At 35.5% G+C, this 115,343-nt stretch carries 90 protein-coding genes and 1 riboswitch (1 of these 91 running past the window's edge); of the genes, 67 read left to right on the forward strand and 23 right to left on the reverse strand.

Features of this window, described 5'->3' with window-relative positions; genetic code table 11:
- Positions 1 to 141 precede the first annotated feature (141 nt).
- From H8S00_RS11610 to H8S00_RS11620, 3 genes are read left to right on the forward strand one after another with little or no spacing between them, the layout of a single operon-like run.
- A complete protein-coding gene (locus H8S00_RS11610; RefSeq protein WP_118589714.1) occupies positions 142 to 903 on the forward strand; it encodes an ABC transporter ATP-binding protein in 762 nt (253 codons plus the stop codon).
- Positions 903 to 2,084, forward strand: coding sequence for an ABC transporter permease (locus H8S00_RS11615; protein WP_118589713.1), 1,182 nt, complete (start codon positions 903 to 905; stop codon positions 2,082 to 2,084). The genes H8S00_RS11610 and H8S00_RS11615 overlap by 1 nt, the downstream gene beginning before the upstream one ends.
- Positions 2,071 to 3,219 carry an ABC transporter permease gene (locus H8S00_RS11620; RefSeq protein ID WP_118589712.1) on the forward strand — a complete coding sequence of 383 codons (1,149 nt, stop codon included), beginning with the start codon at positions 2,071 to 2,073 and terminating at the stop codon, positions 3,217 to 3,219. The genes H8S00_RS11615 and H8S00_RS11620 overlap by 14 nt, the downstream gene beginning before the upstream one ends.
- A 102-nt stretch (positions 3,220 to 3,321) precedes the next feature.
- On the opposite strand, the gene H8S00_RS11625 is transcribed toward H8S00_RS11620, so the two are convergent.
- Complete coding sequence (locus H8S00_RS11625) at positions 3,322 to 3,516, reverse strand: PF20097 family protein (protein ID WP_118589711.1); 195 nt, start codon at positions 3,514 to 3,516, stop codon at positions 3,322 to 3,324.
- A gap of 213 nt (positions 3,517 to 3,729) precedes the next feature.
- Here H8S00_RS11625 and H8S00_RS11630 point away from each other — a divergent pair, with 213 nt between their 5' ends.
- From H8S00_RS11630 to H8S00_RS11670, 9 genes are all read left to right on the forward strand, one after another.
- On the forward strand, positions 3,730 to 5,943 hold the full coding sequence (locus tag H8S00_RS11630) for a CAP domain-containing protein (protein WP_186840608.1): 2,214 nt from the start codon (positions 3,730 to 3,732) through the stop codon (positions 5,941 to 5,943).
- A 45-nt stretch (positions 5,944 to 5,988) separates the two neighbouring features.
- Entirely contained in the window at positions 5,989 to 9,177 is a 3,189-nt protein-coding gene (locus H8S00_RS11635; protein ID WP_186840609.1) for a lectin like domain-containing protein, read from the forward strand.
- 160 nt (positions 9,178 to 9,337) lie between these two features.
- Entirely contained in the window at positions 9,338 to 11,917 is a 2,580-nt protein-coding gene (locus tag H8S00_RS11640; protein WP_186840610.1) for a type I restriction-modification system subunit M, read from the forward strand.
- Positions 11,917 to 13,167 (forward strand): restriction endonuclease subunit S, encoded by a 1,251-nt coding sequence (locus tag H8S00_RS13860; protein WP_243169593.1) that lies wholly within the window; start codon positions 11,917 to 11,919, stop codon positions 13,165 to 13,167. The genes H8S00_RS11640 and H8S00_RS13860 overlap by 1 nt, the downstream gene beginning before the upstream one ends.
- Before the next feature lie 73 nt (positions 13,168 to 13,240).
- Positions 13,241 to 17,020 carry a type I restriction endonuclease subunit R, EcoR124 family gene (locus H8S00_RS11650; RefSeq protein WP_279287369.1) on the forward strand — a complete coding sequence of 1,260 codons (3,780 nt, stop codon included), beginning with the start codon at positions 13,241 to 13,243 and terminating at the stop codon, positions 17,018 to 17,020.
- Positions 17,021 to 17,094: 74 nt separating this feature from the next.
- Complete coding sequence (locus tag H8S00_RS11655) at positions 17,095 to 18,039, forward strand: site-specific integrase (RefSeq protein WP_186840612.1); 945 nt, start codon at positions 17,095 to 17,097, stop codon at positions 18,037 to 18,039.
- 222 nt (positions 18,040 to 18,261) lie between these two features.
- Positions 18,262 to 18,504 carry a CAP domain-containing protein gene (locus H8S00_RS11660; RefSeq protein WP_494545896.1) on the forward strand — a complete coding sequence of 81 codons (243 nt, stop codon included), beginning with the start codon at positions 18,262 to 18,264 and terminating at the stop codon, positions 18,502 to 18,504.
- 187 nt (positions 18,505 to 18,691) lie between these two features.
- Complete coding sequence (locus tag H8S00_RS11665) at positions 18,692 to 20,176, forward strand: AAA family ATPase (RefSeq protein WP_021952570.1); 1,485 nt, start codon at positions 18,692 to 18,694, stop codon at positions 20,174 to 20,176.
- An 11-nt stretch (positions 20,177 to 20,187) separates the two neighbouring features.
- Positions 20,188 to 21,393 carry a deoxyguanosinetriphosphate triphosphohydrolase family protein gene (locus H8S00_RS11670; protein WP_021952569.1) on the forward strand — a complete coding sequence of 402 codons (1,206 nt, stop codon included), beginning with the start codon at positions 20,188 to 20,190 and terminating at the stop codon, positions 21,391 to 21,393.
- A 59-nt stretch (positions 21,394 to 21,452) separates the two neighbouring features.
- On the opposite strand, the gene H8S00_RS11675 is transcribed toward H8S00_RS11670, so the two are convergent.
- Positions 21,453 to 22,544 (reverse strand): DUF6273 domain-containing protein, encoded by a 1,092-nt coding sequence (locus H8S00_RS11675; RefSeq protein ID WP_021952568.1) that lies wholly within the window; start codon positions 22,542 to 22,544, stop codon positions 21,453 to 21,455.
- Between the two features lie 306 nt (positions 22,545 to 22,850).
- On the opposite strand from H8S00_RS11675, the gene H8S00_RS11680 reads away from it, so the two are divergent.
- The 10 genes from H8S00_RS11680 (at position 22,851) to H8S00_RS11725 (ending at position 36,068) form a co-directional block, all read left to right on the forward strand.
- The gene (locus tag H8S00_RS11680) at positions 22,851 to 23,453 is read left to right on the forward strand and encodes a DUF4230 domain-containing protein (RefSeq protein ID WP_021952567.1); all 603 of its coding nucleotides are present in this window, start codon (positions 22,851 to 22,853) and stop codon (positions 23,451 to 23,453) included.
- A 291-nt stretch (positions 23,454 to 23,744) separates the two neighbouring features.
- On the forward strand, positions 23,745 to 24,077 hold the full coding sequence (locus tag H8S00_RS11685) for a hypothetical protein (protein ID WP_021952566.1): 333 nt from the start codon (positions 23,745 to 23,747) through the stop codon (positions 24,075 to 24,077).
- Between the two features lie 4 nt (positions 24,078 to 24,081).
- Positions 24,082 to 24,645, forward strand: a complete 564-nt coding sequence (locus H8S00_RS11690; protein WP_186840615.1) for a DUF6591 domain-containing protein — start codon at positions 24,082 to 24,084, stop codon at positions 24,643 to 24,645.
- 395 nt (positions 24,646 to 25,040) lie between these two features.
- A complete protein-coding gene (locus H8S00_RS11695; protein ID WP_243053091.1) occupies positions 25,041 to 27,176 on the forward strand; it encodes a purple acid phosphatase family protein in 2,136 nt (711 codons plus the stop codon).
- 31 nt (positions 27,177 to 27,207) lie between these two features.
- Positions 27,208 to 28,347 (forward strand): YibE/F family protein, encoded by a 1,140-nt coding sequence (locus H8S00_RS11700; RefSeq protein ID WP_186840616.1) that lies wholly within the window; start codon positions 27,208 to 27,210, stop codon positions 28,345 to 28,347.
- Positions 28,348 to 28,519: 172 nt separating this feature from the next.
- Complete coding sequence (locus tag H8S00_RS11705; RefSeq protein WP_186840617.1) at positions 28,520 to 29,827, forward strand: ATP-binding protein; 1,308 nt, start codon at positions 28,520 to 28,522, stop codon at positions 29,825 to 29,827.
- Positions 29,828 to 29,896: 69 nt separating this feature from the next.
- A complete protein-coding gene (locus tag H8S00_RS11710) occupies positions 29,897 to 31,228 on the forward strand; it encodes a sodium-dependent transporter (RefSeq protein WP_186840618.1) in 1,332 nt (443 codons plus the stop codon).
- A 28-nt stretch (positions 31,229 to 31,256) separates the two neighbouring features.
- Positions 31,257 to 32,732: a hypothetical protein gene (locus tag H8S00_RS11715; protein WP_118589701.1), complete on the forward strand. Its 1,476-nt coding sequence runs from the start codon at positions 31,257 to 31,259 to the stop codon at positions 32,730 to 32,732.
- Positions 32,733 to 32,819: 87 nt separating this feature from the next.
- Entirely contained in the window at positions 32,820 to 35,201 is a 2,382-nt protein-coding gene (locus tag H8S00_RS11720) for a YfhO family protein (RefSeq protein WP_118589700.1), read from the forward strand.
- Positions 35,202 to 35,267: 66 nt separating this feature from the next.
- Entirely contained in the window at positions 35,268 to 36,068 is an 801-nt protein-coding gene (locus H8S00_RS11725; protein WP_118589699.1) for an SDR family NAD(P)-dependent oxidoreductase, read from the forward strand.
- Between the two features lie 78 nt (positions 36,069 to 36,146).
- Here H8S00_RS11725 and H8S00_RS11730 read toward each other — a convergent pair whose 3' ends face one another.
- Both H8S00_RS11730 and H8S00_RS11735 read right to left on the reverse strand, forming a co-directional pair.
- Entirely contained in the window at positions 36,147 to 37,091 is a 945-nt protein-coding gene (locus H8S00_RS11730) for a hypothetical protein (protein ID WP_118589698.1), read from the reverse strand.
- A 191-nt stretch (positions 37,092 to 37,282) separates the two neighbouring features.
- Positions 37,283 to 38,176 (reverse strand): cation efflux transmembrane domain-containing protein, encoded by an 894-nt coding sequence (locus H8S00_RS11735; RefSeq protein ID WP_118589697.1) that lies wholly within the window; start codon positions 38,174 to 38,176, stop codon positions 37,283 to 37,285.
- Between the two features lie 188 nt (positions 38,177 to 38,364).
- On the opposite strand from H8S00_RS11735, the gene H8S00_RS11740 reads away from it, so the two are divergent.
- The gene (locus tag H8S00_RS11740) at positions 38,365 to 39,180 is read left to right on the forward strand and encodes a MerR family transcriptional regulator (RefSeq protein WP_021952555.1); all 816 of its coding nucleotides are present in this window, start codon (positions 38,365 to 38,367) and stop codon (positions 39,178 to 39,180) included.
- An 83-nt stretch (positions 39,181 to 39,263) separates the two neighbouring features.
- The gene (locus tag H8S00_RS11745; RefSeq protein WP_243053090.1) at positions 39,264 to 40,694 is read left to right on the forward strand and encodes an N-acetylmuramoyl-L-alanine amidase family protein; all 1,431 of its coding nucleotides are present in this window, start codon (positions 39,264 to 39,266) and stop codon (positions 40,692 to 40,694) included.
- Here the strand turns inward: H8S00_RS11745 and H8S00_RS11750 are convergent, their stop codons facing one another.
- Entirely contained in the window at positions 40,695 to 41,390 is a 696-nt protein-coding gene (locus H8S00_RS11750; RefSeq protein WP_118589696.1) for a class I SAM-dependent methyltransferase, read from the reverse strand.
- Between the two features lie 153 nt (positions 41,391 to 41,543).
- On the opposite strand from H8S00_RS11750, the gene H8S00_RS11755 reads away from it, so the two are divergent.
- Together H8S00_RS11755 and H8S00_RS11760 are read left to right on the forward strand one after the other, a co-directional pair.
- Positions 41,544 to 43,766: an ATP-dependent helicase gene (locus H8S00_RS11755; protein WP_118589695.1), complete on the forward strand. Its 2,223-nt coding sequence runs from the start codon at positions 41,544 to 41,546 to the stop codon at positions 43,764 to 43,766.
- Positions 43,767 to 43,923: 157 nt separating this feature from the next.
- A complete protein-coding gene (locus H8S00_RS11760; protein WP_243053089.1) occupies positions 43,924 to 44,157 on the forward strand; it encodes a hypothetical protein in 234 nt (77 codons plus the stop codon).
- A 328-nt stretch (positions 44,158 to 44,485) separates the two neighbouring features.
- Here the strand turns inward: H8S00_RS11760 and H8S00_RS11765 are convergent, their stop codons facing one another.
- From H8S00_RS11765 to H8S00_RS11795, 7 genes are all read right to left on the reverse strand, one after another.
- Positions 44,486 to 45,421 (reverse strand): cation diffusion facilitator family transporter, encoded by a 936-nt coding sequence (locus H8S00_RS11765; RefSeq protein ID WP_118589694.1) that lies wholly within the window; start codon positions 45,419 to 45,421, stop codon positions 44,486 to 44,488.
- A gap of 110 nt (positions 45,422 to 45,531) precedes the next feature.
- Positions 45,532 to 45,617: riboswitch (NiCo riboswitch) on the reverse strand.
- 732 nt (positions 45,618 to 46,349) lie between these two features.
- On the reverse strand, positions 46,350 to 46,973 hold the full coding sequence (locus H8S00_RS11770; RefSeq protein WP_118589693.1) for a cytidylate kinase-like family protein: 624 nt from the start codon (positions 46,971 to 46,973) through the stop codon (positions 46,350 to 46,352).
- Positions 46,974 to 47,036: 63 nt separating this feature from the next.
- Positions 47,037 to 47,747: an ABC transporter ATP-binding protein gene (locus tag H8S00_RS11775; RefSeq protein ID WP_021952548.1), complete on the reverse strand. Its 711-nt coding sequence runs from the start codon at positions 47,745 to 47,747 to the stop codon at positions 47,037 to 47,039.
- A gap of 12 nt (positions 47,748 to 47,759) precedes the next feature.
- The gene (locus tag H8S00_RS11780) at positions 47,760 to 48,521 is read right to left on the reverse strand and encodes an ABC transporter ATP-binding protein (RefSeq protein WP_021952547.1); all 762 of its coding nucleotides are present in this window, start codon (positions 48,519 to 48,521) and stop codon (positions 47,760 to 47,762) included.
- Positions 48,521 to 49,582, reverse strand: a complete 1,062-nt coding sequence (locus H8S00_RS11785) for a branched-chain amino acid ABC transporter permease (RefSeq protein ID WP_021952546.1) — start codon at positions 49,580 to 49,582, stop codon at positions 48,521 to 48,523. Before H8S00_RS11785 ends, H8S00_RS11780 begins: the two co-directional genes overlap by 1 nt.
- A 9-nt stretch (positions 49,583 to 49,591) precedes the next feature.
- Positions 49,592 to 50,476, reverse strand: coding sequence for a branched-chain amino acid ABC transporter permease (locus tag H8S00_RS11790; RefSeq protein ID WP_118589691.1), 885 nt, complete (start codon positions 50,474 to 50,476; stop codon positions 49,592 to 49,594).
- Between the two features lie 118 nt (positions 50,477 to 50,594).
- The gene (locus H8S00_RS11795; protein WP_021952544.1) at positions 50,595 to 51,758 is read right to left on the reverse strand and encodes an ABC transporter substrate-binding protein; all 1,164 of its coding nucleotides are present in this window, start codon (positions 51,756 to 51,758) and stop codon (positions 50,595 to 50,597) included.
- A gap of 352 nt (positions 51,759 to 52,110) precedes the next feature.
- On the opposite strand from H8S00_RS11795, the gene H8S00_RS11800 reads away from it, so the two are divergent.
- From H8S00_RS11800 to H8S00_RS11845, 10 genes are all read left to right on the forward strand, one after another.
- A complete protein-coding gene (locus tag H8S00_RS11800; protein WP_021952543.1) occupies positions 52,111 to 53,124 on the forward strand; it encodes a LacI family DNA-binding transcriptional regulator in 1,014 nt (337 codons plus the stop codon).
- A 15-nt stretch (positions 53,125 to 53,139) separates the two neighbouring features.
- Positions 53,140 to 54,822, forward strand: coding sequence for a sugar phosphorylase (locus tag H8S00_RS11805; protein WP_021952542.1), 1,683 nt, complete (start codon positions 53,140 to 53,142; stop codon positions 54,820 to 54,822).
- A 17-nt stretch (positions 54,823 to 54,839) separates the two neighbouring features.
- Complete coding sequence (locus H8S00_RS11810) at positions 54,840 to 56,156, forward strand: ABC transporter substrate-binding protein (RefSeq protein WP_021952541.1); 1,317 nt, start codon at positions 54,840 to 54,842, stop codon at positions 56,154 to 56,156.
- A gap of 57 nt (positions 56,157 to 56,213) precedes the next feature.
- Positions 56,214 to 57,092 carry a carbohydrate ABC transporter permease gene (locus H8S00_RS11815; protein WP_021952540.1) on the forward strand — a complete coding sequence of 293 codons (879 nt, stop codon included), beginning with the start codon at positions 56,214 to 56,216 and terminating at the stop codon, positions 57,090 to 57,092.
- Positions 57,079 to 57,924: a carbohydrate ABC transporter permease gene (locus tag H8S00_RS11820; RefSeq protein ID WP_118589690.1), complete on the forward strand. Its 846-nt coding sequence runs from the start codon at positions 57,079 to 57,081 to the stop codon at positions 57,922 to 57,924. The genes H8S00_RS11815 and H8S00_RS11820 overlap by 14 nt, the downstream gene beginning before the upstream one ends.
- 22 nt (positions 57,925 to 57,946) lie before the next feature.
- Positions 57,947 to 59,005 carry a zinc-dependent alcohol dehydrogenase gene (locus tag H8S00_RS11825; RefSeq protein WP_118589689.1) on the forward strand — a complete coding sequence of 353 codons (1,059 nt, stop codon included), beginning with the start codon at positions 57,947 to 57,949 and terminating at the stop codon, positions 59,003 to 59,005.
- Between the two features lie 23 nt (positions 59,006 to 59,028).
- Positions 59,029 to 59,820, forward strand: a complete 792-nt coding sequence (locus H8S00_RS11830) for a sugar phosphate isomerase/epimerase family protein (RefSeq protein WP_021952537.1) — start codon at positions 59,029 to 59,031, stop codon at positions 59,818 to 59,820.
- Between the two features lie 61 nt (positions 59,821 to 59,881).
- A complete protein-coding gene (locus H8S00_RS11835) occupies positions 59,882 to 60,919 on the forward strand; it encodes a Gfo/Idh/MocA family protein (RefSeq protein WP_021952536.1) in 1,038 nt (345 codons plus the stop codon).
- A gap of 19 nt (positions 60,920 to 60,938) precedes the next feature.
- Positions 60,939 to 63,230, forward strand: coding sequence for a glycosyl hydrolase family 65 domain-containing protein (locus H8S00_RS11840; RefSeq protein WP_118589688.1), 2,292 nt, complete (start codon positions 60,939 to 60,941; stop codon positions 63,228 to 63,230).
- A 29-nt stretch (positions 63,231 to 63,259) separates the two neighbouring features.
- Positions 63,260 to 64,387: a glycerate kinase family protein gene (locus H8S00_RS11845; RefSeq protein ID WP_118589687.1), complete on the forward strand. Its 1,128-nt coding sequence runs from the start codon at positions 63,260 to 63,262 to the stop codon at positions 64,385 to 64,387.
- A 71-nt stretch (positions 64,388 to 64,458) separates the two neighbouring features.
- Here H8S00_RS11845 and H8S00_RS11850 read toward each other — a convergent pair whose 3' ends face one another.
- Together H8S00_RS11850 and H8S00_RS11855 are read right to left on the reverse strand one after the other, a co-directional pair.
- Positions 64,459 to 65,049 carry a DUF5067 domain-containing protein gene (locus tag H8S00_RS11850; protein WP_021952533.1) on the reverse strand — a complete coding sequence of 197 codons (591 nt, stop codon included), beginning with the start codon at positions 65,047 to 65,049 and terminating at the stop codon, positions 64,459 to 64,461.
- A gap of 174 nt (positions 65,050 to 65,223) precedes the next feature.
- Positions 65,224 to 65,643: a hypothetical protein gene (locus tag H8S00_RS11855; RefSeq protein ID WP_021952532.1), complete on the reverse strand. Its 420-nt coding sequence runs from the start codon at positions 65,641 to 65,643 to the stop codon at positions 65,224 to 65,226.
- A 127-nt stretch (positions 65,644 to 65,770) separates the two neighbouring features.
- Between H8S00_RS11855 and H8S00_RS11860 the strand changes: the two genes are divergently transcribed.
- On the forward strand, positions 65,771 to 67,066 hold the full coding sequence (locus H8S00_RS11860) for a serine/threonine-protein kinase (protein WP_186840619.1): 1,296 nt from the start codon (positions 65,771 to 65,773) through the stop codon (positions 67,064 to 67,066).
- Here H8S00_RS11860 and H8S00_RS11865 read toward each other — a convergent pair.
- Positions 67,063 to 68,181 carry a CapA family protein gene (locus H8S00_RS11865; RefSeq protein WP_118589685.1) on the reverse strand — a complete coding sequence of 373 codons (1,119 nt, stop codon included), beginning with the start codon at positions 68,179 to 68,181 and terminating at the stop codon, positions 67,063 to 67,065. The genes H8S00_RS11860 and H8S00_RS11865 overlap by 4 nt on opposite strands.
- Before the next feature lie 192 nt (positions 68,182 to 68,373).
- Here H8S00_RS11865 and H8S00_RS11870 point away from each other — a divergent pair, with 192 nt between their 5' ends.
- The 4 genes from H8S00_RS11870 to H8S00_RS11885 all read left to right on the forward strand — a co-directional run bounded on the left by H8S00_RS11870 (position 68,374) and on the right by H8S00_RS11885 (position 76,093).
- Positions 68,374 to 69,969, forward strand: coding sequence for a peptide chain release factor 3 (locus H8S00_RS11870; RefSeq protein WP_118589684.1), 1,596 nt, complete (start codon positions 68,374 to 68,376; stop codon positions 69,967 to 69,969).
- Positions 69,970 to 70,026: 57 nt separating this feature from the next.
- The gene (locus H8S00_RS11875; RefSeq protein WP_118589683.1) at positions 70,027 to 70,845 is read left to right on the forward strand and encodes an AAA family ATPase; all 819 of its coding nucleotides are present in this window, start codon (positions 70,027 to 70,029) and stop codon (positions 70,843 to 70,845) included.
- Positions 70,846 to 70,855: 10 nt separating this feature from the next.
- Positions 70,856 to 72,058 (forward strand): VWA domain-containing protein, encoded by a 1,203-nt coding sequence (locus H8S00_RS11880; protein WP_186840620.1) that lies wholly within the window; start codon positions 70,856 to 70,858, stop codon positions 72,056 to 72,058.
- A 258-nt stretch (positions 72,059 to 72,316) separates the two neighbouring features.
- Positions 72,317 to 76,093: a glycosyl hydrolase family 18 protein gene (locus H8S00_RS11885; protein WP_186840621.1), complete on the forward strand. Its 3,777-nt coding sequence runs from the start codon at positions 72,317 to 72,319 to the stop codon at positions 76,091 to 76,093.
- 105 nt (positions 76,094 to 76,198) lie between these two features.
- Here the strand turns inward: H8S00_RS11885 and H8S00_RS11890 are convergent, their stop codons facing one another.
- Complete coding sequence (locus tag H8S00_RS11890) at positions 76,199 to 76,513, reverse strand: helix-turn-helix domain-containing protein (RefSeq protein ID WP_021952525.1); 315 nt, start codon at positions 76,511 to 76,513, stop codon at positions 76,199 to 76,201.
- A gap of 317 nt (positions 76,514 to 76,830) precedes the next feature.
- On the opposite strand from H8S00_RS11890, the gene H8S00_RS11895 reads away from it, so the two are divergent.
- The 11 genes from H8S00_RS11895 to H8S00_RS11940 all read left to right on the forward strand — a co-directional run bounded on the left by H8S00_RS11895 (position 76,831) and on the right by H8S00_RS11940 (position 90,294).
- Positions 76,831 to 78,747 (forward strand): glycoside hydrolase family 16 protein, encoded by a 1,917-nt coding sequence (locus H8S00_RS11895; RefSeq protein WP_118589681.1) that lies wholly within the window; start codon positions 76,831 to 76,833, stop codon positions 78,745 to 78,747.
- A 152-nt stretch (positions 78,748 to 78,899) separates the two neighbouring features.
- Complete coding sequence (locus tag H8S00_RS11900; protein ID WP_021952523.1) at positions 78,900 to 79,214, forward strand: carbohydrate-binding protein; 315 nt, start codon at positions 78,900 to 78,902, stop codon at positions 79,212 to 79,214.
- Complete coding sequence (locus tag H8S00_RS14150) at positions 79,177 to 79,380, forward strand: carbohydrate-binding protein (RefSeq protein ID WP_436233080.1); 204 nt, start codon at positions 79,177 to 79,179, stop codon at positions 79,378 to 79,380. The genes H8S00_RS11900 and H8S00_RS14150 overlap by 38 nt, the downstream gene beginning before the upstream one ends.
- Positions 79,368 to 79,520, forward strand: coding sequence for a hypothetical protein (locus H8S00_RS11905; protein ID WP_186840622.1), 153 nt, complete (start codon positions 79,368 to 79,370; stop codon positions 79,518 to 79,520). Before H8S00_RS14150 ends, H8S00_RS11905 begins: the two co-directional genes overlap by 13 nt.
- 108 nt (positions 79,521 to 79,628) lie before the next feature.
- A complete protein-coding gene (mscL, locus tag H8S00_RS11910; protein WP_021952522.1) occupies positions 79,629 to 80,063 on the forward strand; it encodes a large conductance mechanosensitive channel protein MscL in 435 nt (144 codons plus the stop codon).
- A gap of 72 nt (positions 80,064 to 80,135) precedes the next feature.
- Entirely contained in the window at positions 80,136 to 80,819 is a 684-nt protein-coding gene (locus tag H8S00_RS11915; protein WP_021952521.1) for a response regulator transcription factor, read from the forward strand.
- Complete coding sequence (locus H8S00_RS11920) at positions 80,819 to 81,772, forward strand: sensor histidine kinase (RefSeq protein ID WP_021952520.1); 954 nt, start codon at positions 80,819 to 80,821, stop codon at positions 81,770 to 81,772. Before H8S00_RS11915 ends, H8S00_RS11920 begins: the two co-directional genes overlap by 1 nt.
- Positions 81,773 to 81,899: 127 nt before the next feature.
- Complete coding sequence (locus H8S00_RS13980; RefSeq protein ID WP_186840623.1) at positions 81,900 to 84,596, forward strand: glycosyl hydrolase family 18 protein; 2,697 nt, start codon at positions 81,900 to 81,902, stop codon at positions 84,594 to 84,596.
- A gap of 336 nt (positions 84,597 to 84,932) precedes the next feature.
- Positions 84,933 to 85,700, forward strand: a complete 768-nt coding sequence (locus H8S00_RS11930) for an ABC transporter ATP-binding protein (protein ID WP_021952518.1) — start codon at positions 84,933 to 84,935, stop codon at positions 85,698 to 85,700.
- A complete protein-coding gene (locus tag H8S00_RS11935; RefSeq protein ID WP_186840624.1) occupies positions 85,693 to 87,711 on the forward strand; it encodes an ABC transporter permease in 2,019 nt (672 codons plus the stop codon). The genes H8S00_RS11930 and H8S00_RS11935 overlap by 8 nt, the downstream gene beginning before the upstream one ends.
- Positions 87,712 to 87,930: 219 nt before the next feature.
- On the forward strand, positions 87,931 to 90,294 hold the full coding sequence (locus tag H8S00_RS11940) for a cation-translocating P-type ATPase (RefSeq protein ID WP_186840625.1): 2,364 nt from the start codon (positions 87,931 to 87,933) through the stop codon (positions 90,292 to 90,294).
- Between the two features lie 44 nt (positions 90,295 to 90,338).
- Here H8S00_RS11940 and H8S00_RS11945 read toward each other — a convergent pair whose 3' ends face one another.
- On the reverse strand, positions 90,339 to 90,893 hold the full coding sequence (locus H8S00_RS11945; protein WP_158576873.1) for a TetR/AcrR family transcriptional regulator: 555 nt from the start codon (positions 90,891 to 90,893) through the stop codon (positions 90,339 to 90,341).
- Between the two features lie 122 nt (positions 90,894 to 91,015).
- Here H8S00_RS11945 and H8S00_RS11950 point away from each other — a divergent pair, with 122 nt between their 5' ends.
- The 6 genes from H8S00_RS11950 to H8S00_RS11975 all read left to right on the forward strand — a co-directional run bounded on the left by H8S00_RS11950 (position 91,016) and on the right by H8S00_RS11975 (position 100,213).
- Positions 91,016 to 91,861: a DegV family protein gene (locus tag H8S00_RS11950; RefSeq protein WP_021952514.1), complete on the forward strand. Its 846-nt coding sequence runs from the start codon at positions 91,016 to 91,018 to the stop codon at positions 91,859 to 91,861.
- Between the two features lie 410 nt (positions 91,862 to 92,271).
- A complete protein-coding gene (locus tag H8S00_RS11955; protein ID WP_021952513.1) occupies positions 92,272 to 93,699 on the forward strand; it encodes an ABC transporter substrate-binding protein in 1,428 nt (475 codons plus the stop codon).
- Positions 93,700 to 93,844: 145 nt separating this feature from the next.
- Complete coding sequence (locus H8S00_RS11960) at positions 93,845 to 94,756, forward strand: carbohydrate ABC transporter permease (RefSeq protein WP_021952812.1); 912 nt, start codon at positions 93,845 to 93,847, stop codon at positions 94,754 to 94,756.
- Positions 94,757 to 94,767: 11 nt separating this feature from the next.
- Entirely contained in the window at positions 94,768 to 95,646 is an 879-nt protein-coding gene (locus tag H8S00_RS11965; RefSeq protein WP_021952813.1) for a carbohydrate ABC transporter permease, read from the forward strand.
- 84 nt (positions 95,647 to 95,730) lie between these two features.
- A complete protein-coding gene (locus H8S00_RS11970; protein WP_118589672.1) occupies positions 95,731 to 98,028 on the forward strand; it encodes a glycoside hydrolase family 65 protein in 2,298 nt (765 codons plus the stop codon).
- A 1-nt stretch (position 98,029) separates the two neighbouring features.
- A complete protein-coding gene (locus H8S00_RS11975; protein WP_118589671.1) occupies positions 98,030 to 100,213 on the forward strand; it encodes a glycosyl hydrolase family 65 domain-containing protein in 2,184 nt (727 codons plus the stop codon).
- Positions 100,214 to 100,258: 45 nt separating this feature from the next.
- On the opposite strand, the gene H8S00_RS11980 is transcribed toward H8S00_RS11975, so the two are convergent.
- A complete protein-coding gene (locus H8S00_RS11980) occupies positions 100,259 to 101,272 on the reverse strand; it encodes a LacI family DNA-binding transcriptional regulator (protein ID WP_118589670.1) in 1,014 nt (337 codons plus the stop codon).
- Positions 101,273 to 101,438: 166 nt separating this feature from the next.
- Between H8S00_RS11980 and pgmB the strand changes: the two genes are divergently transcribed.
- The 3 genes from pgmB to H8S00_RS11995 are packed head-to-tail and all read left to right on the forward strand — an operon-like array spanning position 101,439 to position 104,315.
- The gene (gene pgmB, locus H8S00_RS11985) at positions 101,439 to 102,083 is read left to right on the forward strand and encodes a beta-phosphoglucomutase (protein WP_118589669.1); all 645 of its coding nucleotides are present in this window, start codon (positions 101,439 to 101,441) and stop codon (positions 102,081 to 102,083) included.
- The gene (locus H8S00_RS11990) at positions 102,077 to 103,684 is read left to right on the forward strand and encodes a glycosyl hydrolase family 28 protein (RefSeq protein WP_118589668.1); all 1,608 of its coding nucleotides are present in this window, start codon (positions 102,077 to 102,079) and stop codon (positions 103,682 to 103,684) included. The genes pgmB and H8S00_RS11990 overlap by 7 nt, the downstream gene beginning before the upstream one ends.
- 10 nt (positions 103,685 to 103,694) lie before the next feature.
- Positions 103,695 to 104,315 carry a discoidin domain-containing protein gene (locus H8S00_RS11995; RefSeq protein ID WP_118589667.1) on the forward strand — a complete coding sequence of 207 codons (621 nt, stop codon included), beginning with the start codon at positions 103,695 to 103,697 and terminating at the stop codon, positions 104,313 to 104,315.
- A 160-nt stretch (positions 104,316 to 104,475) separates the two neighbouring features.
- Here H8S00_RS11995 and H8S00_RS12000 read toward each other — a convergent pair whose 3' ends face one another.
- On the reverse strand, positions 104,476 to 106,023 hold the full coding sequence (locus H8S00_RS12000) for a leucine-rich repeat protein (protein WP_118589666.1): 1,548 nt from the start codon (positions 106,021 to 106,023) through the stop codon (positions 104,476 to 104,478).
- A gap of 258 nt (positions 106,024 to 106,281) precedes the next feature.
- On the opposite strand from H8S00_RS12000, the gene H8S00_RS12005 reads away from it, so the two are divergent.
- From H8S00_RS12005 to H8S00_RS12025, 5 genes are all read left to right on the forward strand, one after another.
- Entirely contained in the window at positions 106,282 to 107,022 is a 741-nt protein-coding gene (locus tag H8S00_RS12005; protein WP_118589665.1) for a hypothetical protein, read from the forward strand.
- A gap of 89 nt (positions 107,023 to 107,111) precedes the next feature.
- The gene (locus H8S00_RS12010) at positions 107,112 to 107,888 is read left to right on the forward strand and encodes a hypothetical protein (RefSeq protein WP_118589664.1); all 777 of its coding nucleotides are present in this window, start codon (positions 107,112 to 107,114) and stop codon (positions 107,886 to 107,888) included.
- 107 nt (positions 107,889 to 107,995) lie between these two features.
- The gene (locus tag H8S00_RS12015) at positions 107,996 to 109,873 is read left to right on the forward strand and encodes a hypothetical protein (RefSeq protein ID WP_118594991.1); all 1,878 of its coding nucleotides are present in this window, start codon (positions 107,996 to 107,998) and stop codon (positions 109,871 to 109,873) included.
- Positions 109,874 to 109,986: 113 nt separating this feature from the next.
- Entirely contained in the window at positions 109,987 to 112,248 is a 2,262-nt protein-coding gene (locus H8S00_RS12020; protein WP_186840626.1) for a glycosyl hydrolase family 28-related protein, read from the forward strand.
- A 96-nt stretch (positions 112,249 to 112,344) separates the two neighbouring features.
- Entirely contained in the window at positions 112,345 to 112,881 is a 537-nt protein-coding gene (locus H8S00_RS12025) for a histidine phosphatase family protein (protein ID WP_021952825.1), read from the forward strand.
- Positions 112,882 to 112,975: 94 nt separating this feature from the next.
- On the opposite strand, the gene H8S00_RS12030 is transcribed toward H8S00_RS12025, so the two are convergent.
- Together H8S00_RS12030 and H8S00_RS12035 are read right to left on the reverse strand one after the other, a co-directional pair.
- Positions 112,976 to 113,245 carry a spore coat protein gene (locus H8S00_RS12030; protein WP_021952826.1) on the reverse strand — a complete coding sequence of 90 codons (270 nt, stop codon included), beginning with the start codon at positions 113,243 to 113,245 and terminating at the stop codon, positions 112,976 to 112,978.
- A 15-nt stretch (positions 113,246 to 113,260) separates the two neighbouring features.
- Positions 113,261 to 113,443 (reverse strand): hypothetical protein, encoded by a 183-nt coding sequence (locus H8S00_RS12035; RefSeq protein WP_021952827.1) that lies wholly within the window; start codon positions 113,441 to 113,443, stop codon positions 113,261 to 113,263.
- 106 nt (positions 113,444 to 113,549) lie between these two features.
- Between H8S00_RS12035 and H8S00_RS12040 the strand changes: the two genes are divergently transcribed.
- Positions 113,550 to 114,332, forward strand: coding sequence for a ZIP family metal transporter (locus H8S00_RS12040; protein WP_118589661.1), 783 nt, complete (start codon positions 113,550 to 113,552; stop codon positions 114,330 to 114,332).
- A gap of 63 nt (positions 114,333 to 114,395) precedes the next feature.
- Here the strand turns inward: H8S00_RS12040 and H8S00_RS12045 are convergent, their stop codons facing one another.
- Together H8S00_RS12045 and H8S00_RS12050 are read right to left on the reverse strand one after the other, a co-directional pair.
- Positions 114,396 to 114,809 carry a CBS domain-containing protein gene (locus tag H8S00_RS12045; protein WP_021952829.1) on the reverse strand — a complete coding sequence of 138 codons (414 nt, stop codon included), beginning with the start codon at positions 114,807 to 114,809 and terminating at the stop codon, positions 114,396 to 114,398.
- Between the two features lie 96 nt (positions 114,810 to 114,905).
- Positions 114,906 to 115,343, reverse strand: the 3' portion of a protein-coding gene (locus H8S00_RS12050; protein WP_021952830.1) for a phosphoribosylaminoimidazolecarboxamide formyltransferase. Its footprint extends 738 nt past the window's final position; the window shows 438 of its 1,176 coding nt (coding positions 739-1,176); its start codon lies off the right edge, out of view; the stop codon is at positions 114,906 to 114,908.

Consider the following 115,343-nt stretch of genomic DNA (forward strand, 5'->3'; position numbering starts at 1 on the left):
AAAGTTGATTTCGTCGTTGACATTATACCAAAAAAGGGAGGTCAATGCTCTTTTTATTGCAAACTCCCTAAAAATAAAGGTTTTATAAAGAAAATAGGGTAGTAAATTTGACACTACCATAAAACAAGGAGAGATTCGCATATGGAAAAAGTAATTGAAGTTAGCAATTTAACAAAGGAATACAAGGAAAAAAAGGCGGTTGATAATTTATCCTTTGATGTATACGAAGGGGAAATTTTAGGGCTTTTAGGCCCCAATGGCAGTGGAAAAAGTACAACAATCAATTCTATTTTGGCACTGCTAAAGTATCAGGGAGGCAGTATAAAAATTTTCGGGGAGGAAATGAAACCGGACTCTTATGACATAAAGGCAAAAATAGGTGTAATTTTTCAGGATGTTGCAGTGTTTAACGAATTAAACGTATATGACAACATCAACTATTTTTGTGGCTTGTACATTAAAGATAAAAATACCAGAAAGCAGTATGTGGAAGATGCAATTAATTTAGTAGGTCTTGGGGAATTTAAAAAATACCTGCCAAAGCAGTTATCAGGAGGTCTTTTAAGGAGACTTAATATTGCCTGCGGAATTGCCCACAAGCCAAAGCTGATTTTTTTAGATGAACCTACAGTTGCCGTTGACCCTCAAAGCAGAAATAATATTTTAGACGGTATTAAAAAGTTAAGGGATAATGGGGCAACTATTGTTTACACAACTCATTACATGGAAGAAGTAGAAATCCTTTGCGACAGAATTATTATTTTGGACAAAGGAAAAATAATTGCTCAGGGAACAAGTGAAGAATTAAAGAAAGAGGCTAACATAGAAGAGAAGATACAGCGTGTAGGGCCTACATTAAATGATGTATTTTTAAAACTTACAGGAAAGGAATTAAGAGACTAATGTTTTTACATAATTTAAAATATACAATTAAAACATTGTTTAAAAATAAAATACTAATCTTCTGGACTTTCGCCTTTCCTATTATTCTTGGAATATTTTTTAATATGGCATTTTCTAACATAGAAAAAGATGAAAAATTAAAGGTGTTTGACATTGCCGTAGTTAATGACAGCCAGTTTGAAAATCAGAAAATATATCAGGAGGCATTAAAAGAACTGTCAGCTGATGACAGCGAGAATAAGCTGTTTAACATTAAATATGTTAAAAAAGAAAAGGCGGATTCACTTTTAGATGATTCAGATATAGAAGGTTATATTATATTTAAAAACGAAGAGCCACAGGTGGTGGTAAAGAAAAACGGAACATACCAGACTTTAATTAGGTTTGTTGTAACAGAAATAGGGCAGAACAAGGCTATTATAGAGGATTTAACTAAGAAAACCGTTGAAAATGAAATAGCAAAGGGAAGCACATCATTTGACCCGGAAAAAATTGCCAAAGACATATTGGAAAAGATAAATAATGGACAGGTCAATATGAAAAATATTTCTGCCTCTAATTTAAGCTATATGCAAATTGAATTTTATACCCTTATAGCTATGACGTGTATGTATTGTGGAATGTTAGGACTGACGGCAATTAATAACTGTCTGGCGAATATGAGCAGCAAAGGAAAGAGAATTTCAGTTTCACCTAATAAGAAAAGCATAATTGTTTTAAGCTCGGCAATAGGCTCGTATCTTGTAAGCATGGTGGGAATTGCTATTTTAATACTGTTTTTAAGATTTGTTCTAAAAGTTGATTTTGGAGACAATACCCCTCTTGTGATTCTGCTTTCAGCAGTGGGAGATTTGGCAGGCATTTCAATGGGAGTTTTAATTGCTTCGGTATTTAGGGTGTCAGAGGGAGCAAAAACAGGAATAACCATAGCCATTACTATGTTTTTGTCGGTACTATCAGGTATGATGGGAGTTACTCTCAAGTATGTAATTGACAAAAACGTGCCGGTTATAAATCTGATTAATCCTAACAATTTAATTACAGACGGATTTTATTCACTGTATTATTACGATACATTAGACAGATATTTAAGGGATGTTACATACTTACTGGTATTTGTTGTAATCTGCCTGACAATTTCTTTCATAAGTTTAAGGAGGGAAAAGTATGACAGTATTTAAAACAATTCTTAAAATTTTAAATAAATTAAAGGGAATGCTGATTTTATATACGGTAATGTTAGTTGCCATTACAGCCATAAATCAGTCGGCAGGCAACAGCACCACTAATTTTGAAGAGTCAAAACCGGATATTTTAATTGTAAATAATGACAATAACAACACTGTTACTGAAGGATTTGTAGATTATGTCAGCAAACATTGTAAAATAGCGGGCATAGATACAAAGGACAAGGAAAAGATGGATGATGCACTTTTCTACAGAGATGTAAATTTTGTGATTTATATACCAAAAAAATTTGGGGAAGATTTGTTAAATGGCAAAAATCCGGAAATTAAATACAAAACAACAGGAGACGAGTATGCATCTTACAGCGAAATGCTGGTGGAAAAATACATAAAGACAGTGCTGGTTTATAAAGATTACTATAGTGGAAGTGAATTAGTAAGGAAGGTAAATAGTGCTGTGGAAACTGAGGCTAAAGTTACGATTAAAAGTTCTCTTGATACTTCAAAGTTAGGAAGCATGACCAGTTACTTTAATTTCCTAAATTACGCTCTTTTAGCCGGATGCGTGTATTGCATTAGCATGATTTTAGCCAGTATTAATGAAGAAAATGTTAGAAAACGAACCATTATCAGTAGCTTCAGCTACAAAAAATATAATAGAATTGTATTATTTTCAAATGCCATTGTTATTCTGGCAATGTGGGTGTTATATATGATTTTAAGTGCTATTCTCTTTAAAAATTCAATGTTTACATCAAATGGTCTGGCATATGTAATAAATTCTTTTATATTTGCCATATGTAGTCTGACAATTGGATTTTTAATAGGAAACATTACTCAAAACAAAAATGCCATAGGCGGCATAGTAAATGTAATTGCTCTTGGAACTTCATTTTTGTGCGGTTGTTTCGTACCTTTTGAATATATGCCGGACTATGTACTAAAAATAGCCCATGTTCTTCCAACATATTATTTTGTGGAAAACAATGAGTTGATAAAAAGTATGGAAACATTGGACTTTAACGGAATAAAACCGTTGCTTATTAATGGTGGGATTGTTATAGGATTTAGTGTGGCATTTATAATTCTGACAAATCTTGTAAGCAGGAAAAAGCAGGTAGTTGGTTAAATGAAAAAATTTAGTGGCAGTGAAAGGACAGTTTCTATCAGGTAGAAATCATTCTTTTGCTGCCACTGTTTTTTTTTATCAATATAAACTTCGGAAATATAATTATACCTCCGTATTAATATCAATAATAATTTTATTACATCCCCTACATAAATAAGCATCAACATAAGTCTGGGTTAAAAAACTGGTGAGTTTTACGTTTTTTGAACGACGTTCATTAGATTTCCATTTTAACGCATATCTGTCTTGCTTCAGTTTACCTTCTTCCATTTTAGCATTACAATACGGACATTCCATAATTATTCACCTCCTGTAGTTTCAAATTATCATAGGAATAAAAAATTACCTTTAATTTATGTTTAAAGAGTACCATTGGAAAAATTTATTGTCAATAATAGTCGTTGCTTAAAGAAATTCTAGATAATATAATATATAAGAGAACTATGGTTGAGGTCAGCAGAAAAGAACCTGAAGTAAAATAAATAAAAGTTACATAGGAAAGGAAAAGTTATGAAAAATAAGCTTAAGTTAAACGGAATTTTATTAATATTAGCATTATTGGTTGTATGTACAATAACAGCAGCTAACATGGCTAAGGCAGCAGGAACGGTGGTATATGATTATAACAACACCACATTTGGACAAAGGACCAAAGATGATGTGGCAGCAGAGTATTCAAAGGCAAAAAATGCAGGGGAGACGTATGGTGACGGGCAGGAATCTACGTATTATTCCACACCGGCATCCATAGAGGCACCATACAATCAGGGAATTTTAACAGATGATACATTAGCTTCTATGGAGGCAATGACTAATTTTTACAGATATCTTACAGGGGCAAAGCCTCTTTTGAAAAAATGCGTTCAAAATGAGTCATTGCAGTATCAGGCTTTAGATAGAAACTTTCAATTTGACCATTATATAAGTAATAGCAGTAAGCCAGATGACATGGATGATGAATTGTGGCAAAAAGGTTTTAATCTTGACCATAATATACTTGCCATGTATGCAACTCCTTTCGGTTCAATTACCAGTTGGATGAATGAAGGATATAGTCTGTCAAATGGAACATGGGATACAACAGGACACAGAATGGCATTGATTTCACCTCAATATTCAAGTGTCCAGTTTGGATATAGCGGACATGTTTCCATTGGAAAAATATGTGAAAGCAGGAATACCGAATACACAGAGCCTTTTTCAGCATTTCCGGCAGCAGGTTATATGCCTGATAATGTTGTGTATCCTGATGAATGTGTATGGTCAACTTATTTAAATAAAGATTATGTAAAGGTTCAGAACCCAGGGAATGTTTTAATTACGGTAAAGAATCTTACAACAGGAGAAAGCTATATATGTAAATCTTCGGATTCTACCGCTAGTATATCTACTTCAACTATTGATTTTGTTCAGCCTAAAGATGCAACAAATCATAAATATGTAGATAATTATAGTGTTACCATAACCGGGTTAAAAGATGTAAAAACAGGCGATGATGCCACAATAAAATATGAAGTGAAATTTTTTGATGTGTCACAGCTGGCACAATCTTATGTAAAGAGTGTATCACCGGAGGGCTTTTCTAAATTAGTTGTTTATAAGAGTATGAATGATACAGAGAGTCTTAAAAAAATAGCAGCAGTATTACCTAAAAAGGTAAAGATTGTGGCAGACAGTGGCTTAGAAGCAACAGTTGGTTTAAAGGGTGACTGGGTTTTAGATGAAAAAAATAAATGCTACACAAATGAGGCAAAACCGGAGAATTTGCCGGGAAATATTTCGGATAAATTAGGTATACTTAAAAAGATTTCAGTAACCTATGAGATATCAGATGACGGATATGATGCCTACAACAGGATTGGCATAAAAGGTACGGTAGCAGAAGGTAATACTGTAAAAATGTATGTTTACAGAACTATGATGTCTGCGCAGCATAGTAAGATTTTTAAAATTAATAATAAGGGAAATGGAATTTATTCAGGCATTGAAAAGTTTGACAGATATACATCAAAGGAATTTGATGCAGAGGAGAGTTCCAAAACAGAGTATCCTTATGATTATTATAATTTTGGCCCGTTAAAGGCTTCAGACAGTGGTGAGTACATTTCCATTTATTATTCTGATGACGAATATTTTAAAGAGGCTTATGTATCTGTATCAATTGTGAACATTAATATAAAGTCGACAGAAACAACAGAACCGGGAACAACAGAACCGGGAACAACAGAGCCGGGAACGACAGAGCCGGGAACGACAGAACCGGGAACAACAAAACCGGAGCCGGGAACGACAGAACCGGGAACAACAGAACCGGGAACCACAGAGCCGGGAACAACAAAACCGGAGCCGGGAACGACGGAGCCGGGAACGACGGAACCGGGAACAACAGAGCCGGGAACCACAGAACCGGGAACAGTGAAACCGACAAACACTAAAAAAGATCAAAAGGTATCAAAATTCAAAAAAAACAAACCAACCTTAAAAGTTAAGGCGAAGAAGAAAAGAGTAAAACTTCTAATTGGTAAGGTGGTTGGTGCCACAAAATATCAGGTTAGATACAAACAGGGTAAAAAGTGGAAAACAAAGTATACCAAGAGCAGAGCTTTGACAATAAAGAAGCTTAAAAGCAAAAAGAAAGTAAAAATTCAGGTAAGAGCTGTGATGGTATATGAAAAAAAGAAGGTATATGGTTTGTGGGTGAAGAAAAGCGTAAGGGTGAAATAATATAATTGAGCCGGTTATTAATCATTGCAGGTTAAAGGAGCATATATGAAGAGAGCTGTAAGTTTATTTTTAATTGTTGTTATGGCATTTTCTATTATACCAAATGGAATTGTATTGGCAGGTAATGATAAAATATCTAATCATGATGTTATAGATACAGTGGCTGAAATTGCCACCAGGGATAAATATGATGGAAGGGATTATGGAATAATAACACCGGTTAAGGACCAGGGAAATAGTAACCTTTGCTGGGCATATTCATCCATGGCGGTAGCCGAGGCTTCAATACTGAAATCAGGGATTGATAAAACCGTTACTAAGGATACTTTATCACTAAATCCTGTTGCGGCAGCTTACAGAGTGTACAAAAGGGAGGCTGATCCGCTGGGAAATACGGGTGGAGATTGGCAGTCGGTGGATTATACCCAAAAGGCGGGGGATCCACTGAAAATTGTTAAGTTGTGTTCTATGTGGTGGGCTCCCGTTAAAGGAAATGATGCAACGGTTAATCCCTATGAAAATCCTGCATATAGATTTGAAAATGCATTTTATATTCCGGATAACAGTGGAGATTCTGAACAGTATATAAAATCCGTAAAAGAGGCTATTGCAAAATATGGCGGGGTAACTTTTCAGTACAATAATTTAAGAGAAACAACCTATTATAATCCTAAAAATGAAAAAGGTACGGAAATATCACCTCATGCATGCACCATAATTGGTTGGGATGATAATATTCCGGCAGAAAATTTTGTGCCGGGAGGTGCTAAAAGAAACGGTGGCTGGCTTGTGAAAAACAGTTACAAAAGTCAGGAATATTTCTGGCTTTCCTACGATAATACAAGCTCATGTTCATACGCCTTTACTTTTGCACCTAAGGAGAAATACGATTACAATTATTATTATGATGGAGGAATGGATGACTTTGCGTTGCGAAATGATAAGGTAATGGCAAATGTTTTTAAGGCGCAAAAGGGTGGAACAAATGGCAAGGACGAATACATTAAAGCTGTAAATGTTGCTGTAAGCGGTGAAAATGTTAAGGTTGAAGTTAAGGTATATAAAAATATTGACAATCCTTATGGTGGTCAGGAAAATGTTCCTACATCCGGTGGATATGAGGCGGCAACAACTTCTGCAACCTATGAACATGGCGGATATGTAACGGTGGAACTGGATTCTCCGGTGAAAGTGGAAAAAGATGAATGGTTTTCCACAGTAGTTAAGGTATCAAATGACAAAGGCGATGCTAAAATCATGACATCATACAAAAATTCCAAGGAAATGTCCTATGTTGGAGGTGAAAACAACTGGTCAAATTTAAAAAATTATGTAGGAAGAATTAAGGTATATACAAAGTTAGAGGACAAACAGCAGGAGCAGTCAAAAACAACAGGGAACTTTACCAATTTAGTTGTAATGGCACGTTTTGATGATGAAGAGGAATTTACCGATACATTGTATCAGGGAACTTCCGTAAGAAAGTTAACGGATAATTCTTATAATACAGGATTTTATAGCGTATCGGATTACTACAGGAATGTGTCCAATAACAATTTACAGATAGATAACCTATATTTATTTAATAAGGGCGGTTCCATTAAATTATCTAAAAAGCGTGGCTATTATGCTGAGTATAGTGATGAAAATCCTATAGGTTACACTAATGAAAGTGAACGTATGCAGCGTATGTATGAACTGAAAGAAGACTGGTCTGAAGCAATAAACAATGCAATTGCTCAGGGCAATAAAATTACAAATTATGATGGAACCAAAACATATGGCTTTGATGATTTGGATAAAAACAATGATGGCAAAATAGATGCCATTACAATAATATACAAAAACACAACTCAGAAAATATCGGTAAGTTGGGCATCACCTTTATGGAATTATAAGGATTATTGGGGAGATGTCACCATTAATACCGGTACAAAAACATTAACAAGCGGATATTACGTGCAGCTGACTAATTCCTATGATTATCTTTATAAAAGTAGTGATAATAATCTTATGTTTTCAATAGGTGTTGCAGCTCATGAAATGGGTCATATTCTTGGATTGAAAGACCTTTATAATTCCACAGGCAGTTCCCCGGTTTACTATATGTCTGCAATGGCAAAACATTTGTCACCATTGCCTCAGTTTATTTCTTTAAAGGAAAGAGAGGCGAAGGGATGGATTACCGGTGATAATTTAAAGACCATTAAATCAAAGGGAGAGTATACATTAAAGGCATCAGGAACCTTTGGAACATCTGATATAGTGGGATATAAATTAAATATAAAAGGTACAAACAAAACTTTATATTTAGAATATAGAAATTTTGGTGAAAACGGAAATAAATATGATTGTCAGTCAAGGGACTTTTATAAGGCAGACGGAACTAAGTTAAAGGGTTTATCCATTACATCAGGACTGGTATGTTATGTGGCAGACAAAGAAACAAAATTCCCTAATAATATGAATTGTACTACCTCAAAATGGAATTATGAGGTTTTAGGTGGAGTATACTCCACGAAATCAGACGCCCCGTTAAAAGAAAATCAGGAAATGGATATTTATGATAAAATAAATGTACACGTAACGGAAATAAGTGGTGATACATTAAAGTTTGAGATAGATGGAGATTTTGAGGAGGTAGCGGAAGAAACAAGCAGCCAGCCGGAGACGGAAACAGAGAGTGAAACAGAAACAAGTGGTCAGCCGGAGACGGAAACAGAGAGTGAAACAGCAACAAGTAGCCAACCGGAGACGGAAACAACCACGGAAAAGGAAAGTGTCTCTGAGTCGTCAACAGTTATAGAGCCGGAAAAAGATACGACGGAACCGGAAACAGTAACGGAGGTAGAACCTACTACAACACTAGAGGCACCAAAAGAATCTGTCACAGCGAAACCAGAGCAGACAACTCCTAAAGTTACCATTGAAACAACAACGATTAGAAAAAATCAGACTGTATCAAAGTTCAAAAAAAGAAAACCAACTTTAAAAGTTAAGGCGAAGAAGAAAAGTGTAAAACTTCTAATTGGTAAGATAGTTGGTGCCACAAAATATCAGGTTAGATACAAACAGGGTAAAAAGTGGAAAATAAAGTATACCAAGAACAGAGCTCTGACAATAAAGAAGCTTAAAAGCAAAAAGAAAGTAAAAATTCAGGTAAGAGCCGTGATGGTATATGGAAAAAAGAAGGTATATGGTTTGTGGGTGAAGAAAAGCGTAAGGGTGAAATAGGAAGGATAGAAAGAACCGGGTATTGTTGCCTGGTTCTTTCTTTTTAGAGTTTTTTTGCAACAAAAGGCAATAAAAAAACAAAAAAGCTACTTTTGTGATAAAATACTTTTATACGTTTCTGTACGGTGAAAGAATAACAAAATATAAAGGAGTTTTGAAAATGAATAAACAACAATTAGCAGCTAAGATATGGGAATCTGCAAATAAGATGAGATCAAAAATAGAAGCTAACGAATACAAAGATTATATTTTAGGCTTTATTTTTTATAAGTATCTTTCTGAAAAAGAGGAAAAGTGGTTACATGAAATTGATTATCAGGATGAGGATATCAAGCAGTACGTTAATGAGGAAGATGGGGATTTGGTGCATAACGCACACACAAAACTTGGATATTTCATATCATATGAAGATTTATTTTCTACCTGGATAAATATGGGTTCTGATTTTAGTGTAGACAATGTTAGAACGGCATTGTCCTCATTCTCAAGATTAATTTCACCTTCACATAAAAAAGTGTTTGAAGGTATTTTTGCAACACTTGAGACAGGACTTAGCAAATTAGGGGATAATACAAAGTCTCAGACAAAAGCAATTAGCGATTTAATACATTTGATTAATGATATACCGATGGACGGTAAACAGGATTACGATGTACTTGGTTTTATTTATGAATATTTGATTAGCCAGTTCGCAGCTAATGCGGGTAAAAAAGCGGGGGAATTTTATACACCTCATGAAGTTTCTTTGATGATGTCAGAAATTGTTGCAAATCACTTAAAAGGGCATAATGAGATTAAAATTTATGATCCAACATCAGGCTCGGGTTCTTTGTTAATTAATATTGGATGTGCCGTTTCTAAATATATGGATAAGAAAGACAATATTCGATATTATGCACAGGAATTAAAGGCTAATACATATAACCTTACAAGAATGAATTTGGTAATGAGGGGAATTATTCCAGACAATATAGTTACCAGAAATGGTGATACTTTAGAGGAAGATTGGCCGTATTTTGATGAGACAGATCCGGTTGCAACTTATGACCCGTTATATGTGGATGCAGTAGTAAGTAACCCACCGTATTCACAGAACTGGGAACCGTCGGGGAAAGAAAATGATCCTCGTTATTCAAGATATGGGCTGGCTCCAAAATCTAAGGCAGATTATGCTTTCTTATTACATGACTTATATCACTTGAAACCAGATGGAATAATGACAATTGTTTTGCCACATGGTGTCCTTTTTAGAGGAGGAGAAGAAGGTGAAATAAGAAAAAACTTAATTGAACAGAACAATATAGATGCTATTATTGGATTACCTGCAAATATTTTCTTTGGAACGGGTATACCAACAATTGTTATGGTGCTTAGACAAAAGAGAGAAAATACGGATGTTTTAATAATCGATGCGTCTAAGGGATTTACAAAAGAAGGAAAGAATAACAAATTACGTCCATGTGATATTAAAAAAATCACAGATACTGTAAAAGGACGTTTAGATATTGATAAGTATTCGAGAAAAGTAAGTAAAGAAGAAATTAGGGCAAATGATTATAACTTAAATATTCCAAGATATGTTGATTCATCCGAAGAAACAGAATCATGGGATATATATTCAATAATGTTTGGAGGCATCCCGGAAAATGAAATTAAACAATTAGATAAATTCTGGAAAGAGTTCCCGACATTAAAGGAAGAACTATTTCAGTCTAATGGTAGTCATGCTTCAATAAAGGTGGAAAATATAAAGAAGGCTGTTGAAGATAACAATGATGTAAGAAAATTTGTGAATGAATATAAGACCACTTTCGCAGGTTTTAGAGATGAATTAAAAGAAAAATTAATAGATAACGTAAGTCAAATTCAAATAATGATGGAAGAGGACAGAATATCTGAAGATATACTTGGAAGATTTAATAATGTAAAACTGGTTGATAAATATGAGGCATATGAAATCTTTAAGACAAATTATGATTCCATAGCAGGGGATATTGAATTGATACAGGCTGAGGGAAAAGATTCTGTCAGACAGGTAGACCCTAATATGGTTATTAAAAAGAAAAATGGAAAAGACACAGAAGTACAGGAAGGATGGAAGGGACACATTATTCCATTTGAACTTGTTCAGAATACACTGTTAAAGGATGATGTAACTGAAATTGAAAATATGAGGATTCAAATTCAGGAAATATCGTCTAAATATGAAACAATTATTAGTGAATTATCGGAGGATGACAAGGAAATATTAGGTGATGCACTTGGTGAAAACAAAGATGAATTTGTTTTCAAAAACATAAAAAATACTATAAAGTCCTTAAAAATGTACGGTGATTCCGAATACGGAACCTTGATTGATTCACTTAAGGATGTTGAAAAGATGAACAATGAAGAAAAATCGTTAAAGAGTGATGTCAAAAAGTCAGAAGAGCAATTGCAATTAAAGACTAAGGATACAATTGAAAACTTAACAGAAAGTGATGCTGAATACCTTCTTGAGTGTAAATGGATTAATCCAATTATAGAAGGAATTGAATCATTACCTGAAAGCATAATATCTCAGTTTGAGAAAAAGGTAGAAGAATTAACAAAGAAATATCAGGATACATTTGAGGATATAGAACGCGAAATAAAGAAGACAGAAAGTGAACTTTCTAAAATGATGGATGAATTAACTGGTTCTGATGTTGATATGGCAGCTATTGCTGAATTAAAGAAATTCTTTGGAGGTGATTTTTAATGAAAAATGATAAAAAACCAAAGATTAGATTTAAAGGATTTGATGATGATTGGGAACAGCGTAAGTTATCAGAGGTGGTCAAAGAAATCAAGCGGACTGATGAAACATCTAGTGCTCCAGTTATGATGATAACTGCTGAGAATGGATTTATAAATCAATCAGAACGGTATTCAACTAACAATGCAGGGCAAAGTCTAAAGAAGTATATTCTCCTTGAAAAAGGCGAACTAGCTTATAATCACGGAGCCTCTAAATTGCGTCCGTTTGGTTCTTGCTTTTCTTTGACAACAGAAGAAAAAGCTCGAATTCCCTTTGTTTATCACTGTTTTTCTTCTGGTTCAGAAAATGCAGAATTTATGTCTATTGAATTGAATGGAAAAGCAGTTGAAAGCCAGCTTCGACGAATTGTATCATCTGGTGCAAGAATGGATGGGCTGTTAAACATATCATTTCAGGAATATACATCTATACCGATTTTGCTACCTGAAAAAGCTGAACAAGATAAAATAGCGGACTATTTTTGCAGTCTTGACCACCTCATCACCCTTCATCAACGAAAGTGTGATAAGTTGCAAAAAACTAAGAAATCAATGTTGGAAAAGATGTTTCCTCAAAATGAAGCAAAAAAGCCAGAAATTAGATTTAAGGGATTTAATGACGATTGGGAACAGTGTAAGTTATCAGATATTGCTGATAAAGTTACCGAGAAAAATGCAGGACTACAATATATAGAAACATTAACTAATTCTGCTGAGTTTGGAATTATCAGTCAGAGAGATTTTTTTGACCACGATATTTCTAAAATGGCAAGTCTTGATGGGTATTATGTTGTTCGTAACGAGGACTTTGTATATAATCCAAGAATTTCTGTGACTGCACCAGTCGGTCCGATAAATCGCAATAAATTAGGCAGAACTGGCGTAATGTCGCCACTTTATACGGTGTTTCGTCCACACGATATTGACACGACCTACCTTGAGCATTTCTTCAAAAGTAACTATTGGCATTCTTTTATGAATTTTAATGGTGATTCAGGTGCTCGTTCAGATAGATTTTCAATTAAGGACAATGTTTTCTTTGAGATGTCAATACCAACACCAGATATAGAGGAACAGAGAAGAATAGGAAGATATTTAACCAACTTTGACCACCTCATCACCCTTCATCAACGAGAGTTGGAAAAAATGAAATATATCAAAAAGTCAATGCTTGAAAAGATGTTTGTGCAGGAAAATAGGATAATACATTGAAATTGGATAACATATAAAACTACTGAATTACAGTATTAGTGTAAAAATAAATTTATAATAACATATAACTGTCTTGATACTTATTTTTTGCTCAAGATATAGTTATATATCTTGGGAACAGCGTAAGTTCTCAGATGTTGTGACAACTCGCCGTGGGCTAACATACAAACCTTCTGATATTCGGAAAAACGGGGTTCGTGTTCTGCGCTCATCAAATATAGCCGAGGATAGTTTTACACTAAGCGATGAAGATGTTTTTGTTGTGCGTGAAGCCGTTAATATTGACTATGCAAGAGCAAACGACATTCTCATTACCGCTGCAAATGGGTCATCAAGACTTGTTGGAAAACACACGATTATTAGTGGAATCCCGGAAGAATCTGCTGTTCACGGTGGATTTATGCTTCTTGGCACAACGAAAGAACCACACTTTGTAAACGCCTTAATGGGATCATCTTGGTACAGACGGTTTATCGAGTTGTTTGTGGCTGGCGGGAATGGTGCAATCGGTAATCTCAACAAAAATGATTTGGACAATCAAGAAATAGCAATTCCATCAGAAGAAGAGCAAAAGATTATAGGCGCTTTCTTTCGCCAACTTGACCACCTTATCGCCCTTCATCAGAGTGAGCAAATAACAATAAATTATATAAAAAATAGGAGAAAAAGTATGAGCGGATTTAGTAAAGAATTAGAATTTGAAAGTGCACTTATTACTGCACTACAGAGTAATGGATGGGAAAAACAAATTATTAAGAACCCAACAGAAGACCAGCTTATTCAAAACTGGGCTAATATTCTCTTTGAGAATAATAGAGAGATTGACAGACTTAATGATTGTCCGTTGACTCGTGAAGAAATGGATGAATTAATTGAACAGATTAAAAATTTGCGTACACCATTAGCTCTTAATGGATTTATTAATGGTAAGACGGTTTCTATTACCAGAAAAAATCCAGATGATACTTTACATTACGGAAAAGAAGTAAGTTTAAAAATTTATGACAGAATGGAAATAGCTGCCGGACAAAGCAGATATCAGATTGTTGAGCAGCCTATTTTTAAACGACATGAAAAAGTGTTGCAAGACAGACGTGGTGATATCATGCTCTTAATTAACGGAATGCCGGTATTTCATATTGAATTAAAAAGGACCGGGGTTCCTGTTTCGGAAGCAACTAATCAGATAATGAAGTACGCACATGAAGGTGTATTCACTGGTATTTTTTCACTTATACAGATTTTCTTTGCTATGAATCCGGAAGAAACATTATATTTTGCAAATCCGGGACCGGATGGTAGGTTTAATACGGATTTCTTTTTCCATTGGGCAGATTTTAATAATGAACCAATTAATGATTGGAGAGTCATAGCTTCAACTATTTTATCTATTCCACTAGCTCATCAATTGGTAGGTTTCTATACAGTTGCTGATGACTCTGATGGAGTACTTAAGGTTATGAGAAGTTATCAGTATTACGCCGCTAATAGAATTTCCGATTGTGTTTCAAAAAAGGATTGGAAAGATGGAAATCAGTTAGGAGGATATGTTTGGCATACAACAGGTTCCGGAAAGACAATGACATCATTTAAATCAGCTCAATTAATCGCTAATTCTAAAGATGCAGACAAAGTGGTATTTTTAATGGACAGAATCGAGTTGGGAACGCAATCATTAAAAGAGTATAGAGCATTTGCAGATAATGTTGACGATGTTCAGGAAACAGAAGATACAATTATGCTTATTGGAAAATTAAAGAGTATAGATCCGAAAGACACGTTGATAGTTTCCTCAATACAGAAAATGAGCAACATAAAGAAAGATGCTGCGATAAAGATGAGAACTAAAGATCTTGAAGATATGCAGGCAAAACGAATAGTGTTTATAATAGATGAATGCCATAGGTCAACTTTTGGAGAAATGCTTAGTACAATAAAAGAAACATTCCCAAACGCATTATTCTTTGGATTTACAGGAACTCCTGTTTTTACAGAGAACGAAAAAGTAATGAGCACCACAGCAGATATATTTGGTAATGAGTTACATAGATATAGTATTGCTGATGGTATTAGAGATAAAAACGTATTAGGATTTGATCCATCTATGGTGATGGTCTATAAGGATAGGGATATAAGAAATAAGGTTGCACTGTATAAGGCCAAAGCTGAGTCTATTGAAGAAGCGTTACAAGATCCTGAAAAAAGCAAGAAATATTATCACTATATGTCTGATCAGAAAGTTCCTATGGCTGATACATATTTAGATGATGGAACTGTCATAAAGGGAATTGAAAGTTATCTTCCTAGAGAACAGTATGAAAATGATAATTATCAGTATGCCATAGTAGATGACATTGCAGACAATTGGCTTGTAATGAGTAGAAATAACAAGTTTCATGCTATTTTTGCAACAAGTAGTATTCCGGAGGCAATTAGCTATTATAAGAAGTTTAAAGAAAGAATGCCAAAGCTTAAAGTGACCGGATTGTTTGATCCAACAATTGATAATGCAAGTGGTCAGAAATCTTTAGATAAAGAAGATGGATTAAAGGAAATGCTTGAAGATTATAATGAGTTATATGATCAGCATTTTGACATAGGTGGCTATGCATCATTTAAGAAGGATGCATCCGCCAGGTTAGCGCATAAAAAACCATATGAAAGAATTAAACAGGAACAACAGTTAGATTTACTGATTGTAGTTAATCAGATGCTTACGGGATTTGATTCTAAATGGATTAATACCTTGTATTTAGATAAGGTATTAGCATATCAGAATTTAATACAGGCTTTTTCCAGAACAAACAGATTGTTTAATATTAATGAAAAGCCGTTTGGTTCTATTCGCTATTACAGAAAGCCACATACAATGAAGCAGAATATAGAATTAGCAGTTAAATTGTATTCAGGTGACAGACCGGCGGGGCTGTTTGTTGATCACCTTCCACAAAATGTTGAACATATGAATTTGACATTTAAAGAGATGATGGATGTGTTTGCAGGTGCAGGAGTTGCTAACTTAGAAAAACTTCCAGATGATACAACATCAAAGGCTAAGTTTGCTAAATTATTTAGACAGTTTTCAACATATTTGCAGGCCGCAGAAATTCAGGGATTTGATTGGAAAGATATAGTGGATGAGGACGAAGATGACGGAGAAAGCATATACATAAAAGTTTTACCGACAGAAGACATGTACAATATTTTGCTACAAAGATACAAGGAACTTAGAAAAAAGGATTCTGATTCAAGCTCGGATGATGGTGATGACAATGGTGAGATTACATTTGAAATAGATCCATACTTAACAGAGCTAAAAACAGAAACGATAGATTACAATTATATGAATTCAAGATTTGAAAAATGGTTAAAGGCATTGCAGCAACCTAATGTTTCTGAAGAAGAGTTAAATGATACTTTAGAACAATTACATAATTCATTTGCGTTTTTGTCACAGGAAGACCAAAAGATGGCTAATTTGTTTTTACATGACGTTCAAACTGGAGATGCCATACTTCAGGAAGGATTGACTTTGCAGGATTATATTTATCGGTATTCAAATGATGCAAAGCGTTCGCAGATTGAAAGATTGTCAAAATATTTTGGCGTGGATGTTGATCTTGTCAATGCATTATTAAATGCTAATGTTACTAAAGAGAATATTAATGAATATGGTCGATTTGATGCATTGAAGGCCTCAGTAATAAAGGAGGATGCACAGGAATATTTTGCATGTACAGAGGGAGAAAAAATGCCAATGTTTAAGGTTAATAACCGAGTTAATTCATTCTTGGAAGATTTTATTCTTTCAGGTGGAAAAGATATAAAGGAACCTGAAAATTGGGACAGATAGACTGGAAGAAATAGATTACTACATTGTAAAATATAGTTGCTCTTCATCAGTATTAGAAAACAGGAGGATTAAAGATGCTAGATGAAATAAAAGCAACAGATTTAGTAGTAGATTACTATAGGCAATGGATGAGTGTTTATAAGGAAGGGGCAATTAGAGATGTTACTTTTGCAAAATACAGGATGACATTAAAATGGTTGCAAAAACTTATTCCAATAGTTAGGTTGTGCGATTTATCCAGAATTGTGTATCAACAATTAATAAATGATTATGCAGTATATCATGAGAGACAGACAACTATGGATTTTCACCATCAATTAAAAGGTGCTATTCTTGATGCAGTTGATGAGGGACTTATACCTAGGGATCCAACGAGAAAAGTAATAATCAAGGGGAAAACACCTAGAGAAAAAAAGGTTAAATATTTAAATCAGTTTGAACTTCATAACCTGTTAGCAGGTTTAGAACTGGGGAGAGAAGTGAATTGGGATTACTTTATTTTATTGGTGGCAAAGACGGGAATGAGATTTTCAGAGGCTTTGGCACTTACACCAAGCGATTTTGATTTTGCACATCAAAGCCTATCAATCAGCAAGACTTGGGATTATAAGTCTAATGGTGGATTTGCTTTGACTAAGAATAAATCATCTGTTAGAAAAATTCAAATTGATTGGCAGACGGTAATGCAATTTGCAACTCTGACAAAGAATTTAGAACCGGATGAACCTATTTTTGTAAAAAAGATTAATGGTGTATACGAGCAGATATATAATTCAACTATCAATGGAATTCTTAGTAGATATTGTAAGAAACTTGGAATTTCAGAAATTTCAGTACATGGACTTAGGCATACTCATGCGTCTATTTTGTTATATGCAGGGGTGTCAATTGGAAGTGTGGCTAGAAGGCTGGGACATGCAAGTATGACCACAACACAGAAAACGTATTTACATATAATACAGGAACTTGAAAATCAGGATATCGATTTGATTATGAAATCTCTTTCAAATCTTAATTAAATAAGGATACTGGTGAAGAGTGTACAAAGAGTGAAAATAATAAACAACGACGATAATTGTCATCTTCATAGCAACAAGTTATTTACATAATATTTTAGCATCCTCCAAACAATTGCATTAATTCCGTATTTTGTGTATGGTGGAGTCATTTCCAATATGTTATTATTGTTTTGTAACATTTTTGTAACATTTGTGACGCGCCCCATAGAAATGGAGGTATTAATGAAGCAATCAATTATAGCATTTATAATTACAGGTGTTGTTACAATATGTGGAGTAAAATTTATGGGTGCCGGTGAAAACATAGCATGGGGACAGAGAAGCCCTGAAGAAGTAATGAATGGATGGATGAACAGTTCAGGACATAGAGCGAATATTCTAAATTCCAGCTTCAAAAAAATAGGTGTGGTATATTATGTAGGAGCAAACGGAAGGACATATTGGACACAGTTGTTTACTTACTAAAAATTATAATGCATGAGACGAAAACAGATGGTATGGCTCCACCTGTTTTTTTAGCTGGTATATAACACGGTTTTTGCAACAAAATTTTTAGCAAATATCAATCTTCTGGTACAAAAACATATTTGTATATGATAAAATTGTAAGGGAATTTTTGGAATATTAATAATAAAACTAAAGGAGAAAAATTATGCCAGTTTTTGATTTTAAGAATACACCGGATGATAAGAAGAAAAGCGAATGTACTTATACTACATTTCGTTCAAGCGAAAGCGAAGCATCAGCTAATCATCCTATAATGATATTAGATAACAGTGACAGAAAGTGGAAACATCATTCCAGTGGTGTTTTTACCAATCCAAACACAAAAACAGCTTTTGAATTTAATGAAGAAGATGGTACGGTAAGCGCTAATATCCTGAAAATTGATTCAAGATTTGTGAGCCTTCTTAAATGGTTAGGGGAAAATCACATTAGTGTTAGACTGTCAGGAGAAAATCAGAAAGATGGCTATGCTGTTTATAAAATAAGGGAAACAGCTTTTGGTGGTGGCACAAAACTTTCAGCTGAAGATGGCTTTCTTCAGTTTATGATTGAAAGATTATTAGCAAGTAATCCACCAAAAGAGGAAATAGAAGATGAGGATATGGAAGAAGATGGAGACAGCATGAAGCTGACCAGCCTCCAAAGTATTACGGATTTTATGAATTGTGCCGGACGTACATTGCCGGACAATATACGTTTATGGGCAAGGAGAAACTTAGCCGTGGCACGTTCTAATGAAGTGTCCCAGGAGGAAAGACATCATGCCCAAAGAGCCCTTTCCATTATGATGAATATTCAGTGGAAAAACAATTATTTCGAGGCAATTGACCCGGATGAAGCACGTAGAATTTTGGACGAAGAGCTTTATGGAATGGAAAAAGTTAAGCAGAGAATTATAGAAACAATTATTCAGATTAACCGTACTCATACACTTCCGGCATATGGACTTCTTTTAGTTGGGCCGGCAGGAACCGGTAAATCCCAGATTGCTTACGCAGTGGCACGTATTTTGAAGTTGCCGTGGACTACCCTTGATATGAGTTCCATCAATGACCCTGAACAGCTTACAGGTTCATCCCGTATTTATTCCAATGCAAAGCCGGGAATTATTATGGAAGCCTTCTCTATGGCAGGAGAGTCAAATCTGGTATTTATAATTAACGAGTTGGACAAGGCAACGTCAGGAAAAGGTAATGGTAATCCGGCAGATGTACTGCTTACTCTTTTGGATAATCTTGGATTTACGGACAATTATATGGAATGTATGATACCGACCGTTGGTGTTTATCCTATAGCAACTGCCAACGATAAGTCACAAATAAGCGCTCCGCTTATGTCAAGATTTGCAGTAATAGACATACCGGACTACACGCCGGATGAAAAGAGAATTATTTTCTCTCAATTTGCATTGCCTAAGATACTAAAGAAAATTGGTCTTAAGGAAAATGAGTGCATTATGACACCGGAAGCGGTGGATGCAGTTATTGAGATTTATAAAAATACAAGTGGTATCAGGGATTTGGAGCAGGCAGCAGAACATATTACGGCAAATGCGCTTTACCGGATAGAGGTAAATCATGTTAAGTCAGTAACATTTGATGCTGACATGGTTAGAGAATTGTTAGCATAAGGAGGTAATCTATGCCCCACTACAATGATTTATCTAAAGAATTACAGGAAAGAATCCTTGATGACCGTAAAAATCACCGGGATAATCCGTATGCATTTTCAAATGAAGATGTTCTTAGAAGGAATATGAGCCATGATAAAAACAAGCTTCTGCGCCCGGCTTTTGTAAGGGATTGTGAGAAAATAATGCATCTTCCCATGTACAATCGCTATGCAGATAAAACACAGGTTTTTTCATTATATAAAAATGACGATATATCCAGGCGTTCAAGTCATGTACAGCTGGTGTCAAGGATAGCCAGAAATATAGGTAGTTTGTTGGGACTTAATACAGACCTTATTGAGTCAATTTCTTTAGGACACGATATTGGGCACACACCATTTGGACATGCCGGAGAGAGAAAGCTTAACGAACTTTATTTTGGAAGTACGGGAAGATATTTCAATCACAATGTACATAGTGTGCGGGTTTTGGATAAAATTTTTCCTCAAAATCTTAGTATGCAAACCCTTGATGGAATTTTATGTCACAATGGGGAAATGGAACTGGAAAAATATATGCCACGGAAATATGCAGATTTTAAGATTTTTGATGAAAAGGTTGAAGAGTGCTATAAGGATATGGATGCTAACAGGCGACTGGTTCCGGCTACTTTGGAAGCCTGTGTAATGCGTATTTCAGATATTATTGCTTATTTAGGGAAGGATCGTCAGGATGCCCAAAAATTGGGATTGTTTGAAAAGGAACCGGATTTCTTTGGTGGGAAGATAGGTAATACAAATGCAGAAATAATTAACAATATGATTGTAAATATTGTGGAAAACAGTTATGGCAAAAACTATCTGAAAATGGACAAAGATTACTTTGAAGCATTTTCCCAGGGAAAAAAGGAAAATTATGAAATGATTTATGGAAACGTCAAAGTTGGTAAGGTCTATGAAGAAGAAATTAATCCTATGATGGAGGAAATATATTTAAGGCTTCTTAAGGATGCAAAATCTCATAATAAGGAATCTGTTTTGTACAAACACCATATAGCATATGTAAAAAAAATGACAGGATATTATTCTGATGCAGATTATGAGGAAAATACTCCGGATGATATTGTAGTTGACTACATTGCCAGCATGACAGATGATTATTTTGTGGATTTATACAAGTATTTATTCCCTAAGGGAAAACATGAAGTAAAATATATAGGATATTTTAATGAATAAAAAAGCTTTGCAGGTTTGTATAAAATCTGCAAAGCTTCTTCTATGTGGTTTAAAAATAATTATTCTGCTGAAACCCAAAGTGCCGGACGGGCATATAGGTTTATGGCAGATACAGGATAGCCGTATGTCATAATGTGTCCGTAAGCTGAAAATTGAGCTGTTGACTGGGTCTGACCCGGTTCAATAAGCCAACATGTTCTGTCGTTATTATTTAAAGTTTTCTGATATTTCAATTCCTGCTGACTGTTTAAAATAAATACTTTGTCAGTGGTAGACTCACCACCTACAGTTTTATAATCTGCATTATCAGAAATTGTAATTTCAGTATCTGCAATATATTTTTGGGCTTCCGTGCTAAATGATTCATTTAAAAATTCACCATTTAAATATTTGCGAAGAGTACAATCATGCCATGTGGTAGCTTTTGCTTCCTCGTTGTAAGGAAGTCCCAGTACAGGAACCAATTTTACAAGAAGATAATCAGAACCGTTCTTATCCACAAGCAACCAGTGATACTCACCAAAAAATACAGTTGAACCAATTTTTGAAGTTTTAATAATTTGTAATTCAACTTCTGCCAGCTTTGAGGCACTATCCTGATAATCTCCCAGTAGCTGGTAGGTTTTAAGGGCTGTTTTGTAGTCCTTATTCTTTACACATTCACCTGCATATTCATATCTGCTTCTGGTGCAAAGTTCTTTACTGTCACTGTAGTTTTCATCTTCTAAGCCTTTAAACATTTTGTAAGCTTTTTCGTAATTTCCTACTTTTTCATAATATGAAGCACGGGCATATCTTCCCGGCTGGGTTTTAAAGTATATTGCTCCACCAATAGCACCAAGGACCAAAACGCCACACACAATTAAAATAATAAGTCCTACATGGTGATTTTTTTTATCCTTTTTCTCAGTAGGAACTGTAGGAAGAACTTCCTTTTCGTCTTTGGCAAGTTCATCGTGTTCAGCTGCCTTTTTTAAACAAGCCTCGTACTTAGTAGGAGAGTCTTTGTAATCTCCCAATGATTTATATATTTCGGCAATTTCCCTGTACATATCGGCTTTATCTTTGTTTCTTAAAAAGTTATGAATGGCTTTTTGCAGTTTGTCTGCACGAATATATTTTCCTTCCAAAATTTCATTTGATTCCGCCATAATCTTATCCTCCTATATAATATGTAGTGCCCCCTCTCTTCGGTTAGTGGCAATTCATTGGAAACATCCTGAAAAATAAACTTCGCTCATTTTGTTTCCTTTTTCCTATTTAACATACCTATTATACAACGTAATGTAAAGTTCACAAGGGAAAACTGATAACTAGTATACCACAAATAAATATTTCTACCACCAAAACAGTAAAAAATATGGATTATGCTTAAGGAAATGATTGATATTAGATTTGAATAATGTATAATGTTGGTGGGTAAAAACCGGATTCATAAGATAAGAGAGGGAAAAAACATGAAGAAAATTTTTAAAGGAACTGTAAGGAAAATAATCACAGTATTATTAATTTTGGCATGTTTAGCAGGTGTGACATATTTTGGAATAGGAAAATATACAACATACATGAACAAAACCATCAAGCTGGGATTTGAAAATATTGGGGAATTGGCTACTCAGTCGGCATATTGCACCGGAGTAGGTTCAACAGATGATTGGAGAAAAATGTTTGGCTCCATAAAGATTCCATTTACTGAAAGTAAATATGTTTTTAGCTGTGATGTGGTTATAAAGGCAGGTTACGATTTTGCTGATATAGACTATGATGTTGAACGTAAAGAAAAAGTAGTTACCGTTCACATGCCGGAGGCAAAAATACTAAGTTCAGAATTAAAACTGGATTCTTTTAAGGTATATCATCAGCAGGAAAGCATTTTCAATAACATAAAGGTTGAAGAAAATGTTGAGGAGCTTAAAAAACTGAAAAAGCAGACAGAGGAAGACGCCAAGGCAAATGGTTTGCTGGAGAATGCAAGAACAAATGCGGAAACATTAATTAAGAGCTTTTTATCACAAAGCTATAATCAGGATGAATATAAATATGTATTTAAGGATAAGTAGGAGGTGTAACAAATGAAGAAAAAATTATTAAAAGGAATAGGTATTGTAGTAGGAATTATAGTGCTGTTTTATTTGGGACTGATGGCAACAAGATAATAGTAAAAAAGTATAAAACCGGTAAGAGGAAAGTTAAAATCCACTTACCGGTTTTTTTATGGGAAAATATTTTGCCACTTTATCTAATAACAATTAAAAAATATATTCGCGAAATTTACAAAGGCTGTGATGAAGCAACCTAATGGACTTCAGAAAGGAGAAGGCAAAAAAAAGAAATATGCCTGGTAAATTTCAATGGAATTTTCAGAGAAAACAGCAAGTATCAAATTCCCTCACGATTCTGTAAAATCAAATTCAGAGGTGATGAAATTGAGTAGCAACGTGGATAATTATTGTGAAATCTATAAGGAGTTAGCGGAGCTAATTGGGGAAACTAACACCAAAAGGATATGGAGTTATTATCGGGGATTGTCTGTTCAGTTTCCACAACGTTTGTATTCTAAAGAATTTACGCGAAAATTTATAGCGGAAAATTTAGATACAATGAAACCTAAGGAAATGGCGAAACACCTAAATTTAACTGAACGACGGGTACGCCAAATAGCAAAGGATGTAAAGGAGATGTAAAATTATGGAAGAAAACAATGAAAAGAAATCAAACAAAGTGGTTGAGGCGATTAAGAGACACAAGATACTGACTATTATAGGTATAATAGTGGTTTTGGCATTGGTGTTTAATATTAAAGGCAAAGTGGATAATAACAATCAGAAAAAATATGAAGTAGCTATGAAAGAACAAACCAATGGGGGTGTTGAGGAACAGAAAACCATAGCAGAGACAGAAAGCGAAGACGTAGATAGTGAAGAAAATACAACTGAAATCCCTAAATTAGAAACAACTAAAGCAAATAAGAAAGAAAAAAAATCTGATTCAAAAGTTTCAGCGGATTTTAAGGAAATGATGGATGGCTATGAAGAGTTCTTTAATGAATACGTTGATTTTATGAAAAATTATAAAAGTTCCGATAACATTTTAGGAATGGTTGCGGATTATGGAAAATATATGAACAGTTACTTAAGCATGATGAAAAAGTTTGAGGCAATAGACAAAGATGAACTATCCACTGCGGATGCTGCATATTATGTGGAGGTTTCGGGACGAATACTTAAGAAGTTGGCAGAAATCGCACAATAATAACATAACTACTTAACATCATAACAATTGTTATCACCCAGGAAACAGGAAACAGCACAAAAAGACTTTCCAGAGATGGGGAAAGTCTGAATATGGTAAAAATCCAAACAATACGAAGGAAACATGTGCCAATTATTGTGAATATGGCAGGAAGGGTAGAGTGCCTCCTGCCTCTTGGTGCACCAGCCGGTGGCAGTGGTAAAATTTTTGGAATATTTAAAATACAGGGAATAATTTTTACTTAAATTTAATATTACTCCTCCTTACAATTTAACATAGGGCAGATAAAATAAAACCCGATAAGGCTTATCAGACAAGTATTAAATTGAGAATTAAATACACAAAATGAAATGTGCATTTAGTAAAAGCCGTTATGGCAGAAGGAGAAAATTAATATGAGAAAAAAGAATATTGCCCAGATCGCAGCAATAGCTATGGCAGTAACAATGGCGGCTACATCAGCACCGGCTAATGTATTCGCATATGGAGAAACAAGTGGAAACAGCACATTATTCGCTGATACACAGAACATATCAGACTACAGCAATTGGAAAGATACGGTATGGAATATAAAAGATTCAGAGGGAAACCTTACAAGAGAAGGGGAAGCCTATGATTCATCAAAAATTATTCTTACACCGGGAAAAGACGCTAAGGATTTAGGATTTGCATGGTACTCCAAAGAAAAAGGTGAGCCGGCAGTTAAGGTTGGAAAGAAATCGGATTTAAGTGATGCAAAGGAATTTAAGGGAACAGCAACGGAAATTAACCGTTCAAACCAGAAAAATACATACAAGGCATCAAATAAAATTACAATAGAAGATTATTTTGAAGAAGACACTACTTATTATTACAGCTACACAGACGATGTTAAAAATCCAAACTGGAGTGAAGCAAAGGCATATACAACAAAGAAAACATCATCATTTCAGACAATTCTTGTAGGTGACCCACAGGTTGGAGCTTCAGGTTCAAAGGGACAGGGAACAGATGATGATTTAAACATTGCCGTTGACACTTACAACTGGAATAAGACATTGGAGCAGTCAAAGGTAACAGCACCAAATGCAAGCTTTATATTATCAGCAGGTGACCAGATTGATTATTCAGGAACAGACAGCTCAGATGGGAAGAATGTAAGAGAAAGCGAATATGCAGGATTTACATATCCTTCAATCTTGAGAAATCTTCCTTTGGCAACAACTATAGGCAACCACGAAAGCAAAGGAACAGATTACAAATTCCATTACAATAACCCTAATTCAGATGACAATTTAGGAAGCACGAATTCAGGCTCAGATTATTACTTTAGTTACGGCAATGTGTTGTTTATCAGTTTAAACAGTAACAACAGAAATACAGTAGAGCATAAGGAATTACTTAAAAAAGCAGTGGCAAGTCACAAGGATGCAAAGTGGAAAGTTGTTATGTTCCATCATGACATTTATGGTTCAGGTCAGCCACATTCTGATACAGACGGTGCTAACTTAAGAGTTTTGTTTGCACCTTTAATGGATGAGTTTGGAATTGATGTGTGCTTAACAGGTCACGACCATTCCTACGCAAGATCTTACTTAATGGCAGATGGTACAGCAATAAATTATGGAGATTCCGTTGCAGTTAATCCGGAAGGAACACTTTACATTGCAGCAGGTTCAGCCAGCGGAAGTAAGTTCTACAAATTAGCAACCACAAAACAGTATTATATAGCAGAGCGTTCTAATACACAGCTCCCAACATTTTCAACTATTGATTTTACAGATAATTCCCTTGTAATAAAGACATATGATTACAACGGAAATAAATATGCAGATGATTATACATTGTACAAAACAAATGATAATATCTCCATGAAAGAGTTAATAACCGAAGCAGAAAATGTTAAGAATGATGGTTATACAACACAGTCATGGGATACACTTCAAAAGGCAATTGAAAGTGCAAAAAATCTTATGCAGTACACAGGGGAAGACAAGGGTGCCTTAGACCTTGTAAAGGCTTACGACAAGAACAACGACAATGATAATCCTGATGATATGCTTAACTACTATGGATATGCTCAGGGGGATTATCAGAAAGATAAAACAACAACTTTGAAGACAGGATTTTCCACATTGTTAGATAAGACAATGGATACAAAGCTTGTTATTGGTCAGAAAATATTTGAATACAACTACAATAACCTTTTAAAGGCAAAATCAGGCTTACAGAAGAAAGCTGAAACAAATAATGATGACAAAAAGGATGATAACAAAGTTAACAAGCCGGTACAGAAGTTGTCATTAAAGGCAGGCAGGAAGACAGTTAAAACAGGTAAGACAATTACTTTAAAGAAAGGAAAAACATTACAGTTAAAACTTACGGTAAACGGTGTTACAGGAAAGAACGTTAAATACACAACTTCAAACAAAAAGGTTGTAAGCATTTCTGCAACAGGAAAAATTAAGGCATTAAAGAAGAGCAAAAAAGCAGTAAAGATTACCGTAAAGTTTGGAAACAAAAAAGTTTCATTTAAAGTAAAGGCTAAATAGATAATCTGTTAAAAAATTGAGGATTAATTTAATGAAGAAATATTCAAATGTTATATTTGTTGTTTTCCTTATAATCTTCGCAGCAGGACTTTGGTTATTCAACTCCCGGATAACCAGAGTCCCTTTGCTATCTGATGACAATTTTAATTTCGTAAAGGGCGAAGTAGTGGAAGTAACAGAGGATAATACAGTAGATAATCAGGTAAACGGTGGGAGCCAAAATGTAAAAGTGAAAATCAGATCCGGAAAATATAAAGGAAAAATCTGTGATGCTAACAATATGAATGGATACCTTTACGGAACATATTGTACAAAGGGAACAAAAGTAATCGTGCAGCTTAGCAGTTACAATGATGAATTGTCAGGAAGTATATATGGATATGACAGAGGAAACATTATTTGGGGGATTGTAGCTGTTCTAGCCATTGGATTATTTGCCGTAGGGGGAAAACGTGGCATTAAATCCATGCTGGCACTTATATTTACCTTTGTATGCGTAATATATCTATACATCCCCTTAATGTACATTGGCTGTTCGCCTTTCTGGGCAGCAGTTCTGGTGGTAATATTTGTAACGATAGTCTCCATATACCTTATATGCGGCTACAACAAAAAAGGAATTTGTGCTATTGCAGGTACCATACTTGGAGTTCTAATTGCCGGAATATTTGCCACGGTATTTGGAAAAATAACCCGTATAACCGGTTATAATATAGAAGATATAGAAACGATGGTATATGTTTCCCAAAACAGTAAGCTTCAAATAGGTGGAGTGTTTTTTTCAGGAATATTAATTGCTTCCCTTGGAGCAGTAATGGATGTGGCTGTTTCCATTTCTGCCACAATAGAGGAAATACATAACAAGCGACCTGAACTTACTACAAAAGAGTTGTTTAAATCAGGTATACATGTGGGAAAAGATATGATGGGAACAATGTCTAACACATTAATATTGGCATTTACCGGCGGAGCAATAAACACGATGATACTTATTTACGCATATATGATGCCGTATTTACAGATTATTAATATGTACTCCATTGGAATCGAGGTAATAAAAGGTATATCGGGAACACTTGGAATTATACTTACAGTACCGCTGGTTTCGGTAATTTCAGCGTGGATGTATGGAAAGAAGAATCCTCATGAATCGAAAAGCAATGAAGAGTGAGGTTGTCGTGTAAAAAAAACAATTACGTCCTTAAAAATGTAACAAAACACACTTTTACGTCCTTAAAATGTAAGAAAAATACATTTTTACGTCCTTAAAAATGTTGACGTGTAAAAATAACATGGATATAATTATATAAAAAGAAGGATAATAAAGAAAAGGGTGTGGTTGTATGAGACGTTTTGCATTGGAAAAATTAAAAAAATGGAAGGACAGTGAAAGTAGAAAACCACTTATTATACGAGGTGCCAGACAGGTAGGAAAAACATGGCTTATGAAGGAATTTGGAAGAGAGTGTTTTGAGAATGTGGCATATGTAAATTTTGACAGCAATGTCAGGATGAAGGGGGTTTTTGAAGGTCAGATTGATATTGAGAGAATAATACTGGCTATTGAAATTGAAACCGGTGTAACCATTGAAAGGGAAAATACGTTATTAATTTTTGACGAAATTCAGGAGGTTCCAAGAGCACTGTCATCTTTAAAGTATTTTTATGAAAATGCGCCGGAATATGCTATTGTGGCTGCCGGTTCTCTTTTAGGTGTAGCAATGCATAAAAAAACATCATTTCCTGTGGGAAAAGTTGACTTTATGGATTTGTATCCCCTTAATTTTCAGGAATTTTTATGTGCATTAGGAGAAGAGAGATATGTAGACATTCTCCAAGGTAAGGACACAGATATGGTAAATACCTTTAAAGATAAATATATAGATAGACTTCGTGAATATTACTATGTTGGTGGAATGCCGGAAGTGGTGCAAACCTACGTTGACACTAGAAATTTTAAAAAAGTAAGAGAGCTTCAAAAAAATCTTATAAATTATTATCAACAGGATTTTTCAAAGCATGCGGAGATGAATCTTGTTACAAGATTAAATCTGGTATGGAGCTCAATTCCTATGCAGTTGGCAAAGGAAAACAAAAAATATATATATGGTCAGGTAAGGGAAGGTGCCAGGGCAAAGGATTTTGAATTGGCAATTCAGTGGCTTTTAGACTGTGGATTAATTCATAAAGTACAGAGAATAAATAAGCCTTCGTTGCCGTTGAAGGCTTATATGGATTTAAATGCATTTAAAGTTTTTTTACTTGATATTGGTTTGTTAATTGCAATGACTGATTTAGATGTAAAAGTAATTCTAGAGGGAAATAAAATTTTTACAGAATTTAAAGGAGCCCTTACAGAGCAATATGTTTTACAACAATTAATTTCTGAAAATGGAGTAATGCCTTATTATTATTCAGCCACAAATTCTCAAGGGGAGATTGATTTTGTAGTACAGGGCAAAACTTCAGTTATTCCTATTGAAGTTAAGGCAGAAGAAAATCTCAGGGCTAAGAGCTTAAAGGCATTTTGCGATAAGTATAACCCTAAATTTGCAGTGAGAACTTCTATGTCCGATTATAGAAAACAGGATTGGATGACCAATATTCCTCTTTACAATATTGATAGAATAAGGGACTATCTTGAACAGTAAAAAGTTATAGGGGATTTCCACGTTGTATGGTACAATAGTTACCATACTAAAGGAAAGGAAATTCTAATAATGGAAAAAACGAGAGATGGCTTTAAGAGCCGGACAGGCTTTGTAATTGCCTGCATTGGCTCAGCCGTAGGTATGGGAAACATATGGAGATTCCCATACATGGTATCAGATTGGGGAGGAATGACATTTTTAATTCCATATGTTCTGTTTGTAATTTTAATTGGAGCATCGGGAGTTATCGAGGAAATGGCACTTGGTCGTGCGGCAAAGGGCGGACCTATTATAGCTTTTGGAAAGTGTACGGAAGTTCGGACCGGTAACAAAAAAATAGGAGAGAGAATAGGTATTATTCCGGTGATTGGCTCTCTTGCCCTGGCAATCGGTTACACGGTAGTAGTTGGTTGGATTTTCAAATATACTTTTCTTGCCTTGTCAGGACAGTTAGCAGGCATGGGACAGGATATGGATGCCATAGGAGGTATGTTTGGAACCACCGCAACAAAATTCGGTAACAATTTATGGCTGGTGGTTGCAGTAATAGTAACAGCGGTAATTATGGCATTCGGAATTGCAGGAGGAATTGAAAGGGCAAACAAAATAATGATGCCTCTTTTATTTGTGCTGTTTTTAGGTCTGGGTATTTATATATTTACATTACCGGGAGCAAGTGACGGATATAAGTACATATTCACAATTAATCCAAAAGGACTGTTAAATGTAAGATTGTGGATTTTTGCCTTTGGTCAGGCATTTTTCTCACTTTCCATTGCAGGAAATGGAACAGTAATTTACGGCTCATATTTAAGCAAATCAGAAAATGTTGTAACATCTGCCGGAAATGTGGCTATATTTGATACTTTGGCAGCATTACTTGCGGCATTTGTAATTATTCCGGGAATGGCAGTTGGAGGTGCAGAGTTATCTTCAGGAGGTCCGGGACTGATGTTTGTATATTTGGTAAATGTGTTTAATGGAATGCCCGGTGGAAAAATTGTAGGAATAGTATTTTACATTTGTGTACTTTTTGCAGGAATGAGCTCACTGGTTAATTTATACGAAGCGCCGGTAGCAACAATGCAGGAAAAGTTTGGTCTTAAAAGACCGGCAGCAGTTGGTGTAATAGCTGCTATTGGTTGCATTGTGGGACTTGCAATTCAGGGAATCGTATCAGGATGGATGGATGCCGTTTCAATATATATTTGTCCGTTAGGAGCAATGCTTGCAGGCATCATGTTCTTCTGGGTAGCAGGAAAAGATTTTGCATTAGAAGCAGTAAACCAGGGCAAGGACAAGCCTATTGGAAAGTGGTTTATGCCTCTTGGAAAGTATGTGCTTGTTCCTTTGGCTTTTGTAGCATTAGTTGCCGGAGCAATTTTAGGTGGAATAGGTTAATGGTTGAAAATTGGGGAGGAATTAAAAGATGACTTATAGTAACCCGGCAACTCAGGGAAAGAAAATTACTATTATATTTGGAGTAGTGCTTTCAGTTCTTGTACTGCTTACCATAAATCCGGTTATTGATAATGATTTCTGGTTTTTGTTAAAAGGTGGGGATTATGTAATGGCTAATGGCATTCCCCATACGGAGCCTTTTACAATGCATCAGGGATGGAATTTTGTTATGCAGCAGTGGCTTAGCTCTGTTATTTTCGCATTAATTTATAATACATTTGGCGTAATGGGAATGGTTGTGACCATGAGTATTATATCATTAATTACAACTCTTATAATTTATAAAATATGCTTGTATGTTACTAACAACAATACTTTAATTTCTTTTATTATAGGCTGTGTGTATGTTATTATAAATGCTTTTTCATGTGTTACCAGACCTAAGATTTTTACAGCCCTTATATTTGCAGTTGAATTATATTATCTTGAGAAGTTTATAAAAGAGCAGAAAACCAGGTATCTTATAGCACTTCCTATATTATCGGTTTTGGAAATAAATCTTCATGCCTCTATGTGGTGGATGATTATTGTGTTAATGCTTCCTTATGTGGCAGACAGCATTTCCATTCCCAAATTAAAGGTTAAAGGGGAAAATAAAAAAATTATTCCATTGCTTTTATCCATGGTTGCGGTATTTATTGCCGGATTAATTAATCCATATGGAATTAAAGCTATTACGTATTTGTTCAGGTCTTACGGGCTAGAAGAAATAAGCGGGTATATTTCTGAAATGCAGGGGATTAACGTTAATGATGCCATGGGAATGGCAATGGCGGTTATTATGATTATAATGGTTTTTGCCTATATTTTATACCGCAGGGGTACTTACAAAATCAGATATTTTTGTCTGACTTTAGGAACAACTTATTTGATGTTGTCGGCATATAGAAGCATATTTATATTTGCCACAGGAGCATTGTTCCCATTAGCATACTATCTAAAGGATGTGTATCCACCTGAAAATAAAAAGTCCCAAGAGTCAAACAGAAAAACTGTTAATATACTATTAGTAGTATTGTGCATTGCAATTGTGGCAGCGGTAGCAGTTAAATTTATAAAATATGATGATTCTTCTGCTCAGGCAAAATGTAAGGGAGCAGTTGAATATTTAAAGGCAAATAATAATCCGGATGATGTGGTATTATTTACCACATATGAAGATGGAGGATACGCAGAGTATTGTGGATTTAAGCCATATATGGATGCCAGGGCGGAGGTTTTTGTTAAGAAAAATAACGGTAAGGCAGATGTTATGAAAGAGTATAACAGGCTTGAGGATGGGGATATTTATTACAAGGATATATTTGATAAGTATAAATTTACTCATGCAATTCTTTACAAAAAGGGACTGCTATATACATATATATCAAAAGATAAGGATTATAAACAGGTTTACTCGGATAAAAACAGGGTAATTTATGAGTATGTTGGGGAAAATAGATAAAATATCACATTTACATCATATTTAATTTTTTAAGAGTGTGTGCTATAATACACCTTAAATATATAGAGAAAAGTTTTAAGGTGTGCTATGAAAACTAAAAATAATTTATTTACATATATAATTTCCATGGGACTCCCGGCAATAATTTTGACAGGAGTTCTTTTATTTGTGGAAAATTATCCTTTTGGAAATAATAATTTTACCCTGTGGGATATGGATTATCAGTATCTGGATTTCTTTCAGTGGTTAAAGAGGGTGTTTAATGGAGAGGCGAATATTGCCTATTCATTTGGAAAATCATTAGGGGATAATACCATAGGACTTTGGTCATTTTATTTATCAAGTCCATTTAATCTTCTTTTGTTTTTCTTTAAGGATATCCAACTGTTTATTGTGGTTTTGGCAATTATCAAAATAGCCTTGGCAGGTCTTACCTGCTGTATATACTTAAGAAAAAGGTTTGAAAATCTCTCAGGGGTGTGGGCGGTGTTATTGTCTGTGTCCTATTCTATGATGACCTACAGTATAAAACAGATAACCAATATCATGTGGTTAGATGGAGTAGTTTTTCTGCCTCTTGTAATGCTTGGGGTATACAGGGTAATTACTGAAAATAAGAAAGTATTTTTGTACATAATAACGGTAGTTGCGGTTATATCCAACTGGTATACGGCATACATGATTTGCCTGCTGTCAGTATTTTATTTCGTATATGAGGTTATGCAATTTAATAATCAGGGATTAAAGCCAATACTTATAAAATTCAAAAATTACTGTCTGACAATGATACTGTCAGTTTTAACCACTATGTTTTTCTTTATTCCTATGGTTATGCAGCTGTTAAACGGAAAGGGAATAGAGCATGACAAATTTTTCAGATTTCAATTTCGATGCAATATATGGGATATAGTGAAGGCACTGTTTCCAATAAATGCAAATGTAGATAATTCAAATATACTGATTTTGTTTTGCGGTTCCTTAACGTTAGTAGGCACAATATTATATTTTGTAACGAAAAACATTGGAATCAGACAGAAAATATGTGTTGGAGTTTTACTGCTTGTTTTAATTGTATCTGATGTATTTTATCCAACGGAAAAAATCTGGAATGGCTTTAGAAAAGTGGCATCGTATTACAGCAGGTCGGCTTTTGTAATATGCTTTTTCATGGTGCTTCTGGCTGCAACTTATTTTAACACAAGAAGAAAAATAAAGAATTTTAAAGTTGTGGCAGTGATTTGCACCATTTTAGTTGTAGGTGAACTTTTTTACAATACTAATATTTATATTTCAAGCTTTAGTATTAAAAATACAAAAGAGTACAACAGCTATGTAAGTAATGCCCGAAGGCAGATTAATGAAATAAAAAACTATGATAACAGTACATTTTACAGAGTGGAACAAACAGGCAGCAGAGTAACCAAACCTAAAAATACTTTTGGAGCTTTTAACGAAGGTATGGCATATGGGTATATGCCCTTAGCTTCTTACAGTTCTACCTTTAATAATTCCATAATGAAGCTTTATTCAAAATGTGGATATAGTGAGTGTAAGAGGGTGATTATATATAAGGAACCTATTTTAGTAAGTGATTCTCTTTTGGGAATAAAGTATCTTTTAAGTAAAAAGGCACCTTTAGGATACAAAAAGGTAAAAAGCATAGAAAAATATAATAAAAAAAGTGTATACGAAAATCCTTATGCATTAGGGTTAGGATATTTAACCCATAAGGATGTGTATAAGGATATAGTAGCAGAAAATTCTTTTGAATATCAAAATAGACTGTTAAGTGGAGTTGTTGGAAAACAGGTAAATGTGTTTAAAAAAGTTAAGTCCCGGAAAATTTCTAAAAACGGAAAAATTACCTGGGTAATGAATAGCCCAAAATGCAGCAATGTGCTTTATGGATATCTTACAAGGCGATATGAAAATAAAGTGGATTTGTATGTCGATGGAAAACTAAGAACGGATTATGGTCAGTGGAATTCATATAAAACCGTTCAAATTTCTCAGGATAAAAGGGGACAAAAGCATACAGTGGCAATGAAGGGAAAAATATTTACAACAAGTGGAATCAGAGGCATGTTTTATTATTTGGATATGGAGGAATTTAGGCGTGTAATAAAACTTCTTAAGAAAAATAATTTTTTCCCTGACATAATGAAGGATGGCTATGTTGAAGGAGACTATAATGCCGGAAAAAAGGGACAGCTTCTTCTTACAATTCCTTATGATAAAGGCTGGAGCATTAAATGCAATGGCAAAAAAGCAGAGGTTAAAGTTGCTCAGGGAATATTTACTGTTATAAATGTTGATAAGGGAAAAAATCACATTGTTATGGAATACCACACACCGGGATTTAAGGCAGGAATAATAGTTTCAGTTATGGCATTGTTATGCTTTATATTATGGCAGGTAAAGACAAATAAAAGAACATATAACGTTGACCCGGCAAATTTAAAGTGTTAATATCTAGTTATCGGGCTTATGACAATCAAAAGTAAGCTAGTGACAATTATGTCTGGAGGTGTTTTTATGGGATTTTTGAAAGGGAAAACTGCAATTATCACCGGCGGTGGAAGAGCAGTTTTACAGGATGGAAGTTGTGGCTCCATAGGATATGGTATTGCTACTGCTTACGCTAAAGAAGGTGCAAATCTTGTTCTTACAGGAAGAAATGTTAAAAAGCTAACTGATGCTAAAGAGGAACTGGAGAGCAAGTACGGAATAAAGGTCTTACCGGTACATGCAGATATTAGCGCAGGTTCAGATAATGAGGCAACTGTAAAAGAGGTTGTTAAAAAGACAATAGATGAATTTGGACGTATTGATGTGTTAATTAATAATGCTCAGGCATCAGCTTCAGGAGTAACCATTGCAGACCACACTACACAACAGTTTGATTTGGCAATGTATTCAGGAGTTTATGCAACGTTTTATTACATGAAAGAATGCTATCCATACTTAAAGGAAACAAAAGGCTCGGTTATTAATTTCGCTTCAGGAGCAGGATTGTTTGGAAACTTTGGACAGTGTGCTTATGCAGCTGCAAAAGAAGGCATAAGAGGTCTTACAAGAGTTGCGGCAACAGAGTGGGCAGCAGATGGAATCAATGTAAACGTGGTATGTCCTTTAGCCTGGACATCACAGCTTGAAAACTTTGAAAAGGCATATCCTGAGGCATATAAAGCCAATGTAAAGGTACCGCCTATGGGACGTTTCGGAGATGTTGAAAAAGACATTGGACGCCCTTGTGTACAGCTGGCATCACCGGATTTTAAATATATGAGTGGTGAAACTATTACATTAGAAGGTGCATTGGGACAGCGACCATAGTTGTAGATAAAATTATAAAGAAATTAAAGACTGCAGTGAGGGTATTTTCATTTACCTGCCTGCAGTCTTTTTATAAAATTATCCCAATTTCTCTAAAATTTTCTTAGCATCGTATTCAGGAGCAAAGTCTTTAGCTACGTCATATATTTCTTTAATTTTGGAAACATCCTCTTCTAAGTCATCAGCAATCTGATTAACGGATTTTCCTTTGGATAATTTTTTACAAATTAAAGAAACCATAAGTTGATTTTCGCCTTTTGTAAAACCTGTTGATTCGCCCTTTACAAATCCATCATCATAAGCATCCTGTCTTAGATATTCCATTGTTTTCTTTTCGTCATATTCCGTAAGAAGTGTGTGCATAGCCTCAGTCTTCCTTTCCAGCAGAAAATCTTTTAAAACATCATGCTCTATACAGTAGTCTATGGCATTTTCAATAGCGGCATTTATATCATTATATTTCTGCTTATAATCATTTATCGTTTTTATTAGTATACCATAATCCGATAATGTTTTACAGTTAGACAGTAATTTTTTGTTATGTCCGTAGTTAATATTTAATATTGTAGCAGTCCACTCAAAACACCCCTCCCTTGAAGGCTCAATAAAAGCATCTGATAATTTTAATAATTGTTTATCGGGCATATCCCTTTCACCGTTATAAAAAACGTAATATTGCGGTGTGGGAAGCTTTACCAATTTATCTCTATAAATTCCCAAACTTCCTGTTGAAATATATTTGTTGTATAAATCCGCAAAATACATAAATCCCCGCAGTGGCATATTGGGATTCCAGGTGCTTTGCTGCTCAAACAATGCCAGATTATTTGATATAATGCAGGACACGTCATTTTTCATGCTCATATACAGGGCATTATCCATGGTAGTGATTTCCAAATCATCTAAATTAGTGTAACAAGTATCATTTAATGCGTTATAAAGACTAAGTAAATTGCCCTTATACTTTTCATAGCCAAATACCATACAAAATACCCGGTCTTTGTGGTTTCTATTATACTTCATACTATAAAATTCTCCTTAATATTCTTTCAGTGCAATTAGATGTGTTCGATAACTAAAAGAAATAGAAGATATATAATATTATACATACAATTAACAACTTTGCAAGCGGCAATAAAAAAACAGGTTAAACAGTTAGAAAAAATACTGTTTAGCCTGTTGTGAAAATACACTATTATTCAAATCCTGCAATGTTATATTGCCGGAACAATTTCCACAGATATCTGATCAAATTTATTTTCTAAGTCCTTTGTGATATGTTCCTGTATCCTCTTAAAATCCTTAATTTTTACAATATCATTTTTGCTTTTAACATAAACCTCAATCCATGTTTTACGTCCGGTTTGGGTTACATCAAGAAAATCAAGGCTGTAGTCATAATTTTGAATATCCTCATTAACAACCTTTCTGATTTCATCCATAACATCCTGTTCAGGGGAGAAAAGAACTAACTCCTTAAGATTTTTTATAATCTGTAAAACCGGTTCCTTAACCAGGAACAAAGCCACAACAATGGCTACAGATGAGTCAATGTAAGGTATTACAAAGTTAAGCTTTGTATTTGCCAAAAACAGCTGGAATAAAAAAGCCACGGAAATTCCAAGAGTGCTTACAATATCAACCTTCCATAAATATAATTCCGATTTTATAATCATGGAAGAATATTTACGGCTTAAATGCTTCAACATCAGCAACATAACAATGCAGCCACCACAAAGGGAAGCTTCATAAATTAACACGTTTAATGCATTAACTGTGTGTCCACCGTGTAATAATACAACTACATTTGAAGCAATCATATTAATAACCACAATCAAAAGAACAACATATTTAATTAATACCAATAATGATTCAATTTGTGAACAGCCATAAGGTTTCTTTTCAGAAACAGGTTTATACAGAAATGGAACCAATGCAAACATTGGAAGCAAAAGAAGTAAATCAAATAAATCGAATATTCCGTCAGTCATTACGGTTTTAGAACCCAACAAAAATGAAGCTATAATTTCTAATAAAGTAAATGCAATGGTGCCTCCCAGTGAAAGCTTTAATATTTTGTTTTCTATTTTGTATTTCTCATCTTTCATAATGAATAAAAAATAATCCTTTCCAAAGAACAATAAATTTTATTGCCTTTTTTGTTCTACAATATAATAAAGTCTGGTATAATACTAATGTCAATATGCCTAAATACAGATATAATACCTAAAAATACTTATTATATCTATTATAATTGACAAACAAACATTAGTATAATACAAGGAAAGAAACGAAAATGAAGCGAAAAAAGACTTTTAACATAGGAGAATTATCAAGATTATTTAATGTAAGCACGGATTCCATACGTTACTATGAAAAGATTGGAATACTTAACCCATTGCGAAATCAGGAGAACAATTACAGGGTTTATACCTTATCAGATATACGTCAGCTTACCATGATAAGAGAGTTGCTGGGACTGGATTTTTCCACAGAGAGGATAAAGGAATTTGATAAAAATCAAAATGTGGAAACCACTAAAACATTACTTACGGAGGAGCTTAATATTGTTAATCAAAACATAGTTGAGTTGTTTGAAAAAAGAATAAGTATTGAGGCAAGAATTAAGTCCTTAGAAGAAAATATGAATCACACTGATTTAGAAAACATCAGGCTTAAAAATTTTGAAGAGAGACACTGTGTAATGATAAGCGAATCCAATTTAGATGATGATGACGTGGATTATTATCTTGTTAAATATATGCAGTCCCACAAAAACAAAGTAGACACAATAGGAGCCTGTGACTGTTATGTGTTAGACACAAGCAAAGTAAATGACGAGGACAATTCCTATATTACAAAGGGGGTGTTTTTCTATTCTGACACACTTTTATATAATAGTAATTATTCCCTTCCTGCCGGAAAGTACCTGTCTATTTTCTATAAAGGTTCATCTACAAGAACCAAACAGGGAGTGGACAAGCTAATAGCTTACGCTAAAGAACATCATCTGAAAATAACCGGTGATCCCATAGAATTTTGCCACATAGATGATTATGAAACATCCATAGAGGAAGAATGTCTTACGGAAATTCAACTTCCGGTAAAATAATGAATGGAAATAGTGTATTTTACAGTTGAATTGAAGGGGATAAGTGTTAAACTAAAGTTAATAAATATAAAAGGTGGTAGCCTATGAATAAAAAGACAATGAAAATGATAATTGCATCAGGAATTATTGTAATAGCAGTGACTATTATGGCGGGAATTAATAATACGGGATTTAAAATGCCGGGTAGAGCTACGGTTAATTCTGTAATAGAGGCGGAGGAGACTTCTACAACGGTTACGGATTTTGAAAAAGAAAGACCGGTAATAGCTTCTATTGTTAATAACAGGAATGGCATTGCCATAACATGGAATAAAATAGAGGGGGCTACAGGCTATTATATTTACAGGGACGGAAAGAAAATCTGTCAGGTGAAAAAGGAGACAACTAAATATACAGACAAAGGAGCAAACAAAAACGGTACTTTATATGGATTTAGCATTATGGCGTATAAAACAATTAATGGAAAAACATATAAAAGCGTGATTTCTCCGGGAGTTAAAAGCTGTTTTCTTAAGGGAAGCAGCATTGATATATTAACCAAAAAAGCAGGAAATACTCATGTTTCCTGGCGCAAAAACAGTAAGGCTAATGGGTATCAGGTACAGTATTCCACAAAGCAAAGCTTTAAAAAAGCAAGGGTTAAAACAGTAAAGGGACAAAACAAAAAATCTGCAAAGCTATCTAAACTAAAGAATACAAAGAGCTATTATGTAAGACTAAGGGGTTATGTCAGGAAAGGAAAAAAGAAATATTATTCACATTGGAGTACCTGTGCCAAAATAATTCCATGGAATGGTAAATGGGAGTTTGCAGGTTATTCAAAAATACATACAGATTCAGCCACCTTATATTTTTCAAGTGCACCTAAAACTAAGAAAAAAACAGTGTGTATAAATGCAGGTCATGGAACTAAAGGAGGCGAAAGTGTTATGACTTTATGCCATCCTGATGGCAGTGGAAAAGTAACGGGAGGAAGTACGGCAGCAGGTGCCATAAGAGCTACGTCAATTAATAGTGGAACTGTTTTAAATGACGGAACCACAGAGGCGCAGGCTACATTGAAACTGGCAATGGTAGTGAAAAAGAAGCTTTTAAAAGCAGGTTATAATGTTTTAATGGTAAGGGAAGGCGAAGATTCCCAGATAGACAATATTGGAAGAACAGTGTTTGCCAATAACTGTGCCGATTATCACATTGCCCTGCATTACGATTCTTCATCATCTGATAAAGGGGCATTTTATATTAGCGTACCTGAAAATAAGTCATATAGAAATATGTATCCGGTTTCTAAAAATTGGAAAAAACACAATAAATTAGGAAAAAATCTCGTATGGGGAATGGAAAATGCAGGAGTTAAAATATATGGAAAGGGGGAAATGGCAATTGATTTAACTCAAACCTCCTACTCTACCATTCCATCGGTGGATTTAGAGGTAGGAGATAAGAGCAGCAATCATTCAAACAAGGCATTAAAAACCATTGCTTCCGGCATTGTTAAGGGCATGAATAAATAATTACCTTTTTTCTAACAAAAACAGACGGTTCATGCCTTCCTGCCATGGGTATGGAAACTCTAAATATCGTAAAATGTTGTAGGACTTTTCAAAGCTTTGTTTCCAGGATGCCGTGTCAAGTTCACGGTATCTTAAAACCCCGTCCTCCTCAAAAAGATTGTCCTTAATCTGGGTCATCCCCCATTCAGCCATATCGGCTTTGTCATAATAAGGATTTAATTTTACAAACATTAGACCTTTCGGGGATAAAAGATCAGTAAGGCGATTAAAGGTTTTTACAGCTACATCTTTAGGCATTACGTCTAAAACATTTGACAGTATTATTCCGTCAAAGGAGCCTTCCTCGTAGCTGTCAAAGTAAGATATGTCTCCTATATCGAAGTTAAGGTTTTTATAATTATTTACGGAAGTCATTTTGCGGGCATATTGGATGCCTGTTTCTGACAAATCAACTCCCAGACCAAAATTCATATTTCCAAATTCATAGCATTGAAAAATCACATCTCCGGTGCCACAGCCAAAATCCAAAATATTTTTACATTTGCTGGCAAAAATATCTAAGCAAATATCAAACATAGGCTCCACGGAAAGAGATTTTCCTTTTAAATCAACGATTTTGCAGTGGGAGTAAGTTTCGTTCCACATATTAACGGCACGATCGTAGTCCTGTTTTATTATTTCATCTTCTTTGTTCATTTTGCACACCTCTTTTTAGTATTTTTCAGTATTAACACAATTATAGATTCACTTTTTAAAAGAATCAATAAGTTACCGGAATGTTTTGTATGGGAAAAAAAGTCCGATTATGCTATTATAAATGTGTTTAAAAAGAGTTTTAAGAGGATTTACATGACATTCGGGGAATTTATAAATAAGTACAATATACAATTAAATGAGCAGCAGTTAGCGGCAGTGAAATCTGTGGAAAAGCCAACTCTTATTCTGGCGGTGCCGGGAAGTGGAAAAACCAGAGTTCTTATAACAAGACTTGGCTACATGATTTACTGCCTTGCTATAGAGCCTGAAAGTATTCTAACCCTGACATACACAGTGCCTGCCACCATGGAAATGAAAACACGGTTTGCAGAGATGTTTGGACAGGAGATGGCAGGAAAACTTAATTTTAGGACAATTAATGGTATTGCAGCAAAGATTATTAACTATTTTTCGGAAAAATCTCATAAGGAGGTTTATAATCTGTTAGATAAGGAAAGTGACAGGTATCGTCTTTTGGCGGAAGCCTATACAGAGGCGGTAAACAGCCGACCTACGGAAAGCGATTTGATGAATCTGTCCACTAGAATAACTTATATTAAAAATATGATGCTTTCAAAGGATGAAATAGCAGTTTTGGGGGAAAAGGAAGATATTCCCATACATAAAATCTTTGACATATACAATAAGAAACTTAGAGACGGCTTTTTGATGGATTATGATGACCAGATGATTTATGCCATAAATCTGTTAAAACTATGTAAGGATTTACTTAGGGATTTTCAGGAAACATACAAATATATTTGTGTGGATGAGGCACAGGATACTTCAAAAATACAGCATGAGTTAATAAATATGTTAGCGGGAAAGTACCGGAAACTGTTTATGGTGGGGGATGAAGACCAAAGCATATATGGATTTAGGGCAGCATATCCGGAGGCACTTATTTCTTTTGAGGAAAATTATCCCGGGGCAAATGTTCTCTTAATGGAGGAAAATTTCAGGTCTGCCGGGGAAATAGTTAAGGCGGCAGATAGGTTTGTCAGTAAAAATACAATGAGGCATGAAAAGCATATGAAAGCTACAAGAGACATGGGAGTGGATATTAAGACAATAAAGGTAAATGATAGAAAAGACCAGTATTCTCATTTAATAGAGGCTGCAAGACAATGTCAGATGGAAAAATATGAGATAGAGCAGAGCAGGATGAAAAAGTATCAGACAGAGCAGAGCCGGATAAATGGGGTAGAATCCGGGTTTGAAGAAAAAACAATGGGACAGAAAGTAACGGCAGTGCTGTATCCGGAAAATGAGTGCATTTTGCCGGTTATAGACAGATTAGAGCGAATGAATATCCCATATTATGTGAAAAATAATGACCTGACATTTTTTTCAAACAAGGTGGTAAAGGATATTAGGGATATAATTTTATTTGCCTATGACACAAAGAATACTGAGTTGTTTACCCGGATTTATTTTAAAGTCTCCACTTATATAGGCAGGGATTATTTAGATAGAATATATAGGTTAAGCAAAAAAGAAGATATTCCCATATTGCAGGCGGCTCTTAAAATTCCTGAAATTCCTTCAGGATCTAAGCAAAGTGTTGGAAAAATAATCAGACAGTTTGAAAATCTGTTAAAGGATAATGGAGGACAGGCAATAGGCAGAATAGCCGGTACTATGGGTTATAACGACTATTTGCAGCGGTATAAAATTAAAACTGACAAAATAGACATTATTAAAGCTATTGCTTCCATGGAACCGTCGGCTATGAGAGTGGTAGAAAGGTTAGATGAACTGGCGAAAATAATCAGCACTAAGAAATTTAACAAAAACAGTAATTTTGTGCTGTCTACTATTCATTCAAGCAAAGGTCTTGAATATGACAGGGTATTTATAATGGATGGAAAAGACGGGATATTTCCATCTAAGGTTATTGCCAGACCTGAAAAAGCGGATACAGAGAGCCTAAAGGAGTATGAAGAGGAGAGAAGGCTTTACTATGTTGCCGTTACAAGGGCAAAAGATGAGCTGGTTTTGTTTACTTTTGTTAACGCATCAACTTTTTCAGATGAATTGCTGGGGCTTGAAAAGGCAGATAGAAAACCATCAAGGTCAGGAAATACAATTAGTGTAAAAAATGGCTTAGTGGAAAAAACTAAAACCATTGATATAAGCGATGCCCGGTATAAAGAAAAACTTGAAGAAATAAAGAGAACCGGAAAGGTTGTTCACAAGAAACTTGGGGAGTGTAAGGCACGAGTAATAGACGACAGAATGGTGGAATTGGAGTCTAAAACCAAAAAGATAAAGTGCGACTTGAGGGTCATGCTTAAAAATCAGTTGATAGAGTAAAATGTAAATACACAGTCGAAATCTTCATATAAGTGGACTTTTGAATGAAAAAGTGGACATAGGGGACACAAAAGTGGATATTGGGAACACAAAAGTGGACATTGGGGACGAAAAAGTGGACATTAAGGGAACAAAAGTGGACATTGGGGGCAAATAAGTGGACATTGAAAGGGTACTTTCCGAAAAAGAAAGCGATTTTACTGTAAAAACGAAAGTTCATATTCATAGACTTTTTGAGAAATTTGGATTTGATGAAGTATTTGGAAGAGGTGCAGTTATGGAACTTCTTGAACTGAAAAAATCAGGTGCATCAAAACTGATTTCTAATCTGGTACAGGCGGATATTATTGAATCGGTGTCCGGTCACGGAAAAAGGAAAGTACAGATTTAAAAAATAAATACCGGTATCAGGGATGTGGTAAAGCATATAACTTATGAAACGGTATAGGATTACCGTTTCATAACTCTGCTCCGCAGAGCACGCTCCATCGGAGCTGGTCAACTACGCTTTTGAAACACCTGATGTGTTTCAAAAGCTATATTTTTAAAAATATAATTATAGTTTAATAAAAGACTGTAGTTCAACAACTTGAACATACAGTCTTTTTGTGTACTAATTATTATTTGTCAGGGGGAGAGTCTGTAAAGCGTTGTAGAGCGCGAAAAAGCTTAATAACTGGTTATTTCTTATTTGCTAAGAGATATTAATTACCAACTTATTAACATTTCCCCTCTTCCCCTTCATAGGGATTAACATGTATCATAATATGTTTAACCTTTGGGAAGCGTTGTTCGATATTTTTGTGAACATCCTCCGCTACAGCGTGAGCCTTTTCTAAAGAATAACTTGCGTCAACCTCGATTTCCAAATCAATATAGATTTTATTTCCAAAGATTCTTGTTTGCAGCAGGTCAATGCCTAAAACATCGTCATGGCTGATTACATAATCGTAAATTTCTTTTTCGGTTTTTTCGTCGCAGGAATGGTCTACCATTTTATCCATGGCATCTTTGAAAATGCTATATGCAGCCTTGGCAATGAAAACAAAAATAACAAGACTGGCGATAGAATCCATAATAGGGAATCCTAAAATAGCTCCGCCTACACCGATTAAGGCACCAATGGATGAAAAGGCATCTGAACGGTGGTGCCATGCATCAGCCATTAAAGCACTGGAATCTAACTTCTTAGCATAATGGCGGGTGTACCAGTACATAATTTCTTTAGTGGCAATGGAGACGATTGCTGCCACAAGGGCAAGGACTCCGGGAACTTCCATTGTTTCATAATTTCCCTTTATAATATTTTCCGCCGCATCTACACCGATGGCAAGACCGGTAATAAAGAGAACCATTGACAAAACAATGGCTGCCACACATTCCATTCGCTCGTGTCCGTATGGGTGTTCCCTGTCGGACTCTTTTGAAGCCAGCTTAATTCCTATTATTACCACAATTGTGCTAAAAACATCAGATGCCGAATGAATGGCATCACTTATCATAGCACTGGAATGTGCCACAACTCCGGCAAAAAGCTTGAAAAGTGATAATAGCACGTTTTCAATAATTGTAATAAAGGATACTTTGTTTGCAACCTTCTGAAAATCAAGGGCATCAGAATGGCTGCCTTCGGTCATAACTTTGTCTTTTTCCATATTAGTTACCTCCATAATATAAGATAGTTCTATGGCACCAGATATATGTGAGATTTTTAATATGCTTATAAAAAAGTATAAAAAAACACCCACGAATCAGTATAAGCAACTACTGTCCCGTGGATGAATAAATTCCACTGCCATGTTACGGCCCGACTCCTTAACCAAAGTTAATGGTCTGATCAGTTTGTACTGTAGATTATATGCAGTGCAAAGAGTATATTCATAGTAGCACATTTATTAAAAAGCGTCAATTAATTTATGAAGGATATGATAAAGCATCAACTTATAAAATATGATAAAGGTAAAAGTGTGAAACCACCGAAACAAACCGGGAAAAGAAGAATTTCATAGTCAAATCCCGGTACGAATCGCCTCTTCGCCAGCTGAAACCAAAGAAAAGAACAGGGAAAACAAAGATTTAATGAAAGATTCCCGGTACGAATTGCCCCTTCCCCGGCTGAAATCAAAGAAAAGAACAGGGAAAACAAAGATTTGATGAAAAATTCCCGGTACGAATTGCCCCTTCGTCGGCTTAAATCAAAGAAAAGAACCAGGAAAACAAAGATTTGATGAAAGATTCCTGGTACGAATTGCCTCTTCCCCGGCTGAAACCAAAGAAATAAACCGGGAAAACAAAGATTTGATGAAAAATTCCCGGTACGAATTGCTCCTTCCCCGGCTAAAACCACCGAAATAAACCGGGAAAACAAAGATTTCATAGAAAAGTCCCGGTAAAAATCACCAAAACACTGTGACCTTTGCCGGCTATAAGCGATAAAAAGCCTCCAAGTGCACCAGAAAGCACCCAATACGTCGAAAAGTCTCATAAAAATATCATTGCCCATCACTATCCCTAAATATAAAAAAACTACCCGGAAATATCATTGCTTCATTTCCGGGTAGCATTTAAATATCCATCTCTTATTTACTTACCAAATCTGATTTTAGCATAGGCTTCAATTTCTTCCACACACTTTTCAAAACCAAGCTTGCCACTGTCTAAGCACAAATCATAGTCTCTGGCATCCGTCCATCTATGACCTGTGTGATAGTAGTAGAAATCAGAACGGTATTTGTTGGTACGTTCGATTTTACGCTGCATTTCCTTTTCGCTCATGCTATTTCTTTCCATGGCACGGGCAAGGCAGAAATCCTTGTCAGCATGAATGTAAACACTTAATACATTAGGTTCATCCCTTAATATGAAGTTAGAACATCTTCCAACAATAACGCAGGACTCCTTCTGAGCCAAATCCTTAATTACCTTTGCCTGATAATTGAAAAGGTTATCATCAGAAACGAATTCCTTATCTTCCGGTGGAAGGAGTTTACCTTCATAAGGGTGACTTAATGTACGAAGCCATCCGGCACGACGGATTTTCTCGTCAGACATACCAAAAAGTTCTTCATTAATTCCACTATCCTCAGAAGCCATTTTTAAAATATCACGGCTGTAAAAGTTGACACCTAGTTTCTGAGCCAGCATGGCAGCAATTGTCTTTCCGCCACTTCCGTATTGACGGGAAATTGTAATAACAACATTCTCCATTTTACTTCCCTCCTTCTTTACATGTAATGCCATATTCTAAGGAAAAATGACATATATATCCCATTATTCACCAAGGTATGCCTTCTTGATAGAGTCATTTTCAAGCAGGTCACTGGCTTTACCCTCTAAAACAATCTTACCTGTTTCTAAAACATATGCTCTGTCAGCAATGGATAATGCCTTTTTGGCATTCTGTTCAACTAAGAGAACAGTAGTACCACTTTTGCTGATAGACTGAATAATATCAAAAATTTCATTAACAAGAATTGGTGAAAGTCCCATTGATGGCTCATCCATCAAAATAATAGACGGTTTTGACATCAAAGCACGACCCATGGCTAACATCTGCTGCTCACCACCACTTAAAGTTCCGGCAGCCTGATTCTTTCTTTCAGCCAGTCGTGGAAAACGTTCATAAACACTCTTTAAATCAGCCTCAATATTATTTTTATCTTTTCTGGTATAAGCACCAAGCTTAAGGTTCTCATATACGCTTAATTCCGCAAAAACACGTCTTCCCTCAGGAACATGTGCCATTCCCATAGATACAATTTTGTGAGCCGGAATCTTTGTAATATCCTTTCCCTCAAAGAGGACTTTACCTTCTTTAGGAGAAAGCAAACCGGTAATTGTATGAAGAGTAGTGGTTTTGCCGGCACCGTTAGCGCCGATTAAGGCAATAACCTCACCTTTGTTTACTTCAAAAGAGATGCCCTTAATTGCCTGTATCATACCATAATATACTTCTAAATCTTTTACTTCAAGCATTGCCATAACGGTTTCCTCCTATTCTCCAATATAAGCCTTGATAACTTGTGGATCATTTAATACAGTTGATGTATCACCCTGGGCTAAAACTTCACCAAAGTTAAGAACAGTCAACTGTTCGCAGATTCCGCTGACAAGTTTCATATCATGTTCAATTAAAAGTATTGTCATATGGAAATGATCTCTTACAAAACGAATCATATCCATAAGCTCTTCTGTTTCATTTGGATTCATGCCGGCAGCAGGCTCATCTAATAAAAGAAGCTTTGGTTCCGTTGCAAGAGCTCTTGCAATTTCCAATTTTCTCTGCTGACCGTAAGGAAGGTTCTGGGCTTCAACATTTGCATAATCTGCCAGTCCGAATACATCAAGAAGCTCCATGGCAATCTTATCCATTTCCTTTTCCGTTTTGTGGAAACGTGGAAGACGGAGAATACTGTCTAATGTAGAGTAATGATGCTTATTGTGAAGTCCTGCCTTAACATTATCAAGAACCGTCAATTGAGAGAAAAGACGAATATTCTGGAATGTTCTTGCAATCCCTGCTTTACTTATATCAATAGTAGATTTTCCTGTAATATCCACATTATCAAGAAGAATTTTACCACTGTCAGGTTTGTAAACTCCTGTAAGAAGGTTAAAAATAGTAGTTTTTCCGGCACCGTTAGGTCCGATAAGGCCATAAAGCTGCTCTTTTTTGATATTAATACTAAATTCATTTACTGCCCGGAGACCGCCAAATGAAATTCCCAGATTTTTTACACTTAATAAATCATCCATTATTTTGAAGCCTCCTTTTTCTTCTTCCCAAAGGAAAGATATTTTTCACGCCATTCAATTGCCTTAGGAGCCCAGTTAAAGAGCATCATAATAATTAAAACAATAGCGTAAATTAACATACGGTAATCTGACAATCCTCGAAGCAATTCCGGTAAAAGTGTAAGAATAACCGCAGATATAATTGAACCTCTGATATTTCCAATTCCACCAAGAACAACAAATACAAGAATGTTTATGGACATATTGTAACCGAAGTTATTAGTATTTGCCGTAAGGTTTGAAAGGTTGTGTCCGTAAAGAACACCTGCTGCACCTGCCATACCGGCAGAAATGGTAAAGGTCATAAGTTTATACTTTGTAATGTTAATTCCGATAGATTCAGCAGCAATACGATTATCACGAATAGCCATAATTGCACGACCGTCTCTTGAATGAATCAGATTTAATACTATAAATAACGTAATAAGGACTAAAATAAATCCAATAAGAAATGTTGCATCTTTAGGTGCACCGGTAATACCCTGAGGACCATTAACTAAAACCTTTCCGTCAGGATCCATGTTAAGGGACATAACATCTTTTGTGGAAAAATGAAAACCTTTTGAATCTTTTCCAATGTAAAGTACATTTACAAGGTTTTTAATAATTTCTCCAAAGGCAAGAGTTACGATTGCAAGGTAGTCACCCTTAAGACGAAGTACAGGGATTCCGATTATAATACCGAAAATGGCTGCAACCACAATTCCAATTAATAAAGCAATAAAGAAACGAAGAGAGGAATTGGTAATGGTATCGGACATGGTTTTTGAGAAAAATGCACTGGAAAAGGCACCAACACACATAAATCCCGCATGACCTAAGCTTAATTCACCAAGAATACCTACTACTAAGTTTAATGAAATTGCAAGTATTATATAAGTACAAAGAGGAACCATTAATCCCTGAAAAAGAGATGAAATCTGTCCTGAACCAATAAGTATCTGCATTGCTATAAATGCTACTATAACAATACCGTAGGTGATTAAGTCGTTCTTTTTTTGTTTTGATAATTTCTTTAACATAATATTCACCTACACTTTCTCTTGGATTTTTTTGCCTAAAAGTCCTGTTGGTTTTACTAAAAGGACAATAATTAATACTGCAAATACAATGGCATCTGCCATCTGGGAAGAAATATATGCTTTACCAAATATTTCAATAACCCCAAGAAGAAGTCCTCCAATAAATGCTCCCTGAATAGAACCGATTCCACCGAATACAGCAGCAACAAAGGCTTTAATACCGGGCATGGCACCTGTATAAGGTGTAAGGCTAGGGTATGCGGAGCATAAAAGCACTCCGGCAATAGCTGCAAGACCTGAACCAATGGCAAAGGTAAGGGCTATAGTACCGTTTACGTTAATACCCATTAAAAGGGCAGCTCCACGGTCTTCTGAAACAGCACGCATTGCCTGACCCGGTTTGGTCTTTTGAACAAACAGCATTAAACATACCATAATTACAATACAAACCAAAATAGTTACAAAAGTTTCGCCGGAAATATTTAACTTTCCTCCTGCAAGAGACAATCCCTTCCATGAAATAACTGATGGGAAGGTCTGTGCGTTAGCACCGAAAAGTAAAAGTGCAACGTTTTGCAACAGATAACTGACACCGATGGCGGTAATAAGTACAACCAAAGAAGATGTAGCATTTCTAAGAGGTCTGTATGCAACTCTTTCTATAACAATACCTAAAACTGTACAGATAACTATAGAAATGAGTGTTGCCAAAAGCGGGGATAATCCGGCATTTGTCATGGAAAGTAAGGCAACATAACCACCTATCATAATGACATCCCCATGAGCGAAGTTAAGCATTTTTGCAATACCGTATACCATGGTGTAACCAAGGGCAATTAATGCATAAACACTTCCTAAGCTTAATCCGTTAATAAGATACGACACAAAGCTCATGTTTTTCCTCCTATTTTCTATTATTATACCATTTATAAGCAAAGAGAGCCTGTACGAGTGAAAAAAGCTCATACAGGCAATCTTGCAAAAAATCAATATTAACCTATTTTAATTTACTTTATTTAACTTTGTATGCACCCTTTTCAACAACGACAACTGTTGGCAACTTTGAAGGTTCTCCATCAGCAGACCATGTAATTTCTTTACCTGTAAGGCAATCCATCTTAATCTGTGTCATAGCTGCCTTTAATGCATCACATATATCTGATACGCTCTTATCAGGTGTAACCCCTGATTTTTCAATAGCTGCTTTAATTGTGTATACACAGTCGTAAGCATCAGCAGCAAACTGAATAGGTGTATCACCAAAAGCATCCTTGTATGCTTTTACGAATGTCTGAGTCTTTTCGTCTTCGGCATCAGCTGTAAACGGTGTAAGGAACATAAGTCCTTCTGCAAGGCTCTTGTCAAATCCGTCAAGGGCAAGGATTCCGTCCATACCATCGCATCCGAAATACTTAGGTGTAAAGCCGGCTTTCTTAGCCTGAGCAAGAATTAATGAAGTTTCCTGATAATAAATAGGAAGAAATACTAATTCTGCTCCTGAGCTCTGAGCTTTCTGAATCTGAACAGAGAAATCTGTCTTGCTGTCAGCTGTGAAAGCTTCAGCTGCTACAACATCAAGTCCTTTAGCCTTTGCTTCTTCAGCAAACTTCTGATAAATGCCTGATGAGTAAGGGTCTGAACTGTTATAAATAACGGCTACCTTAGAAGCAAGCTTGTTATCAGCTATGTAATCAGCAGAAGCAGAACCCTGGTTAGGATCTGAGAAACACATACGGAATGCGTTATCATACTGAATAGATTCAACAGCTGTAGCTGATGGTGTAAGCTGGAACATATTATCATTGTGTGTGTTCTCAACTACTGCAGTACATGGGTTAGATGTAACTGCACCGACTAACATCTGCATGCCCCAGTCCTTTAAACTGTTGTAAGCATTAACAGACTTTTCTGCATCATTCTGGTCATCTTCAAATTTATATTCAATCTTCTTTCCGTTGATTCCACCGTTTTTGTTAATTTCATCAACGGCAAGCTGTGCACCGTTTTTAACAGCCTTTCCGTAAATTGCAGCATCACCTGTTGTAGGTCCGATACCACCAATCTTAAATGTATCAGTTGAACCTGTACTCTTGTTTTCTGAGCCTCCGCAGGCACTCATTGATAATGCCAATACAGAAACTATTGCTAGGCTTACAGCCTTTTTCCATAATTTCATTAGAAATTCCTCCTTATTCTTTATATTAAATAGATTATAATAGGTATGGTAATTTTAATCAGAAGTTTTGTCAATAGAAAATGAAAAATATCTTATATGACAACAAAATGTCCCACCATGAGACAAAAAAGGTTTTTAAAGAAAAAACAAGGACAAAAACGGACATTTCACCACGTTAAAATCAATATAAAAACCCCACAAAAATATACAAAATATACAAAAATAAAGAAAAAACAATAGCCTTATTGACAATAATGCATAAAAATATTAATATGACAACGTAAGACAAAACAAGACACGTTCTTATAGGATTTCAAGCTATTGATCAATAAAATGAAATGAGGAAATACATATGAATACAAGAAAAGGTAAGGTCACTATTAAGGATATAGCCGATGCCTGTGGAGTTTCAATTAAGACAGTTTCCAGAGTTGTAAATGATTCGGAAAGCGTCTCTAAGAAAACCAGAGATATTGTAAACGCCACAATAAAGGAACTGGGATATCAGACAAGCATTTTGGCTAAAGGCTTAAAAGGAGCAAAAACTAACGTAATAATGGTTTTTACAGACAGGCATGAGGAGGAACATTTAAGTTCATGGCATGTGGTTATGCTTAAGTATCTGTTCTCATATGCAAGGATGAAAAATCTGAAAGTAATTATGACACCAAGTAATAGTAACAGCTTTATTTCAGATGAAACAGACGGATATTATCTTTTGGAAAACGGACTGGCTGATGGAGTGATTTTACTGGAGCATGTATATGACGACCTTAGGGTAAAGTTCTTAAAAGAACGGGGTATTCCTTTTGTAATATTTGGACAGGTTGAGGACGACGATGTATGCTCCGTAAGCTTGGACAACTATTATGTAGGCTACAAGGGAGGAAGTTACCTTATAGGCAGAGGTTATAAATATATAGAATTTCTTGTTGGCGAAGAAAGATTTGACTCTAACAAATTAAGAGTAAAAGGATTTCAGGATGCCACAGGTAAGTCTGATGGCATATTTAACATAAGATATGGAGCAAATACAGTAGATAAGGCATACAGAATTGCAAAGGGAGTTCTTGAAGAAGAAAAGCCGGATGCATTCTTTGTGTCAGGTGATGAAAGGGCAATAGGAGTATATCGGGCAATCCAGGAAGCAGGTTACTCCATTCCAAAGGATATAGCAGTTTTAGGAGTAGATAATATACCTATGGGAAATTACCTTCATCCGAGAATATCCACAGTTGACCAGGATTTTGAATCCATGGCAAGGGAATGTGTTGAACTTCTCACAAAATTAATAGATGGAGAGGACCTTGGAAACAGAAAAACATCGGTATTTTTACCATCTGTTATTGAAAGGGAATCTACCTGATTTAGGAAGTACAAAATGAATGATTTATTAAGAAAAGATTTATATGAATATTACAAAATAATATATAAAGATGGGAAAACTATTGAAAATCTGTATGACCGCATAGACAGGGTTTTAAATAAATACGGATATCTGGATACAAAGAAAACATGGTTAGACGAAACAGATTCCATGCTTATTACATACGGAGATTCAATTACAGATAAAAATGAGGCAGGGATTAAGACACTTCATAAGTTTATGAAAAAACATGTGAAGGATGCAATTTCATCAATACATATATTGCCTATGTATCCATACACATCAGATGATGGATTTTCGGTAGTAGATTATAAGGAAATAAATCCCTCCCTTGGAAATTGGGAGGATGTAAACAGTCTTTCTGATGATTATAAGTTAATGTTTGATGGGGTTATAAACCATATATCAGCTAAAAGTGATTGGTTTAAGAAGTATTTGACAGGAGAGGATCCTTATAGGAATTATTTCATTGAATGTGATCCGGATGTCGATTATTCAAAGGTAACCAGACCTAGGGCTTTACCGCTACTTACAAAGTTTGAAACTAACAGAGGTAGCAGGTACATATGGACAACCTTTAGTGAAGACCAGATAGATTTAAATTATAAATGTATAGATGTTTACAGTGAGATATTGGACGTTTTAATGTTTTATGCAAAGAATGGGGCAAAATTCATAAGATTGGATGCCATAGCATTTCTTTGGAAAGAACCGGGAACAACATGTCTTAACTTAGAAGAAACTCATATGGTAGTGAAGTCGTATAGAAGAATTTTAGAGGAATATGCACCGGGTGTGTATTTCATAACAGAGACAAACATACCACATGAGCAAAATATAAGTTATTTCGGAAACGGGGACGAGGCACATTTAGTTTATCAGTTTCCGCTTCCACCTCTTACAATGTATTCACTTATTACAGGAGATGCCACAAAACTTACCCGGTGGGCAAAAGGTCTTGAGGAACCGGGAGAGAATACAACATTCTTTAATTTCTTAAGTTCTCATGACGGAATAGGTGTAAGACCGGTAGAGGGAATATTAAATGATGAAGAGAGACAGGTTTTAATTGATGCAACTTTAACTAATGGTGGGGTTGTATCTTATAAAGACAATGGGGACGGAACTAAAAGTCCCTATGAGCTAAACATTAATTATCAGGATGCATTGGCATCACCGGAAGACAGTGATGAAGTAAGAATTGGCAGGTTTATGGCAGCAGAAACAATACTTATGTCAATGCAGGGACTGCCCGGCATATACATTCATAGTTTGCTGGGTTCAAGGAATGATTACTATGGAAGGGAAACTTCTAATATTCCAAGAAGAATAAACAGACAGAAACTGGATTTGGAAAAATTAGAAGAACAGCTTTTATGTAATACAAACAGAGCCACTATTTTTAATGAAATGATAAGAAGACTGAATATTAGAAAAGTGCACGAACAGTTTTCGCCGAAGGCACATCAGAGAATTTTAAATGTGGACTCACATATTTTCGCACTGGAAAGATATATGGACGGTGGGAAGAAAATATTAGCAGTAATTAATGTATCTTCAGAGGAAATCGTAACAGCTCTTGAATTTAAGGGAACAGACCTTTTAAGCGCAGAAAAGGTTAATGGAACCATAACCCTTAAACCTTTACAGAGTATGTGGATACTGGAAGATAATTAAAACAAAGGAGGATTATTATGATGAAGAGAAAGGTATTAGCAACAGCATTATCATTAGCTATGGTTGCAACATTGTTTGCAGGTTGCGGAAGCAGCAGTGAAAAGAAGGAAAGCAGTGCAAAGGATGAAACAGTAAAAATCCAGTTTATGCACATGCAGGTAGAACAGGAAAGACAGGATGTTCTTTCAGAAGTTATTAAGAAATTTGAAAAGGAAAACCCAAACATCAAGGTTGAACAGATGCCTGTAGGAGAAGATGATTACGATAGCAAGATTACTACATTAGGTGGTAACGGAGAACTTCCGGCTGTTATTGAATTTAGTCAGGATCAGGCAAAAACAAGCGTAAAGAATCAGTTCATAAACACACAGGCAGCAGATGACGTTATAGCTTCAGTAGGAGAAGATGCTTATTTTGATGGAGCTCTTAAAGTAATAAAGACAGAAGACGGAAAAGATTATGTTGGTGTTCCTGTATCAGGATGGGTTCAGGGTATTTGGTGTAATACAAAAATGTTAAAGGAAAAAGGATTTGATTTACCACAGAACTGGGATGATGTAATTAAAATAGCTAAGGCATTTTATAATCCATCAAAGAAACAGTATGGTATAGCTCTTCCAACATCTGATTCAGCATTTACAGAGCAGGTATTCTCACAGTTCGCATTATCAAATGGAGCAAATGCTTTTGATGAAAACGGAAATATAACAATTGACACAGATAAGATGAAAGAAGCAGCTGAGTTCTACAAGGAATTATCACAGTATTCAATGCCCGGTTCAACAGAGGTTGCAGATGTTAAGGATGCTTTCGTTGGAAAGAATACACCAATGTGTATGTATTCAACGTATATTCTTGGAGGATGTAAAGATGCAGGATTCCTTGAGGATGTTCAGTTAGCAGTACCTACAAAGACTACATCAGCAGCATATGGTTGTATTGAAGTTTTATCAATTTCAAATACTATCAGTGACGCAGAAACAGAAGCAGCTAAGAAGTTTGTAAGCTTCTTAATGGAAAAAGAAAACAATGAAGCATGGTTAGAGATGGCACCTGGCGGAGTTCAGCCTGTATTATCAGCAGTTGCAGATGATCCGGCATATGCAGATAATGAATTAATTAAGCCATACGCACACCTTCTTGATAATGTTGGAACAGCTTTTGATAATCTTCAGTTATTCGGAAGTGTAAACGGCAAGAACTTTATGGCTATGGGCGATATCACAAACTCAGGTGTATTAAGCAAAGCACTTAATAATATCTTAGTACAGAAAGCTGATATCTCAAAAGAACTTAAGAATGCTCAGTCTGAGGCAGAAAAACTTGCAAAATAGTTTAGTTTAGAAAAGAGGGCTGAATAAAAGGCCCTCTTTTAAAAGAAGGAGTCTTATATGTTAAAGAAAATAAGAAAAAGTCAGAACGCTTTTGCATATACATTGTTAGCTCCAAGTATTATTTTACTGGTTGCATTAATCGGATATCCGATGATTTACAACATAATGATAAGCGTACAGAAAGTACCACTTAATCCAAAACTTGAATCCGTTTTTGTGGGACTTGATAATTTTAAAGAGGTACTTGCAGATAAGGAGTTTTATTCAAGTGTACTTATTACCATAGCATTTACATTTGTTGTAGTTGTATTAAGTACCATTTTAGGATTAGCCATGGCATGCTTTTTAAACAGAGAATTTGTTGGCAAAAAACTGGTAAATGCTTTAGTTATTCTGTCATATGTAGTACCCTCGGTATGTTTGATTTTCTGCTGGAGATATATGTTTAACAATATATATGGAATAATAAACTATTTTCTGGTTGATATATTACATGTGGTAGATAAAGCACCATTGTGGTTTGACAGCCCGGTGAGTGCATTTGTATTAGTAGCCTTGTTTAATGTTTGGAGATTCTTCCCATATGCGTATATGTCATTTGTGGCAATAATGACTTCTATAGACAAAAGTTTGTATGAAGCAGCAGATATAGATGGTGCTTCAAAATGGCAGAAATTCAAAGCGGTAACATATCCGGCAATAAAGCCTACAATGGTAACAGTTGTAAGCCTTAGAATGATTTGGGCGTTCTACATTTACGCAGAAGTTAAGTTACTTACAAGTCAGGTAGATGTTTTAGGTGTATATCTGTATGATATGGCATTCTCAACACATAATTTCGGAAAGGCAGCAGCTATTTCCCTTGTACTGTTTGTATTTATCTTTGCAATGGTTATGCTGATAAGAAAGGTGGTGTTCAAAAATGACGAGGACTAAAAGAAAAGTCAGGAACAATATATTATTTTACACTGCTTTAATTATCATACTTTTAATAATATTATTTCCATTTATTATGATGGTAAGTGTGGCTTTTAAGTCCACGGCAGAAACAATAGGTTTTCCACCGACAATTATACCAAAGTCATTTACCTTTAAACATATGGAAGATATTTTTAATCCGGGAATATTCCCATTTTTAAAATATTTTAAGAACAGTATGTATATTTCTCTTACTACCTCAGCAATAGTTGTATTCTTAGGAATACTTGGAGGATATGCATTAGCTAAATTGAAATTTAAAGGAAAATCAGTAATAACCGAAGTATTTTTCTTTGTATATATGTTTTCGGGAATATTACTTATAGTTCCTTTATATAAATTGCTTTCGTCAATTGGATTGAGAAACAGTCATGAAGCGGTAATTATCTGTATGATAATACAGACACTTCCAACTGCAATTTATATGACAAGAAGCTTTTTTGAAACAATTCCTGATGAACTTGAGGAAGCAGGAAGAGTGGATGGATTATCAAGATTTGGAGTAATATTCAGAATCGTGGTTCCACTTTCAATTTCAGGATTAATTTCAGTTTTCGTTTATGCATTTATGATTGCATGGAACGACGTTTTATTCGCATCAATCTTCTTAGATTCACCGGATAAAATGACAATTACAATAGGATTGAATTCACTGTTTAACACACCTGATTATATTTGGGGAAGAATGATGGCAGCATCAATTATGTCCTCATTACCTATCGTTATTATGTATGGTATAAGCCAGACATTAATAAAGAGTGGAAGAACAGCAGGCGGAGTTAAAGGTTAAATAAAGGAGAGAAGGTATTAAAATGAAGAAGTTAGTTGCAACTGCACCTAGAGTAGCAGAATTAAAGGATTATGAAGACAGACCTATTAAGGCAAATGAAGCAAAGGTTAAGGTTGAATTTGCAGCACCAAAGCACGGTACTGAATTGGCAGATTTCAGAGATGTAACTCCATTTAAGGACGGAAAATTTGACGAAGAATGGAGAGTCTTTAAGGAAAGAGCAGCAGATGAACCAAGAGGAATTGAATTTGGTGATTTACCATTAGGAAATATGTTTGTGGGAACTATCACTGAAATAGGAGCAGACGTTACGGAATATGCGGTAGGTGACAGAGTTTGTTCATACGGACCAATAAAGGAAACACAGATAGTGAACGCAGTTGACAATTATAAGCTTAGAAAAATGAGCAAGGATGCATCAGCAAAAAATGCCGTATGTTATGATCCGGCACAGTTTGCTTTAGCAGGTGTAAGAGATGCTAATGTAAGACCGGGAGATAACGTTGTTGTAGTTGGTCTTGGAGCAATTGGCATGATTGCACTTCAGATGTGTGTAAAATTAGGAGCAGCAGTTGTTATTGGTGTTGATCCTATTGAAAAGAGAAGAAATGTAGCATTAAAGCTTGGAGCAGATTATGTATTAGACAGCACAGCCTGTGATGCGGGTTTGGAAATAAAGAGACTTACAGATAAGATGGGTGCTGATGCAATTATTGAGACATCAGGAAATGTACATGCTCTTCAGGCATCTATTAAAGGACTTGCATACAATGGAACAATAGCATATGTTGCCTTTGCAAAACCATTCCCGGCGGGCTTATGGCTTGGACAGGAAGGTCATTTCAATCAGGGAAAAATTGTTTTCTCAAGAGCATGCTCAGAACCTCTTCCGGAATATCCGAGATGGACAAGAAAACGTATTGAAGATGTTGTATGGAACATGCTTATGAGCGGTTATTTGAATTGCGAGGATATTATTGATCCTATAGTACCATTTGAAGAATCAGCAGAAGGATTTATGAAATATGTTGATCAGGATCCTGAATTAAGTATCAAAATGGGTGTTACTTTTGACAAATAATAATGAAAGGTTAGGTGCTTAAAATGTTATATGGAACACAGGATAGAGATTTCTTTCCGAGAAATTTTGTGGACAGACTTAATTATATTAAAGAATTAGGATATGACTGCTATGAGGTGGATGGTAAGGAATTAGTTGAAAAAACTGCGGAAATAAAGGATGCAGTTGAGAAGACAAAAGTTCCCGTTACAACAGCATGTAATGGATATAGAGGATGGATTGGTGATTTCATAGAAGAAAGAAGGCTTAATGGAGTTACCGATTTAAAGGAAATATTAAGATGTATAGCAGAAGTTGGTGGAACAGGAGTTGTTATTCCGGCAGCATGGGGAATGTTTACTTTCAGATTGCCGCCACATGTACCACCAAGAAGTCATGAAGGTGATATTAAGGCAATAATGGATTCATTAAAGGAATTAGATCCCGTGGCAAGACAGTATGGCGTATACATTTATTTAGAGCCGCTTAATCAGTATCAGGATCATATGCTTAACCTTCAAAGTCAGGCAAGAGAAATTATTGATAATGGAAAATTCACAAATGTTAAGACAACCTGTGATTTTTATCATATGAACCGTGAGGAGGATAATATATCTCAGGCGCTTAGAGAGTCAAAGGATTATATTGGACATGTTCATATAGCTGACAATCAGAGATATCAGCCGGGTTCAGGTTCAATAGATTTCAAAAAGCATTTTGATACATTAAAAGAAATAGGTTACGATGGACCAATTATTTTTGAAGGAAGATTAAGAGGCGACCCTGTGGAAGTATGTAAGGAGTCAAGTGCTTTTGTTAAGGAATGCCTTAAATAATAAGGAAATTTTATGTGGGAGATAAAATCTCCCACGTATAACAGATTTGCGAGGTAAATATATGAGAAAGATAAAGGTGGCTATAATAGGTGCAGGACAAATTGCACAGACAACACACATTCCGGCATTTAAATCCATGGAAAATGTGGAAATTGTGGGAGTAAGCGATACATATGAAAATGTGGCAGGTAAAGTGGCAAAGGATTTTGACATTCCCTTTAGTTGTAGTTCTCACTTAGAATTATTGGAAAAATGTAATCCTGATGCAGTAAGTGTTTGCGTACCAAACAAATTTCATTATCCAATTGTAATGGATGCATTAGACAGAGGATGTCACGTAATGTGCGAAAAGCCACCTGCAATTTCTTATAGTCAGGCTAAGGAGATGGCTGATAAAGCTAAATCTAAAGGACTAATACTGACATATGATTTTCATTTCAGACATGGAACAAATGTGGCTATTTTAAAGGATTTAATAGAAAATGGTAAAATGGGACAAATATACTATACTAAAGTACAGTGGCTTAGAAAGGCAGGAGTTCCAGGCTGGGGTAATTTCATAAGTAAAGATATGCAGGGGGGAGGACCCCTTATAGATATAGGTGCCCATATGTTAGACATAGCATTATATCTTCTTGACTATAAAAAGGTTTCCTATGTATCGGCAATAAGCTCAAATTTAATAGGAACCAAACAAAGTAACGGACTTATGGGTTCGTGGAATCCGGAAAAATACACTGTTGAAGACGGACTTTTTGGAAACATTGTATTTGAAGACGGAACCGGTATAGGAATAGAAACTACATTTGCCCTTAATATGAAAGAAAAGGATGTGAGGGCTGTGAAGGTTTATGGAGATGAGTTAGGTGCATCCTTATTTCCACTGGAAATTTATAGTGGATCCAATAGAAATTATCAGGCTGTAAATTATCCCTACATTAGTGATGGAGATTTGCACAACAAAGCTTTAGAAAACTTCATAGATGCAATAGAAGGTAAAGAAGAAGTTTTAGTGAAAGCCGGGGAAGGTGCATACATTCAGATGATAATTGAAGCATTATATAAGTCGGCAGAGAAGAAGGAGCCTGTTTTTCTATAGAAAGGCACAGGTGAAAAATATGTACTATTATGATACGAAGAGAGATTCCACCGGATTGTGGATAGAAGAAAATAAATATAGGCAGAAATATACAAAAAAATCGGAATCCGTATTTACAACAGAAAATGGGTACATGGGAATAAGAGGAACACAGGATTTTCCCACAATTGCGGAATGTAAGGGAATGTTTGTGAGAGGTTTTTTTTCAAAGGCAACAAAGGATGAAGTTGTTGAGTTGATTAATTGTCCTAATTTGTCAGAGGTTTATATTACCACAAAGGGAAAGGTCATAAGCTTAGATACCTGTAAAATAGAAAATTACAACAGAAAGTTTAATGTGGAAACGGGAGAGCTGGTTTTTCAGTGTGATTTTCTCTTAGAAAATAATATAATAAATATAAAATCAAGACGATTTGTTTCTTACAGTGATTTACATCTGTTTTGCCAACAGTTGGTAATAACATTAGCTGATGGAAATGATTTAGATATGGCTGTAAAGGTAGGCATAAACGGACAGATGACAAACAGCGGTGTGGCACATATCAGAAAAACTGAGTGCGGGGTACGCAATAATACTGTTATGGAGTATATTGGGAATACAGATGATTCAGAAATTGATATAATGATGGCACTAGATTATGAAGGAACAGATGACGCTAAAAATTACGGTCTTGAAAGAAGAAGCATATACGAAAAAAGAAAAATAAAATTAGTAAAAAATAAACCGGTTACACTAACAAAATATGCAATGGTATTTACCAATGTGGAAGAACCGGATATTACAAAAACAGATAAAATAAGCAGAATAATTGAAAACAGAAAAAAAGGATTTGCAAAGCTTTTTGATGAGCATTTACAGGAAGTCTATAAGTTTTGGAAAAATGCAGAAATAAAAATAGATGGCATATCAGTAGAGGACGAGGCGGCAATAAAGTACTCACAGTTACAGTTGTTTGGAATGATACCAAAAGATACGGATAGAGTGAGTATTGCAGCAAAAGGTCTTTCAGGTGAAGGATATAAGGGGCATGTATTTTGGGATTCTGAAATATATATGTTGCCGTTTTTCTGCTATACCAATCCTGAAATGGCAAAAAGATTACTTATATACAGATATAATGGTCTTTCAGGAGCATTTAAAAAGGCAAAAGAATACGGCTATAAAGGAGCGATGTATCCATGGGAAAGTGCCTTTGAAGGAAAGGAAGAAACTCCTTTGTTTGCAGCACTTAACATAGAAACAGGAAAAGCTAATCCGGTATGGTCAGGCAGGAAGGAGCATCATGTTAGTGCCGATATTGCCTATGCCATAATAAACTATTACCATATGACTAAAGACGAAGAATTTATGCACAAATATGGATATGAAATGTTAATTGAAATATCTAAATTCTGGGAGAGCAGAAGTGTAGAAAAAAATGGCCGTTTAGAAATATTGGATATAATAGGTCCTGATGAATACGATGAACATATTGATAATAATACATTTACTAACTATATGGCTAAGTATTGTGTGGGACAGACGTTAATAGAATTAAAGAAATTAAAAGAAAATGATAATAACTTTTATGAAAAGTTAAGTGATAAAACAAAATATGAAGATAATATTTTAGGTTTAGAAGAGTTTGTACGAAATATATATATTCCTCAGGTTAATAAAGATGGAATTATTCCTCAGGATGATACATTTTTGTCAAAGAAGGAGCTGCCTGATATTGACAAATATAAAAATTCCCAGGTAAAGCAGTCGGTGTTACTGGATTACACAAGGGATCAGGTAGTGGATACGCAGGCAATAAAACAGGCAGATGTGGTAATGCTGTTGAATTTATTCCCACAATTATACAGCCCGGATATTGTGAAGAAAAATGTTTTGTTCTATGAAAAAAGAACTTTGCATGATTCATCCCTAAGTTACTGTGCACACGCTCAGGCATGCGCTAATATTGGAGAGTTGGACATGGCACAAAATTTCTTCAAAAAAGCACTTGAGGTGGATTTAGTAGATAATCCATATGATTCCACAGACGGACTTCATGCAGCAGCCATGGGGGGCATTTATAATTGCCTTATACAGGGATTTGCAGGGGTATCCGCTGATGATAGTGCATTGTACATAACCCCTCATCTTCCAAAGGAATGGAAAAAAATGGAGTTTGTGGTAATGTACAAAGGTTGTAGGCTTGAAATAAGGGTTAGTCATGATAAAGTTGATATATATAAAACAGGTGATACATCATATCCATTATGTATATCAATAAACAATAACATAATGACAATGGAAGCAAACCAGCAGCAGTTGTCAGCATAAAAAGATTAGTTTGTTAAAGGGAGTAACCTATGAAGATTGTTTTGGCATCAGATTCCTACAAGGGGAGTCTTAGTTCCACACAGGTTAATAATATAGTTGCACAGCAGGCACAAAAGGTGTTTGGAAAATGTGATATTAAGAAAGTACAAATGGCCGATGGAGGGGAAGGAACTCTGGCAGCGGTTTTAGAAACAGACAAAGATTACCGGAAGGTAGAGGTTAAAGTTTCTGACCCTTTAGGCAATGTTATTACAGCATCATATATTATGAAAAAGGATGTTGCAGTTATAGAAATGGCTGAGGCTTCAGGTCTTACTTTGGTACCATCAAAGCTGAGGAATCCTTTAAATGCTACATCAAAGGGAACGGGGCAGTTAATTGCTGATGCACTGAAAAATGGAGCAGTGAACATATACATAGGAATAGGTGGAAGTGCCTCAAATGACGGTGGAATGGGAGCCATGACTATGTTAGGATATAGGTTTTTAGACCAAAATGGCAACGAACTAAAAGGAACCGGTGGGGATTTGGAGAAGGTTGTGGCGATTGATGATAAGTCGGTTATGCCTGAACTTAAAAAGGCTAAGTTTACTGTTATGTGTGATGTAACAAATCCTCTTACGGGAGAAAAGGGTGCAACCTATGTTTTTGGCCCGCAAAAGGGTGCTGATGATGAAATTGCAAACAGGCTTGAAAGGGGAATGCTTAATTATAGCAAAGTTTTAAGTAAATTTTTAGGCAGAGATATTTCCAGTCTTCCGGGAATGGGAGCAGCCGGTGGAATGGGAGCTGCATTGTACGCCTTTACCGATTCAAAAATGGAGTCGGGAATACGGGTTTTACTGGATTTAAATGATTTTGACAATTTGATTAAGGATGCAGATATGGTAATTACCGGAGAAGGAAGAACTGATGAACAGTCAGCCGGCGGAAAGGTTGTATCAGGAATTGCCAAAAGATGCAAGGAAAATAAAACACCGCTGTATGTGCTATCAGGTAGTCTCAGCGGTGATTTGGAAGAACTATATGACATGGGGGTTACCGGCATGCAGGCATGTGTATGTGATGTAATTGACATATCAGATGCTATGAAAAATGCACAGGTTTACTTAGAAAGGGCAGCCGGAAGGCTGTTTAGGATAATAAAGGCAGATTAGGTTAGACAATCAAAAACAACATCCACCCCGGGGCAGATGTTGTTTTTTTTACATTATTTATTTACCATATCCTATTTATTAGTAGCAATAAACCGGATATCCTTTGAAGACCAGAAACTTGGTGAAACATTTATTTCTATTTCCTTCCAGTCAGTTGGAACCTGGTATGCAATGACACCTTCCATTTTTTTGCCGGCAGCAATGTCACCGTCTAGCTGATTATATTTCTTTGCTTCAGGAGCCTGAAGACCCATAATATCTTCATTCATTGAAGTATCATCATAATATGCTTCAAAAGAAGCAATAGAACTCATGGTGATAGAGCTGTCGGAATTGTTTTGGATTTTAAAAATGCAAATAGCAAATTCTTTGCCCTCATCAGGCTGGATAATTTCATCGCCCTTTGAAATAATTACTTTTTCAAGAGTTACCTGAACATCTTTGTATTCAGCAGTTTCACCTACCTTGAAACTGGTTTTGGCTTCAGTTTCTTTCTCCTCTTTTTTGGAATTATCATTAGTAACCTTTGAATCTTTAGAATCAGTTTTAACCTGATGAACGCTGTCATCAGAGCCGCCACCGGCAACTGCTGCAATTATTGCAATTGCCACAATCACAATAATAATCCATTTCAACTTTGATTTTTTCTTTTTTTCTTCCATAACTTATACCTAGTCTTTCTAATGCATAAAGTCTGCTGTGAAAGACACAAACACTTAGAGTGAAAAATGTGTTTGCTTTATCCTTTCCCTTATTATTAGTTCACTCTTTAAAACATATGGAAATTTTAGCCTACAGTATGGAAGAAATGTTATGCCGGCAGCATAATTTAGCAATTATTCGATAATTTTCTCCTCCATGTCATGTAAAAGAATGTTGGTATCAATTAAATTGTAATGCTGTTCTAAGGAAAAATGGATTATGCTGTCACGCTTAATACGGGGATATAAAATGCTGTGGTCAGACAATTTTAAAAGTCGGTTTGTGGCATCGGTATCTAATCCCATTGAAATGGAAAGGGCAAGAACCTTATTTCTTGAAGGTTTTTTGGAACCACTAAAAATCTGATAGGCGTAATTTTTTTGAATATTGGATTTTTCTATGACCTGTGCTTTGGTCAGATTGCAATTATTCAGACATTCCGTTATGTATTGTACAAAGGTGGTATTTTTTATATCCTCAGTGTTATCTTCAATAAATTCTTCGATATTGTTATAATTTTTTAGTATTTTTAATAATTCATCAGTTGATTTCATAAAAAGAGCCTTTCTTATTTTCAAAATATATTTTTTAAAGTATACTTTATTTATCATATATCACAGGTAAATAAAAAATCAATACAATGCAGTAGAAAAATATTGAATTAGTTGATTTGAAAAACATTTGAATGGAATTAAAAATATGGACGTTATAGAGGATTATTATTTAAAAAAATATGAACAATTAAAGGTGCTGGCTGATACAAATAAATGCAAAACCCTGTTAATGAGAAACGTAGATACAGGGCAGCTGGTTGTAAAAAAGATAATGCATAAAGCAGCTTTTGACATATACAAAGGTCTTAAGGAAATTAAAAATAAAAACCTAGTTAGGGTTTACGAATGTTTTATACAGGGGGATGAATGTGTCGCTATAGAAGATTATGTTAATGGCAAGAGATTTGATGATTATTATCAGGGAAACAGGCTGACATTGCAGGAGGCAGTGACTAGGGCAGAGGAGCTTTGCAACGGCTTAAAAGCCATACATGAAAAGGGCATAGTTCACCGTGACATACAGCCTAAAAATATAATAATAAGCAATGAAGGGACTTTGAAAATCATTGATTTTGACATATCAAGAAAAGAAAACCATGAGAAGAGCAAGGACACGGAATTGCTGGGCACTGTGGGATATGCAGCACCTGAACAATATGGATTTTCCCAGACAAGCAATAGAAGTGACATATATTCAGTCGGGGTTGTGTTAAAGGAATTTTTTGAAAATCAGGGATTACTTTTCAACGAATATCTTGAAGAAATAGTAAATAAATGTATGGAAATAGACCCTAAAAACAGATTTAGTGATGTAAATGAGTTGATGGTGGAATTATCTAAGGTAGCGGAAATGGATGAAAGCCACAATGAATCTGACAAAATTATGCCAAAGACTTTGGATACTTCGCCAAAGAAAACGGAAACCTTATCCAAACCTGAGGTGGATTTATTAAAAAAAACGGAAACTTCATCCAAACCTGAAAAGAAATTATTAAAGAAACCGGAAAAAGGTCAAAAGACCGGGAAAAATTCAACAAAAAATACACCTCAAAAGGAATTGCCACCTATTACGTTTAAATATCTGCTGGATACCATTCCGGGATTTAGGCGCAGAAAAATTGTACCAATGATTATTTCTACCATTGTGTATGTCTGGTTAATATATATTTATGCTACAGTAGCTTTAGACTACAAGGGTATGAACATACCTAGAAGTATCCTGGTAACTATTGTGGCTGAGGCAACGGTAATTATACCGTATATATATTTAACCAATATTGCAGATATAGCAAGCAGATTGCCAAGAAAAACTTTTAGAAGTAAAAGGCGTGAAATATGCTACAGAATATGTATGGCTATATTTTTATTTTTGATTCTCGCTTTAATATTGGGATTTTTATTGCCGGGGGAAAAACCGGGCTAATAAGGTAGCTCCCTTTTGCCACTCATAAACTGCAAAACTTTTCTTTTTTCGGTTTTATTCTTTATTATATCAGGCTGCCAATTGTTGGTATCTCCGGTATACACGTAACATGGAATTATTTTACCGGCTTCATTAGTCAGCTTTCCGCCTCTGACAGTTAAAGTATGCTGATATATTATTGTGCGGTTTTCAGGGTGGCGGTTGCCACCAAAAATAAAGTTCCCAAGGGAATAAATAATGGTTTTGTTGTTATATTTCTCCATAGGCTGAAGTACATGAGGATGGTCTCCCATAATCAAATCAACACCATAATCCACAAGTTCGCGGCAGGCATCTATTTTCCATTGCTCCGGTTTATGGATGGCTTCTGTTCCACCATGAAAATACAAAATCTGGTAATCACTTTTTTTAGATGCATTATCTACTGCCTCTTTAATGGAAGGAATAGCATAAGTTCCATACATGCTGGCACATATTATTCCGATTTTAAAACCATCTTTTTTGTAGTAGACAATTTTCCCTTCCTCACCCCATTTAACATTGGCTGTATCAAGGGCATTGCAGGTATCTTCATGTCCCTTTGCACCATAGTCATTTATGTGATTATTGGAAATAGAAACAAAATCAATTCCACCTTCCCTTAAAATATTGGCATTTTTTGCCTTACTTTTAAACCAATAAGCTTCAACTTTTGGGTCGGCATATTGACCTTTGTCGCTAACCTTTAAATTCTTTGAGTCAGAAAACACGTTTTCGCAGTCTCCAATGGTGAAATCGTCTGAAAGAAAATAAGAGCTTACTTTTTCAAAAAAATAAAAAGCAGGTTTTACGTCAGCCACATCGTTAAAAGTATTTTCGTAATAAGCATTTTCATCTGTGGCACAAAGACAGTCCCCAATAAAGCTAAGGGTAATAGTTGTGTCAGAGGATGTGGTTTCTTCTAAAGATGTAGTTTCAGAAACAGTAGTATTAGTAGTGGTCACTTTTTCAGTTATCCTATTGTCAGCTTTCTGGTCAACCTCAGTTACAGGCTCATGTTTTAAATGGTTAAAAGCAAAAAGAACAAGGATACATAATCCTACAAATACAGGTACCTGAATTAAATATTTTTTCATATAATAATCCCTTTCATTGTTTTTAATTATAGAAATATCTGTTTATTTTATAGTACCATAAATATTAACATAAGTGTTGGCAGAAAATAAAATATACGTTATACTTTTAGAGGTGCTTTTTCCATAAAAACAGCGGAATTCAGAAAAGGGCACCTAATTAGGGAAAAATTAATCTAAGAATGGAGATTAACAATGGATATAAACATAAAGCAACAGATAGAAAACAGAAGAACCTTTGCCATAATATCCCATCCGGATGCAGGAAAAACAACTCTTACAGAGAAATTTCTTTTATACGGAGGAGCCATAAATACAGCAGGTTCCGTTAAGGGAAAGGCAAATTCAAAGTATGCGGTTTCAGACTGGATGGATATAGAAAAGGAAAGAGGTATCTCTGTAACATCATCAGCCCTTCAATTTGATTATGAGGGATACTGCATTAACATATTAGACACACCGGGACATCAGGATTTCTCAGAAGACACATATCGTACATTAATGGCAGCAGATTCAGCAGTAATGGTAATTGATGCGTCAAAGGGTGTTGAGGCACAGACCATCAAGCTTTTTAAAGTATGTGTAATGCGCCACATTCCTATTTTTACATTTATAAATAAAATGGATTTAGAGGCAAGAGACCCTTATGAATTATTAGAAGAAATTGAAAATGTGTTGGGAATTAAAACATGCCCTATTAACTGGCCTATTGGTTCAGGTAAGAGATTTAAGGGAGTTTACGACAGAAACACCAAGAATGTGTCAATGTTTCAGGCAGTTTCAGTTGGTGGCTCAAAAAGTGCTGCAGAAACTACATACAGCGTAGAGGATGAGGCATTAAAGGCGGAAATAGGGGATGATTTGTATGACCAGTTAATGGAGGATACGGAGCTTCTTGACGGAGCCAGCGAACCTTTTGATCAGGAACTTGTAGATAAGGGAGAATTGTCACCGGTATTTTTCGGTTCAGCCCTTACAACTTTCGGTGTGGAAACATTCTTAGAGCATTTTCTCAAAATGACGGAATCTCCATTGCCTAGAATGTCAAATGAAGGATTAATTGACCCGGTGGAAGAACCTTTTTCAGGATTTGTTTTCAAAATTCAGGCAAATATGAACAAGGCACATCATGACAGAATTGCCTTTATGAGAGTGTGTTCAGGAAAGTTTGATGCCACAAAGGATGTATATCATGTGCAAAGTGGCAAAAAAATGAGATTATCCCGTCCGCAGCAAATTATGGCCCAGGACAGAAAAGTAATAGATGAAGCCTATGCAGGTGATGTTATGGGTGTTTTCGACCCGGGAATTTTCTCCATTGGAGATACCATTTGTTCACCGGGAAGAAAGTTCGCATATGAAGGCATCCCTACATTTGCACCGGAGCATTTTTGCAGATTAGTGGCATTAGATTCCATGAAACGTAAGCAGTTTATGAAGGGTGTAACCCAGATAGCCCAGGAAGGTGCAATTCAGATTTTCCAGGACTACAATTTGGAAATGTCAGAAATAATTGTAGGAGTTGTAGGTGTTCTTCAGTTTGACGTGCTGAAATACAGAATGGAAAATGAGTACGGCTGTGACGTAAGATTGGATTCACTTCCTTATAATTATATTCGATGGGTTAAGGATCAAAGCACTGACCTTAACAGTTTAAAGTGTCCTAGTGATACAAAGAAGGTAAAAGACATGAAGGGCAATCCTCTTATTTTATTTACTAATGAGTGGTCAATAAAAATGGCTTTAGACAGAAATGAGGGGCTTGAATTTATGGAATTTAGTAAAAATTAATAATAATGTGAATGTTAAAATTATGTAAACCACATTAAAAACTGAAAGGAAAATAATATGTCAAAAGAAACAAAATTTACGGGAACAGATACTTATGTGGCATCAGATGATTTGATGGCATCTGTTGAAGTGGCAATGCAGCTTCAGAAACCTCTTCTCATAAAGGGAGAGCCGGGAACAGGTAAAACCATGTTAGCAGAAGCCGTGGCAAAATCTTTGGACAAGGAGCTTCTTATATGGAATATTAAATCTACAACCAAGGCACAGGATGGTCTTTATATTTATGATACTATCCAGAGATTGTACGACAGTCAGTTTGGGGTAGAAGGTGTAGATGATATAGGAAGATACATTAAACTTGGAAAATTAGGGGAGGCATTTAAGAAAGACAGGCAGGTGGTTTTGCTTATTGACGAAATAGACAAGGCTGATTTGGAATTTCCTAACGATTTGCTTTGGGAATTAGATAAAATGGAATTTTACATTAACGAAACAAAGGAAACCGTAAAGGCAAAAATAAGACCTATAGTTATTATTACTTCAAATGCAGAAAAGGAACTACCTGACGCATTTTTAAGACGTTGTATATTCCATTACATTAGCTTTCCTGATAAAAAGCTCATGAAACAGATAGTTGATGCCCATTTTGAAAACCTTGAAGAAAACCTTCTTCAGCAGGCATTAGATACATTTTATCGTATAAGGGATATCAGGGATATAAGGAAGAAACCTAGTACATCTGAATTTATTGACTGGTTAAGAGCCCTTGCAATAGGCGGTGTAAATCCTGAGGATATAGACAAAAAACTTCCGTTTTTAGGTGTACTTGTTAAAAAAGATGAGGATTTAGAAACTGTTAAAAGACTAAGCATTTAAAGGAGAATTTATGTTTACTTCTTTTTTCTATACAATGAAAAGTAATGGCCTTGATATATCAACCACGGAATGGCTTACCCTGATGGAAGCCCTTGATAAGGGGCTGGCCAATTCCAGTTTTACGGATTTTTATTATCTTTGTAGAACTATTTTTGTTAAAAACGAAGGGGATTATGATAAGTTAGATGCTGCTTTTCTGGAATATTTTAAAAATATAAAAGAAGACAAAATTAATATGGATAAAATTAACCAGTGGCTTCATAATGGCAGTGACTTAGAGGCTAAAATGACTAATCCGGAATTGTTTCAGGATACAAGAACCAAAAAGGAAGCTAAAGAGGTTCACAGAATGTTTCGTGAAAGACTGGCAGAACAGCATACGGAACATAACGGAGGAAAGTATTGGATTGGTACCGGCGGTGGTTCTTTTTTCGGAAAGAACGGAAGAAATTCCGGAGGTATTCAGCTAGGAGACAAGGCAGGAATGAAAACGGCATTTGCCGTTATGGGTGAACGCCGTTACAAGGATTTCAGACGTGACAAGAAGCTTACTATGAGACAGTTTCAGGTGGCACTTAGGGAGCTTAGGCAGTATTCACGAAAGCTTGATTTGCCAAAGACAGAGCTGGATATAGATGGCACCATTGATTCTACCTGTAACAGAGGCGGGTATTTAAAGTTGGAGTTTGAGCAGCCAAGGAAGAATACTGTTAAGCTGATGCTGCTTTTTGACAGCGGTGGTTCCATGTATCCTTACAGCGAAATGTGCAATGAGCTTTTTCAGGCAGTTCACAAGGCTAATCATTTTAAGGATGTTAAAACCTTTTATTTCCATAACTGCATTTATGCAAAGTTGTACAAAACTCCTGAGTGTGTTTCAGGAGACTGGATAGATACAACCTGGGCATTTAAAAATTATGACAAGGAATACAAAGTCATAATAGTAGGAGATGCAGGAATGGCTGAGGAGGAATATTTAGACAAAAACGGCAACTACAGCGGGCCTAATAACGGATTGTCAGGTCATGAGTGGATGCAGCTGTTTAAAAAGAAATATCCTCACTGTGTATGGCTTAATCCGTCCTTTCACGGAGATTTGTCGAAAATGTACTGGATGAAGTCGGAAAATATGATAAAAGAAATAGTGGATATGTACCCTCTGTCCGTTGACGGACTGAAAAGAGCAATAAAAAAATTAATGTTAGACAGATAGTTTGTTAATTATTATTACGGGACAAAAACATTTTTGTATGTTTTTGTCCCGTTTTTGCATTTAATTGGTTGATAAAAACAAATAAATACAACTTTTTTGTACAAAGTAGACAAATTGAAATGTGAAAATAAAACTAAATTTACGAAAATGACGGAGAAAATGTAAAAACATTTTTATCTTATGGAAATTTAACAGGATAGTCTATATAATTTTAGTATACAAATTTTATTTCATGTAAATGAAAAAATGGAGGGAAACATGACATATTTTAAGAAGATGGGGAGGAGAGTATTGGCAATGACAATGGCTGTGTGCCTAAGTCTTGGACTTATTTGCGGTATTTCATTTGTAGGAAATACTGTAAAGGAAGTTAAAGCTGCCGATACAGGTTTTACAAAGAATGATTTTCTTAAATGTGACGGTACTTACATCAAAAATAATTACGGCAAAGGAAGTAACGTTTATTTAAGGGGAACTAACGCAGGAGGAGTTTTCGTTCAGGAAAGCTGGATGAATGCAACCAACGCAGGGGACTACAAAACTACAATGGCTACGTTAAAGAACAGATTCGGAGAAAGTACAATGTATGATCTGTTGGATTTATACGAGTCAAACTATTGGACAGAGGCAGATTTTGATAATTGTAAAAACCTTGGAATGAGCGTTATAAGAGTACCATTTACTTATATGAATCTCTACAGACAAAGTGGAAATTCCTGGGTACTTAAAGACAATGCCTTTAGCAGACTTGACTGGTTTGTAGAGCAGGCATCAAAGAGAGGCATTTATGTAATACTTGATTTACATGGTGCTTTCGGTTCACAGAACGGACAGGATCACTCAGGGGAAGTGATTGATAATGTATCTGATGTTACATTTTTCTCAAATGACACATTGAAAAATCAGACGTTGGAACTTTGGAAGGTAGTAGCTGCAAGATATGCAGGCAATCCGGCTGTTGCTGCATATGACACATTAAATGAGCCTGGTGAAAAAGCAGGCACAACTAATTCAAAGCATTGGGCATTTTACAATCAGATGTACAATGCAATCCGCTCCGTTGACCCGGATCATATAATTATTATGGAATCATGTTGGGGAACATCAAATCTCCCAAATCCAAGTACATATGGATGGACTAACGTAATGTACGAATACCATCATTATCCATGGGATTATCAAAGTGATTTATCAGGGCAGAAAAATGCAGTTGATAATCTTGTAAACAGCGTAAACAATGCAAACTACGGGGTACCTACATATATAGGTGAGTTTACATGTTTTGATTTACAGGATGGATGGACATATGAACTTGACAGGTTTAATAAAGAAGGATGGCATTATACATCCTGGTCATACAAAACCACCAATTCAGGTTCATGGGGCATTTACAAAGAAAAGACTACAGATAAGGTAGATATTTGGAATGACTCAGAAGCAACTATTAGAACCAAATGGGGAGCTGCATCCTTAGGAACAGGTGATAAAGGCTCTAACGGTTTAGTATACAATGTAATGAAGGCTGCACTGCCTGGAACAGTAGTTATGGCAGATACAGCTCTTACAGATGACAGTTATTTTTCAATTAAGACAAATATCAATGGAAAATATGTATGTGCTGAAAATTACGGTATGACAGCACTTATATCAGACAGAATATCTGCGGGAGAGTGGGAGCAGTTCAGAGTAGTATATAACTCAGACGGAACAGTATCATTCCAGTCAAGAGCAAATAACAAATATTTATGTGCTGTTTTTGATGATACAGATACTGAAAATCCTATTCTTCCAAGAAGCAGCAGCATTGGAACATGGGAGAAATTCTATGTGGAACAGAATAGTGACGGAACATATGCCCTTAGAACATATGTAAATAATTACTATGTTCAGGCAGATATTAATGATACTAATGCAGGTATATTACATGCCATTAGCACAACAGTGGGAACATGGGAAAAGCTGACATTTGAAGCAAAAAATTCAGCAGCCCTTCCTAAGGTAAATGGTGGACAGCAGGAAACTACACAGCCTTCAACAGAAGCACCTACACAGGCACCAACGCAGAAGCCTACAGAGACACCAACAGAGGAAGAAGTAAGCGTAGATATTCCTACTACAAGTGGAAAATATGGTAAGAACTTTAAGGCAGTAGCTTATTATCCTAACTGGTATGGTGATTTTACATCAAAAGTACAGTGGGATAAACTTACCCACGTAAACTATTCATTTGCGTTGCCAAATGATAATGGAACCATTGATTCCGTATCCGGTTCTGCCGGTGTTATTAACAGCCTTATATCTGTAGCTCATGCTAATGATGTTAAGGTAAATGTGGCAGTAGGCGGATGGTCATATTCAGACGGAAGAGAGTGTGCAAGGGTATTTGAAAATGCTACAAATACAGATGCAAAACGTCAGTCTCTTGCTAATGCAATTCTTGCAATTGTTGACCAGTACGGATTTGACGGTGTTGATATTGACTGGGAATATCCTACAGCAAGTTCAGCAAGTCAGTTTACATCATTTATGAGATATTTAAGAACAGGACTTACATCAAGAGGTAAAGTTCTTACATCAGCAGTTCAGGCTACAGGTGGCACATACCAGACAGATGAAGTTCTTCAGATGGTAGACTGGATAAACGTTATGGCATACGATGGAGATGCAGGTTCAGGACATTCACCATACAGCCTTATTGTAAATTCATACAATTACTGGCATGGAACAAGGGGAATGGATGCATCAAAGGTAGTTCTTGGTGTACCTTTCTATGAGAGACCTAACTGGGCCTCATATGCAGATATAGTTAATGCCAACTCAGCTAATGCATACAATGATTCAGCTGTTATTAATGGAACAACAGTTTATTATAACGGTATTAATACAATGTCCCAGAAGGCAAAATTCGCAGCAGAAAATGCCGGCGGTATTATGATTTGGGAAATCAGTCAGGATACAACTAACTCAAGCTTAAGCCTTATGAATGCTATTTATAATTCAGCCACGGCAGTAGTTGGAAAAGGCGGAACAACAGCAACAGTTACAGATATTCCGGGAACCATCAGCATTGATTCCTATGGCGATAAAACATCAGGAATTACAATTAACACAGAGGGAAATGTTAAGTATGCCGGAAATCTTGTTAATAATTCATACTTAGATTACTATATTAAGGCAGCACAGAAGGGAACATATACTATTAATCTTCCGTTAGCAGCAGGGGATGCACAGTATAATGCAAAGAACATTATTGTTAAGTTAAATGATACAGTAGTGGCAACAGTTCCTATTACAGCAAGCAGCTCATGGACAACATTTGTAAATCACACAGCTGATATTACACTTCCTGCTAAGGGAACCTATAAGTTGTCAATAGTTGCAGACAGTGGAGCATGTAATGTAGCTGATTTAACAGTAAGCAAAAAGGCAGAAGAAACAACAGTACCTGTTACGGAAAAGCCGACAGAGGCACCTACTGAGAAACCAACGGAAGCACCAACACAGGCTCCGGAAGATGATTTTACAATTGAAATTAACGGATATCAGATTAGTACAACTGTAGAAGGTCACAGAGTAGTATATTCAGTGGCAGACCCTAATGACGAAGTTGTAAGCTCAGGTTTGGTATATGGTTTGTCAGATTACGCAACAGCAGCAGATATGGTAGTAAACAGTAGCAATAGTTCAGTTAAGTCATATCAGTCAACAGAAGCAGGTAAATGTCCGATTTCATACAGTACCTTTGAAGGTGGACAGAGCTATACAATGACAATGCAGTTTGTAAATACAGAAAAATACTTCAGTGATAAAATGATGGTAAGAGCTTATGCACAGCTTAAGAATGGTAAATATGTGTATAGTGATGTAAAGACATACACAATTTACTCTATTGCAGATACATTGTATCAGGGAAGAAAGATGAATACTTTCTCAGGTCACAGTTATTTGTATGACAAGATATTGAAAGTTGTAAATTCTAATTATAAAGAAATAGACTACAATTGGAATGACATAGTTGTAAAACCGTGGAAATAGAAATTTGAATAAACACGGTAATTAAAAAAGCTGTAGTGTGCGGATAATAACTCCATATGCTACAGCTTTTTAGTACCATAAAACAGTAAGTAGTAACTGTTAATATTACTTCCAAATCTTTATAGTGTTAATAAGTTTAAGTTTGTTTTCATCGCTCATATGTTTAATAAGTCCTATAAGTTCGTTGTCAAGAGCGGTATTTTCGTATTCAGGTTCTACACGACCAACCAGTGAATCAAGAGTAATGTTCATTAACTTAGCATAGTAAATAAGTATTCTAAGTGACATTGCTGTTCTGTTGTTTTCAACATTGCTAATGTAACCGGGAGTCACATTTAAAGCCTCAGCTACCTGAGCCTGTGTTAAATCCATGCTGATTCTTAGTTCTTTAATTTTACCCCCCAGACTTTCGTAATTCATTCTTCTAATCCTTTCAATTAACTTAATAATATTTAAAGTATAAACTGCTTATACGTCACAAGCTAGTATACACTAAAAGAAAAACAATTTGTATATACTAATTATATCTAAAAAATGCTATTGGAAATAATGAAAGTAAAAAAAGGATTTTTTTATTAGAATTATTGGAATAAAAAAGAAAATACAAATAAATTTTATGAAATTTGTACAAATAACTTGATAAAAACGATTTTATTTGTTTATATTAAAGTATATAAATTATGCAAATGTTAAAGGCAAATATTGCCACTTACTAATGTACGAAAGGAACGAAAATTATGAGGATAACAAAAAAGATTACAGCTTATATATTAGCTACAAGTCTGCTATTGTCAGGAATTACTTTCTATAATAATGACCAATCAGAAGTCAAGGCTGCGGTAGGAGACTGGAAAGAAGTATGGAGTGATGAATTTAACGGAACAAGTCTTGATACAAATACATGGACATATGAAATAGGAAACGGAAACTGGGGATGGGGAAATGGAGAAGCGGAATATTACACAGACAGACCGGAGAATATTTCCGTGTCAGATGGTTATTTGAAGATAACTGCAAAGAAGGAAAATTATAAGAATTTTAAATACACATCAGGACGTATTATTTCAAGGGGAAAAAAGAATTTTAAATATGGAAAGATGGAAGCAAGAATAAAGGTGGAAAATGGGAACCAGTCAGGAGTATGGCCGGCATTTTGGATGATGGGTGAAAAAGGTAAATGGCCTGATAATGGAGAACTTGACATTATGGAACATGCCAATGACAGAAATTATGTTGGGGGATGTATTCACTGGAATCCCAACGGATTTGGCGGAAACTATGACCACAGATATCAGGGAGGGGATTACTATTTTAGTGACAATGTAAATAATGGTATTACTAACTGGCATACTTACGGTATTATCTGGGACGAAAAACATATTGAATGGACTGTGGATGGGGTAAGCTATCATACTGAAAAATTCAACAGTAGTAACAGCTATTGTTTTCAGCAGTATCAGTATTTTCTTTTAAACCTTGCTATTGGTGGAACAGGTACACTGTATACAGGAAAGCAGACACCACCTGAGGATTACAAAACAGCAGTGATGTATGTGGATTGGGTAAAGGTATGGCAAAAGGAAGAGGCACCTACCACGGAATACGATGGCCCATATGTTACAGTTACGGAAGATTCTGTAGCAAAATATACCGGCTCATGGTCAGATTTTTTTGGAAGTGGATGGACAGGCGCATCAGGAACCCTTACATCTAACGGAACAATAGCTGATGGATTTACAATTAATGCCACATCAGTGGGAAGAACCGGTGATAAGGACAGCATATGGGGAATACAGGGAAAATTAATGAATCTTAAATATTATCCGGGAAATACATATAAATATAAGTGTACAATTACCTCGGATAAAGATAAAAGAATATTTGTAAAGGTGGCAGATGATGCAGAGGATGCTTTAGCAGGAGGCTACATTACCTTAAAAGCAAATGAACCATATTATTATGAAACAGATGTTAATATTCCTAAGGATTTTGATGGGACAGTAAGTCTTAAGTTTGGTATGGGAATTGCCAATGACGGGGATGTTATTGATGCAGGAAGTTCCCTTAAGGTAAAAGTTGAAAATGTATCTTTTGTTACAACAGCAACAATACCTGATCCTGACTATGTAAACAGTCAGACAACTACGGAGAAGCCAACTGTGGCACCAACAGTGAAACCTACTGAAACTACTAAAAAACAGCAGGAGGAAACTAAAGAAAATATTACGGAAGTTACTACTAAAAAACAGCAGGAGGAAACTAAAGAAAATATTACGGAAGTTACTACAAAAAATCAGCAGACAGTGACTACAACTAAAAATACATCATATAAAGTAACAAAGCCCGGAAAGACAAAGGTGGTAAGAGCCTTAAGAAGTAAAAACAACAAAAAGATAAGTCTTAAATTAAAGAAAATAAAAGGAGCGTCAAAATACGAGATTAAAGTTTCAACCTCAAAGAGATTTACAAAGAAGACAACTAAGAAAGTTGTGATAAAGTCCGTAAAGAAGGTGATTAAAGGATTAAAGAAGAATAAGAAGTATTACATAAAGGCAAGAGCAATAAAGGTTGTTAATAAAAAGCTTTATCCGGGAAAATGGAGTAAAGTTAAAAAAATAAAAAAATGTGAGTTTTATAAAAAACGGAGAGTATAAGTGCAAACTTAAAAATGATAAAATAAAGATATCAATATAGACGATTTAATAAAGGTTGAAAGAAATGTGAAAAGGAAGGGAAAAAACAAATCATTCTTTCAACCTTTTTAATTTGTTTTTGCCATATAAAAATTATGGTGGGATTGGTATCCATGATGATAAAAAAGATAATGGCATGTATTATGTCGGTTTGTATGTTTATGTCAATAATATGTACGGAAAACATAAGCACGGCTAAAGGAGCAGAATCCACAACGGTTTATTTTCTGGCAACCTCTGAGTGGTCGGAAGTTAATGCCTACGTTTATGGAAATGCAGAGGCAGCTTCAACTAATGCAGAAGTTTTAGCGAAAAGTCGGACTTACCGTACTGATATTCAGTCAGAGGCAAGTGGCAGACAGGGTGTGAAATTAAAAAATAATGGGGATTATGTTGAATTTACATTACAAAAGCCGGATATTTTTTAATGAAACCCTTAACAAAGGAGAAAAAATAAGACTTCAAAAAGACTCAGGTAATGAAGCAGAATATTATATTATTGATTTTATAGAGTGTGAGATGACAGAAAATGCCCTGAAAAAACCGGGGAATATGTTTATGGTGATGTACATGATTATTCTGTGTATAATGTAGCAGATTATTTGTATCAGAAAGCATGTTCCACAAATGCAGCAGCACATGATTATCTGTACAATAACATTTTAAAGAAAGTATCGCCGGAATACAAAACAGTAGATTATGACTGGGGAAATACAATAGTTCCGGTAAAATAAAAACAAATATATAACCCCTGATTCTTTTACGGAATTGGGGGTTATATATTTGAAATAACTGTGATAATATAAACAGTAGAAAAAATACAAATGACGAGGAGATAATCTATGTTAAAAGAGTTTAAAGAGTTTGCGTTAAAAGGCAACATGATTGACCTTGCTGTAGGTGTAATCATCGGTGGAGCTTTTAATTCATTAGTGACGTCTTTAGTTGACAACATAATAATGCCTGTTATCAGTATCTTTACGGGAAAAATTGATTTCAGCAATCTGTTTTTATCCCTTGACGGAAAAGAATATGATACGTTGGCACAGGCACAGAAAGCAGGGGCAGCCACTCTTAATTATGGAACATTTATTACAGGACTTTTGAATTTCATAATTATGGCATTTGTGGTATTTTTGCTTGTTAAGGCAATGAACAAGTTAAGAACTCATAATGAGGTGCCACAGGAAGCAACTACGAAAATCTGTCCACATTGTAAGTCGGAAATACACATTGACGCAGACAGATGCCCACATTGTACAAGTAAACTTGATTAGGAAATACCCCCGGTGGAATACAGTTTTGCCGGGGGTATTATAATAAGTATGATTTTAATGGAGAGCAGTTATATGACGGAAAATAAATACAATATAATGATAGTGGAAGATGACAATACCATAGCAGAAAAAATAAAAAGTCATTTGGAAAAATGGGCATATAATGTTTACATAGCGAAGGATTTTGGAAATGTATTAAAAGAAGTATCTGATTTTCAGCCGGATTTAATTTTGTTAGACATAACCCTGCCATATTTTAATGGATTTTACTGGTGCGGGGAAATACGGAAAATGTTCAAAATTCCCATTATTTTTATATCTTCTGCCGATGACAGTATGAATATAGTTATGGCAATGAATATGGGCGGAGACGATTTCATATCAAAACCCTTTGACCTTACGGTACTTACTGCCAAAATATCGGCTCTTATCAGAAGAAGCTACTCTTATGCAGGTCAGCTTAATACCATAGAAAACAATGGGGTAATACTTAATCTTATGGACGGCACCTGTCTTTATAACGGAGAAAAAACTGAACTTTCAAAAAATGAATTTCAAATATTGGCGCTTCTTATGGAAAATTCAGGAAGCGTTGTAAGTCGTGACACCATTATGATGCATTTGTGGGACAGTGAAAATTTTATAGATGATAATACATTAACAGTGAATATAAACAGAATCAGAAAAAAACTAAAGGATATAGGATTAGATGATTTTGTAAAGACAAAAAAAGGGTTAGGTTACATGGTATGTTGATGAAATATTTAAAGGACAGAAAGTTAATATTTATTGCTATTTTATTCTGGATTGCCATATTTTCCGGCGTGTTTGCTTTATGTGGAATAGAGTTTAAGTATGTATGGTACCCCACGGCATTAGGGTGCATGGCTTTGGGTATTTGCCTTGTGGTTGATTTTGTTTGTTATTATAAAAAGTGCCGAAGTCTTACCATGGCAGAAAATAGTATTGATGTAACATTGGATAATTTGCCTAAAACCTCAAATCAGATTGAGAAAATGTACACAGAGCTTCTTAAATTACTGACTAATGAAAAAAACGAAGAAATAAATAATATTCTAAATTCAAAAAAAGAAACAATGGAATATGTTACATTGTGGTCACATCAGATAAAAACTCCCATTACCGCATTGCAGTTATTAGCTAACGATACTGATGAAGAAATCCGGATTGAAATCCTTAACCGGTTGTTTGAAATTGAACAATATCAGGATATGATGCTTCAATATCTGCGACTTGAAGGTGGCGGAAATGACTATGTTTTGGCAGATTATAGTGTAAAAGATATGGTTAATCAGGCAGTGAAATACTTTGCCAGAATCTTTATTTCTAAAGGAATTTCAGTGAAAATACAGGTGGATGAAAGCAGGAAGGTTGTAACAGATGAAAAGTGGATGGTATTTGTCCTTAAACAGCTTATATCAAATGCCCTTAAGTATACTTCAAAAGGGGAAATATGTATATCCTTTGATAATGATGAACTTTTAATTAAGGACTCAGGCATTGGCATTGCAAAAGAGGATTTGCCAAGAATTTTTGACAGGGGATATACAGGTTACAACGGAAGAAAGGACAAAAAGGCTACAGGTCTTGGTTTGTATCTTACAAAACAGATTCTTGACCGGCTGAATCATAAGATAGAAATTGATTCTCAAATAGGTGTTGGAACTCGGGTTTTCATAAAATTTTAGAACAAAAAATTGTATATAATTGGTAATATTTAACATAATTGGCTACTTTTTAAATAGGTTTGACATATGGCTAAAACCCTTGCTAGAATGGACGAAAAGGCAAATTTTAAAGGAGGGAAAAGTCATAATGACAAGGAAAGCAAAGAGAATGCTTGCTAAATTTATGGCCCTTGTAATGGCAGTGACTGTGCTGTCATTTACAGGTGGATTTAGCAGTATGCAGTCTAGCGTGGTTTATGGAGCGGCTGCATGGAACAGCGAAACAATTTACACAGGGGGAGATGAAGTGGAATACAACGGAGCAATTTACAAATGTAAATGGTGGACTAAGGGGGACACACCTTCAAACGGAGGTCCTTGGGAGCTGGTTTCCGGGTCAACATCAGGGGGAGATACAGGTGATTTAGGAAGTCTTAAACCGGGAAAAGCAACAGTCACATTAGACCCACAAATTGGAACAAACGTAAATGGAGTTACACTTCCGTCTAATTATTACAACAAAAAGGTTGTGGGTTATTTTCCAAGCTACGCAATTACATCCCAGGCACATGAATATTTCAATATAGCAGATTTACAGTGGGATAAGCTTACTCATATTCAGTATGCTTTTGGTATTGTTAATAAAGATACATGTGAGCTGGAGGTAGGAGATCCGGAACATGACATTGAAAGTAAGTTTGAAGGCACAACCTTTAAACATGACGGACAGGTAATTAAGATGGATGACTCCCTTGGATACTACGGACAATTTAACATAATGCACACATTAAAGAAAATGCATCCTGATGTAACCGTTCTTATTTCAACAGGTGGCTGGGGAGCATCAGAAGGTCTTTGGTATGCCACACAAAATGAAGCGTCCATGAGAAAATTCAGTGCTTCGGCAGTTTCATTTATTAGAAAGTACGGTTTTGACGGCATTGATATTGACTTTGAGTTCCCGTCAGAAACCCCACAGTCAGGAAATTATACGGACTTTACTGAATCTATAAGATCGGGAATTGCAGACAGATACGCCCAGTTTATAAAAATACTTAGTGAAGATTTAGCTAAGGCATCAAAGGAAGACGGAACATATTATTGGCTTACATCTGCGGTAGCAGCATCATCATGGGTTCTTGGAGGGCAGACAAATTCAGCCTTTTTAGATTACTTGGATTTTGTATCAGTTATGTCCTATGACTTCCATGGTGGATGGAACAATTATGTAGAAAATCAGGCAAATCTTTACGCTGATCCGGCAGATACGGAAACAGCCCAGGTGGACGTTAAAACATTGGGATTTGACTGGGCTTACCGGTTTTACAGAGGAAAAGTTCAGTCTGAAAAGATTTTAATGGGTGTTCCTTATTATACAAGAGGTTGGACAAATGTTTCCGGAGGAACCAACGGATTACACGGTTCGTCAGGTACACCTCTTACTAACAGCGTTGATAATCTTAACTTATGGTGCGATTTAGATGAAAATGGAAAAGAAGTGGCAGCAGGTGCTAATCCCCTCTGGCATGTAATGAATCTTATGAAATCCAATTCAAACTATAAGCGTTACTGGGATGACGTAGGAAAGGTTCCTCATATCTGGAATGCACAAAATAACACATTCCTTACATTTGAAGACACAGAATCAGTACAGGAAAGAATAAATTATGTAAACAACAACAATTTAGGCGGTGTTCTCATATGGGTTATGCACGGAGATTATGATTATGACGAACAGCAGCAGAAATATGTAATAGGTGATACTCTTACATCCATGTTCCATGACCAGTTTAAGGCAAAGGGGGCATCAAAGGTATCATCAGATGTGGATTATACTAATGATACATTAAATTTTAGTGTGGATTTTGGTGGAAAATACGATCATCCAAACTACACATACACAATAAAACTTACAAATAATGAATCTGTGGCATTTCCGGCAGGTTATACTTTAAGTTTTGATTTACCGAAATCCAGTAAATTTACCAGTGCATGGGGGGCAACGGCTACCACGGAAGATAAAGGTGACTTTACAACAGTAACCCTTACATCCACCAGTGCACTTTCACCGGGAGAGTCTGTAGAGTTTACAGGTATGTTAAAATGTTGCTTTTCAGGAGTTAAGAATTTTAAGGTAAACGGATATTCCATGTTAAGTGAGGTAAATAATGAAATAACCAGACTTAACAGAGCATATCTTACTGACAAAAACGGAGGTTCGTCAGAAATTCCAACTGAACCTGAAACAGAGGCACCAACAGAAAAGCCTACAGAGGTACCAACACAGACACCGACAGAAAAGCCTACGGAAGCACCAACACAGGCTCCTACAACAAAGCCGGACACAAAGGTTCAGACATCAGTTAAGGGCTACCAGATAAGCACTACAGTTGAAGGATACAGAGTTTTATATAATGTATCAGACAGTGACAATGAAGTGGTAAAAGCAGGTCTTATATATGGACTTTCAGATAAGGCAACAGAAAATGAAATGGTTGTGGGAAGTGGAAATCAGGCAGTTTACGACTATGCAGCAACCAATGCAGGATTACTTTCTAAAAGTGGTGACACATCACTTTATGCCATGACAATGGAATTTGTTAAAACAAAGGAATTTTATCAGGCAGGTATAATGGTAAGACCATATGTACAGTTAAAGAATGGAGAATATGTATACGGAGAGGTAGAATCTTTGAAGGTATATGACATAGCAGATTCTTTGTATCAGAAGGAGTTAATGCCAAATGAGGCAGCACATTCTTACCTTTATAACAATATTTTAAAGGTAACAGATTCTTCATATACAGAAAAACCATTTAATTATAAAAATATTCTTGTAAAATAGTGACTTCATAACATGATGTAACCAAATTACTTTATTATTACCCAATTTCCCCGGTTACATCACAATATAATACTTCTTTTATTTCGGGTGGAGCTTTAATATGACAAATATTAGGCTCCACCTTTTGTATATTACAAAAATGTAAGGTTAAAGGCAGGATTGTAAGGTGAAATTAAGGAAAATCCCAATTACTTATTGTATACTTGTAACATAAAGATTTGCAGATTTTTAAAAATAGGAGGAAACAAATGAACGAAGTTCATTTTCAGGGATGTTTCCGACGACTTGCCGCTGACCGGAGGGAGGGGGCGTTACAATTTATAGGAGGTTAGTACCATGGAGGTATTAGAAGTAAATAATTTAAAAAAGATATATACAACAAGATTTGGAGGAAACAAGGTAGAGGCTTTGCATGATATAAACTTTTCAGTGGAACAGGGAGAATACGTTGCAATAATGGGAGAATCAGGCTCAGGAAAAACTACATTACTTAACATTCTTGCAGCAGTAGACAGACCTACATCAGGAGATATATTTCTTAATGGCAAAAACACAACAGCAATTAAGGATGACATGCTGGCAAAATTCAGGAGAGAACATTTGGGATTTGTATTTCAGGATTTTAATCTTTTAGACACTTTTTCCATTGAAGATAATATTTACCTGCCCCTGGTACTTGCAGGAAAAGAATATAAGGATATGAAACAGGAGCTGGATGTAATTGCAGGAAAACTGGGAATAAGTCATATACTTCACAAATACCCTTACGAAGTTTCAGGAGGACAAAAACAGAGAACGGCGGTGGCAAGGGCCATAATTACAAAACCGGACATCCTTTTGGCAGATGAACCTACAGGGGCATTGGATTCAAAATCCACAGGAGATTTATTAGATGTATTTGATAAGTTAAATTCCGACGGACAGACAATATTAATGGTAACTCACAGCGTAAGGGCTGCATCAAATGCCGGTAGGGTTTTGTTTATAAAAGATGGAGAAATATTCCATCAGGTATATCGTGGAGCCATGACAAAGGATGAAATGTACAAAAAGATTTCCGACACTTTAACAGTGTTACTGGCAGGTGGTGATTTACATGAATAAAAAATTGTATTTTAGGCTTGCCCTTAGAAATGTAAAAAACAACAAAAGCACATTTCTACCTTTTTCAATTTCAACCTCAGCCATTATTGCCATGTTCTATATGCTATACAGCATATATGAGCAGGTAAATGAAAATATGTTTTCAGGTGCAGAGCAAATGAGAATTATATTAAATTTAGGTGTGTCGATTTGCGGAATATTTTCAGTGTTTGTTCTTATTTATACTAACGGATTTTTAATGAAAAGAAGAAGCAGGGAATTTGGACTATATAGTGTATTGGGAATGGAGAAAAAGCATATTACCAAAATAGTTTTCTGGGAAATAGTTATTGTGGCATTAGGATGTATTACCACAGGAATATTAGCAGGCATTGCATTATCCAAATTAATGTTTATGGTTTTGCTGAAAATATTAAATTTAAAAACGGATTTTGCCTTTGGGGTATATCCTAAGCCTGTATTGTTTACCATAATAGTTTTTGACTTAATATTTGCCATAGTTATATTTTTAAACAGCGTAAGAGTTCATAGATTAAAGCCTGTAGAGCTTATTAGAAATGAAAATGCCGGAGAAAGGGAACCTAAGGCAAAATGGCTTTTAGCTATATTAGGGCTGGTAACCCTGGCATTAGGCTATTACCTTGCTCTTACAGCTAAAAGCCCAATGGATGCCATGGGAAGGTTCTTTATGGCAGCTCTTTGTGTAATTATAGGAACCTATTTGCTGTTTATGAGCGTAAGTATTGCCTTTCTTAAAATATTAAAAAAGAATAAAAAATTCTATTATGATAAGAAACATTTTATTACAGTGTCAGGTATGATGTACCGTATGAAACAAAATGCCGCAGGTTTAGCAACCATATGTATATTAAGTACCTGCGTGCTGGTGGTTTTATCCACAACGGTTTCCTTATATGTAGGAATGGAAGATGTTTTAAGGGGACGCTTTCCAAAGGATGTTATGACTAATTATCTGTATTTAGAAGACAGTGACAGTTCTGAAGAACAGAAGGAAAATCACTATGATTACCAAAAGGTTCAGGATGCATGCCAAAGTCGTGCCGATGAATATAATGTGAAAATACAGGATGAGGATAAATATTATTCCATAGATGATATAGGAGCACTTCAAAATGGCAGATATTCAATGGAAAATATAAGTACCAATAATATGGTGAATTTTAAGGTGAAATTATTAGAGGATTATAATAGGGCAAACAGTGAGAATATCACCTTAAATTCAAATGAGGTTATAGTGTATTCATCAGATGCAGGTAGAATCAATTCTCAAAAATTAAGCATATGCAACAAGGAATACACAATAAAGAAAAAATTAGAAAAACTTCCTGTAGATGAAAAGGAGTTACAGTTATATGACACTCTCTACATTGTAGTTAAAGATATGGATGCAATGAAAGAAATCAGGGATGTTATTAATGAAAACACAAAGGATGATTTTGTATGCAACATAAAATATAACTATGAGTTTAATTTAGCAGGAGATTTTAAGGATAAGGAAGAATACTGTCAGGGGTTAAGGGATGTAATAAACCATACAGGGATAGCTCACACAGACGAAGTGGGAAGCATATATACAAGCAGACAAAATTTCTTCGGCTTGTACGGAAGCCTTTTCTTTATAGGTATATTTATTGGAACCATGTTTTTAATTACCACGGTAATGATAATATACTATAAGCAGTTGTCAGAAGGCTATCAGGACAGAAGGCGTTTTGAAATAATGAAAAAAGTGGGAATGGACGATAAGGAAACTAAATCCGTAATTAAAACTCAGATACTTATGGTGTTCTTTCTACCTATATTTATGGCAGTTATCCATATATGTTTTGCCTTTGACATAATCAGAAAAATGCTGGTAAGTTTAAACTTTAATAACACCCCGCTGTACATTGTATGCACGGTAATGGTTACTCTTGTATTTTTCATAGTATATGGAATTGTGTACACAATTACCGCAGGAACTTACTACAGGGTAATAAACAAGGGGTGAGTACCCAATAAGTATAAATTACTTTTGTGCAAATACAAAGGCAATTTATACTTTTAAAATTTGCATCATGGCATTAAGAAAAAACAGTAACATTTCATAAAAAGTTTACAAATAAAATCATAATACTAAAAAAGATTTTACATTTACAGGTTATACTGTAAAATATAGGTAACGTTGAATTGTAAAATACGGGATTTAGAAAAGTAAACGAGGACAAATATGAATATGTATGAAACAAATTGTGAAAAGGGATTAACCAAAAGTCAGGTTCAGGAAAGAATTGGCCGTGGACTTGTAAATACAGCTGTTGATTCCGTTGAAAAAACCACAAGAGAAATTATCATTGAAAATACATTCACATATTTTAATATGATTTTTGTGTTTTTGGCAGTGTTAGTATGTATAGCCGGTTCATTTAGAAGCTTAACCTTTTTGCCGGTTGTTATAGGAAACACGTTGATTGGAATATTTCAGGAAATAAGGGCAAGAAACGTTCTTGAAAAAATGAATATTTTAAATGCCCCATCCACTACAGTAATAAGAGACGGAGTGGAAATGGAGGTTGGCTCTCAGGAGCTGGTTTTAGATGACATAGTTGTTTTCCATGGAGGTGAACAGATACCGGCAGATGCCATTGTGGTAAAGGGTGAGGTTTCCGTAAATGAATCCCTACTTACAGGAGAATCAGATGAACTTACCAAAACACCGGGAATGCATTTGCTGTCAGGAAGTTTTATTGTGTCAGGGGAGTGCTACGCAAGACTGGAAAAAGTAGGGGAAGAATCCTATATTTCAAAGCTTACCCTTGAAGCTAAAAAAATGGGTAGTGGCGAGCAGTCAGAAATGATTAGGGATATTAACAAACTGGTAAAATGGGTTGGCATTATAATTATTCCTGTGGGAATCATTTTGTTTGCTCAGGGATTTGTGTTTAATAAGGAAGGTTTCAGCCAAAGCATAGTGTCTATGGTAGCAGCTGTTATAGGTATGATTCCTGAGGGATTATATCTTTTAACCACTGTGGCACTGGCAGTAAGCACCATACGACTTGCCAAGCAAAGGGTACTTCTTCATGACATGAAAAGTATAGAAACATTGGCAAGAGTAGATGTGTTATGTGTTGATAAAACAGGAACCATTACAGAAAATAAAATGACAGTTAATGACCTTGTTTATTCAGAAGAAATACCTAAGGAAGTGACAGATAATCTTGAAACCATAATTAGTGATTTTGCCTCTAACATGACTTCTGATAATATAACAATGGAAGCTATAAAGGAACGTTTTAAGGATGTTAGTGGAAGAAGCGCAGTAAGCAAAACATCATTTTCATCAAAGGTTAAGTATTGTAGTGTGACTTATTCTGATGAATGTTATGTATTAGGTGCCCCTGAAATGGTTCTTAGGGAGGATTACGAATTTTATGCTGACAGCATAGGGGAATATACCAATAAAGGATACAGAGTTCTTGCCTTTGGTAAATATTTAGGAAAGGCTGACGGAAATCCTCTTACTGAAAAGGTTATTCCTTATGGTTTTATAACATTATCCAATGCAGTCCGTGAAAAGGCACCTGACACATTCAGGTATTTTGAAAAGCAGGGGGTTAACGTTAAGGTTATTTCAGGAGACAATCCGGCTACAGTTTCTGAAGTGGCAAGACAGGCAAAAATTTCAGGAGCAGAAAATTATGTGGATGCCACATCTCTTGCAACAGATGAGGATATAGAAAAGGCAGTACAAAAATACACTGTATTTGGACGTGTAACACCAAAGCAAAAACAGAAAATAGTTAAGGCACTGCAAGGTCAGGGACACACCGTGGCAATGACGGGAGATGGCGTAAATGATATTTTGGCAATGAAGGATGCAGATTGTAGTGTGGCAATGGCGTCAGGTAGCGAGGCAGCAGCTCAGGCATCTCAGGTGGTATTGCTAGAGTCGGATTTTTCCTGTATGCCATCAGTAGTTTTAGAAGGAAGACGTGTTGTAAATAACATACAGCGTTCAGCCAGTCTGTTTTTGGTAAAAAACATATTTTCCTTCCTTATGTCAATATTCTCGGCGGTATTTATGATGACTTATCCTCTAGAACCGTCTCAGATATCATTAATTAGCGGATTTACAATAGGTATTCCGGCATTTTTCCTTGCCATGGAGCCTAACAAAAGCCGAATCAAAGGAAAGTTTATTATTAATGTCTTCCTAAGAGCATTGCCGGCAGGACTTACGGATTTAATAGCTGTAGGTGCCATAGTGTGGTGCGGAAAGGTATTCGGTCTGTCTTCGGCAGAAGTGGCAACAGCGGCAACAATGCTGTTATGCATGATTGGCTTTATGGTATTATTTAAGATAAGCGAACCAATGAACAAATACAGAGCTATTGTTCTTGTAGGAAATCTTATTGCATTACTGATATGTGGAATATTCTTTAATGACTTATTTGCGTTAAGTGGAATGTCTGCCAGCTGTATATTGCTGTTTATCATGTTCTCCTTTGCGTCAGAATCAATGTTTAGATGGCTGACACTTTTAGTTAAGAAAATGAAAAATTTTAAATTCGTAAGAAGATTAGTGGAATAAAAAAATCCCGGGCAGATAAATAAACTGTCCGGGACTTTAAAGTTTTATGTTAAAGATAGATTATTACGTTTGATAAGTGAGATAACAATGTCTACTATTTCATCCACCGATTCGGATTTTCCCAATTCTTCCCATTTAAGAAAGGTATTTAAAAGGGCACCGGCATAAAAATATAGTTCGTAAACGGAACCGTTGTATTCAGGATAAACATATTTAAGCATAAAATCATTTAAGGCTTCCACTATTATATAATATTGTCTTGCATCAGACATAGTAAGGAGAAAATCGGCATATTTATCAAAAAACAAAATGGCATCTTTAATATGGGATTTGTCCTGAAATTCACTCATGGTAAAATGATTACCCGTGGTTTCAAGATAACCGGCAATTATTTCCTGCATATAATCTTTTATAACATCATTTTTGGTATGATAATATTTATAAAAGGTCATTCTGGAAACTCCGGCTTTTTTTACAATATCAGATACTGTAATATGTTCAAAATCTCCTGATTTAAGTAATTCCGTTATTGCCTGACCTATACATTGTCTTGTAAAAAGATTTCTTTTTGTAAAATTACTAAAAGGTAAATACTTCATAAAAAACTCCATATCAAAATAAGTTTACACTTAATGTGCTTTTGTAAATTGTATCACATAATAAATAGTTATACAATAACAAGTAGTAATAAAAACTACATATGTAGCAAAGGAGATAAGAAATGAAGTATGGCATAATTGTTGATTCAGGGTGTGATTTAAGAGTATTGGATAATTCCACTGAATCGGATATTTACTATAAGAGAATACCTCTTACCCTAAGAGTAGGAGAAAAAGAATATATAGATGATGAAAATTTGGATATTGAAGAGTTTATGAAGGATATGAAAGGATATCACGGAAAAACCAGTAGTGCTGCACCGGCACCTCAGGAATGGTACGATGGATTTATGATGGCAGATGAGATTTTTGCCATTGCCCTTACAAGTGAATTGTCAGGAAGCTATAACAGTGCCATGGTAGCCAAAAAGATGGCGAATGAAAAGTACCCTCACAAGAAAATTCATGTAATAGATTCAAAATCGGCAGGCCCGGGTCTGGCAATGATTGCCATTAAGCTAAAGGAAATATTAGACAGTGACGTGGAATTTGACAAAGCAGTGGAAATGATAGAAGTCTATAGGGATAAAACAAAGCTTTTATTTGTATTGGAAACTCTTGATAATCTTATGAAAAACGGCAGGGTAAGCAGAATACAGGGAAGCATGGCAGGAATTTTAGGAATAAAGATACTGTGCGGAGCCAGTGACCATGGCACTATAGATGTCTTAAAAAAATGTAGGGGAAAGCTAAGTGCTTATGATAATCTCATAAAGGAAATGGGAAATAAAGGATATAACAGTGGAAAAGTTATAATAAGTCATTGTTTTAACAATGAAAAATCAGATTATATAAGAAGTAAAATAGAAAATATATATCGGAATGCCTCGATAGAAAAAATAAGTGCAGGTGGTTTGTGCAGCTATTATGCAGAATATGGTGGAGTTATGGTGGCATTTGAGGGATAAAAGTGTACAAAAGGAAGAAAACAGTGGGTTAAATCTCATAATCTAAGGTGTTTTCTTCCTTTTTTGTACCTTTTTAACATAAGAAATTGTGTATTTTGTATATACTCATAAAATATAAAAAATAGTTGAAAAGAGATAAAAAAGGATTTTTGGACAAAATGCACAATTTTGTAAACGTTTTTATGCAATTTAGAACACATTTATTTGTGTATTTTATTTCTAATGGTAATATTGACATATAAATCCATAAATGTTATCATTAGTTTAACGTTAAACGCATAAACTAATATAACGATTTCGTTAGAAAGTGTTCTAAAGGAGGAATTGTTAAGAGGGTGCCTTACACAAGGCAAATGTGTAGTTGAACGATAAACTAAACTAATTAAATTAATCAGATGGGAGGATCAGAAATGAGAAAAAAGAGATTATTAAGTTTAGCACTCGTTGCAGCTCTTTCAGTTACAATGTTAGCTGGCTGTGGCGGAAAGAAATCAACAGAATCTGAAACTAACAAAGATGGTTCAGATAAGGTTAAAATCACATTAGGTATTTGGCCAGGTGAGGATTTAGCAGAAAACATTCCTACATTTGAAGGATACCAGAAGACAATGCAGAAGTTACATCCAAACGTAACTTGTGACCCAGCACCTTATACATATGCTACAGATACATTCGTATCATTAGCACAGTCAGGCAACTGCCCAACAATCTTCGAATCATGGTTCACAGAGCCACAGAAGTTAATTAAGCAGGGACTTATCGCAGATGTAACAGATGAGTTAAAGAAACGTGGATGGCTTGATGATATGAACGATAACATCAAGGGACTTTTATCAGATTCAGACGGAAAAGTTTACGGTGTTCCTAGAGATGCTTACGGCTTAGGACTTATGTGCAACGTAGAACTTTTTGAAAAAGCAGGTTTAGTAGATGAAAACGGAGTTCCAAAATTCCCTAAGACATTTGATGAATTAGCAGAAACAGCTAAGAAAATCAAGGAAAAGACAGGCGCTGCAGGACTTTGCTTACTTGCAAAGGACAACTCAGGTGGATGGCATTTCTCAAACATCGCTTGGAACTTTGGTGCTAAGTTAGTAACAGATAACGGTGATGGAACATATACATCAAACCTTAACTCAAAAGAAGCAGTTGCGGCTATGCAGTATGTAAGTGATCTTAAGTGGAAATATGATGTATTAACAGCTGACCCGACAGCAGAAGATTGGGGAACAGGTTTCCAGCAGTTAGGAACAGGCGGAGCAGCTATGTATATCGCAGCTAACGATGCTGTAGCTCAGCCAACACAGACAAACGGACTTGACGTTAAAAAATTAGCATTAGGCGCTATGCCGGCAGGACCAAACGGAGATCAGTATTCATTAACAGGTGGTACACCTTACATGTTCTCTAAAGATGCTACACCAGAACAGATTAGTGCAGCATTTGACTTCCTTGAAGTTATGGGTAAAGCTCCAGAAGCTAATGACACAACAATTAAGGGTATGGAAGCTGATGCAGCTAACCGTAAACAGAATGGTGTTCCTGTAATCCAGACATTCCCATGCTGGACAAACAAGGAATATGTTGATGCAAACAACAAAGTTGTAGAAGAATACTCAAACGTTGATACAGCAATGTTCCAGCAGTTCTTCGATGCAGTTAACAAAGAAGGTAACCTTCATACAGAAGAACCTGGTGATGCACAGGAAATGTATGCACAGCTTACAAACGTTCTTCAGGCAGTTATCACAAACAAAGATGCTGACATCCAGAAACTTATGGACACAGCTAATTCAAACTACCAGAAGACATTAGACAGCGAATTCAAGAAGAACTAATTGTCTAAGTTATATAGAAACTAATAGTGTTATTTAAAAACTAACGGGCAGGTGAACAACACTGTTCACCTGCCTTTACTAAAAATAGACGAAGGGCGTACCCCGTCCCGTAGTGTAATAAACTTATTTTAGGAGGGGTTTTTCATTGAGCAAAAAGAGAAGTAATAAGGGTTATGCGGTTCCGAAAAAGAAATTTGGAAAATCAGATATAATGGGTTGGCTCATTATGATTCCAACACTTGTCCTTTTCACATTCTTTGTATGGGAACCATTGATTGAAAGTATAAGATTATCGCTACATTCAGCGAGAGGAGTAGAAATACAGGAATTTGTAGGGTTACAAAACTATATTGATGTATTTAATGATGTAAGTTTTAATGCTGCATTTGCTAATACATTCAAGTACATCGGATGGTCATTAGTCATCGGATTTGTAGTACCAATTATTTTGGCTATATTCATCAGTGAGACAATAAGAGGAAAGAGCTTTTTCAGATTTGCAGTATACTTCCCGAACATGGTTCCGGGTATGGCTGTATCACTTCTTTGGGTTTATTTCTTCAAACCGGGTCCTACTGGTGTTCTGAATATATTGTTAGGAAAGTGTGGTATAGCACCAAGTGTGTGGTTGAACAACGCGGCATTAACTATTCCACTTATCGTAATTGCATTAACATGGAAGGGAGCAGGTTCTACAGCACTTATTTACATGGCGGGTATTAGTGGAATCAATCCTGAATATTATGAAGCAGCAGCAATTGACGGAGCAGGAATTTGGAGAAGAATTTTCCATATTACAGTTCCTTGCATATTAAATCTTGGAAGAACAATGTTGATTCTTCAGGTAATATCAGTGTTCCAGATATTGTACGAGCCGTTAGTATTGACCAACGGTGGACCAAACAATGCAAGTTTGTCCATTATGCTTTTAGTATATAAGTATGCATTTACTAAGTACGATTATCCAAAGGCAGCAGCACTTTCAGTTATTATTTGTGTAGTTCTTATTTTGTTAAGTGGATTATATATGAAACTTACAAAATCAAAAGATGAGTAGGAGGTGCGGTAATGTTTTTTAAGAAATATATGGACAAAACAGACGGAGCTATCAGAGGCTTCGATGTTAAGTCAAAAAGAGTTAAGATTATTTGCCTTCTTATAGTTTTAGTATGTTTAATATTCTCAGTAATAGCTATTTATCCGGCGTTCTGGGTAATGGTTTCGGGTTTTAAGGATATTAAAGAATTTACTACAGAGGCAACATTGTTCCCTAAAGTTTTTGATTTTAGCGGATTTAAGTATACATGGGATAAGTTAAACTTTGCAGTATACTACAAAAACTCACTTATCATGGTAGTTGGATGTGTTTTATGCGCAATCTTCTTTAACGGATTGTTAGCATATGCACTTGCTATCCTTAAACCAAAGGGACATAAAGTTATTAACGGACTTGTAATGTGGAGTCTTCTTATTCCTACAACAACAAGTATCGTAGCTTTATTCGTAAACATTAACAGATTAGGCCTTACAGGAACATTTATTCCACTTTGGCTTTCATATGGCGCAAATGCCTTTTGGGTAGTTCTTTTCAAGGAATTCTTTGAAGGACTGCCAAAAGAACTGATAGAGGCAGCAAAGATTGACGGATGTAATATATTCCAGATTTTCTATAAGATTGTGTTACCTTTATCAAAACCGATTATTATGGTTATAATAATCTTCTCAGTAACAGCTGCATGGTCAGACTTCCTGTTACCATATTTAGTACTTAACGGTTCAGGAAATGAAACGGTTATGGTTAAGCTTTACGCTTACTCAGCAGCTCATACAACACAGATAGATATGATCAGAGCAATATTCTTCTCAATTATTCCTCCGACAATTATCTTCTTGTTGTTCCAGAAGCAAATTACAGATGGTGCCGCTGGCGGTGCTGTCAAAGGTTAGAATATATAGTGTGCTGTCGGCATTTCCTCCTTTATGCCGACTAGCAGACTATAACTGTATTTAAAGAAAAAATGGAGTGGAATTATGGCAAAAGTAGCAGATAAATATTTTAAAGCAGACGAATGGAAAGTAATTGAAGAAGGATTCAATCCGGATTACGGAGAAGTTTCAGAATCTATATTTTCTCTTGGAAATGAATACTTAGGAGCAAGAGGATATTTTGATGAAGGATATTCAGGAAGCAAACTTATTGGAAGTTATTTCAACGGAATATATGAAATGACAAAACCTGAATATGGTCATTATAAGGGAATAGCAGATTTTACTGAATTTATGGTAAACTCAGTAGACTGGTTATATACAAGAATTGAAATTGATGGGGAACAGTTAGATTTAGCCACATCAGAATTTGAAGATTTTGTTAGGGAAATTGATATGAAGACAGGCATTCTTACAAGAAGCTTTGTTTGGAAAACAAAATCAGGAAAGAGACTTGCAGTTAAATTTGAAAGATTTGTTTCAATGACTCAGGTTAAGAGAACAACACAGAAAATTACTATTAAACCAATTGGATTTAGTGGAGAAATATATATAACATCAGGTCTTGATTTCTCACAGATACATAGAAATGAAAGAAAGAATTTATGGGATTGCAAGCCTGGAACAATAGAAAAGGGCGAAGATATTTTTATGGGTATTGACGGAACTACTATCAATACCAAATTAAAGGTATATTCAAGCTGCAAAGTTAATGCAGAATATGAAAGCCTTGAAGAAGTTAACGAAGAGAAAATTGTCGCAGTTAAGTTAAAAGCTAATCTTGAGGATGGTAAGGATTATGTTCTTACTAAGGTTACAAATAATGTCACATTAAGAGATGACGGAGATTTGGCTGTATATGATAAAGAAGTTGAGGCTGTAAAATCTGAAACAGAAACTGCATGCACATTGTATGACAAGTTAGAAAAAGAAAATATTGACTGGTGGAAGAAAGTATGGGACAGCTCAGATATAACTATAGCAAATGATCCTGAAAACCAGCAGGGTATCCGTTTCTGTATTTTCCAGATGTATCAGACATATCATGGTGCAGTGGAAGGTACTAATATTGGAGCAAAAGGCTTAACAGGTGAAGCTTATAATGGTAATGCTTTCTGGGATACAGAAACATATTGTTTGCCATTCTTTATATTCAACAATCAGGAAGCAGCAAGAAACTTACTTTATTTCCGTTATAAAACTTTGGATGAAGCAAGAAAGAGAGCAGAAGTTCTTGATTGTAAGGGAGCATTCTATCCAATCGCTACTATTAGTGGTAGAGAGTGCTGTAATTTATGGCAGCATGCAAGCTTACAGCTTCAGGCATCTACAGCAGTAGCTTACGGTGTATGGTTCTACGAAAAGATGTTTGATGACAAGGATTTCCTTAAGAAATACGGTCTTGAAATGCTCATAGAAATCTCAAGAATGCTTGCTACAAGAGGTGATTTCAACAGAGAAGGGAAATATGGTTACTATTGTGTAATGGGACCTGATGAATTCCAAATGATGGTACATAACAACTCATACACAAACTATATGGCAAAATTCACATTGGAATACACTCTTGACAAAATAAATGAAATCAAGTCAGAAGATCCGGATGCTTACAAGAAGGTTGCTGAGAAGGTAGCTTTTGATGAAAGCGAAATGGATACATGGAAGAACATTAAGGATAACATGATTTTGCTTTATGATGATAAAACAAAATTGTTTGAACAGCATGATGGTTTCTTTAAATTACCACACTTAGATGTTGATTCAATTCCAATTAGTGACTTCCCATTATATGACAACTGGTCATATGATAGAATTTACAGAAATGATATGATTAAACAGCCTGACGTATTAATGTTTATGTTGTTGTTTATTTCAAAGTTCTCACAGGAACAGTTAAAGGCAAACTATGAGTATTATGAACCATGTTGTATACATGAAAGCTCATTATCACCTTCAGTACATTCAATTTTGGCATCACAGCTTAAGAAGGATGATGAGGCATATGATTTCTTTGGATTTGCAACAAGATTAGATTTAGACAACTACAACAGAAACACAAATCAGGGAATCCATACAACAAGTATTGCGGCAGCATGGATGAATATTGTATACGGTTTCGGTGGACTTAGAAGTGACGGCGAAAAGTTAAGCGTTGCACCATCAATTCCAAAGAACTGGGGCGGATATTCATTTAACATCAGCTACAAGGGTGTTGTAATTGAAATTAAGGTAGACAAGGAAAATGTATACATTAAGACAAAGGGCGACGGCGTTGTTGAACTTAATGTATATGGCAAAAATGTTGAAATAAATAGCGAAGGCTATAAGTGTGAAGTAGAATAAAATGATTGATTGGAAATTAAAAGAAGAAGGATTTGACAAAGAAAAAATATCGTACCTGGGAAATAAGTTTTTAACAGGTAACGGATATATGGGAGTAAGAGGAACCCTTGCTGAATATGGTAAGGAAAATCTCGCAGCCATCAACCTTGCCGGTATTTATGATAAGGTGGGAGATGGCTGGAGGGAGCCTCTTAACGCTCCAAATGGTTTTTATACATATCTCGTTGTTGACGGTGAAGTTTTAAAATTACCTGATGTTAATCCGGAAGTTCATTACACAGAACTTGATTACAGAAATGGTATTTTCACCAGACATTCAGAATGGGATACGGCAAGAGGAAAAATCACCTTTGACAGCGAAAGATTTGTCAGCATGAGTGATGTACATTTAGGTGGAATGAAGTTTAAGGTTACTGCTGATTTTCATGCTGATGTAGAAGTTGTGTATGGTATAGACGGTGATGTGTGGGATATCAACGGACCACATTATGACAAACTTGAATATATCGAAAATGATGTTATCGGCATTATTGGAACAACTCACGAAAAAGGATATAAAGTAGCTGTATGTGGTGGAGATAAGACAAGTTTCCCTTGCGAAAAGAAGATTAATGTTCATGATAAGAAGGTTCTTAAGAGCATTAATTTTGTAACAGATATTAACAAAGAATATGTTATAGAGCGTTTCTTTGGAGTATATACAAGTAAGGATTGCGAAAATTGTGTTGAGGAAGCATCAAAAGAAGTGACTGTAGCTTTAAGAAACGGTTATGAAGATGCCATAGAGAAGCACAAGGATAAATGGAACAGTCTTTGGGAAAACTCACAGGTAATTGTAGAAGGTGATGATAAGGCAATGGAAGCTCTTAATTATTCACTTTATCATTTACATTGTATAGCTCCAAGACACACTGACAGCCTTTCAATAGCTGCAAGAGGACTTTCAGGACAGACATATAAGGGAGCTGTTTTCTGGGATACGGAAATGTTTATTTTAGATTTTTTCCTTATGACAGAGCCTAAGGTTGCAAAGAGTCTTATGAAATACAGAATAGATTCTCTTAGCGGTGCAAAGGAAAAGGCAAAGAGCTATGGCTTAGATGGTGCCTTTTATGCATGGGAAAGTCAGGAAGGCGGATTTGACGCATGTTCTGATTACAATGTTGTAGATGTATTTACAAAGCGTCCTATGAGAACATTTTTCAAAGATAAGCAGGTGCATATTTCATCAGCAGTTGTTTACGGTATTGGAAAATACTTAAAGACAACAGGAGATACATCTATTTTATCAGAAGGTGGTGCTCATACAATTATTGAATGTGCATTGTTCTACTACAGCCTTTTACTTAAGAGAGCTGTCAGGGACTACTATGAGATACATGATGTAATCGGACCTGATGAATATCATGAGAGAGTAAATAATAATGGTTACACAAACAGAATGGCAAAATATACCTTTGAAGAAGCTGTAAACGTTATTAATTTAAAGGATGAATTATCAGAAGAAGAGCAGGAAATCTTAAGTCAGTATGATTTAGATGACCTGAAAAATAAATTTACTGATGCTGCAGAGAATTTATTTATCCCTCAGCCAAACGAAAATGGTGTTATACCACAGTTTGACGGATATTTTGATTTAGAAGATGCAAGCATTGATGAAGTAAGAAGCAGATTATTAGACCCTAAAGAATATTGGGGCGGTGCATATGGTGTAGCCAGCCATACCCAGGTAATCAAACAGGCAGATGTTGTTACATGGCTTAATATGTTCTCAAAGGAATTTGACTTAGATACAATGTTAAAGAATTTGGAATATTATGAGACAAGAACTGAACATGGTTCTTCTCTTAGCGCATGTATGTATGCATTGTTAGCATGCAAGTGCAACAGACCTGATAAGGCATATGACTTCTTTATGAAGTCAGCTTCAGCAGATATAAAGCAGGGTGGTAAAGAATGGGCCGGTTTGGTTTATATCGGTGGAACACATCCGGCAGCCGCAGGAGGTGCTTATATGGTAGCACTTCAGGGATTTGGAGGCTTAAGCTTTGATGGAGATGAAATCATTGTAAAACCAAATCTTCCGGAAAGCTGGAACAGATTATGCTTCAGAGTTAATTACAATAATAGATTATATGAGATTGATATTAACGAAGCAGGAGTCACAAAAAAAGAATTAAGTTAATAAAAAAGCATTAGAGGTTTTATAATCTCTAATGCTATTGAACGATTAGGAGATAGTCCTAACACTGTTACGTTCCGTGATAGATGTGTGAAGTAAAACTTCATATTGTTTTGGTTTCTTATGTTCAAGAAGCTGTAGCATGAAGTCCACTGCTATACGACCTTTAAGGTCCATGTCCTGATGGATGGATGTAAGTGGTGGCTCGATGATGTTGCAAATGCTTAAATCATCGAAACCAACGACGGATACCTGTTCAGGAATTTTGATTTTAAGCTTATGGAGGTTAGCAATAATGCTACCGGCAAGGGTATCGGCAGTTGTAACAACACCTGTTATCTCAGGATGAGATGCCAAGGTTTTTGCAATTGCACGGGTTCCTTTTAAGTCCATGCCACATTCGAATACCAGTGATTCATCAAATGGAATACCGGCTTCGGTAAGGGCTGCCTTATAACCAAGGAAACGTTCCATAAGAACACCACCGTCTTTTATGTGAAGTGAAGCAAAGGCAATCTTTTTATGACCGTTTTGAATGAGATACTTAGTGGATGAATTACTTCCACCAAAGTCATCAAGACCTACATTACAGATTCCTTTGTGATGTACATAACTATCAACTAAAACGATTGGTATTTTTAAAGTGCTGATTTCATCAAAGAATTCATCCTTAAAAATACCTGCAAGGAAGAGACCATCAATATCCCATGTGTGGAGAAAAGCCTGAAGCTGTTCGGCAGTTTCAACGGTGCGAAGCATGAGATAATATCCGTTTTCACGGAGAACATGTTCTAATATTCCAATAAACTTTGAGAGGAATGGGTCTTCCATAAAATTAGAGCCTTTATCAGTTACTATATGGTTTACGAAACCGATAACTTTTGAGGATCTTGAAACAAGAGAACGGGCAGACATATTTGGGACATACCCAAGTTCTTCAATAGCTGTGTTAATTCTGGCAACAGTGTCGGCTGAAACGCGACCGGATTTGCCATTAATAACATTTGATACGGTTGTTGGGCTTACCCCTACAACCTGGGCAATATCTTTTATTGTAACCATAGTTTATCTAAGTCCTTTCTATAAAATAACGATATTTTACGTTTAACGTAAAACCATAAGTAAATTCTAGCATTAATAGAAGGATTTTAAAATAGTAAAAATTTATAATTTAGTATACATTTTTTTTATAGTTATAACCAAAAAATGATATAAAAAGGAGGAAAAAATGCAGGGAGTAATATTTGATTTAGACGGAGTGCTTGTTTCTACAGATGAATTACATTATCAGGCATGGAAAAAACTTGCAGATGAACTTGGAATCACAGATTTCAACAGAGAGGACAATGTAAGACAAAGAGGAGTAAGCAGAATGGCATCTCTTGAGGTTGTACTTGAAAAGGGTGACAAAGAATATTCCGAAGAAGAGAAAGTTGAGATGGCAGAAAGAAAGAATGACTATTACAAGGAAATGTTACAGTCATTAGATGACAGCGCAGTATTGCCTGGAGCGTTTGACACATTGAAAATGCTTAGAGATAGAGGTATACTTACAGCTGTTGGTTCTGCAAGTAAAAACGCACCATTAATACTTGAAAAGACAGGTTTATTACCACTTATTGACAAAATAAGCTGCGGACTTGATGTAACGAAGTCAAAACCTGATCCTGAAGTATTTTTAGTAGCTGCATCTAAGTTGGAACTTACACCGGAAAATTGCCTTGTAGTTGAAGATGCAAAAGCAGGAATTGATGCTGCAAAAGCAGGAGGCATGAAATCTCTTGGTGTAGGACCTTTCCATGATGAACTTGGAGCAGACTTTCATTCAAGAACACTGGCAACAGTAGATAATTGGGAGGAAATATTATGCTAAAAGAAAACAATAGCACGGAAACAAAAACAGACAAGCCTATTGGTGGAAAAGCCGGATTTATAATAGGCTGCGTGATAATTTACTGGTTAGCACTTGGCATTGTGTGGGGCTGTGTAAGCCTTCCGGGTGCAATTGATAAAATGTCACAAAAAAGTGAAATAAAGAACAGCAAAGTAGTTCTTTATGATGGACCTAAGTCATTAAAAGATGCAACAGCAGAAGATTTGTCGGTTGTATCAGAAGCAGAAAGAGATATGTCTTTAAAGCATTGTACAGATACTAAGGTAACTGTAAACGGAAATGACTGTTATGTATATGATACAAACGTAAACAACACACATGCATGGGTTGGATCATATATGCCGAAATTATCAAGAACTCCAATAACATATTTTGATTTTGAAGGTACAGTTGAAATTACCGTAAAGGCTGAAAATATTGATATTAAGTCAGTAACAGTAAGACCACTTAAATATGATATTAAGCCTGAAATCAATACTAAGGATCATACAGTAACATTCCGTGTAAACACACCGGATACATATACTGTAGAATTTAACAACAGCACTCAGAGAGCAGTACATATTTTTGCTAATGAGTTAGAAAATCCTGAAGATATTCCTGATGCAAAGGATGATGATGTATTCTACATCGGACCTGGTGAATGGAATATTGAAAACATGGTATTATCAGATAACCAGACATTATACATTTCAGGTGGTGCCGTAGTTCATGGTATTGCAAATGCAAACTTTGCAAAGAATGTTACAGTTTGCGGACGTGGTATTATTGATAATTCAAACCTTGAAGGATGGAAAGGCAGATCAGCCAGCGTTCCACTTAAGTTTGATAACTGCCAGGATGTAACAATTGATGGTATCATTTCATTAAACTCAAATGCATGGTGCCTTCAGGTTTACAACACAATCGGTGCTGACATTAACAATGTTAAGATACTTACAGCAAGACCAAATGGCGACGGAATGTCAATCCAGTCAACAAAGAGTGCAAAAATCACAAACTCATTTGTTCGTGCATGGGATGATGCTTTAGTTGTAAAGAATTATGATGAAAACTCAGCAAACATCAGCTTCAAGAACATTCAGGTTTGGACAGACCTTGCACAGTCAATGGAAATTGGATACGAAACAAACAAAGGTCAGAACGAAAAATCAACAATTACAAATGTTTCATTTGAAGATATAACAATTTTACATAACTTCCATAAGCCGGCATTATCAATTCATAACGCCGATGATGCAGCTGTATCAGATATTAAATATAAGAACATTGTAGTAGAAGATGCAGAAATGGGAAGAGGAGACGGAACAACAGATCTTATCGATTTCTCAATTGTTAAGAATGATAACTGGTCTTCAACACAGGAAAGAGGAACAATTTCTAACGTAACTATTGATGGATTTAAGGTATTAGATGGTGCTAAGACTTTAATGGTTAAGTTCAAAGGTTATGATGCTGAACACAACATTTCAGATGTAACAATTAAGGGATTGAACATTAAGGGTGAAAGCATTACAAATGATTCAAAATGTGTAAGCATTGATGCTAATACAACATCAAATATCAAGATAGAAAAGTAGGAGGTGCCACATGAAGAAAAAAGGAATAATATTAATGGCAGTGCTTTTAGTAGTATTTGTCGGATTGGCTATAGCAGTTAAATCAGCTGATTCTTCTACAAAAATGGACAAAAAGAATCTAACTGTAGTTACAGCACCGGATCAGAAGGAAGCACAGGAAAATGAACAGTTCACAGTTCCTGAATATAAATCAGCAGAAGTAAAAGGTGAAAACGTTGCTTTAAAGGGTAAAGCAAGTGCAAACGGATACACAGATGTTTACACACCTGTTTACGCAAATGATGGTGATAGAGATACAACATCATATTGGGAAGGTGCAGGAAAAGGTGATGACGAAATCACAATTGATTTAAAGAAAGTCTACAATGTTCATACAGTAAGACTTGCAGTTAACCCGGCTACAATCTGGGGTGCAAGAAAGCAGACGCTTTCAATTAGCGTAAGTGAAGATGGAAAAGACTATAAAGAAATAGTTGCATCAAAGGAATATGAATTTGATCCTAAGGCAGGAAACGAAGTAACAATTCCGTTTGATGAAGTTAAGGCACAGTATGTTCGTGTAACAATTACAAAGAACACAGGTGCAAAGGGTGGACAGCTCGCAGAGTTCGAAATCTATTCTAATGATTAACTGGTATTAAAGTTAATACTTGCCACATAAAAATGCTCATACCATTTGAATTTCTCTCATTCGTTTAGGTGGTATGGGCGTTTTTTTATGGATAAAAATAAGCATTTCAAACATACAAAAAGCGGCTGGTAATAAACCAACCGCCAATGTAGCATCAATATTAATTGGAAGTTTCTTCTTCCTTAACTTCATAATCTTTAAATTTGATTTTGTTGTCATCCGAAAGAATTGATTGCTTAATAAAGCGCATATATCTGTTATAAATCTGTTTAGGTATTCTAAAGACCGCTCTTCTGTGAATGCCCTTAAAGGCTTTCTCTCCAACTTCTTTCAAATGTGTGCCTTTAAATCTTACAATTTGGAGTTTTTCGCACTTGTAAAATGCTTTTGTACCTATCTTTTTCAGTGATTTTCCAAATACAATCCATTCAAGTTTTGAACAATTGGTAAATGTTCTGGCTGGAATTTCCGTAATGTTATCACCAATTCGTACAGTCTTTAATTTGTAAGCATTAGCAAGGCAGTTTTTTGCCATTGATACAACCTTGTATGTTCGCTTTTCATTTGTAATTTCTGAAGGAACAATTAATTCCTCTACATTTCCGTTCTCGCATCCGACAAATTCAACTTCATCTCTGGACAATACTTTATATATGTTACCTTTTTCGGTAAATGTGGTTCCAATAGCTGAAGGAGTGGTATATTCGCCATCGTACCATGACGGCTTTTCAAAAGACATTTCATCTTCAAAAGAAATAACCGTAGGTTCTTCCCCTTCATATTTGTTATACCAGTCAGACGGATACAAAACATCAGAACGCATAACCGCAGTTGATGTATCTACTTTGGCTGATTCTCCTTTACGGACACGCCTTGCAACAACTACCGTTCGGTAATCTCCTATTTCATAGGAACAGGTAGAAAGAAGTAGCAGGTGGTCATTTTCATTAACCTTAACAGGACACTGATATAAAGAGCGCATTTCTAACTGATAGACAAAATCCATAAATTCATGTTTATTCTTGAAATTACCCTTTAAATATGTAAATCCCTGATTAACCTTCATGTCACCGGACAATCTTACATATGCGATAATTTTCCATTTGGCTTCTTTATATATACTGTCAAAAGTGATAACCGGATGTTCCTTATAAAAATTAATATCTTTATACTTAAGTAGCTGGTGAAACATCATCCCGGTGGAATCCATATTATGTCCGTGAATAAGAATGGACTTGGATGGTTTCTTTACATTACAATGACCGTCAACATAAAGGGAACCGTTTTTATCCTTATGACCTTCAAAGTCACGTGTCAAATAAAAGTCAGAACCACTGAAAGCCTGCATAACAGGATAGTCAATGTTGGTTCCGGGAATGGTAAGCCATCCTTTAATATCACTATTGTACTCTAAAAGTTTTGAAAATTTCAATAATATACCATTTGAATCTTTCAGGCCTTTTTGAGATTTGTCCAGAGAAATATCTAACTTTTCTTTCTTTTTACCTTTCTTATCAGTTGTCTGCTCATAATTGTTTGAATCATTAGCCGCAGCATAATACATCCTTCGGTATTTGTCGGTAACCTTTCGTGAGTATGCAGGCTGTAAAATAAGATAATATATAAGAAATGCAGCGCATCCCACAAACAAAAGAATGGAAAAAATAACAAGCGAACGTCGTATTATTCTTTTCTTCTTATTAGTCATGTTTTCCTCCTAAAATGATTATAGACATATGAAAGGTGTTTTGCAACGTGAAAATGCAAAAAAAATACACAAAAACCTAGCATATAATACTAAAAAATGAAACACTTGAAAGGTTTTTTTGTAAAAAAGTAACAAAAATATAGCTGTTTTTTGGTCAATTTCAACCTTTCAAATTCATTGACAAACAATACCTATAATGATAAGATTAGTTTAACGTTAAACGAAATAAAATGATGTAATAATGTGGAGGCATTAACAATGAAGAAAATATTGAAAAAAGTTATAGCATTAGCTAGTGCCGTTGCAATGACATTGAGCATGAGTTCATTTGTAAGTGCGGCAGAGGATATTGTTTTGGAGGACTCAGGAAGTCCATTCATTAAGACATTTGACCCGGGAGATAAAGGAGATTATATTTATCTGGGTTATGCGTATTGTTTTGAAGTTGGTCCGGAATATAAGTATTTAAAGATTACATATACCGGTGAAAAGACAGCATTTGATGAACTTCGTTTAGAGTTTGTAATTAATTCAGACCCTGCAGAAGAAATCAAGCTTACTCCAAAGTGGTTTAGAGAAAATGATGAAGGAACTCTTGTTACAACAGATGGCAAAGAAGTTCCGGCTCCATCAGACAAGGAACAGACAGCGGTTATCGACCTTGAAAAGTCAGGAGTTGATTTAAAGACCGGTATCAGAGCTTTCCATATTCATGATACACCGGGCAAAGGCTCATTTAAGATTATTGATGCCCGTCTTATGACAAGCCCTGAAGGTGAGGCAGGCTCAGGTGATAGCAATGGTGAAGAAACAAAAAAAGAAGATGAAAACAAGAATGTTGAAATTGTAACAGACAATGCTAAAAATACATCAACAGGTACAGTTGGTTCAGTTAAACCGGGTGCATCCGGTGTTCCTGTATGGCCAATTGCAGCAGGTGTTGGTGGTGTCGTAGTAGCAGCTGTAGCATTTGGTATTACAAAATCAAAAAAGAAATAATTAAATGATTTTATTCAGATGAAAGAAAATCATCTGTTATAAGATAAAACAATGTTAACAATTATATAAGAAAGGATAGGGATAACAATATGAGAAAAGGATTAATTAGTAAGAAAATCGTAGCATATGTTTGTGCAGCAACTATGATGTTCTGTGGATTCGCAGGCATTACTAAGGCTACACCTGTAGCAGCAGCAGAAACAGAGATCCAGCTTGACGATGCAGCAAGTGGAATGAATAAGACATTACACATTGACAAAGCAGCAAAGGGTTCAAAAGATGATTTGATGTATGCATATCAGGGATTTGTAACATTTAAGGATCTTGCTGATAAGAGTTTTAAGTATCTTAAGATTACATACACAGGTGATATTACAACTTTAAGATTTGAATTTAATGAAAAAACTTCAAATACAAATCAGGGACCGTTCTGGTTTGATGCTGAGCAGGATACACACTTTGTAACAGCAGACGGAAGTGATATTCCTTTGGTTGGTAAAAACACAACAATCGTTATTGACCTTGAAAAATCAGGTGTTGATATGAGCAAGTATAACAATGGTATTCATATGCATGCTAACTCAACAACAGATGCAGCATTTGATGTAACACTTAAGGATTGTGTATTGTCATCAGTTGCACCAGCTACAACTGGTTCAAAGACAGCAACCAAACCTGGAGACAGCAAGAGTAAGACAGATGAACAGGTAACAGATGCAAACGGAAATGTTACACCAACACAGAACTCAACAAATGCACCTTCAACAGGTTCACCTATGTGGCCAATCGCAGCAGGTGTAGGTGGAATCGTAGTTGCAGCAGCAGCTTTCGTAGTTTCAAGATCAAAGAAATTTAAAGAAAACTAATTTAATATTTATGAATTTATTCAGGTGTCAGGGACGGTCCTTTGACACCTGATATAAAATATAATAACAATTAATTTACAAATTTATGAAAGGACAGGGGTAATTATATGAGAAAAGGTTTATTTACCAAGAAAATCGTAGCATATGTTTGTGCAGCAACTATGGTATTTAGCAGTTTTGCAGGTGTCAGTGTTGTAAATAACACAAATGTAATTGCAGACGAAACAAAGGCTGACATTGTATTAAATGATACAGGTTCACCACTTATTAAGACATGGGGTTCAGCAGATGGTGAAGGATATGCATATGAAGGATATGTATACTGTGGAGACGTTAGCTCAGATTACAAATATCTTCAGATTACATATTCAGGAGACGCAACAGCATTGAAAGAAGCTCGTTGGGAACTTTTAGGAAAAGATGATAAGGCATTAGGAACATATTGGTTCTCACAGAATGATCAGGGAACATTTAAGACAACTGATGATACATTAGTTCCTGCACCAACAGAAACAGCACAGACAGTAGTAATCGACTTAGAAAAGACAGGTGTTGATTTATCAGCATCAGGAGTTAATGCATTCCATTTCCATAACACAAAAGGAAACGGAACATTATCAATAACAGATGCAAGATTTATGACATCATTACCAGCAGAAGATACAAAGGCTGACATTGTATTAAATGATACAGGTTCACCACTTATTAAAACATGGGGTTCAGCAGATGGTGAAGGATATGCATATGAAGGATATGTATACTGTGGAGACGTTAGCTCAGATTACAAATATCTTCAGATTACATATTCAGGAGCTGCAACAGCATTGAAAGAAGCTCGTTGGGAACTTTTAGGGAAAGATGATAAGGCATTAGGAACATATTGGTTCTCACAGAATGATCAGGGAACATTTAAGACAACTGATGATACATTAGTTCCTGCACCAACAGAAACAGCACAGACAGTAGTAATCGACTTAGAAAAGACAGGCGTTGATTTATCAGCATCAGGAATTAATGCATTCCATTTCCATAACACAAAAGGAAACGGTGCATTAACAATAACAGATGCAAGATTCATCACAAAGGTTCCTGAAGAAGTTACAACACCTGCACCAACAGAGGCACCAACAGAAGGACCTACAGAAGCACCAACAACACCACAGCCAACAACAGCAGCAGATCCTTCAACAGGAATTAAGCTTGATGATGTTGCAAGTGGAATGAACAAGACATTACACATTGACAAAGCTGCAAGTGGCGCTACAGATGGTATCAAGTACGCATACTTAGGATTTGTTACATTTAAAGATTTAGCTACAAAGGATTTCAGATATCTTAAATTAACATATACAGGTGATATTACAAGCTTAAGATTTGAATTTAATGAAAAGGCAACAAACGCAAATCAGGGACCTTTCTGGTTCGATGCAGAACAGGATGTTCACTTTGTAACAGCTGACGGAAGCCCAATCCAGTTAGTTGGAAACAATACAACAGTTGTTATTGACCTTGTAGCTTCAGGTGTAGATATGAGCAAGTACAATAATGGTATTCATATGCATGGTAACTCAACAACAGATGCTGCATTTGATGTAACAATTAAAGATGCAGTATTATATGGTGGAGTACCTACACCACAGCCAACAACAGTTGCACCTACAAAGAAACCTACAGTTAAGGTATCAAGACCTGGTACTGCTTCAGTTAAGAAAGCTACAAAGAAGAAAGCTTCAGCAAAGGTTAAGATTAGCCTTAAGAAAGTTAAGAAAGCAAAAGGATATTATGTACAGATTTCAACTTCTAAGAAGTTCAAGAAAGTTCTTGTAAAGAAATATGTAAAGAAAGTATCATTTACACTTAAGAGCAAAAAGATTAAGAATAAAAAGAAACTTTACGTTAGAGCAAAAGCTTACAAGCTTAACGGAAAGAAGAAAGTTCTTTCTAAGAAGTGGTCAAAAGTTAAGAAAGTAAAAATTACAAAATAATTTTAAAATATTAATTTAGACTATGAAAAGAAAATAACCTATAGTGGGGAAAACGCTATAGGTTATTTTTCTATCGTAAAAAAGTTTTTACTAAGCAAGAAGGAGATATGAATTTGAGAAAGATAGTAAAACAAATAATCGTTATGGGAATGGCAGTTATGTTGACTATCCAACCGGGATATATGGGAAATGATAATAAAAAGGTATATGGTGCAGAAAGCACTAAGGCTGATAGTTTTTATTTACCGTCTGCCAATGCAAATGGTGTAATAGGGGCAACTATGCCATATACAAGATATGATACTGAAAAAGCCAGCCTGGCAGGAGGTGCTGTAATTGCAAAATCAGATAGTTATTTTAATTCAAGCATTGCAACACAAGCATCAAATCAGTCCTATGCAAGACTTCCAAAAAGTGGTTCGTCAGTAGAATGGACAATGGAAACGTCAGGAGATGGCGTTACAATGAGATTCACAATGCCGGATTCAAGTGACGGAAAGGGAAAAACAGGTTCTCTTGATGTATACGTAAATGGAAAATTGGCAGAGAAAGTAAACTTAACATCTTATTATATGTGGCAGTATTTTGCTGCGGGAAAAGGACATCCAAGTGATACTAATAACGGTGGGTATCCATTATTTGCCTTCGACGAAGTTCATTTTAAATTAAACAAATCACTGAAAAAAGGTGATAAGATAAAAATACAAAACAGTGGTGCAGGAAATATGGAATATGGTGTTGATTTCATTGAGGTAGAACAGGTACAAGGTGAAATTAAACAACCGGCAAATTCCTTAAGCGTAGTGGATTATGGAGCAAAGCCAAATGATGATACAGATGATGCAACAGCCATAAATAATTGCTTATATGCTGCTAAAAATATGAAAAAAGATGTATATTTTCCAGCGGGAACATACAAAATGAGTAAAAAAATGAAGATTTTAGGGGAAAATATTAAAGTAACCGGTGCTGGAATGTGGTATACAAATATACAGTTTACAAGTGACCAGCAAGGTGGCGGTGGTGTAACGGGAAAATGCAAAAATGTTGAAATAAGTAATATGTACTTAAATTCAAATTTACGTTCACGTTACAGTGAAAGCGCTAACTACAAATGTTTTGCAGATGTTTTTGAAGGCGGTTCAGTTATTCATGACATTTGGGAAGAACATTTTGAGTGTGGTTTCTGGCTTGGTGATTATGACAGAGACACAAACTATTCAGATGGTTTAAAAATCGTAAATAGCAGAATAAGAAACAATTTAGCTGATGGTGTTAACTTCTGTCAGGGAACAAGCAACGCTGCAGTATACAATTGTTCAGTAAGAAATAATGGTGATGACGGTCTTGCAATGTGGAACAATGATTATTGTTCAAAGGATGAAGAAAAAAATGTATTCGCATACAATACCGTAGAATTTAACTGGAGAGCCGGTGGAATTGCTGTGTATGGTGGAAACGGACATAAGATTTATAACAACTATATTTGTGATACAACTATGTCCTGTGGTATACATTTAAATACTGTTTTTCCAGGTCATAAGTTTAATAATAATAAAGACGGAATAAAATTTGACAATAACATAATAATCAAATCCGGTTGCTCAAAGGACTCATGGAATGGAACTATGGCAGCCATTGATATAACAGGTGGTGTTAAGAACGTTACATTTAGCAATACAAAAATTTATGAAGCACAGCATGATGGCATACGTGTAGGGCAGGACTGTAGCAATATTATTTTCAACAATACTAAGATATACAAGTCAGGTGCTGATGGAAACACTTCCAGAAAAGGAGCTGCATTGTATTTAGATACAGCACAAAATGTTATATTTAACAATATAGAAATTGCAAAGAGTGCCTATAGTAATGCAGCCGGATGGCCAATATATTCACATATCTATGGTACGGTTAATACCAACAATATTAAAAATTATGTTAATGTAAGCAGTAAGGAATATACAATTCCTTCATACCCTAAGGCAGGAACATTTAGCACAGGTAAACCTTCAAATGGCGGAAGTGAAAATCCAACAACAAAACCTACGGTAAAGCCAACGGTTAAACCAATTGTAAAGGTTAATGTAACTAAGGTTAAAAGTGCATCTAAAAAGCGTGCTTCTTACAAAATAAAAATAAGTCTTAAGAAAGCAAAATCCGTAACGGGATATCAGATACAGATTGCTACAAACAAGAAATTTAAGAAGGTTTTAGTATCTAAAAAAGTAAAGAAATACAAATTTGTACTTAAATCATCTAAAATTAAAAACAAAAAGACCTTGTATCTTAGAGCAAGAGCGTATAAAGTAGTTAGTAAAAAGACTTATGTAAGCAATTGGACAAAAGCTAAAAAGGTTAAAGTGACTAAGTAGAGTCTACAGAATTAAAATTAGCAAATAAAGTTCATAGGATAAAGTCCGTAAAATTAAAATGAAGGGAAGAAGATTTAATATCTTTTGGGTGAAAGTATGGCACATTTATATTTTACAAGACATGGACAGACCTTTTGGAATGTTGAAAACAAAATTTGTGGAGCAACGGATATAGGTCTGACAGAGTTAGGACACAGTCAGGCTAAGGAGCTGGGCGAAAAAATATTACAACAGGGAATACATATTGATGAAATATTATATTCCCCATTATCCCGTGCCGCAGATACGGCAAAGCATATTTCCCGGATTACGGGAATACCTATGAGGGAAGAAAAGAGACTGACGGAACAGAATTTTGGAAAATATGAATCAACAGCCAGAAATGGTGAAGAATTTAAAGTGGCAAAGACAAATTTTATATGTAGTTTTGATGGCGGTGAAACAATGTTACACCTGGCACAAAGAATATATAATTTGTTAGATGAAATCAAGCAACAGCCGGATAAGGTATATCTGTTGGTTGCTCATAATGGAATATCAAGAGTGGTAAATTCGTATTTTTACGATATGACAAATGAAGAGTTTGCAGCATTTGGCATTAAAAACTGTGAAATTAGAAAATATGAGTTTTAAGCTTAATTAGAAAAAGGCTATTGCATCCTAAGGGGACTTGCCAAAGTATGACTTTGGAAACGTACCCTAGGACAATAGTTTTTTTTAATAAAAATTAGATGGCTTTATATCCACATTCAAATTTGGTTTTTGCTTCCTGAACTTTCTTGCTTTCTGCGGCAGGTGTAGGATAAAATCCCATAGTGTGCATCTGATTAAATACATCTACCTGAATTTCGTGTTCCTTGCTTAAAAGGTTAAGCATAGTTTCACGAAGATTGTCATGGACGCATTCGTTAGCACCTAAATTATAAAGGTTAGTGGCATTTTTTTCAGTATTAAGGGCATCCCCTAAAATTTCCTTTTCTGTATAAATTTCGTTCATTTTTAAATCCCCCAATTATTTCAAATAAGAATAAATTTCATTAAAATGTCCCTGATGCTTGTCGGCGATACTTAACATTTGCTGTTTTATAGTCTCATCCTTACTGTGATTTGCAAGCATCTGAAACTTTTTAACTAAAAGTTCCTCTTCATTTAATAAATCCTGAACAACTGACAGTTCTTTTTCTGAAATATCCATGTTTCCTCCTTTTTTAACATAAATTATTGACTTTAATAGTATGTTAAAATAAGATAGAAAAATGTATGGAATAATTTTGAAAAATTAAAATGAAAAAGGAGACGTAATGGAATTAGAGGTAATTAGAGGAGTTTTAATTCCCTTTGCAGGAACATCTCTTGGAGCAGCATGTGTACTGTTTATGAAAAGGAATTTAAATATAAAGGTGCAGAAGGCACTTACAGGATTTGCGGCAGGAGTAATGGTGGCAGCATCAATATGGAGTTTGCTTATCCCGGCTATAGAACAGTCGCAAAGTATGGGAAAGCTTTCCTTTGTCCCTGCTGTAATTGGATTTTGGGTAGGGATATTGTTTTTACTCTTATTAGATAAAACGATTCCCCACTTGCATATGAACAGTAACGAAGCAGAAGGACCTCATGTGAAACTAAAAAAAACTACAATGCTTGTCCTTGCTGTTACACTTCATAATATTCCGGAGGGGATGGCTGTAGGAGTAGTTTTTGCGGCAATGCTTATGCCTAATAGTGAAATATCTTCTATGGGGGCATTAGCTTTAGCAATTGGAATTGCAATACAGAATTTCCCGGAAGGTGCCATTATATCCATGCCGTTAAAGGCAGAAGGCGAAAGTAAGACAAAGGCATTTATATATGGAGTTCTTTCAGGGGCAGTGGAACCGGTAGCAGCAGTTTTAACTATTTTGGCTGCGGGGATAATTGTTCCGGTGCTACCATACTTACTAAGCTTTGCAGCAGGAGCCATGTTATATGTGGTAGTAGAAGAATTGATTCCTGAAATGTCAGAAGGAAAACATTCTAATATTGGAACTTTAATGTTTTCTTTGGGATTTACAATTATGATGACATTAGATGTGGCATTAGGCTAAAATCAAAATTAAATACTTATAAAAAACGTATATCCCTGGAAAAGGAATATACGTTTTTTTAGGTTAATTAATTTTTTCATCTAACTTATTTGCCAGATAGAGGATAACATCTTTTCGGGTTATAATTCCAATAAACACATTATTATCATCTACCACAGGCACAAAGTTCTGATTGGTTATTTTATCAAATAATTCTTCCATAGAAACTGAAATGTGGATGGCTTTGTTATCCCTTCGTCGGTTTATGGATGTAATGGGGATTCCCTCCATTTGCTTAAGGGAAGGAAAGTCATTGCTTTTTAAACACCAAAGCAAATCGCCTTCTGTAATAGTTCCTATGTATTTTCCGTCCTTACCTAAAAGGGGAATGGCTGTGTATCCGTGATGCTCCATTTTTTCAAGAGCCTGTCTGAATGTATCATCTTCTTCAACATGTGAAACATTCTCCTTTGGAGTAAGGAAAAATAAAATATTCATATATTATATCCTCCGTATTAAAAACTCATACTCAAATATTCTATCAGAAAAATATGAGTAAAGCCATAGAGGACACAAAAAGTTAACATGTTTATTTTAGTGATGGAATAATCTAATTCCTGTAAATGCCATAGCCATTCCATGTTTATTGCAGGCATCAATAACATCCTGGTCACGGATAGAACCGCCAGGCTGTGCTACATATTTAACACCACTTTTAGCAGCTCTTTCAATGTTATCACTAAATGGGAAGAAAGCATCGGAACCTAATGTAATTCCTTCAGCCTGTGATAACCATTCCTGTTTCTCTTCTTTTGTAAATACATCGGGCTTTTCAGTAAACACTCTCTGCCATTCACCATCAGCTAAAATATCCATGTATTCATCCCCAATGTAAAGGTCGATGGCATTATCTCTGTCGGCACGCTTCATATCCTCTTTAAAAGGAAGATTAAGAACCTTTGGACACTGACGGAGAAGCCAGTTATCTGCCTTCTGTCCTGCAAGTCTTACACAGTGGATTCTTGACTGCTG

The organism is Eubacterium segne (genome assembly GCF_014287775.1).
Classification (GTDB): Bacteria; Bacillota; Clostridia; order Lachnospirales; family Lachnospiraceae; genus Eubacterium_G; species Eubacterium_G segne.

Excerpts from the sequence above, each read along its gene's own strand:
- H8S00_RS11845 (WP_118589687.1), top strand. The coding sequence starts at position 63,260 with ATGAAGATTGTTTTGGCATCAGATTCCTACAAGGGGAGTCTTAGTTCC.
- H8S00_RS11725 (WP_118589699.1), top strand. The coding sequence starts at position 35,268 with ATGGGATTTTTGAAAGGGAAAACTGCAATTATCACCGGCGGTGGAAGA.
- H8S00_RS11695 (WP_243053091.1), top strand. The coding sequence starts at position 25,041 with ATGAGAAAAAAGAATATTGCCCAGATCGCAGCAATAGCTATGGCAGTA.
- H8S00_RS11620 (WP_118589712.1), top strand. The coding sequence starts at position 2,071 with ATGACAGTATTTAAAACAATTCTTAAAATTTTAAATAAATTAAAGGGA.
- H8S00_RS11795 (WP_021952544.1), bottom strand. The coding sequence starts at position 51,758 with ATGAAATTATGGAAAAAGGCTGTAAGCCTAGCAATAGTTTCTGTATTG.
- H8S00_RS12005 (WP_118589665.1), top strand. The coding sequence starts at position 106,282 with ATGAAGAAAATATTGAAAAAAGTTATAGCATTAGCTAGTGCCGTTGCA.
- mscL (WP_021952522.1), top strand. The coding sequence starts at position 79,629 with ATGTTAAAAGAGTTTAAAGAGTTTGCGTTAAAAGGCAACATGATTGAC.
- H8S00_RS11915 (WP_021952521.1), top strand. The coding sequence starts at position 80,136 with ATGACGGAAAATAAATACAATATAATGATAGTGGAAGATGACAATACC.
- H8S00_RS12040 (WP_118589661.1), top strand. The coding sequence starts at position 113,550 with ATGGAATTAGAGGTAATTAGAGGAGTTTTAATTCCCTTTGCAGGAACA.
- H8S00_RS11775 (WP_021952548.1), bottom strand. The coding sequence starts at position 47,747 with ATGGCAATGCTTGAAGTAAAAGATTTAGAAGTATATTATGGTATGATA.
- H8S00_RS11870 (WP_118589684.1), top strand. The coding sequence starts at position 68,374 with ATGGATATAAACATAAAGCAACAGATAGAAAACAGAAGAACCTTTGCC.
- H8S00_RS11640 (WP_186840610.1), top strand. The coding sequence starts at position 9,338 with ATGAATAAACAACAATTAGCAGCTAAGATATGGGAATCTGCAAATAAG.
- H8S00_RS11865 (WP_118589685.1), bottom strand. The coding sequence starts at position 68,181 with ATGAAAAAATATTTAATTCAGGTACCTGTATTTGTAGGATTATGTATC.
- H8S00_RS11750 (WP_118589696.1), bottom strand. The coding sequence starts at position 41,390 with ATGAACAAAGAAGATGAAATAATAAAACAGGACTACGATCGTGCCGTT.
- H8S00_RS11780 (WP_021952547.1), bottom strand. The coding sequence starts at position 48,521 with ATGGATGATTTATTAAGTGTAAAAAATCTGGGAATTTCATTTGGCGGT.
- H8S00_RS11770 (WP_118589693.1), bottom strand. The coding sequence starts at position 46,973 with ATGGAGAATGTTGTTATTACAATTTCCCGTCAATACGGAAGTGGCGGA.
- H8S00_RS11810 (WP_021952541.1), top strand. The coding sequence starts at position 54,840 with ATGATGAAGAGAAAGGTATTAGCAACAGCATTATCATTAGCTATGGTT.
- H8S00_RS11835 (WP_021952536.1), top strand. The coding sequence starts at position 59,882 with ATGAGAAAGATAAAGGTGGCTATAATAGGTGCAGGACAAATTGCACAG.
- H8S00_RS11995 (WP_118589667.1), top strand. The coding sequence starts at position 103,695 with ATGAAGAAAAAAGGAATAATATTAATGGCAGTGCTTTTAGTAGTATTT.
- H8S00_RS11790 (WP_118589691.1), bottom strand. The coding sequence starts at position 50,476 with ATGAGCTTTGTGTCGTATCTTATTAACGGATTAAGCTTAGGAAGTGTT.
- H8S00_RS11700 (WP_186840616.1), top strand. The coding sequence starts at position 27,208 with ATGAAGAAATATTCAAATGTTATATTTGTTGTTTTCCTTATAATCTTC.
- H8S00_RS11980 (WP_118589670.1), bottom strand. The coding sequence starts at position 101,272 with ATGGTTACAATAAAAGATATTGCCCAGGTTGTAGGGGTAAGCCCAACA.
- H8S00_RS11815 (WP_021952540.1), top strand. The coding sequence starts at position 56,214 with ATGTTAAAGAAAATAAGAAAAAGTCAGAACGCTTTTGCATATACATTG.
- H8S00_RS11965 (WP_021952813.1), top strand. The coding sequence starts at position 94,768 with ATGTTTTTTAAGAAATATATGGACAAAACAGACGGAGCTATCAGAGGC.
- H8S00_RS11990 (WP_118589668.1), top strand. The coding sequence starts at position 102,077 with ATGCTAAAAGAAAACAATAGCACGGAAACAAAAACAGACAAGCCTATT.
- H8S00_RS11690 (WP_186840615.1), top strand. The coding sequence starts at position 24,082 with ATGGAAGAAAACAATGAAAAGAAATCAAACAAAGTGGTTGAGGCGATT.
- H8S00_RS11730 (WP_118589698.1), bottom strand. The coding sequence starts at position 37,091 with ATGAAGTATAATAGAAACCACAAAGACCGGGTATTTTGTATGGTATTT.
- H8S00_RS11675 (WP_021952568.1), bottom strand. The coding sequence starts at position 22,544 with ATGGCGGAATCAAATGAAATTTTGGAAGGAAAATATATTCGTGCAGAC.
- H8S00_RS11945 (WP_158576873.1), bottom strand. The coding sequence starts at position 90,893 with ATGAAGTATTTACCTTTTAGTAATTTTACAAAAAGAAATCTTTTTACA.
- H8S00_RS11820 (WP_118589690.1), top strand. The coding sequence starts at position 57,079 with ATGACGAGGACTAAAAGAAAAGTCAGGAACAATATATTATTTTACACT.
- H8S00_RS11685 (WP_021952566.1), top strand. The coding sequence starts at position 23,745 with ATGGAATTTTCAGAGAAAACAGCAAGTATCAAATTCCCTCACGATTCT.
- H8S00_RS13980 (WP_186840623.1), top strand. The coding sequence starts at position 81,900 with ATGACAAGGAAAGCAAAGAGAATGCTTGCTAAATTTATGGCCCTTGTA.
- H8S00_RS11875 (WP_118589683.1), top strand. The coding sequence starts at position 70,027 with ATGTCAAAAGAAACAAAATTTACGGGAACAGATACTTATGTGGCATCA.
- H8S00_RS11615 (WP_118589713.1), top strand. The coding sequence starts at position 903 with ATGTTTTTACATAATTTAAAATATACAATTAAAACATTGTTTAAAAAT.
- H8S00_RS11890 (WP_021952525.1), bottom strand. The coding sequence starts at position 76,513 with ATGAATTACGAAAGTCTGGGGGGTAAAATTAAAGAACTAAGAATCAGC.
- H8S00_RS11745 (WP_243053090.1), top strand. The coding sequence starts at position 39,264 with ATGAATAAAAAGACAATGAAAATGATAATTGCATCAGGAATTATTGTA.
- H8S00_RS11885 (WP_186840621.1), top strand. The coding sequence starts at position 72,317 with ATGACATATTTTAAGAAGATGGGGAGGAGAGTATTGGCAATGACAATG.
- H8S00_RS11950 (WP_021952514.1), top strand. The coding sequence starts at position 91,016 with ATGAAGTATGGCATAATTGTTGATTCAGGGTGTGATTTAAGAGTATTG.
- H8S00_RS11625 (WP_118589711.1), bottom strand. The coding sequence starts at position 3,516 with ATGGAATGTCCGTATTGTAATGCTAAAATGGAAGAAGGTAAACTGAAG.
- H8S00_RS11735 (WP_118589697.1), bottom strand. The coding sequence starts at position 38,176 with ATGAAAGATGAGAAATACAAAATAGAAAACAAAATATTAAAGCTTTCA.
- H8S00_RS11940 (WP_186840625.1), top strand. The coding sequence starts at position 87,931 with ATGAATATGTATGAAACAAATTGTGAAAAGGGATTAACCAAAAGTCAG.
- H8S00_RS12025 (WP_021952825.1), top strand. The coding sequence starts at position 112,345 with ATGGCACATTTATATTTTACAAGACATGGACAGACCTTTTGGAATGTT.
- H8S00_RS12035 (WP_021952827.1), bottom strand. The coding sequence starts at position 113,443 with ATGGATATTTCAGAAAAAGAACTGTCAGTTGTTCAGGATTTATTAAAT.
- H8S00_RS11765 (WP_118589694.1), bottom strand. The coding sequence starts at position 45,421 with ATGGAAAAAGACAAAGTTATGACCGAAGGCAGCCATTCTGATGCCCTT.
- H8S00_RS11825 (WP_118589689.1), top strand. The coding sequence starts at position 57,947 with ATGAAGAAGTTAGTTGCAACTGCACCTAGAGTAGCAGAATTAAAGGAT.
- H8S00_RS11920 (WP_021952520.1), top strand. The coding sequence starts at position 80,819 with ATGAAATATTTAAAGGACAGAAAGTTAATATTTATTGCTATTTTATTC.
- H8S00_RS11800 (WP_021952543.1), top strand. The coding sequence starts at position 52,111 with ATGAATACAAGAAAAGGTAAGGTCACTATTAAGGATATAGCCGATGCC.
- H8S00_RS11660 (WP_494545896.1), top strand. The coding sequence starts at position 18,262 with ATGAAGCAATCAATTATAGCATTTATAATTACAGGTGTTGTTACAATA.
- H8S00_RS14150 (WP_436233080.1), top strand. The coding sequence starts at position 79,177 with ATGTTGAATTTACATTACAAAAGCCGGATATTTTTTAATGAAACCCTT.
- H8S00_RS11840 (WP_118589688.1), top strand. The coding sequence starts at position 60,939 with ATGTACTATTATGATACGAAGAGAGATTCCACCGGATTGTGGATAGAA.
- H8S00_RS11740 (WP_021952555.1), top strand. The coding sequence starts at position 38,365 with ATGAAGCGAAAAAAGACTTTTAACATAGGAGAATTATCAAGATTATTT.
- H8S00_RS11715 (WP_118589701.1), top strand. The coding sequence starts at position 31,257 with ATGACTTATAGTAACCCGGCAACTCAGGGAAAGAAAATTACTATTATA.
- H8S00_RS11975 (WP_118589671.1), top strand. The coding sequence starts at position 98,030 with ATGATTGATTGGAAATTAAAAGAAGAAGGATTTGACAAAGAAAAAATA.
- H8S00_RS12030 (WP_021952826.1), bottom strand. The coding sequence starts at position 113,245 with ATGAACGAAATTTATACAGAAAAGGAAATTTTAGGGGATGCCCTTAAT.
- H8S00_RS12015 (WP_118594991.1), top strand. The coding sequence starts at position 107,996 with ATGAGAAAAGGTTTATTTACCAAGAAAATCGTAGCATATGTTTGTGCA.
- H8S00_RS11720 (WP_118589700.1), top strand. The coding sequence starts at position 32,820 with ATGAAAACTAAAAATAATTTATTTACATATATAATTTCCATGGGACTC.
- H8S00_RS11670 (WP_021952569.1), top strand. The coding sequence starts at position 20,188 with ATGCCCCACTACAATGATTTATCTAAAGAATTACAGGAAAGAATCCTT.
- H8S00_RS11785 (WP_021952546.1), bottom strand. The coding sequence starts at position 49,582 with ATGTTAAAGAAATTATCAAAACAAAAAAAGAACGACTTAATCACCTAC.
- H8S00_RS11630 (WP_186840608.1), top strand. The coding sequence starts at position 3,730 with ATGAAAAATAAGCTTAAGTTAAACGGAATTTTATTAATATTAGCATTA.
- H8S00_RS11655 (WP_186840612.1), top strand. The coding sequence starts at position 17,095 with ATGCTAGATGAAATAAAAGCAACAGATTTAGTAGTAGATTACTATAGG.
- H8S00_RS11955 (WP_021952513.1), top strand. The coding sequence starts at position 92,272 with ATGAGAAAAAAGAGATTATTAAGTTTAGCACTCGTTGCAGCTCTTTCA.
- H8S00_RS11850 (WP_021952533.1), bottom strand. The coding sequence starts at position 65,049 with ATGGAAGAAAAAAAGAAAAAATCAAAGTTGAAATGGATTATTATTGTG.
- H8S00_RS11755 (WP_118589695.1), top strand. The coding sequence starts at position 41,544 with ATGACATTCGGGGAATTTATAAATAAGTACAATATACAATTAAATGAG.
- H8S00_RS11710 (WP_186840618.1), top strand. The coding sequence starts at position 29,897 with ATGGAAAAAACGAGAGATGGCTTTAAGAGCCGGACAGGCTTTGTAATT.
- H8S00_RS11930 (WP_021952518.1), top strand. The coding sequence starts at position 84,933 with ATGGAGGTATTAGAAGTAAATAATTTAAAAAAGATATATACAACAAGA.
- H8S00_RS12000 (WP_118589666.1), bottom strand. The coding sequence starts at position 106,023 with ATGACTAATAAGAAGAAAAGAATAATACGACGTTCGCTTGTTATTTTT.
- H8S00_RS11610 (WP_118589714.1), top strand. The coding sequence starts at position 142 with ATGGAAAAAGTAATTGAAGTTAGCAATTTAACAAAGGAATACAAGGAA.
- H8S00_RS11895 (WP_118589681.1), top strand. The coding sequence starts at position 76,831 with ATGAGGATAACAAAAAAGATTACAGCTTATATATTAGCTACAAGTCTG.
- pgmB (WP_118589669.1), top strand. The coding sequence starts at position 101,439 with ATGCAGGGAGTAATATTTGATTTAGACGGAGTGCTTGTTTCTACAGAT.
- H8S00_RS11680 (WP_021952567.1), top strand. The coding sequence starts at position 22,851 with ATGAAGAAAATTTTTAAAGGAACTGTAAGGAAAATAATCACAGTATTA.
- H8S00_RS11880 (WP_186840620.1), top strand. The coding sequence starts at position 70,856 with ATGTTTACTTCTTTTTTCTATACAATGAAAAGTAATGGCCTTGATATA.
- H8S00_RS12045 (WP_021952829.1), bottom strand. The coding sequence starts at position 114,809 with ATGAATATTTTATTTTTCCTTACTCCAAAGGAGAATGTTTCACATGTT.
- H8S00_RS11935 (WP_186840624.1), top strand. The coding sequence starts at position 85,693 with ATGAATAAAAAATTGTATTTTAGGCTTGCCCTTAGAAATGTAAAAAAC.
- H8S00_RS11705 (WP_186840617.1), top strand. The coding sequence starts at position 28,520 with ATGAGACGTTTTGCATTGGAAAAATTAAAAAAATGGAAGGACAGTGAA.
- H8S00_RS13860 (WP_243169593.1), top strand. The coding sequence starts at position 11,917 with ATGAAAAATGATAAAAAACCAAAGATTAGATTTAAAGGATTTGATGAT.
- H8S00_RS11665 (WP_021952570.1), top strand. The coding sequence starts at position 18,692 with ATGCCAGTTTTTGATTTTAAGAATACACCGGATGATAAGAAGAAAAGC.
- H8S00_RS12010 (WP_118589664.1), top strand. The coding sequence starts at position 107,112 with ATGAGAAAAGGATTAATTAGTAAGAAAATCGTAGCATATGTTTGTGCA.
- H8S00_RS11970 (WP_118589672.1), top strand. The coding sequence starts at position 95,731 with ATGGCAAAAGTAGCAGATAAATATTTTAAAGCAGACGAATGGAAAGTA.
- H8S00_RS11830 (WP_021952537.1), top strand. The coding sequence starts at position 59,029 with ATGTTATATGGAACACAGGATAGAGATTTCTTTCCGAGAAATTTTGTG.
- H8S00_RS11635 (WP_186840609.1), top strand. The coding sequence starts at position 5,989 with ATGAAGAGAGCTGTAAGTTTATTTTTAATTGTTGTTATGGCATTTTCT.
- H8S00_RS11855 (WP_021952532.1), bottom strand. The coding sequence starts at position 65,643 with ATGAAATCAACTGATGAATTATTAAAAATACTAAAAAATTATAACAAT.
- H8S00_RS11900 (WP_021952523.1), top strand. The coding sequence starts at position 78,900 with ATGATGATAAAAAAGATAATGGCATGTATTATGTCGGTTTGTATGTTT.
- H8S00_RS11805 (WP_021952542.1), top strand. The coding sequence starts at position 53,140 with ATGAATGATTTATTAAGAAAAGATTTATATGAATATTACAAAATAATA.